Below are 112537 nucleotides of genomic sequence, written 5' to 3'. Positions count from 1 at the left end.
GGCCTTGGTTCCGGCCGAGACCTGGGTGAGGATGTCGATGCAGTACACATCCTCTTCGACCATTCGCTGGAGACCGCGGATCTGGCCCTCGATCCGGCGCAGCCGCTTGAGGTGCTGGTCCTTCTGCTTGCTGTAGCCGTGCACACCGCTCTCGGCGCCGGGTGTGTCCGTTGTCTCAGGTACCTCGTGTGCGGCCTGCGTGTCCACAGGTCCTCCCGTCCCTCCCGTAGCCCGTCATAGCCCGTCAAACATGCCCCGATATACCCCCTATGGGTATATCCTACCCTGCTGGGAGCGGTTGGGCGACGGGAGCGGGGCACCGGCCCGATCCGTCACACCGGGTAGGTTCGGCCCAGGCCCCGGACTGGGGCGAAGCCAGGCAGGCCACGTCTTCGAAGCATATTTCGAAGGCCGCCGGTAGCCGTACGCGTGCGACTGGATGCGAACGGGTACATGGTGAGGGTGCAGGCCCCCCGGTTTGAACAGTCGGTGTCCGAAGCGCCTAGCATCATCCAGACCGCACCCGAAGCAACCCGGAGACCTCACGTGCGTTTTCGTCTGACCCCCAGGGAGACGAGCTTCTACGACATGTTCGCCGCGTCCGCGGACAACATCGTCACCGGTTCGAAGCTCCTCATGGAACTGCTCGGCGCAGACGCATCCGCGCGCTCCGAGATCGGCGACCGGATGCGGGCGGCGGAGCACGCGGGCGACGACGCCACGCACGCGATCTTCCACCAGCTGAACTCGTCGTTCATCACGCCCTTCGACCGCGAGGACATCTACTCCCTCGCGTCCAGCCTCGACGACATCATGGACTTCATGGAGGAGGCCGTCGACCTGGTCGTCCTCTACAACGTGGAGGAACTGCCCAAGGGCGTCGAGCAGCAGGTCGAGGTGCTCAACCGCGCGGCGGAGCTGACCGCCGAGGCCATGCCCCACCTGCGCACGATGAGCAACCTCACCGAGTACTGGATCGAGGTCAACCGGCTGGAGAACCAGGCCGACCAGATCCACCGCAAGCTGCTCGCCCACCTCTTCAGCGGCAAGTACGACGCGATCGAGGTGCTCAAGCTCAAGCAGATCGTCGATGTCCTGGAAGAGGCGGCGGACGCGTTCGAGCACGTGGCGAACACGGTTGAGACCATCGCCGTCAAGGAGTCCTGACCTCCGTGGATCTTGTAGGACTCATTGTCGTCGTCGGCGTCGCACTCCTGTTCACCTATACGAACGGTTTCCACGACTCGGCGAACGCGATCGCCACCTCCGTATCGACGCGTGCGCTGACCCCCCGGGCCGCGCTCGCCATGGCCGCGGTCATGAACCTCCTCGGCGCCTTCCTCGGCGAGGGGGTCGCCAAGACGGTCAGCGAGGGGCTCATCGCCACACCCGAGGGGCACGACGGGCTGGTCATCCTCTTCGCGGCGCTGGTCGGCGCGATCACGTGGAACCTGCTGACCTGGTACTTCGGGCTGCCGTCCTCGTCCTCGCACGCGCTGTTCGGCGGCCTGGTGGGCGCGGCGCTCGCCGCCTCCAGCACGGTCCACTGGAACGGTGTGCTGGACAAGATCGTCATCCCGATGGTGCTCTCGCCGATGGTCGGCCTCGTGCTCGGCTACCTGGTGATGCTGACCATCCTGTGGATGTTCCGGAAGGCCAATCCGCACAAGGCCAAGCGGCACTTCCGGGTCGCGCAGACCGTCTCGGCGGCCGCCATGGCACTCGGCCACGGCATCCAGGACGCCCAGAAGACGATGGGCATCGTGGTCATGGCGCTCATCGCGGGCGGCTACCAGGAGGGCAACTCGATCCCGGTCTGGGTCAAGATCACCTGCGCGCTCATGCTGTCGCTGGGCACCTACGCGGGCGGCTGGCGCATCATGCGCACCCTCGGCCGCAAGATCATCGAGATGGACCCCCCGCAGGGCTTCGCCGCCGAGGCCACGGCCTCGTCGATCCTGTACACGACGGCCTACATCTTCAAGGCGCCGATCTCCACGACGCATGTCATCACCTCGGCGATCATGGGCGTCGGAGCGACCAAGCGGGTCTCCGCCGTGCGCTGGGGCGTCGCCAAGAACATCGTCGTCGGCTGGTTCCTCACCATGCCGGCCGCGGGCATCGTGGCCGGGCTCATATGGTGGGCCACCGATCTGGCGGTGGGCTGACCCTGACCGGAGCCTTGCCGCCCCATCGCTCGCCCTTCCCGTCACCGGCCGCGCGGCGCCCCCCTTCCACGGAGCACACCAGGGCCCGTCTCCCCAGGCAGGAGACGGGCCCTGGCTTTTGCTTCCCCGCGGCGGCACCGCCATGCAGCGCCACGGGGAGCTCGGGGGACCGGGCGGTCCGGTGGATCAGCCGAAGCGGCCGGAGATGTAGTCCTCGGTGGCCTGCACGGACGGGTTGGAGAAGATCCGCTCGGTCTCGTCGATCTCGATGAGCCTTCCGGGCTGGCCGACCGCCGCGAGGTTGAAGAACGCGGTGCGGTCGCTGACCCGGGCGGCCTGTTGCATGTTGTGCGTCACGATGACGATCGTGAAGCGCTCCTTCAGCTCACCGATCAGGTCCTCGATGGCGAGGGTGGAGATCGGGTCGAGGGCCGAGCAGGGCTCGTCCATCAGCAGGACCTGCGGCTCGACCGCGATAGCGCGGGCTATGCACAGGCGCTGCTGCTGTCCGCCGGACAGCCCGGCGCCGGGCTTGTTGAGCCGGTCCTTGACCTCGTTCCAGAGGTTGGCGCCCTTGAGGGACTTCTCGACCAGGGTGTCCAGGTCGCCCTTGCGCCGCATTCCGTTGAGCTTGAGCCCGGCGGCCACGTTGTCGTAGATCGACATCGTGGGGAACGGGTTCGGACGCTGGAAGACCATGCCGACGGTGCGGCGCACCGCGACCGGGTCGACGCCGGAGGCGTAGAGGTTCTCGTCGTCGAGCATCACCTTGCCCTCGACGTGGGCGTTGGGGATGACCTCGTGCATGCGGTTCAGCGTGCGCAGGAAGGTGGACTTGCCGCAGCCGGAGGGGCCGATGAAGGCGGTCACGGAGCGGGGTTCCACCGTCATCGAGATGTCCTCGATCGCCTTGGCGGAGCCGTAGTAGGCGGAGAGGCCGCTGACGTCGATTCGCTTGGCCATGATGGTTCTCTTCTCGTCCTCTTCGAAGCGTGTGTCGGTCGTCTTGGTCGGGCTTCGCTTCGCTTCCGCTCCGGCCGGGTGCCGCCTCCTCGTCCCTCGGCGGCGACCCCCGGCCTCCGCGTCGGCTCAGCCGCGCCCTCCGGATGGGGCCTTCCAGCGGGCGATGCCCCTGGCCAGCAGGTTGAACGCCATGACCAGCGCGATCAGCACCAGGGCCGCGGCCCAGGCACGGTCGTACGAGGGCTCATTCCCGTTCTTCCACTGCTGGAAGACGTACAGCGGGAGCGAGTCCTGCGGCCCGTCGAACGGGTTGTTGTTGATCGCGGTGGACCCGTACACCAGGAGCAGCACGGGGGCTGTCTCTCCGGTGATCCGGGCGATCGCGAGCATCACACCCGTGACGATGCCGCCGATGGCGGTGGGCAGGACGACCCTGAGGATGGTCAGCCACTTGGGCACGCCCAGGGCGAGGCTGGCCTCACGCAGCTCGTTGGGGACGAGCTTGAGCATCTCCTCGGTGGAGCGGACGACGACCGGCATCATCAGGATGGCGAGTGCCATGGCTCCCGCGAAACCGGAGAAGTTGAAGTCCAGGTAGATGATCCAGAAGGACAGGATGAACAGGCCGGCCACGATCGAGGGGACACCGGTCATGACGTCCACGAAGAAGGTGACCGTCTTGGCCAGCTTCCCGCGTCCGTACTCGACCAGGTAGATCGCGGTGAGCAGGCCGATCGGGGCGGCCATGGCGGTGGCGATGCCCACCTGCTCCAGCGTGCCGATCAGCGAGTGGTAGATACCGCCGCCGGTCTCGGTGGTGATGACGCCGTTCATCGAGTGGGACAGGAAGGCCGCGTCGAGGACCTTCAGGCCCTTGGCGATCGTGTACTCGATCAGCGAGAACAGCGGGATCACGGCGAGGATGAAGCAGACCCAGAGCAGGCTGGTGGCCAGCCGGTCCTTGGCCTGGCGGGTGCCTTCGACCTTGCTGGAGAGCACATGCAGGGTCCCGACGAACAGCAGGACCGCGATGAGGCCCCACTGGATCTTGCTGGAGAGCTCGGCGCCCATGCCGATCCCGACGGCGACGGCGATCGCACCGACGGCTGTGGCGGCCGGAGCCCACTTGGGCAGACGGGCATGCTTGAGCGAGGGGGCGGACGGGTGGATCCCGCCCTGCGGCGTCTTGTCGGTCACGGCGCTCATGCGTTGGCCCCCGAGTACTCCTTGCGGCGCGCGATGATGAGGCGGGCGGCGCCGTTCACCACGAGGGTGATCACGAACAGGACCAGGCCGGAGGCGATCAGCGCGTCACGGCCGAAGGGCGAGGCCTCGCCGAAGCCGCTGGCGATGTTCTGCGCGATGGTGCCGCCGCCCGGGTCGAGGATGTGCAGCGACAGGATCGCCGACGGCGACAGGACGGTGGCCACGGCCATCGTCTCGCCGAGCGCGCGGCCCAGGCCCAGCATCGAGGCGCTGATCACGCCGGAGCGGCCGAAGGGCAGCACCGAGATGCGGATGACCTCCCAGCGGGTCGCGCCGAGGGCCAGGGCGGCCTCCTCGTGCATGCGCGGCACCTGGAGGAAGACCTCGCGGCTGACGTTGGTCACGATCGGCAGGATCATGATCGCCAGCAGGATGCCCACGGTGAACAGGCTGCGCGGGGTGACCTCGGGCTGGCTCGCGTCGAAGACGTACGTCCACGCGAAGAAGGAGTCCAGCCACTGCGTCGTGCCCTGAAGGTGCGGGACGAGGAAGAGCGCCCCCCACAGGCCGTAGACGATGCTGGGGACGGCGGCGAGCAGGTCGACCAGGTAGGCCAGCGGCTGCGCCAGCTTGCGCGGGGCGTAGTGCGAGATGAACAGCGCCACGCCGACCGCGATCGGGACGGCGATGACCATGGCGATGACCGCGCTGATCACGGTGCCGGTCGCCAGGACCGCGATGCCGAAGACCGGCGGGGTCGCGTTGGCGTTCCATTCCTTCGTGGTCAGGAAGTTCCCGTGGTCATCGGCGATGGCGCCGACGGCCCGGTAGGTCAGGAACGCGGCGATCGCCGCCATGATGACCAGGAGCAGGATGCCGGAGCCGCGCGAGGCACCGCTGAACAGGCGGTCGCCGAGGCGGACCTTGCCCTTGTTCTGCGGTGCGGGGGGCTCGACGGGGGTCTGCCGAAGGTTCGGGGGGCCGCTTTCCGGTGGAACGACGGCCTTTGCCTGGGTGGGTGCTGAGCGTGATATTTCCATGGCTTCTCCGGTCTGGCGGAGCATGCCCCGGGGAGTGGGGGCGGGCTCCTGGCGGCGGTGCACCGGACGCGGTTCGTGTCGTGGACGGGGCCGGGGGGCCCGCCCCGCCTCCCGGATGTGGGAAGGCGTTGGGGGCGGGGCGGGCCCAGGCCCGGGAGAGCGTTACGAGAGGGTCGGGATGACCTTGCGGACCTTCTCGATGATCTCGGTCGGGATCGGGGCGTAGCCCTTGTCCGAGATCGCCTTCTGGCCGGCCTCGCTGGCGGTGTAGCCGAGGAAGGCCTGGACCGACTTCAGCGACTTGGGGTCATTGCCCTTGTCGCAGACGATCTCGTAGGTGACCAGGGTGATCGGGTAGGCACCCTCGGCCTTGGTGGTGAAGTCGACGTCGAGCGCCAGGTCGTTGCCCGTGCCGACGATCTTGGAGGCGGCGACGGCCTTGGAGGCGGCGTCGACGCTCACGGTGATGGGCTCGGCCGCACCGGTGTTGAGCTTGGCGGTCTTGATCTGGTTGGCGTCGGCGTAGGAGATCTCGAAGTAGCCGATCGCGCCGTTGACCTGCTTGACCTGGGAGGCGACACCGGCGGAGCCGTCAGCGGACTGGCCGCCCTTGGCGAGCCACTTCTTGTCGGCCTCGTACTTCCAGTCGTTCGGCGCGGCCTTGCCGAGGTACTGGGTGAAGTTCTTGGTGGTGCCGGACTCGTCCGAGCGGTGGAACGCCTGGATGGGGGTGCTCGGGAGCTTGGCGTCGGGGTTGAGCTTCTTGATCGCCGCGTCGTCCCACTTCTTGATCTTCGAGTCGAAGATCTTGGCGAGGGTGTCGGCGTCGAGGACGAGGTTGTCCACGCCCTCGAGGTTGTAGCCGATCGCGACCGGGCCGGCCACCATCGGCAGGTTGATGCCCTGGCCGCCCTTGCAGACCTTCTTGGAGGCGGTGACCTCTTCGGGCTTGAGGGCGGCGTCGGAGCCGGCGAAGGCGACCTTGCCCTGGACGAAGTTCTGGATGCCCGCACCGGAACCGTTGGGCTGGTAGTTGATCGTCGTGCCCGCGCAGGCGGCCTGGTAGTCCTTGACCCACTGGTCGATGGCGTTCTTCTGCGCCGTGGAGCCCGCACCGAGGAGCTGGCCCTTGTCGCCGCACTTGATGTCGGACGCCTTGGTGGTGGGAGCGCTGGACGAGTCGCCCTTGCCCGAGTTGTCGTCCGAGCCGCACGCCGCGAGCGTCAGCGAGCTGACGACCGCCACGGCGCCGAGAGCCAGGGCCTTGCGACCGCTGCGCTGGAGCTTCACTGTGTGTCCCCTTACTGGAAAACCCGCGGGCCCCTGATCGACCCGGCTGAGGTCTATGCATGATCCAAACGGCCATTCGACCGCTGACGTTGGGAACGTTAAGCCGATCAGGTGAAGCAGCCGACCGCACTGAATGAACGGCGGGTGAACCATGACTGTCGGGAGGGGATACCCGATCACGGATGGTTGATCGTCTCCAGCAGAGCGCCCAGAAGGTTCTCGTCCCGTTCGTGCGTCAGACGCCTTCGGGCCGCGCCCACGGGCAGCCACACCATGCGGTCCACCTCGTGGGACGGGGCGAAGGAGCCACCCACCGGCACCGCCTCCCAGTAGCGCACCTCCTTCGGCCGACCGTTGGCCAGGTAGTGGACCGTGGGCAGCTGCCTGCCCAATACGCAGTCGAGGCCAGTTTCCTCCCTGACCTCGCGAAGCGCCGCTTGGCGGAAGCTCTCGCCCCGGTGGAGCTTCCCTTTGGGAAAGGACCAGTCGTCATACTTCGGTCTGTGTACGAGGGCGAGTTCGATGTGGTCCCCGAAGGGCGATTCGCGCCACACCACGGCCCCTGCGGCGAGGACGGCGGTACGAGTGCCCGGTGCCGTATCGGTCATGGGTTCTCCTCCTTGCCTCGTGCTTGCCTCCTGCGGTGGCCCGGGGCGCGGCGCCTGCCCGGCGCCCCGGGTCAGGGAACCGGCGGGGTGGGGCGGTGCCAGAGGCGGCTGAAGGTGTAGCGGGCCGACTCCACCTCCCGGCGCTGGTCCGCGTGGAGCACCCCGAGCGCGTACGCGGTCGCCGGGGCGATCCTCGGGGTGCGTGCCGCCGCGGCGGCAGCGGCGGCGGCCTCGGCGGCGTCGCGGTGCAGCTCCAGCACGAGCACGGCCCGGCGCAGCCGCTCGCAGCGCGGGTCCTCGGGCGGGCCGCCGCACGCCTCCAAGGCGTACCGGCACGACGCGGCCAGGTCGTGCACGCGGTGCCAGGGCGCGTCCTGCTCGGCGTCGGCCCCCCTGGGCAGCGGGGCGGCCGACGGCGCGGACCGGGGGGCGGTCACGGTGCCGCTGGACTGCGCCGGGATCTGGTGCAGGGCGGCGAGCAGCGCCTCACCGTTGTAGGCCGTCGCGGCCCGCCCCAGGGGAAGGGCGGTCGCCGCTTCGGCCAGACGGTTGTGCGCGGCCTCGGCCGGGGTCAGCAGTGCTTCCCGGGCGGGTGCCTGGGCGGCTGCCGACAGCGGGACCTCGGAGGCGAGCACGGCCACGGCGTCGGCGACGGCGTGGAACCGGGAGGAACCGAGCGCCTGCAGCGCCGCCGAATGGCTGCGGGTGCGGGCGAGGGTCAGCTGCCGGTCGAGCAGGGCCCCGGCCCTGGCCGCACCGGCGACCGGCAGCTCCGCGTCCGTGCCGCCGGCCAGCCGCGAAAGTGCGGTGAGCAGGCGGGCCAGACGGGCCGCGTACTCGTGCTCGCGCGTGATGGTGGAGACCAGCCAGCCGAGCTCGTCGCGCAGCGTGGCCGCCCAGACGGCGTCGGTGAGCCCCTGGTAGGTCTCCAGGGTGGCGGCGATCCTGCGGGCGGCGCCGAGCAGGAGTTCGAGCGGTTCGTCCTCGGTGCCGCCGGGCACGGTGCCCTCGGCGCGGGCACGCAGGGCCCTGAGGAAGGCCGCCGCGTGCTCGTTGAGGTAGCGGGTCAGGAGGGCGCCCGCGGTGGCGCCTTCGGGAAGGCCGTCGGTGAGGCCGTCCAGGACGGAGAGGGTTACGGGCTGAGCGGAGGCAGTGGCGGCTACCTGCGCGTCAGGGTGCTGCCGTGCCACGTCGGCGCCTCCGGGCGACGTCGATAAGAAACTCCTGCACATGACGCAGCGGGCGTCCTTCGGGGTCGGTGCTGTGGCGGATCCAGTCGCCGTCCTGGGTCAGGTGCCAGGACGCGGTCTCGTCGGAGGTGCCCATTTCCAGCAGTCGGTTGAGGGAGGCCCGGTGGGCCGGGTCGGTGACCTTGACCAGGGCTTCGATGCGCCGGTCGAGGTTGCGGTGCATCATGTCGGCGCTGCCGATCCACACCTCGGGCTCGCCGCCGTTGCCGAAGACGAAGACCCGCGAGTGCTCGAGGAAGCGCCCGAGGATGCTGCGCACCCGGATGTTCTCGGAGAGCCCGGGGACGCCGGGTCTGAGCGCGCAGATTCCGCGGACCCAGACGTCGACGGGGACACCCGCCTGGGAGGCGCGGTAGAGAGCGTCGATGACGCCCTCGTCGACCATCGAGTTGACCTTGATGCGCACATACGCGGGACGGCCAGCGCGGTGGTGCGCTATCTCCTTCATGATCCGGTTGACCAGGCCGTCGCGCAGGGACTTCGGGGCGACGATCAGGCGCCGGTAGGACTCGCGGCGCGAGTACCCGGAGAGCCGGTTGAACAGGTCGGACAGGTCGGCGCCGACCTGCGGGTCCGCGGTGAGCAGGCCGAGGTCCTCGTACAGCCGGGCGGTCTTGGGGTGGTAGTTGCCCGTGCCGACGTGGGAGTAGCGGCGCAGTACGTCGCCCTCCTGGCGCACGACCAGGGAGAGCTTGCAGTGCGTCTTGAGGCCCACGAGGCCGTACACGACATGGCAGCCGGCCTCCTCGAGCTTGCGCGCCCACTTGATGTTCGCCTGCTCGTCGAAGCGGGCCTTGATCTCCACCAGCACCAGCACCTGCTTGCCGGACTCGGCGGCGTCGATCAGGGCGTCCACGATGGGGGAGTCGCCGGAGGTGCTGCCGGAGGTGCGGTACAGGGTCTGCTTGATCGCCAGCACGTCCGGGTCGGCCGCGGCCTGCTCCAGGAACGCCTGCACGGAGGTGGAGAAGCTGTCGTAGGGGTGGTGCAGCAGCACGTCCCGCTCGCGCAGCGCGGCGAAGATGTCCGGCGGGGAGGCGCTCTCGACCTCGGCGAGGTCGCGGTGGGTCCCGGCGACGAACTTGGGGTACTTCAGGTCCGGCCGGTCGAGCCCGGCGATGGCGAACAGGCCGGTCAGGTCCAGTGGGCCGGGCAGCGGGTAGACCTCGGCGTCCTTGATCTTGAGCTCGCGCACGAGCAGGTCCAGGACGTCGGGGGCGATGGTCTCCTCCACCTCCAGGCGCACGGGCGGGCCGAAGCGGCGCCGCATGAGCTCCTTCTCCAGGGCCTGGAGCAGATTCTCGGCGTCGTCCTCCTCGACCTCGAGGTCCTCGTTGCGGGTGACCCGGAAGGTGTGGTGGGCCAGGACCTCCATGCCGGGGAAGAGCTCTTCGAGGTGGGCGCCTATCACGTCCTCGAGGGGGACGTAGCGCTGCGGGGACGCCTCGTAGAAGCGGGAGAGCAGCGGCGGCACCTTCACACGGGCGAAGTGCTTGTGGCCGCTGACCGGGTTGCGGACGACGACCGCGAGGTTGAGCGAGAGCCCGGAGATGTACGGGAAGGGGTGGGCCGGGTCGACGGCCAGCGGGGTCAGGACGGGGAAGATCTGCTGGCGGAACAGGGAGAACAGCCGGGACTGCTCCTTTTCCGTCAGCTCGCTCCACCGGATGATCTCGATGCCCTCGGCGGCCAGCTCGGGCGCCACCTCGTGGGTGAAGCAGGCGGCGTGCCGGGCCATGAGCTCACGGCTCCTGGACCAGATGGAGTCGAGCACCTCGCGCGGCTGGAGGCCGGAGGCGGAACGCTGGGCGACACCGGTGGCTATCCGCCGCTTCAGGCCGGCGACGCGGACCATGAAGAACTCGTCGAGGTTGCTGGAGAAGATCGCCAGGAAGGCGGCGCGCTCCAGCAGCGGGGTCGCGGGGTCCTCGGCGAGCTCGAGCACCCGCTCGTTGAACGCCAGCCAGCTGCGCTCACGGTCGAGGAAGCGGTTCTTGGGAAGCTCCTCGAGCGCGCCCTCGGCGGGGGCGGTGCCGTCAGGGAGGACCGCGGCCCCGTTGGTCTCCAGGTCGGGCACGAGCTTGACCCGCCCGGTCGTGGTGGAACCGGAACCCGTTGTTCCAGCCGCCTGGCTCGCAGAGCTGGGGTGGTTCATAGCGGCCTGCTCCTCCTCCGGTGCGGTGTGGCGGACCGGGCCGTCCACTGCGCGCCCGTCCTCCACCGCGTTGATCTCATTGTCCAACGTTGTCTTGTCGAACGGTGTCGGAGACGTCGGCGCGAGCGCGCCGGGGCGACGCGGCGCACAGGCGACTACGGGCTGCATTGGCCGATGTTCGCAACCGAGTTTGAACCGACGGTAACGAGGACATGGCGCACAGGAAAGCGGGAGAGAGCCTTCCGGGGCACCCACCGGATCCTGGCTGGTCCGGCGGGGTCCGGGTGGTGCGCGGCAGGGTCCGGCAGCGGTTCGGGCCGCCGGCGCGGGCGGACCGGGGAGAACGGGCGGCAGCGGGGCCGCGGGTAGGCGGGGAGGCGGAGAACGGGGCCGGCGCTCAGGTCTCCGTGCGGTACATCAGGTCCACGTCGTGGACCGTGAAGCCCAGCCGCTCGTAGACGGTGACGGCGGGCACATTGTCCGCGTCCACGTACAGCATCGCGGTCGGCTGGGTGAGGGCGAGGTGGCGCAGGCCGATCGCGGTGAGCGCCTTGCCCAGACCGGTGCCCTGCTCGGACGGGTGGACGCCCAGGACATAGACCTCCCCGAGCTGCTCCTGCTTGTGGATCTTCGTCCAGTGGAAGCCGACGACCCGCTCCCCGTCCCCTCCCCCTTCCCCTTCACTGCCCTCTTCCCCGCCCCCGCGGACGGCGAGGAAGAAGCCCTCGGGGTCGAACCACGGCTCGGCGAAGCGGTCGGCGAGGTCCTCACGTGTCCATGAGCCCTGCTCGGGGTGGTGGGAGAAGGCTGCCGCGTTGACGGCGAGCCAGGCGCTGTCGTCCTTGCCGGGAACGAAGGTGCGCACCGTGACGCCCCTGGGGAGCACCGGCTCCGGCAATTCCGGTCCCCGGTCGAGCGGCCGGCGCATCTGCCGCAGCTCGCGGAAGAGGGCCAGCCCCAGCGCCCCCGAGAGATGGCGGGCCGCGGGATGGCCGCCGTGGGCCCAGACGCGAAGCCTGCGGCCCGACAGGGCGAGCAGTTCCTGGCCGAGCGCCCGGCCGTGGCCGCGGTGGCGCAGCGCGGGGCGGACGACGAGTTCGGCGGCGGGCGCCTCGACGGGGTCGGTGTCCTCGAGCTGGGCGTACCCGGCGAGTTCACCGCCTTGGCGCAGCAGTAGATGGCGAACGCCCTCGCGGCGCCTGCGCAGTTGCAGCCTGCCCTGCTCCGAGACCGCCGACTGCCCGTCGTGCTCCGCGGCCTCCTCGATGAGGTCGAAGACGGCCTGCGCGGCCTGCGGCGAAAGCTCGTCGAGGATCTCGACACTGCGGATGGCGTCCCGTGCTGCGGTCATGTGGCGACTCTACGACCGCGCCCGGGATGTGGCCGAGAAGGGGGATTGGAAACCTGCTCGTTACCGTCCGTCTCCTGACAGGCTACGCGCGTTGACCGTAGGCTCGGCCCGCACCGAACCGGTGAGTAGCAGCACCACAGCACCATCCCGCTCATGAGAAGGGGACTCATGTCCGCGACACCCAAGCGCCGTACCTCACGCAGACCGTTGGCCGCCGCGACCGCCGGGGTCGCCGTCCTCATCGGCTCGCTGGTCGCGGCGACGCCCTCGGCCAGCGGCCAGGAGGCGCACCAGGACTGGCACCACCCGCACAGCCGGACCGTCGATGTGCAACTGCTGTCGTTCAACGACTTCCACGGCAACCTCGAGCCGCCGCAGGGCTCCTCCGGCACGGTCACCGAGAAGGACGCGGCCGGAAACATCGTCAAGACCCCGGCGGGCGGCGTGGAGTACCTCGCCACCTCGCTGCGCAAGGCGCGCGAGGGCCACCGGTACTCCGTCACCGCCGCCGCGGGCGACATGATCGGTGCCAGCCCGCTGCTGTCCGGTCTGTTCCACGACGAGCCGACGATCGAGGCGATGAACAAGCTCGGCCTCGACGTCACCAGCGTCGGCAACCACGAGTTCGACGAGGGCAGGGCCGAACTGCTGCGCATGCAGCGGGGCGGCTGCCACCCGAAGGACGGCTGCTACGGAAAGCCGGCCTTCCAGGGCGCCGACTTCCCCTACCTCGCCGCGAATGTGACGAACGAGAAGACCGGCCGCCCCATCCTCGACCCGTACTGGGTCAAGCGGATGCCCGGCGGGGTCAAGATCGGCTTCATCGGCGTGACACTGGAGGGCACCCCCGACGTCGTCACCGCCGAGGGCGTCAAGGGGCTGAAGTTCCACGACGAGGTCGAGACGATCAACAAGTACGCCAAGAAGCTCGAGCGCCAGGGCGTGAAGTCCATCGTCGCGCTCATCCACGAGGGCGGTCTGCCCCCGGCCAACACCACGTTCGACTTCGACTGCGACGCGCCGGGCAACGGCATCTCCGGCCCGATCGTGGACATCGCCAAGAACATCGACCCGCAGGTCGACGCCCTGGTCACCGGCCACACCCACCAGCCGTACGCGTGCACTGTCCCGGACCCGGCCGGCAACCCCCGCACGGTCACCAGCGCCGCCTCGTTCGGCCGCCTCTACACCGACCTGGAGATGACGTACGACCGGTGTACGCACGACATCGTGCGCACCTCGGTCGCCGCGGCCAACCATGTCGTGCGCCGTGACCAGCCCAAGGCCGCGGACATGACCGACCTGATCGCGCGGTGGAACAAGCTTGCCGCCCCGATCGCCGGGCGCTCCGTCGGCTACATCTCCGCCGACATCAACGGCCGCGGCAGCGCTTCCCCCGAACTCCCGCTCGGCGACGTCATCGCCGACGCCCAACTGGAGGGCACGGCCGCAGCGGACAAGGGCGGTGCGCGGATCGCCTTCATGAACCCGGGCGGTATCCGCTCCGACCTCGCCTACAAGGCGTCGGGGAGCGAGGGGGACGGCGTCGTCACCTATGGCGAGGCCTTCACCGTGCAGCCGTTCACCAACATGATGAACGTCTTCGACCTCACCGGGGCCCAGATCGTCTCGGCGCTCCAGCAGCAGGTCAGCGGTTCCAACGAGGCCAGCCCGAGGATCCTCCAGGTCTCCAAGGGCTTCACCTACACCCTCGACATGACCAAGACCGGTGCCGCCCGCGTCGTCACCGACTCGGTCAAGCTCGACGGGCAGCCGCTGGACCCGGCGAAGACCTACCGGGTGGCGATGAACGAGTTCCTCGGCGGCGGTGGCGACGGCTTCGCCGCCTTCAAGGAGGGCAAGAACAAACTGGTCGGCGCCTCCGACCTCGACCTGTTCACCGGGTATCTGACCGCGCACTCCTCCGCGGCGTCCCCGCTGGCCCCGCCCGCGGCCGACCGCATCACGATCATCAAGTAGGTCGTCGAGCAGGCGCTCCGGGAGTTCCTCCAGGGGCACCGATGCCTCCATCGGGCTCGGTGTCGGCATCCGCACCGATGCCGGCGCCGGGCCCGCCGCCCTCGCGGCGATCGACAGCCCGCGCCCCCGGGGGACGAACCAACGACCGCGTCCGGTGCGCGGGCGGCCACCCGGTCGAGAGCCGAGAGGCCGTCGCGGGCCGGCTCCCCCCGGTAGCCCTCGGAGCCTACGGGCAGCCGCAGGAGCGGCGGATCACCAGTCGCGACGGGAACTGCCGCACCCGCTGCCGCTTGGCGCCCCCGACCATCAGCGACTCGTCGAGGACGAGATCGACCGCGGCACGCGCCATGGCCTGCCGGTCGGAGGAGACCGTGGTCAGCGGAGGATCGGTGAGTGCTGCCTCCTTGACGTCGTCGAACCCGGCGACTGCCAGGTCGCCGGGAACGTCGAGCTTCAGCTCACGAGCGGCGCGCAGTACACCGATCGCCTGGTCGTCGGTGGCGCAGACGATCGCCGGCGGGCGGGAGGGGCCACTGAGCAGGTCCAGGGCGACCCGGTAGGTGTCGTAGCGGTTGAACGGCGCCGAGAACAGCCGTCCCTCCACCGAGCGGCCCGCCTCCGCCATGGCCCGCTTCCAGCCCTCGACGTGGTCGGTGACCGGGTCGCCGGTGTCCGGGGTGGTCTCGGGGCCGCCGAGGCAGGCCACGTACTCATGGCCGTGCTCGAGCAGATGCCGGGTGGTGAGCTGGGCGCCGCCGACGTCGTCGGTCAGCACCGCCACGTCGTCGATCGCGTCCGGGCGGCGGTGCAGCAGGACCACACGCGCGTCCCATGCCGCGATCTCCTCGGCGGCGTGCTCGGAGGGGCCCTGGCTGATGAGGATCAGACCGGAGACACGCATCCCGAGGAAGGCGCGCAGGTAGTGCACCTCGCGCTCGTCGATGTAGTCGCTGTTGCCGATCAGGACGATCTTGCCGCGCTCGGCCGCCGCCTGTTCGACGGCGTGGGCCATTTCCGCGAAGAACGGCTGCCGGGCGTCGGGCAGCACCAGGCCTATGAGGTCGGTCCTGCGGCTCGCCATGGCCTGGGCCACCCGGTCCGGGCGGTAGCCGAGCTGCTTGATCGCCGCCAGCACCCGCTCCCGGGTCGCCGGGGCCACGGGCCGGGGTCCATTGTTGATGACGTAGCTGACAACCGCGGTCGAGGTTCCCGCCAGCCTGGCCACATCGTCGCGCGTCACCTTGGGCACGGCAGCAGTCTACGCGGGTTTATCGGCACCTCTGGAGGGTGCGACGGCCACGGATGCCTCCTCGCCGGGCTCGGTCCCACCGGAGGAGCGGTCCTCGCTGTCGGAGGAGCGCTCGGGCTTCTCGGCGCGCTCCGGCTTCTCGGGGGTGACAAAGCGGTAGCCGACGTTGCGCACGGTGCCGATCAGCGCCTCGTTGTCCGGGCCCAATTTGGCGCGAAGCCGCCGCACATGGACGTCCACCGTGCGGGTGCCGCCGAAGTAGTCGTACCCCCAGACCTCCTGGAGGAGCTGGGCGCGGGTGAAGACCCGGCCCGGGTGCTGGGCGAGGTACTTCAGCAGCTCGAACTCCTTGAAGGTGAGATCGAGCACACGGCCCTTGAGCTTGGCGCTGTAGGTGGCCTCGTCCACGGACAGGTCGCCGCTGCGGATCTCCATCGGGCTGTCGTCGGCCACGACCTGCAGACGCCCGACGGCGAGCCGCAGCCGGGCCTCCACTTCGGCGGGTCCCGCGGTGTCGAGCAGGACGTCGTCCACACCCCACTCAGCGGTGACGGCGGCCAGGCCGCCCTCCGTGACGACGAGGATCAGGGGGCAGCCGGGGCCGGTGGAGCGCAGCAGCTGGCACAGGCTGCGTACCTGCGGCAGGTCGCGGCGGCCGTCGACGAGGATCACGTCGGCGCCCGGGGTGTCGACGAGCGCGGGGCCCTCGGCCGGGGCGACCCGGACGCTGTGCAGGAGCAGGCCCAGCGCGGGCAGGACCTCGGTGGACGGCTGGAGAGCGTTGGTCAGCAGCAGCAGAGAGCTCATCGGGCCCCACCCCTCGGGTTGCGGGCAGCACGGTCTCTGCGGATGTCCGGTCGGTCCTGCACACTTCGCTTGCCCATTGCGACCCTCCTCGGTCCCCGCTGGGACCTCAGCGTTACGGCGGCACAGCTCAACAATCGTTCCTTCTTCGTGACACTGCACTCCTCCGGCGCCCTTACGGGGGCTCCCGGTGCCCCCGTAGGACGTGCGTGAAAGCGCAAAGGGACCCGGGGGCAACACTGCCCGGATCCCTCTGGCTAGGAGAATAGCCCACATGGAGCCCGGAGCAGAGACCCACCCGGTACGAGCCCGTATACGCACGAACACTCCCCGTTCTGACGGTGGACGCCTCGCGGCCTTGTTGACCGACGACGGCGTGAGGATCGAAGCGGCCTACCGACCGGCCCTGCGGGCGGCCGCCGATCCGGCCGCTGACCTGGCGATCGTCGTCGCCCACGGGTTCACCGGAGCGCTGCGCAGACCGGCGGTGCGGCGGGCGGCCGCCGTGCTCTGCGAGTACGGGGCGGTGGTCACCTTCTCGTTTCGCGGCCACGGGAATTCCGGCGGGCGCTCCACGGTGGGTGACCGGGAGGTGCTGGACCTCGACGCGGCGGTGGTCTGGGCCCGGTCCCTGGGGCATGAACGGGTGGCGACCGTGGGTTTCTCCATGGGCGGTTCGGTCGTGCTGCGCCAGGCGGGGCTCAACGGGGGAGGAATGGGGCCGCGCGGGGGAGAGGGCGCGCACACTGGGGGGCGCACGGAAGCACATGCCGACGCGGTGGTGTCGGTGAGCTCCCCCGCGCGCTGGTACTACCGCGGAACCGCCCCCATGCGCCGGTTGCACTGGGTGGTCACCCGGCCCAGCGGCCGGATCGTCTCCCGGCTGGGGCTGGGGACCAGGATCCACCCGGAGGACTGGGACCCGGTGCCGCTGTCCCCCGTGGAGGCGGTGTGCCGGATGGGGCCCACGCCCCTGCTCGTCGTGCACGGCGATCGGGACGCCTACTTCCCGCTGGACCATCCGAGGTCGCTCGCCGAGGCGGCCGGGCCCGGATGCGAGCTGTGGATCGAGCCGGGCTTCGGCCACGCGGAGAACGCGGCGGCTCCGGAGCTCCTGCGCCGCATCGGCGTCTGGCTGGGCGGGCACACCGGCTGACCTGGGCCATCGCCGAGTTGTCCACAGGCTGTTGCGGGGGTCGTGGAGAAACCCGCCATGATGGACACCCTGCAACGCCGCGTTGCAGCCGCACGAGTCGAGGAGCCGCAATGGCCGCAAGCGTGACGGGCACCGGGCCCGGCGGCACCATCCGCTATTGGGCCGCCGCCAAGGCCGCCGCCGGCACGGCCGAGGAGCCGTACCGGGCGCGGACGCTGGCCGACGCGCTGGCGGCCGCGCGCAAGCGGCACGGAGACCGGCCGGAGTTCGCGCGTGTGCTGTCGCGGTGCTCGTTCCTCGTGGACGGCGATCCGGTGGGCACCCGGGAGCACGGGAGCGTGGAGCTGGCCGAGGGCGGCACCGTCGAGGTCCTGCCGCCGTTCGCGGGAGGGTGAGGACCACCGGTATGTCGACCTCCGATTGGAACGAGCCCCCGAGGCCCCCCCGCGGCCCCCGCCACCGGCTGAAGCCGGGGCCGGAGCAGGGCTACGAACCGGATCCGCCCCCCGGGCCCGGTGCCGGTCCCCACGACGGCGGCTACGACGACGGATACGCCGGCGGATACGGGGCCGATGCGGCCGAGCCCCCCACCGCCGGCCCCCCCACCGCCAACCCCCTCACCGCCAACCCCTACGCCCAGGGCTCGGGACACGGCGAGCCGGCCGGGTACGGCGAGCCGGCCGGGTACGGCGCGCCCTCCGGCTACGGCGACGCGACCGGCTACGGCGACGCGACCGGGTACGGCGAGGCGACCGGGTACGGCGCGCCCTCCGGCTACGGCGACGCGACCGGGTACGGCGAGCCGGCCGGGCAGCCCGGTTACGGCGAGCCGACCGGGTATCCCGGGTACGGGGAAGCCGCTGGATACGGTCAGCCGACGGGATACGGCGAGTCCACGGTCCACGGCGACGGTGCCGGATATGGCGAGCCGACCGGCTACGGCGACGCGGCGGCAGGTTACGGCGGGCCGACCGGATACGGCGCCCCGGCCGACTCGGCCGAGGGGTACGGACACCGGGGACCCTCCGGGCAGGGCAATGGCGTGAGCGGTTACGACAGCGCCGCCGCCCAGCACGGCTCCGGGCCATTGTGGGCCCCCGGCAGTGGCGCGCATCGTCGGCCGAGCGCGTTGGGCCACGAGCACTCCGCGGCCCCGGACCGCTCCGGCCATGAGCCTTCGGCGGCGCCCGACCACACCCAGCCCCTTCGCGCGGTACGGCAGCCGGCCCCGGAGAGCGGCCCCGGCGCTGACGGGTACAGCCCCGGCGGCCACGGCCCTGGCGGGCACGGTCCCGGCGGCCACAGTGCTGACGGCCATGGCGGCGTCGGCCACGGCGGCGACGGCAGTGGCCAGGCATGGCGCTCCTCCGCCGCCGATGTTCCGGGCCCGCGCGTCACGGCGCCCCCGCCGTCCCCCTCCCGGTCCGCCGCACCGTCCCCGACCGCCCTGGCCACCGCCGGCGCGCCCGTCACACCACTGAGGACGGGGTCGCCGATCATCGATCCCGGTCTGCGGCCCGCCGCGATCACCGCGGTGCTCTGCGGTGTGGTCGCCCTGGCCGCGTCCCTGGGCCGTCCCGCCCTCGGCGCCGCCGTACTGGTCCTCCAGGCCGTCACCGCGGCTGGCTGGTTCCGGCTCAACGGGATGTGGCCCGCCCGCCAGGGCATCCTGCTCGCCCTCGCCGCCGGAGTGACCGCGGATGCGGCCACCCTCGCCGTCGGGGAGGAGCACGCGCCGACCGCGGCCATCGGCACCCTCGGTGCCTGGTTCCTGCTGGTCCTGCTCCTCCAGATGCGGCATCGCGGTGGCGCGGACGAGCGCCTCTACGCGCTCACCGTCACCGCCTCCTCCACCGTCGTCACGGTCCTGGCCGCCGGCCTGCTCGCGGCCTGGAGCATCGGCCACCCGCACTCCCGGGGCGCGAGCGGCGACTGGTCGGACGGCGCCCCGGTCGTCGTCGGGGCCGCCGCCGTGGCCGTCACGGTGCTGGTCAAAGCCCTCCCGCTGCCGCAGCCGGTCTCCATACTCGCCGCCCTGGCGGCCGCCGCGGGCTGCGGTGTGGCGGTCGGCGGCCCCGTGGGCATCGGCTCGTCGGGCGCGCTGCTGGGACTGGCCGCCGGAGTCTGCGCGCTGATCGGGCTGCGGGTGGCCGGCTACGACTTCCCGTCCCGCTTCGTGCACTTCACCGCCGGGGTCTCGCTGCCCCTGACCGCGGCCGCCCCCGCCGTCTACCTGATCGGCCGGGTGATCGCCGGTTGAGCCCTGCCCGTGATCGCCGAGGTTAGGCTCCTTGAAGTCTCTGATCCGGGGGAGCAGTAGCGCATGCGAGTTCTTCGTCCACTGCTGATCGCGCTTGTCGTGCTCGGCGTCCTGTTCGTCGCGGCGGACCGAATAGCCGTGGCCGTCGCGGAGTCGGAGGCGGCGGACCATTTCCGCCAGGCCCAGCCCGTCGAGGGTGACCCCGAGATCAGCATCGACGGCTTTCCCTTCCTCACCCAGCTCCTCGGCGGCAAGCTCGACGAGGTCCATGCCTCGGCCAGGGGTATGCGGGCGCAGGACCAGGGGACCTCGGTGCGGATCGACCGGTTCAAGGCCGACCTGCACGATGTGAAGTTCTCCAACGGCTTCACCACGGCGACGGCCGAGACCCTCACCGGCACCGTGCTCATCACCTACGCCGATCTGACGGCGGCCGCTCCCGACGGTGTCACCGTCTCCTACGGCGGCAGCGGCTCCGAGCCGGGCACCGGCGAGGTCAAGGTCATCGGCCGCCTGAGCCTCCTCGGCCGCACATGGCAGAAGAGCGTCACCAGCGAGGTCCGCCTCGTCGACGGCGGCACGGTGAAGCTGCGCGCCAGGTCCATCCCGGGCGCCGATCAGATCCCGGGACTGGAGGGCCTCGTGCGCGAGCGGATCGATTTCTCGAAGAAGATCACCGGCCTTCCCTCGGGAATCGAGCTCCAGAAGCTAGAGGCGGGCCCGGACGGGGTAACCATCAAGCTGGCGGGCAAGGGTGTCTCGCTGAGCGGTTGAGTCGGTGAGGACCGATGTCCGACTGCTGAGACAGCGTTGTCCGCACACCGGTGAAATCAACCCCCCGCCCGCTCCACGAAGGCCTCGGAAACGGTGCGGTGGGGCGTCTTTGTGATCTTATTCCCGCCATACGGACGATTTTGTCTCGAATCCTGAAACACCCCTGACACTTCCCGGGCGGACTCCCTACGATCGGTGGCATGAAGCGACAGGCGGTTCTCACCAAGCGGCGGGCAGTAGACCTGTGCCGCGTGGCCGCCTGCCTGTGTCGAATGGCCTGACGGGCCGTCGCGCCCTGCCGTCCGATCCCGGCGGCGCTCCCGACGGACACCGTTCCCCCGACCGCTACGCCCCGCACCGCCGTGCCATGTGAGCACCGCGCGAACGCGCGCGGTTTCGACGCACCAGACCGCAGCCGCCCGCCGCAACTGCCCCGGAGGAGAACAGCATGAGCCGCAGTGACGTCCTCGTGGACGCCGACTGGGTCCAGGCCCACCTCGACGACCCCAAGGTCGTCCTCGTCGAGGTCGACGAGGACACCTCGGCGTACGACAAGAACCACATCCGCAATGCCGTCAAGATCGACTGGAAGCAGGACCTCCAGGACCCGATCCGCCGCGACTTCGTCGACCAGGAGGGCTTCGAGAAGCTCCTGTCCGAGCGCGGAATCGCCAATGACGACACCGTCGTCCTCTACGGCGGCAACAACAACTGGTTCGCTTCCTACGCGTACTGGTACTTCAAGCTGTACGGCCACGAGGACGTCAAGCTCCTCGACGGCGGGCGCAAGAAGTGGGAGCTCGACTCCCGCGAGCTCGTCGCCGAGGTCCCGACCCGCGCGGCCACGCAGTACGAGGCCAAGGAGCAGGACTCCTCGATCCGCGCCTTCCGCGACGACGCCGTGGCCGCCATCGGCACGCTGAACCTCGTCGACGTGCGCTCGCCCGACGAGTTCTCCGGCAAGCTGCTGGCCCCGGCCCACCTGCCGCAGGAGCAGTCGCAGCGTCCGGGCCACATCCCGACCGCGCGCAACATCCCGTGGTCGAAGTCGGCCAACGACGACGGCACCTTCAAGTCCGACGCCGAGCTCAAGGACCTCTACGAGGCCGCGGGCGTGGACCTGGCCAAGGACACCATCGCCTACTGCCGCATCGGTGAGCGCTCCGCTCACACGTGGTTCGTCCTGCACGAGCTGCTCGGCCAGCCGAACGTGAGGAACTACGACGGCTCCTGGACCGAGTACGGCTCCCTCGTCGGCGTGCCGATCGAGCTCGGCGCCTCTTCCTGACCCCGACTGATCCCCCTTCACCCCAAAGAGGAAAACGTATGTGTGGAGCAAAGGCCGGCGGCCCGGACGCGGCATCCATCAAGCCCGGTGAGACCACGATCCAGGGCTCGGTGACCCGCGACGGCGAGCCCGTCATCGGCTACGTCCGCCTCCTGGACAGCACCGGCGAGTTCACCGCGGAGGTCCCCACCTCGGCGACCGGGCAGTTCCGCTTCTACGCCGCCGAGGGCACCTGGACGCTGCGCGCCCTGGTTCCCGGCGCGACCGCGGACCGGACCGTTGTCGCCCAGCAGGGCGGCCTGGCCGAGGTCGCCATCGCGGTCTGAGGCCGGCGCGAGCCGAGGGCTCGGGCGGGTACGCCGACAGGGCCGCTGAACGGCGAGGCCGCGCCCCCGCGCACGTCGCGGGGGCGCGGCCTTCGTGCGGGTGTACGCCGGGCCCCGCTGACGTACCGTTGTTATATGTACGCGCGCAGACGCCGCCGCTACTTCGTCATGATGGGGCTCTGCCTGGCCCTTTTCGTCCTGGCGTGGGGTGTGGTGCGCCTGTGGTCGGTGCCGCTCGCGGTGGGCATGTGCGTGGTCGCCATGATCATCCCCCCGGTCGCGGCGATCATGGCGAACCGGCGTGAGCCCGACGACAAATGGTGGGACGTCCCCGACGACAGCTGGCTCGAGGACGAGCCCGAGGACGACACCTGGCTGCGGGAGGAGCAGGCGGCCAAGGAGCGGGCGGCGAGGAAACGTCCGGACGACTCCCCGTAGGCACGACTCCCCGTAGGCGCCCCCCCGGGCGCCCGGCGAGACGAAGGCCCGCGGCCGTCCGGGCTGGCCGGACGGCCTCAGCGGTCGTCCGGGCCCGCCGGTCGGTCTCAGCGGTCGACCTCAGCGGTCGGCGCTCAGTACACGAGCGCCTGGACCCCGTCGCCCATGACCTCGCTGACGAAGACCTGCGCACCCGCGATCCGTACCCCGTCGACGACGTCCTTCTCGGTGATCTCCCGCCGTGCCGCGCACTGCGTGCACAGCGTCACCCGACCACCGGCGATCACCGACTCCAGCAGGTCGGGCAGCGGGGCGGCATGCGGCAGTTTGAACTCGGCCGCCCGGCCCGGCAGCGCGAACCACGACGACTCACCCGTCAGCCAGAGCGAGACCTCGACCCCGCTCGCCACGGCGACCGCCGCGACCGTGAACGCCTGCGAGCAGCGCTCGGGTGCTTCCTCGCCCGCGGTGACCTTGATGACCAGTCTCTTCGCCATACGCGCACTGTAGTGCGGCATAATCCCGCTGTCGCACTCGTGATCATCGCCGGTGGTGAGCGGCGCCCGGAAAGTGCCGGGAAGCCGGAAAGTGCCGGGAAGTGCCCGGAAGCCGGGACAAGGGCAACGCCATGGGGGGCTTGTGAGGGCAGGGAAGACGGCGTTCGGTGCGGGGGCGGTGGCCCTCGCCGCGGTGGTCGCGGGCACGGTCGCCGTGATCGGCTCCTCCGATTCGCCCTCCGCGAAGGCGCAGCCGAGACCGGGCGTCCCGCACTCCGCGTCGCCACGCCCGACGGGCGCCGGGCCGTCGAGTCCCGCCCGCCCCGGTAGGCGCGCGAACGACCTTCGCCGCCTTCTCCTCCCCGTCCCCGAGGGCGCGCAGAGCGAGGGCCCGGCCGAGCTCATGAGCCTGGACGAGGCCGCCATCGGGTTCGAGCCGGGCGCCGACGACGCGCTGCGCAGGGCCTCGTTCCGCGACGCCGCCGTGCGCGGGTTCACCACGGCCGACCAGGGCTCCGAGGTCAATGTCAAGCTGATCCGCTTCACCTCGTCCGAAGGCGCCCGCGCGTTCGCCGAGGCACCGCACTTCCACGGCCCCGAGGTCACCGTTCCCGGTGACGCGCGTGCCCGTGCCACCCGCCTGCCGTCGGCGAGCGCGGAGAGCACCGGCGCGCTGGTCGCCGTCTCGTACGAGGGGAACGTCCAGATCACGATCTCGATCAGCAGCGCCACCCCGCCCACGGGAGCGCGCGTCGCCGAGCTCCTCAAGGCCCAGTACCAACGGCTTCGCGGCACGCACTGACCTCGTACGACCCGCGCATTGGGGGCCGACTAGACTCGGGTACGGCCTGCCCGTCGGTTTCCCCTGTTTAGGAGCACACCCGTGCTTGAGAACTTCTTCACCGCTCTTCTGGCCCTGGTGTCGGTCCTGATCGCGAGCTTCGCCGTCTACGCCGTCGCCAAGCTGTACCAGGGCCAGCGCTGACCGCGGTTCCGCAGGAGGACTGAGGCACCCATGATCGAGATCCCGTCCGACCTCAACCCGGCCAATGTGCCCATCGCCTTCCTCCTCGGCACCTGGCAGGGCGCCGGAGTGTGCGACTTCCCAGGCATGGAGAAGTGCAACTTCGGCCAGGAAGTGACCTTCTCGCACGACGGCCGGCCGTTCCTGGAGTACACCTCCCGCACCTGGGCGCTCGACAGCGAGGGCAGGAAGGTACGCCCGCTGGAGAGCGAGAGCGGCTACTGGCGGGTCGACGGCGAGCGCAAGCTCGAGATCGTGATGGTCCGCGACGAGGGGGTCATCGAGATCTGGTACGGCGAGCTCGCCGACAAGAAGCCGCAGATCGACCTCGTCACCGACGCGGTCGCCCGGATCCCCTCGGCGTCGGACTACTCCGGCGGCAAGCGGCTGTACGGTCTGGTCAATGGAGATCTCATGTGGGTCTTCGAGAAGGCCACGCCCCAGGTCCCGCTGCGCCCCTACATGTCGGCGCACCTGAAGAAGGTCGTGAACCCGGCCGAGTGGATCCACGACATCAAGGACCTGCCGGACGACGGCATCGCCTTCTTCCGCTGAGCCTGGGCGGGCCCGGGTCCCCGGCCCGCGCCGAGAGCCGAAAGGGTGCGACCTGAGGTGAGCAGCGCACACGGCACCGACTGGCAGGCCAACCTGCGTGAGCGGGGGTACCGGCTGACTCCGCAGCGCCAGCTGGTACTGGAGGCGGTCGACACCCTGGAGCACGCCACCCCGGACGAGATCCTCACCGAGGTGCGCAGAACGGCCAGCAGTGTGAACATCTCGACCGTCTACCGCACCCTCGAACTCCTCGAGGAGCTCGGCCTGGTCTCGCACGCCCACCTGGGCCATGGCGCGCCGACGTACCACCTCGCCGACCGGCACCACCACATGCACCTGGTCTGCCGGGACTGCGGCTCGATCATCGAGGCGGACATCTCGGTGGCCGATCCGCTGGTGGACGCGCTGCGGGAGCGGTTCGGCTTCGACACCGACATGAAGCACTTCGCGATCTTCGGGCGCTGCGCCGACTGCACCGCCAAGGCCGGAGAGGACGGGCCGGGCGACCGCCCCGGCGAACCGCCGCGTGACGAGCCGGCCGGCGGCGCCCGGGGCTCCACCGGCGCCGAAACTCCCAAGTAGGTCCCCGCGTACGCTGGACGGCATGAAGAGCCCACTGCTGTCGCTGCCCTCCGCCGTCCCCGCGGAAGGCCCCGATGAAGGCGTCGCCGCGCACTACGGCGATCTGTTCCGCGAGCAGCGCGCGCTCGCCTCGGGCACCGGTTTCGTCGACCTTTCGCACCGGGGTGTCGTCAAGGTCACCGGTGACGACCGCCTCGCCTGGCTGCATCTGCTCCTGACCCAGCATGTGAGCCACCTCCCGGCGGGCCAGGCCACCGAGGCGCTGGTCCTCTCCGCGCACGGGCACATCGAGCACGCGCTCTACCTGGTGGACGACGGCTCCACGACCTGGGTTCATGTCGAGCCGGGGACCCAGGAGGAGCTGATCGCCTACCTGGAGTCGATGAAGTTCTTCTACCGGGTGGAGGTCGCCGACGCCACCGGCGAGTACGCGGTGGTCCACCTGCCCGCGGGCAGCATCGCCGAGCCCTCGGGCGTCGCCGCCGTGCGGGAGACCGCCTACGGCCGGGACCTGTTCCTGCCGCGCGGGGAACTGGAGGCGTTCGCTCAGGCGAACGGTCCGGCCGTCGGCGTCTGGGCGCTGGAGGCTCTGCGGGTGGAGGCCCACCGGCCCCGCCTCGGCATGGAGACCGACCACCGCACCATCCCGCACGAGCTCGGCTGGCTGGAGTCCGCCGTGCACCTGGAGAAGGGCTGCTACCGCGGCCAGGAGACCGTGGCGCGCGTCCACAACCTGGGCAAGCCCCCGCGCCGCCTGGTCTTCCTGCACCTGGACGGGACCGAGGTGTCCCTGCCCACTCATGGCGCCCCCGTGCGGCTGGCCTCGGACGGGGAGGACGGCCGCCAGATCGGCTTTGTCACCTCCTCGGCCCGGCACTGGGAGCTGGGTCCGGTGGCGCTGGCGCTGGTGAAGCGGAACACCCCCGTGGACGCCCCCCTGCTCGCGGGCGGCGTCGCCGCCGCCCAGGAGGTGGTCGTCCCGCAGTAGCGGCCGACGCGAAGGCAGCAGCCGACGCGAAGACAGCGGCCGACCGAAGACAGCGGCCGACCGAAGACAGCGGCCGACCGAAGACAGCGGCCGACCGAAGACAGCGGCCGACCGAAGACAGCGGCCGACGCGAAGGCAGGGGCCGAACGCCTGCGGGGGCGAGCGGGGCGGTCTACATCTCGACGATCACGGTGAACGGGCCGTCGTTGACGAGCGCGACCTTCATGTCCGCCCCGAACCTGCCCGTCTCCACCCGCGCCCCCAGTGCCCGCAGCCGGGCCACCACCTCGTCCACGAGGGGTTCGGCGACCGGGCCGGGGGCGGCGGCGTTCCAGGTGGGGCGGCGGCCCTTGCGCGCTTCACCGTAGAGAGTGAACTGGCTGATCACCAGCAGGGGTGCGCCCACGTCCGAGCAGGACTTCTCGTCGGGCAGGATGCGCAGGCTCCACAGCTTGCGGGCGAGCTGATCGGCCTTCGCCGGGGTGTCGTCGTGGGTCACGCCCACCAGGACGCACAGGCCGGGACCGTCGATCTCCCCGACCACCTCGCCGTCGACCGTCACGCTCGCCTGGGTCACCACCTGAGCCACTGCACGCATGACGGACATCCTTCCAGGGAGCGAACCCGGCCATTTCCAGAGGGCCGTTCGGGGCTGTTGGGGGGCGGAGTCGCTGCGCGCCTCGTCCACTGAGTGGCACGATGCCTGGCATGGCCCGTTTGCCCCGCAACGAGGAGTGCACATGACGGCGGAACCGCCCTACCTCAGGGCCCCCGGCCCGAGGGCGCCCCTCAAGGACCGCGCGTGCGAACCGGTGGCGCCGGCGCTGAGCGGACTGACCCTCGACGAACTGCGCGACCTGCGCCGCAGTGCCACTCAGGAGGAGGCGGACCTCTCCTACCTGCGCCGTCTCCTCCAGGGGCGCATCGACATCCTCCGCGCGGAGCTGGCCCGCCGCACCGGCACCCGGGCCAACCTGCTGGACCAGCTCCCCGAGATCCTGGCCGACGTCCCCTCCCGCGTGCGCACCTCCGCCCGCCATGTCACCCTGAGCACCCCCCGCGGGGAGGAGCACCGCAGGCTGGCCGAGGAGATGCTCGCCGAGGTGGAGCTGTCCGATCTCGACGCCCGTACGGACGACGAGCTGCGGCAGGCGATGGGCCGCCTGGCCGGACACGAGGAGGAGGTCTCCGAGCGCAGGCAGCGGCTCCAGCGCACGGCCGACGGATGCAGTGCCGAAATCGCCCGCAGGTACCGTGAAGGAGAAGCACGAGTCGACGACCTGCTCTCCGGAGGGTGATCCCGGCTCCGGGGCGGGGCCGCGCCGCATCCACCAACCCCCGGAGGGCCCGTAGATGAACGCCAACACCGCCGCGCACCCCGTGCTCGCCGAGGTCGTCCGTTCCGGCTTCGTGGAGGGACGCCACTGCGGTTCCGTGGTGGCGCTGGCGGCGGACGGCTCGGTGGAGCTGGCGCTGGGGGAGCCGGACGCGCCGATCTTCCCCCGCTCCAGCACCAAGCCGATGCAGGCGGCCGCGGTGCTGCGCCTCGGGCTCGACCTCGACGGGGAGCTCCTGGCGCTGGCCTCCTCCAGCCACTCGGGGGAAACGTTCCACCGTGACGGGGTCCGCGCCATCCTGGCCTCCGCGGGACTGGACGAGAGCGCGTTGCAGACCCCGCACTCGTTCCCCCTCGACGAGGTGGAGACGGAGCTGCATCTGAGGGCCGGGGGCGAGCGCGAGCCGATACTCATGGACTGCTCGGGCAAGCACGCCGCCATGCTCGCCGTGTGCGTGGCCAACGGCTGGCCCACCAGGACGTATCTGGAGATCGACCACCCGGTGCAGCAGGAGATCCTGCGGGTGGTGCGCGAGTTCACCGGCGACCCCGTCGACCACATCGGCACGGACGGCTGCGGAGCGCCGCTGATGGCGGTGAGCCTGACCGGCCTGGCCCGTGCCTTCCGCGCGTTCGTCCTCGCCGAGCCGGGCACCCCCGAGCGGCGGGTGGCCGACGCGATGCGCGCCCACCCCTCGTTCGTCGCCGGGACCCGGCGCATAGACACCTGGCTGATGGAGGAGGTGCCCGGGTCGATGGCCAAGATGGGCGCCGAGGCGGTCCAGGCGGTGGCGCTGGAGGACGGCAGGGCGCTGGCGTTCAAGGTCGACGACGGCGCCAAGCGGGCCATCGGCCCCGTGCTGGCGCAGGCCCTGCGCCGTATGGGTGTCGAGGCCGCGGTACTGGACAAGATTGGGGACTCGCCGCTGTGCGGGGGCGGCAGACGGGTCGGAGAGGTCCGCGCGGCCTTCTGAGCCGGACCGCCGGTCAGCGGTCGGCGCTCCGCCGTCACTGGTCGGCCGTCACTGGTCGGCCGTCACCGGTCGGCCGTCACCGGGCCGCCGGTCCATCGGTCGGGAAGGGGCGCGGGCGGCGGCGGAAACTCGGATGCGCCCGCTTCGAGCCGCGTTCTAGCCTGCTCGGATGACCGAACGCGGGGACGCCCTCGACGTCCGCTACATCACCGACAGCGACATACCCGAGTGGTCGAAGGCGCTCGACACCGGTTTCCTGCGCCCCTACAACGAGGGCGCCGCCGACATCCGGCGCCTGCGGGTGATCCCGGCCCGTACCCAGGGGGCGTTCGACGGGGCGCGCTGCGTGGGAACGTTCCGCAGCTTTCCCAGCGAGGTGACCGTGCCCGGCGGTGGGACCGTGGCCGCCTCCGCGATCTCCAACGTCGCCGTGACCGCCACCCACCGCCGCCGCGGCCTGCTGACGCGGATGATGGCCGAGGAACTGCGGGCCAGTGCCGAGCGCGAGGAGCCGGTGTCCGTGCTCATCGCCGCCGAGTACGGGATCTACGGCCGCTACGGCTTCGGCCAGGCCACGACGTCCGTCGACTACGAGGTCGATCTGGCCCGAGCCGCCCTCGGCCCTTGCGCGCCCCCGTCCGAGGGCCGCCTGGACCTCGTGGACGCTGCCGAGATGCTGAAGTACGGCCCCGAACTGTACGACCGCTTCCGGCTCACCTGCCCGGGGGCGATGCCGCGCAACGAGCGCTGGTGGCAGATGGCGGCCGGCCATCTGCGGATGCCGGGCGAGCCCTGGACCGAGCCCTTCAGGGTGCTGTACCGCGATGCCTCCGGCCAGGTCGACGGCCTGCTCGCCTACACCGTGGACGACCGCTGGGAGTCCAAGGTGCCCAGGGACAAGCTGAATGTCGTCGAGCTGATCGCGGCCACCCCGGCCGCCGAGGCGGAGCTGTGGCGCTACGCCATGTCGGTCGACTGGGTGTGGACCGTCTCCGCCGGACACCGCCCCCCGGACGACATCCTGCCCCTGCTCCTCGGCGACCCCCGTGCGGTCACGCGGACCACGTACGCGGACTACATGTGGCTGCGGCCGCTGGACGTTCCCGCCATTTTGGCGGCCCGTGCCTACTCGGCCGCCGACGCGCTGGTCCTCGAGGTCCACGACCGCGACGGCTACGCGGCGGGACGCTTCCTCCTCGACGGGTCTCCGGTCGGCGCGACCTGCGAGCGGACCACCCGTTCCGCCGACCTGACGCTGGACGCGACCGCCCTGGGCTCGCTGTACCTGGGCGAGGAGACGGCAACGAGGCTGGCGGTGGTGGGCCGGGTCGAGGAGTCCACCGCGAACGCCGCGGGCCGGGTCGACGCGATGTTCCGCACCGGCCGGCGCCCGTGGTGCCCCGACATATTCTGAGGCTTCAGAAGATCATGAGCAGGACGACGGCGATGGCGATGCACTGGTAGAGCTCGTTCTTGGCCTTGAGGTAGGCGAGGAACAGCAGGGCGAGGGTGGCGCCGCCGACCCCGAACCGGAACTGCATGACTTGCTCGAAGGTGAACGCGAGGACGGGCATTGTGATCCCCCATTTCCCTCCACGCAGGGCACTGCTCGAGGCAGGCGAGGACATCGGGGTGCCCTCCGCCGCACACCTGTGAACTCGGGGAGGGACACCACTCCGAGATAGTCAACTCTCAATCAAGTGAGGCAAGTTGACCGACTGTTCTCAATCATGTTGTCCCCTTGAATGGCAGATCGATAAACTTGAGCCAGGCATATTGCTCTATGTAGTGGGAAGTTGACCGACGGCGAGGTAGTGGTCTCAAAGACTGCCGGATTGCCCAACTTGAGCTGGTGGTCCGCCCACTTCCGCCCGAGTGGCCGGGAAAGTTGGGTCAGGCAAGGTCTCGGGCAAGTCCAGCAGTTGTACGGTTGGCGCCATGGACAGCGAGCAGTCTTCGGTGGAGACCCGGCGTCCGCCGTTCCAGCGCGTGGCCGAGGAGCTGCGCCAGGAGATCCTGCAAGGGACTCTCGCGGTCGGCGACCAACTGCCCACGCAGGAAATGCTGAAGGAGCGCTTCCATGTCTCGCGCTCCACGGTTCAGCGGGCGATCCAGGAACTGCAGGACGAGGGCTACCTCGACTCGCAGCGCGGCAGGGCCGCGGTCGTCGCCAACCGGCACCCCCCGTCGGAGGATCTGCACCAGCCCCAGGCAGCCGTCGTCTCCCTCGTGCAGCACCTCGAATCGGCTTTCGCCGCCGAGCATGTGCGGATCGACGCCTTCTGCCTGACGACGCAGACCCTGCACGGGGCGTTCGAGAGGCCGCTGCGGCGCATCTACGCGGGGGAACTGCGGCCGAAGTCCATCACCTTGCGGGTCCTGCTGCCGAGTCCGGGGGCCCATCTCGCCCTGCCGCAACGGCTTTCGGACCCCGACGACGCCAAACCGCTGAAGCGGCTCAACCGGTTGATCAACAACAATGCCTACCTGCTGCGCAATAAGCTGCTGGCCCTGGGGGAGTCGCAGATGGTCGCGCACGCCCCCGAGGTCTCGGTCGAGATCCGTTCGGTCCCGATCACCCCTGTCCAGAAGCTGTACGTGCTCAATGAGAACGATGTGCTGGTGGGCTTCTACCGAGTGGTGGAGCGCTCGATCCCGGAGAACCCCGAGTGGGGGCCGGTCTACGACGTGCTGGGGCTGGGCTCGACCCTGTTCTGGCATGCGAAGAACCCCGACGACGACAACGACCCCAGTGGCATCTTTGTCCGAGAGTCCCAGGCGTGGTTCACCTCGCTCTGGTCAACAATCGCCGAGGAACTGAAACTTTCTGAGTGACACCGACTGATTCCGACTGGTCCGAGCGGCCCGACTTCGCGGTGCTGCATCCGCTGCTCAAGGGGGCGGAGTGCGTGCTGTTCGATTTCGACGGTCCGCTGTGCCGTCTGTTCGCCAACCACCCCGCACCCAAGGTCGGTGCCCGGCTCAAGGCCCTGGTGCGGGCGCGCGGGCATGAGCTCTGCCCACCGGACGCGACCGACGACCCGCACGAGGTGCTGCGTGCCCTGGCCGCTCCGGGATCCGGTGCGCGTCCGGCGCTGGTGGCCGAGATCAACGCCGCGCTGACGGCGGAGGAGATCACCGCCGCCCGCTCCGCCGGCGCCACCCCCCATGCCGAGGGACTGGTGCGCGACCTCGTCGGGATGGGGGTGCGGATCGCCATCACGACCAACAACGCTCCGGCGGCCGCGCGGGAGTATCTCAACTCCAGTGGACTCGCCGGACTTTTTGGGCCATACGTGTTCGGTCGCGAGGCCGAACGGGTCGAAGAGATGAAGCCCAGCCCCGACTGCCTTGACCGGGCGATGAGGGCTCTCGATATGCTGCCCGATGCCTGTCTGATGCTCGGTGACTCGCCATCGGACGTGAACGCCGCCAAGAGCGCGAACGTACGGTTCATCGGGTACGCCCGCACTCCCCACAAGGCCACAGTGCTGCGTGCCGCCGACGCCGATGTCGTCGTGAGCTCATTGGGCTACCTGCGGGAAGCGCTGTACACGACACCCCGGTGATCAGCGGCTTCGACCAGGACTCCACCCGGGTCGGCCACGGTGCGCAACGGCCCGCACCACGCAGCACTTCCACTTGGTCAGGTCACTCGATGCCAGCTCCCCCTACGGGCGTACCCGGCGACGCCTCCCGTCCGGAACCCGACCCCCCCTGGGACGAACTCCTGGCCTGGGCCGTGCGCGACGTCGAACCACTGGTGGGCCATCACAATCGCAACTACCTCGTGCGCGCACGGCCGCGGGACAGCGAACAGGTGAAGCTGCGCGTTCCGATCCGCGACGCCCTCAAGGTGGTCCTGCGCGTATGGCCGAGCGAGGCCGACGTCCTCGGCGCGCTCGAACGCCGGGTGCCCCGCATCCCCCGCTGCCTGGCCGACCGCGGTGACTTCACCGTTCACACCTACGCTCCCGGCGAGCCCCTGGCCAGGCTGTGCGCGGCGGGCAAGCCGGTGGACGAGCGGTACGTGTCGCAGATCCTCGAACTGTTCGGCACGCTGGCCGCGCTGGACACCGCCGCTCTGCCCCCCCTGCCCGAGGACTGGCCGAAGGACGGGGACTCCACGGGCTTTCTGCTGCGGCTGCTGCGGTTCGCCGAGGAGGAGGTGCACCGCCCCAACCGTCAGGAGTTCGGGGCGCTGTTCGACGGCCTCGGTGTCCGCGAGACTGCCCTGCTTGCCTTCGGGGAGAGGCTCGGCGGCCTTGTGTCCCGCCCCTTCGTGCTCCTGCACACGGATGTGCACCGGCACAATCTCATCGTCAGGCCCGACGGGAGCCTGTTCGTCCTGGACTGGGAACTGGCCATGCTCGGCGACCCCGTGCACGACCTGGCGACCCATCTGTGCCGGATGAGCTATCCGCGGCCGGGGCAGTGGGACGAGGTGGTGCACCGCTGGCAGCGGGCGGTCGGCGAGGTCTCACCCGACCTGGTCGAGGGGATGGAGCGCGACCTCGACCGCTACGTCGACTTCGAGCGGGCCCAGTCGGTCTACCCGGACATCATGCGTGCCGCCCGCGGCCTCGGTCCCTGGGCGGAACCGGAGGCGCTGCGGCGGGCGGCCCGAGCCGTCCACGGAGCACTCGTGCGGGCCGAGGGGCCGCTGTCCCTGGAGCGAATTCCGGTGCTGCCCCGGATCGAGGACCTTCTGCGGGACTGGCACCGGTCGCGGTCGGCCCCGCTCAGCTCGCCTCCAGCGCCATCCAGCGTTCTGGCCTCGCCAGTGGGGTGAAGCCCACCTTCTCGTAGACCCCGTGGGCATCCGCTGTCGCCAGGAGGACGCGGCGCAGGCCCAGCGGGGCCAGGTGGTCGCGGACGGTTTCCACCAGGCGAACGCCGACGCCCCGGCCGCGCGCCTCGCGGGCGACGTAGACGTCGCACAGCAAGGCGAAGACGGCGTGGTCGGTGACGACGCGGGCGTAAGCGATCTGCTCGCCTTCGCCGTCGCAGGAGTAGACGCCGAAGTTGAGGGAGTTGCGGATGCTCTGCTCGACCTTCTCCAGCGGGCGGCCCAGAGCCCAATAGGCGTCCGTGGAGAGCCACGTGTGGATGCGGGGTATGTCGAGCCTGGCCGGGTCGGTCGAGATGTCCATGGCGCACGATAAAGGGCCGCGGTGATCCACTGTCCAGTGGTTTTCGATTCGGGCGCGGTCGCACGCGGTTACCGGCTCCACCGCCCTCCGGGCACCGGAAGGCGCCCTCCGGCGTCCGCTAGTCCTTGACCAGGCCCGCCCGGCGCAGGGCGTCGGCGAGGGCGCCGCCTCCGCCCGAGCCGGTGTTGGAGTTCGAGCCGCGCGGCCTCGGCGTGCGGTTCCCGCCGCTGCCGCTGCCCCCGCCGCCGTTCCCGCCGCCCCTTCCACGCTCGCCCCGCTGCTCGCCCCGGCCTCCGCGCTCGCCCCGGCCGCCACGGCCTCCGCGGTCCGGCCGGTCCCCGCGCCCGGTCTCCTCGTCAAGGCGCAGCGTCAGCGAGATGCGCTTGCGCGGCACATCCACGTCCAGCACCTTCACCCGCACGATGTCGCCCGGTTTGACCACGTCACGCGGGTCCTTGACGAATGTCTTCGCCATGGCGGAGACGTGCACCAGGCCGTCCTGGTGGACGCCGACGTCCACGAACGCGCCGAACGCGGCCACATTCGTCACCACGCCCTCCAGGAGCATGCCCGGCTCCAGGTCGCCGATCTTGTCGACGCCCTCCTTGAACTCGGCGGTCCTGAACGCCGGACGCGGGTCGCGACCCGGCTTCTCCAGCTCCTTGAGGATGTCGGTCACGGTCGGCAGACCGAAGGTGGTGTCCACGAAGTCCGTGGGCTTCAGCGACTTCAGCACCCGGTCGTTGCCGATCAGCTCCTTGAGCCCGCCACCGGTCGTCAGGAGGATCCGCCGCACCACCGGGTACGCCTCCGGGTGCACGCTGGAGGCGTCGAGCGGGTCGTCGCCGTCCGGGATGCGCAGGAAGCCCGCGCACTGCTCGAACGCCTTGGCGCCCAGGCGCGGCACCTCCTTGAGCGCCTTGCGGGAGCGGAACGGGCCGTTGGTGTCACGGTGCCGCACGATGTTCTCCGCCAGTCCCGCGCCGATGCCGGACACCCGGGTCAGCAGGGGAGCGGAGGCGGTGTTGACGTCCACGCCGACGCCGTTCACGCAGTCCTCGACCACGGCGTCCAGCGAACGGGACAGCTTCAGCTCGGACAGATCGTGCTGGTACTGCCCGACACCGATCGACTTGGGGTCGATCTTCACCAGCTCCGCGAGCGGGTCCTGGAGACGGCGGGCGATGGAGACCGCGCCGCGCAGCGACACGTCCAGCTCGGGCAGTTCCTGCGAGGCGAACGCGGAGGCGGAGTACACCGAGGCGCCCGCCTCGGAGACGACGGCCTTGGTGAGCTTCAGCTGCGGGTGCGCCTTGATCAGGTCGGCGGCCAGCTTGTCGGTCTCCCGGGACGCGGTGCCGTTGCCGATGGCGATCAGGTCCACACGGTGCTCGCGGGCGAGGCGTTCGAGGACGGCGATCGACTCGTCCCAGCGCCGCTGCGGGACGTGCGGGTAGACGGTCTCGGTGGCGACGACCTTGCCGGTGTCGTCCACCACGGCCACCTTCACGCCGGTGCGGAAGCCCGGGTCGAGGCCCATCGTGGCGCGGGTTCCGGCGGGGGCGGCGAGCAGGAGGTCGCGCAGGTTCGCCGCGAAGACGCGCACGGCCTCGTCCTCGGCCTCCTGCCGCAGCCGCGTCCGCAGGTCCAGGCCGAGCCGGACCAGGACGCGGGTGCGCCAGGCCCAGCGGACCGTGTCGCCGAGCCAGCGGTCTGCGGGCCGCCCGTGGTCGGCGACGCCGAAGCGCGAGGCGATCCGGATCTCGTAGCCGGTGGCGGCCTCGTCCTCGTCCGACTCCGTCGGCTCCAGGGTGAGGTCGAGGACCTCCTCCTTCTCCCCGCGGAACATCGCGAGGATGCGGTGCGAGGGGAGCTTGGTGAACGGCTCCGCGAAGTCGAAGTAGTCCGCGAACTTCGCGCCCGCCTCCTCCTTGCCCTCACGCACCTTGGCCACGAGCCGTCCGCGCTCCCACATGCGCTCACGCAGCTCACCGACGAGGTCGGCGTCCTCCGCGAACCGCTCCACGAGGATCGCCCTCGCTCCTTCGAGCGCGGCGGCTGCGTCGGCGACGCCCTTGTCCTCGTCCACGAAGGAGGCGGCGGCCGCCTGGGGATCGTTCGACGGATCGGTGAGGAGCCGGTCCGCCAGCGGCTCCAGCCCGGCCTCGCGGGCGATCTGCGCCTTGGTGCGGCGCTTGGGCTTGAACGGCAGGTAGATGTCCTCCAGCCGCGCCTTGGAGTCGGCGGCGAGGATCTGCGCCTCGAGCGCCTCGTCGAGCTTGCCCTGCGCGCGGATCGAGTCGAGCACGGCGGTGCGCCGCTCCTCCAACTCGCGCAGGTAGCGCAGCCGTTCCTCGAGGGTGCGCAGCTGCGTGTCGTCGAGGGTGCCGGTCGCCTCCTTGCGGTAGCGGGCGATGAACGGGACCGTGGCCCCGCCGTCGAGCAGGTCGACGGCCGCCGTCACCTGCCCTTCGCGCACGCCGAGTTCCTCGGCGATCCTGCGGTGGATGGCCGTGGTGGCCGCCGTTGCCGTCGTCACGATGCTGTTCCGCCTTCTCCCTGAGCTTGTGGTGCATTGTGCAGGGGTGCGCCCCCGATTGTCTCGCCGGTGGGGGAGGCGGCGGTCGGGCAACACGCCCGCGACCGCTTCAGGCCAGCGGCTTCTCGGTGAACTCGCGGATCGCTCGGGCGAGGGCGACGGGCTGGTCCTCCGGCAGGAAGGTCCCGCTGTCCGCGATCTCCACGAGCCGGGCGTTCGGGAGCAGATCCGCCAGCCGCCGGCCGTGCGCGAGCGGCATGCAGCGGTCCTCGCCCGCCCACACCACGAGGGCCGGCCGGTCGAAGGTGCGCAGGCCCTCGGCCGCCTCCAGCATGTCGCCGGGGCGTACGGACCTGAGGTATCTGGTCAGGTCGCGGCGGATGTCCGGGTCGCCGATGAGCGGCTGGAACCACCGGTCGGTGACCTCGTGAGGGATGGGCCGCTTCGTCATGCGCCCCAGCGTCGCCGGGGTGCGGCGCAGCGGCCGAAGGCGCAGCGAGGCGGCGACCGCGGCGATGCCGCCGGGGATCTTGGAGGCGAGGTGGATGGCCCTGCCGGGCAGGCCGGGTGGGAAGTTCTCGAAGGCCTCGCAGGAAGTGACCACCAGGCGGGCGACGCGGTCGCGGGCGAGGGGTGCGGCGAACTGGAAGAGCCCGGAGTCGCTGCCGACGAGGGTGACGTCCCGCAGGTCCAGGCGCTCCAGGAACTCGGCCTGCAGACGGCCGATGCCCCGCGAGGACAGATCGGCGTCCGGCCGCATGGGAACGCGGTGGCTGCCCAGGGGAAGCGTCGGGACGACGACGCGGTGGTCCGGGCTCAGCTCGGGAACGACCTTGCGCCAGTAGGAGCCGTCCATCGCGAGCCCGTGGAGGAGGACCACGACCGGGCCGTCGCCTCCCGTGTCCTCGTACTCGAGGACTCCGGCGCTCAGTTCCGTGGTGGGCATCGAGCTCTCCTCCCCGTGCGTCCTGCCGTATTCGTCGTGCCGTGTTCACCGCCTGCTCGGTGGTGACGGATCGTATTGGACAGATCGCTCCAGCGCTGGGCTGGGAGGAGCGGTCCCAGGGGAGGCAGTGATGGCAGGAGCGACGCCGGCGCGGTCGGCACCAGGCAGCGGATCATGGATGCCGCGGGCGGAGCCCTTCCGCCGCCGGGGCTTCACCGGCACCGGGATGAAGCAGGTCGTGGCCGAGGCGCAGGCTCCGTTCGGCTCGCTGTACCCCTTCTTCCCCGGCGGCAAGGAACAGCTCGGCGGGGAGGTCGTCCGCTGGTCCGGGGCCAGGTATCTGGAGCTGGTGACCGCGGTCATCGACGCGGCGTCGGACGCGGTCGCGGGGATCGAGGACTGTTTCGCGGGCGCGGCGCGGGTCCTGGCGGAGACGCACCACACCGACGCCTGCCCGATCGGGACGGTCGCCCTGGAGGTGGCGGGTACGAACGAGCCGCTGCGGCCGGCCACGGCGCAGGTGTTCGAGACGTGGATCGCGGCGCCGGCCGAGCGGTACGCCGCCGCGGGCATCCCGTAGGAGGGGGCCCGGAGCTTGAGCATTTCCACGATCGCCCTGCTGGAGGGTGCGCTCATGCTGGCCCGGGCGGCCAGGAAGGAGGCCGGAGCCCATGCCTGCCGCGGGCGCCTGCGCCGCGAACGCGGTGCGTGCCGCCCTCGGACAGTGGGCAGGCGGACAGCGGGCAGGCGGACAGTGGGCCGGCGGACAGCGGGGCCGGCGTCGGCGCATGGATGCCCCGGCGCAGACCGCCAGGCGGTCCTCGATGGTCCGGCTCGGCTTTCCGGGTGGCCTGGTGCGGGGCTCTGAGCTGCGGCTTCGCTTGGGCCATCCGTGTCCGGCGGGGCGTCAGGAGTTCCCTGACGCGCTACGTCATCTGGCTGAAACAGCACCGTTGCAAGCGGTTCGCTTGCAATAGTTAGCACGAGCGTGCAGTATCGAGGACATGGCCTCACTCAACGTCGGCTCCCTCGGCGAGTACATCCGCGAGCAGCGCCGCAGCGCGCAGTACTCGCTGCGCCAGCTCGCCGACGCGGCGGGGGTGTCCAACCCCTACCTGAGCCAGATCGAGCGCGGGCTGCGCAAGCCCTCCGCGGAGATCCTCCAGCAGATCGCGAAGGCACTGCGGATCTCGGCGGAGAGCCTGTACGTGCAGGCCGGCATACTCGACGAGCGCGACCGCGACGCGCTCGAGGTGCACAGCGCCATCCTGACGGACCCCACGATCAACGAGCGGCAGAAGCAGGTGCTGCTCCAGATCTATGAGTCGTTCCGCAAGGAGAACGGCTTCGCGGAGGGTGTCCCGGACAACCCAGCCGAGGCGGTGGCGGGCGAAACCGCCGCCGTGCCGCCCGCGCGCGAGCGCGCTGCGAAGAAGACCGTCAAGAAGACCGCGACGAAGACCGCGCGCAAGCCCTCGATCGAGGGCGACGGCGTCGCACCGGTCAAGCGCGCGGCCAAGAAGACCGCGAAGAAGGTCGCCGAGAAGGTGGCCGGGCGGGCCGTGCGCTCGCCCCGCAGGTCCACCGAAGCGACCAGGGCGACCAGGGCGGAAGGGACCGCCGGCGGCGACGAGGCCGCCGCGGCCTCCACCGCCTGACCCGCACGCCTGACCCGCACGCCTGAGCCAACCGCCGAAATCCCCCAAATCCCCCCACCCGAGAACCCTCACCCAAGACGTCACGGAGGACCCCCGTCATGGCCATCGCCGATGACCTGCGCAAGACCCTCACCGACCCCACCCCGCTCTACGCCGTCGCCGGCACCATCGACCTGAGCGTCGAGAAGGCCCGCGAGGTACCCGTGCTCATCGAGAAGCTGCGCGCGGAGGCGCCCGAGCGGTTCGCGGCGGTGCGCGCCGGTGCCGACCCCAAGGTCGTCTCGGAGAAGGTCTCCGAGCGCGCCCGGGAAGCCCAGGTCAAGTTCAACGAGATCGTGTCGTCCGTCGACGTCAAGCAGCTGCGTGACTCCGCTCAGGACTTCGCCCTCCAGCAGGTCGGCCGCGCCGCCGAGGCCGCGGTCAAGGCCCGCGAGGCCTACGACGAGCTGGCCGAGCGCGGCCGTGTCGTCGTGAACAACCTGCGGGGCGACGCCGCCGAGCAGGTCGAGGACGTCGCCGTCGCCATCGAGCCGGACCCGCAGACCAAGAAGAACGGCTCCGCTTCCGCGGCCGGGTCCGAGCCCGCCGCCAAGAAGGCCCCGGCACGCAAGCCGGCCACCAAGAAGACCGCCCCGGCCAAGTCCGCCGAGTAATCGGGCGGCCGGGCGACCGGAGCACCGCAACGGCACAGAACGGCCGATGCGGCAGAACGGCCGATGCGACAGAACGGTCGAAGCTGGACCGGGCACCTCACGGGTGCCCGGTCCGTTGCACGGGTACGGTGAGTCCAGCCGTGCCCGGCCGTTCGTGGAGGAGCGATGAATGTGATGATGGCCGCCGGCCAGCTGCAGCTGGTCCCCCGCTTCGAGGACGGGCTGGTCATTCTCGGCTTCGCACTCTTCGTCTTCAAACTGTTCGCGTTCGTCGACGCGGCCTTCCGCCGCAAGGACGCCTTCACCGCGGCGGGCAAGCAGACCAAGCCGTTCTGGCTGATCATCCTCGGCCTGTTCACCTTCACCGACTGGTTCTTCGGCTTCGACATCCGCAGCTTCCTGCCGATCATCGGCCTGATCGCCGCGATCGTGTACGTCGTCGACGTCCGTCCGGCGGTCAAGCAGATCACGGGTGGACGCAAGAGGGGCAACGGCGACCACATGGGCCCGTACGGCCCCTGGTAAGGGCTTGTCGAGCGGCCGTTCCGCCGGACTGTTCCCGTGGTCCGTTGCCCCGGTCTGTTGCCCCGGTCCGTTCAGCTCGTCGTTCAGCCGCGGTCGAGCAGCACCATCGCGACGTCGTCGGTGAGCACGCCCTCGTTGAGCCGCTCGACCTCGACCAGCGCCGCGTCCAGCAGATGCTGCCCGCTCAGCCCCTCGCGGAGCAGGCGGCCGATGACGTCGACCATGCCGTCCTGTCCGAGGCGCGCCGATCCCTCGCCGACCCGGCCCTCGATCAGGCCGTCCGTGTAGAGCATCAGGCTCCACGCGTCGCCGAGCTCCACCCTGCGCCGGGGCCAGTGCCCGCCGGGCAGAAGGCCCAGCGCCGGACCGCCCTCCTCGTACGGCAGCAGCTCGGGCGCTGAGCCCGCCCGGCTCACCAGCGGAACGGGGTGGCCGGCCAGATAGAGATCGGCGCTGCGCGCGTCCGGGGCGATGTCCACGGCGCACAGCGTCGCGAAGATCTCGTCGTCCGGGCGCTCGGCCTCGAGGACCTGTTGCAACGTTGTCAGGAGTTCCTCGCCGCCGATACCGGCGAAGGTCAGTGCCCGCCAGGCGATACGCAGCTCCACGCCGAGCGCCGCCTCGTCCGGGCCGTGACCGCAGACATCGCCGATCATCGCGTGCACGGTGCCGTCGGGGGAGCGGACGGTGTCGTAGAAGTCCCCGCCGAGCAGCGAGCGGCTGCGGCCCGGGCGGTAGCGGGCGGCGAAGCTCAGTCCCGCGCCGCCGAGCAGGGGGTTGGGCAGCAGTCCGCGTTCGAGGCGGGCGTTCTCGCGGGCTCTGAGCCGGGACTCGGCGAGCTGCCGCTGGGAGATGTCGGCCCTTTTGCGCTCCACCGCGTAGCGGATGGCCCGGGTCAGCCAGCTGCCGCCCAGCTCACCCTTGACGAGGTAGTCCTGCGCCCCGATCCGCACCGCTTCGGCGCCGCGCCCCGTGTCCGCCTCGCCGGTGATGCCGAGGACCGCCGTGCGCGGGGCGAGCCGCAGCACCTCGTGGAGCGTCTCGAGCTCCTGGCGTCCGGGCAGGTCCAGATCGAGCATGATGCAGTTCACGTCGTCGGTGAGGAGCCGGCCCACCTCGGTGAGGTTGCGGGCCCGGCGTATTCGCACCCGGGTGCCCGCGGCCGCCAGCGCCTGCTCGACGGTGAACGCGTCCTGCGGATCGTCGCCGACAACGAGGAGCGTCAGGCAGTCCTGCGGGAACTGCGCGGGCACGGACGCCGGTTCCTCCTGGCGCTGCCTGGGCACGGCTGGGAGCGGGCTCCCGAGGCCAGGGGTCCGCAGCCGTTCGATCTCCCGTTCAGGGCTGGTCATCGTCGAAAAATCCTTCGCTCCCCTGAGGGCATTGCCGCAGACCCTAGCCGCCCGCCGGGGCGGGAGAGGGTCGCATGGCGTAATGCCGCCCATGGCATATGCGGTGGTCGGAGCGCCATTTGGCGATCGGACAGGACCATCGGCGGCATGACGAACATCACGCCGGTCGCGAGGACATCACCCAACAGGAAGTCGGCGCCGTGGTGGACACCGCGAGCGCCCCGGCGGTGGACACCGCGAGCGCCCCAGCGGTGGACACCGCGAACTCCTCACCCCTCACGCGTCCGGGCGGACAACGCCCAGGATCGGCATGGAGCCCGCGCCCGCCACGGTGATCGAGCGGCCGGGCCGGGGGGCGTGGATGACCGCTCCACCGCCGATGTAGAGGGCGACGTGGCCGGCGTCGTGGAAGTAGACGATCAGATCGCCCGGTCGCATACCGGTGACCGGCACACGCGGCAGCGCGGCCCACTGCGCCTGGGACGTGCGCGGGATCGGCCGCCCGGCCGCCGCCCACGCCTGCGAGGTCAGCCCCGAGCAGTCGAACGCGTCCGGTCCCTGCGCCCCCCACCGGTACGGCTTGCCGAGCTGCGCCTTGGCGAACGCCACCGCCCGCCCGGCCGCGTCCGACACCGGGCCGTGGGTACCGACGCCCGGGGTCTTCTTGAGCCAGGTCACCTGGGAGCGGTGCGCGGCCTCGTCCTCGAGCCGCTGGAGACGGTCCCGCTCGTGCGTCTCCAGGCGGGAGAGCAGCGTCTCGGCCCGGGCCAGCCGCGTCATGATCCTCTTCCTCGCGGCGGCCTTGGCGCGCCGCGACCGCTGGAGCCCGCTCAGCCGGTCGGTGGCGGATTTGGCGTAGGCGTCGAGTTCGCGGTTCGCCCGCCGGAAACGGGAGAGGGCGCTCGCCGCGGCATGGGCGCCCTTTTGGACCAGCGGCTCACGCTCGAGGTACTCGTCGGGGCCGGCGGAGAGCATCAGTTCCAGCTCGGCGGACATCCCCGAGCCGCGGTACTGCGCGCGGGCGAACGAGCCGATCTCGGTCCTGAGCGTGGTGACGCGCTTTTGCGCGGCGACGATCGCGCGGGCGAGGGTGACGATGTCCTTCTGCCGGCGGACGATCTCCTGCTGGGCGCCGTTGTAGGCGTCGGTGGCGCGCTCGGCGTCACGGTAGAGGGAGTCCACCCGCGCGCGGAGCTGTTCGAGGGTGAGGGGCCGCTCCGGCGCGGGAGCCGCCTCGGCCGTGCCGCCGAGCGCGAAGGTGAGCGAGAGCGCCAGCGCCGCGGCCGCACGGCCCGCCGCGGATCCGGGTGTCCTCCCCATGGCACGGCCCCCCATGATCTGATGGTCCGTCACTCAGTGGGCGGATGGTGCCACGGCCCGCGTCAAACCGGAAGCGAGAGGGCCCCGTCCCTCGGGGCGAGCGCGCTCCACGCCACGGTGACCTCGCCCTGCCGCCAGCGCGCCGGGCCGTCCACCACCGGCCATGCCCCGGCCAGCGAGCGCACCGCCTGCACCCACCGCTGGCGGGCGCCGAACGCCCCGAACGGCGCCGCCGCGGCCCACGCCCGGTCGAAGTCGAGCAGGAAGGCGTGCACAGGCTCCCCGGGCGCATTGCGGTGGATCAGCGCCTTGGGCAGCCGCTCGGCGAGGTCGGAGGGTGCCGCCAGTGAGCCCAGCCGTGCGGCGAAGGTCACGGTGCGCGGCCCCTCCGGCCCGAGCGCGACCCACACATGCCGCCGCCCTATCTCGTCACAGGTCCCCTCGACGAGCAGGCCCTCGGGTGCCAGCCGCGAGCACAGCGCCGCCCACACGGCGGCGACCTCGCCCTCGTCGTACTGGCGCAGCACATTGGCCGCCCTGATCAGGACGGGCCGCCGACCCGCGCCCAGCGGCACCTCGAAGCCGCCCCGCCGGAACGACAGTCCGGGCCGCGCGAAGCGTCCGGCCGCGGCCACCCTGGCCGGCTCGATCTCGATGCCGACCACCTCGGTGTCGGGGCGGACCCTCCTGAGCCGGTCCAGCAGTTCCACGGCGGTCCAGGGCGCCGCGCCGTATCCGAGGTCGACGGCGACCGGGTCCACCGCATGCCGAAGGGGCGCGGCGTGGCACGCGGCCACCCAGCGATCCATGCGGCGCAACCGGTTGGGATTGGTGGTCCCCCGCGTCACCGTCCCCACCGGCTTGTCCATGCGCAGAAGCGTAAGGCGCTCGGGTCGTCCCTTATGCCACGAGGTGACCCGAGGCGGCCCTTGTGCGGCCTCCTGTCGCGATCCGATGGTAACGATTGGGTAACGAGGAAATGTGTGCGGCCTCCAGCCTGTTCAGCTTCGGTGGACATCCCCGTCCGCATGCGGGGGCAAAGGTGGGCAGGCAAGCACATCAGCTGTCGGGCAGCGTGGCTCGGGGCGCAACACGGGAGGTCGCTCGAGGTGAGCCAGCACGTTGCTCGGCTGGGCAGGCGCGCGGGCGTACGCCCCGCCAGGGCCCTGCGTCGCCGTTTCTCCGGCTACTCGCGCAGACCCCGCAGGGTCGCCATGCTCAGCGTCCACACCTCGCCGCTGCACCAGCCCGGCACGGGCGACGCGGGCGGAATGAACGTCTACATCGTGGAGCTGTCCAAGCGGCTCGCCGAGCTCGGCGTCGAGGTGGAGATCTTCACCCGTGCCACGACCGGGGCGCTGCCGCCGACCGTTGACCTCGCCCCCGGTGTGCTCGTGCGGCACGTCGACGCCGGCCCCTACGAGGGACTGGCCAAGGAGGAGCTGCCCGCGCAACTGTGCGCGTTCACCCACGGCGTTCTGCAGGCCGAGGCCTCCCACCGGCCCGGCTACTACGACCTCGTGCACTCCCACTACTGGCTCTCCGGGCAGGTCGGCTGGCTCTCCGCCGAGCGCTGGGGGGTGCCGCTGGTGCACACCATGCACACCATGGCGAAGGTCAAGAACGCCGCCCTGGCCGAGGGGGACACCCCTGAGCCCGCCGCGCGGATCATCGGCGAGACCCAGGTCGTGGACGCCGCCCAGCGGCTCATCGCCAACACCGCCGAGGAGGCGGACGAACTCGCCCTCCACTACGACGCCCCCGCGGACCGCATCGAGGTCGTCCACCCCGGCGTCAACCTCGACCTCTTCCGCCGTGCGGACGGCCGTGCGGCCGCCCGCCGCAGGCTGGGACTGCCGCAGGACGCGGTCATCCCGCTGTTCGCGGGCCGGATACAGCCGCTGAAGGCCCCCGACGTCCTGCTGCGTGCGGTCGCCGTCCTGCTCGAACAGGACCCGGGCCTGCGCGACCGGCTCGTCGTCCCGGTCGTCGGCGGTCCCAGCGGAACGGGACTGGCCAAGCCGGAGCATCTGCACAAGCTCGCCGCCCGCCTCGGCATCGCCGACGTCGTCCGCTTCCAGCCCCCGGTCGGCCAGCGCGAGCTCGCCGACTGGTACCGCGCGGCCACCACCTTGGTCACCCCCTCCTACAGCGAGTCCTTCGGCCTCGTGGCCATCGAGGCGCAGGCCTGCGGGACCCCGGTGGTCGCGGCCGCGGTCGGCGGACTGCCGGTGGCGGTGCGCGACGGGGTCACCGGATTCCTGGTCGATGGGCACGACCCCGCCGACTACGCGAGGGTGCTGCGCCGCTTCGTGGACCGGCCGCGGCTGCGCCGCTCCCTCGGGGAGGCGGCGGCACGGCACGCGGAGGCGTTCGGCTGGGGCGCGTCGGCCTCGGCGATGGCCGATGTGTACGCCGACGTGACCGCCCCGGGACGCCGACCCGTCCACGTCTGACTACCATCGCCCCATGGGTGACACGGAGGAGCGCGAGCGCGTCGCACAGCTTGTCGAGGACACGCTGAAGGACGCGGAGCTCGCCTGGGAGCGGCCCGACCCGTACTCGTTCGTGGTGACTCTCCCCGGCACCCGCAAGCTCTCCACGACCTGCTCGCTCGTCGTGGGCGGGCACACCCTCTCCCTCAACGCCTTCGTGGTGCGCCGTCCCGACGAGAACCACGAGGCCGTCTACCGCTGGCTTCTGGAGCGCAACACCCGGCTGTACGGGGTGAGTTACGCGATCGACCGGCTCGGCGACGTCTTCCTCGTGGGCAAGCTCGCCCTGGCCGCCGTCACCGCCGAGGAACTGGACCGGCTGCTCGGCACGGTGCTGGAGAACGCGGACGGCAGCTTCAACACCCTGCTGGAGCTGGGGTTCGCCACCTCCATCCGCAAGGAGTGGGACTGGAGGGTCAAGCGCGGCGAGAGCCTGCGGAACCTGGAGGCGTTCGCGCATCTGGCGGACCCCTCCCGCCGCCCGTCCGGCGAATGACCCCCGGCGCCGGTTCCTGCCGGAAGGCTCGGCGGGAACGCTGCGCCGCCCCAGGGCCCGGCCAGTCCTAGGCCGCCGCCTCCGGCGCCGGGCAGGGCTCGGGGCCCGGAGCTTCGCGGCCGCCGCGCTCGCGCGGGTGCGCAGCAGGGTCCAGTAGCCGAGCGCGGCCACCGTGCCCACGACCGCGCTCGCGCTCCACAGCGTGGCGCCGCCGAAGCGGTCGAGCACCAGGCCGCCGCCCATCGACCCGGCGAACGCGGTCGGCCCGAAGCCGTAGCCGCACAGCAGTGCGGAGAGCGCGAGCAGCTTGGCGGGGCTGCGGCCGGTGATGATCCGGGTGACCGGGATCTGGAGCAGGACGATCAGCCGACCAGGGTGCTGGTCCGCAGCCACCAGGGCTGGCGGGGCAGGCCCGGGACGGTCTCGCGGACGGCACGTCCGAGGCCGGATACGGCAGGACTTGAAGGCATGCTGAGGCTCCCCCGTGGACCCCGTGGCGCACATGGTGGCGTAAGTGGTGAATGGCGGTAGTGGGCATTACTGTCGGAGGGGGACCTGCACCACCGGGTTTTGAGCGGGTCGCATAAGCTCGGGCCATGGCCGACGCTGCTTACAAGCTGATCCTCCTCCGCCACGGCGAGAGCGAGTGGAACGCGAAGAACCTGTTCACCGGTTGGGTCGACGTCAACCTCAATGAGAAGGGGGAGAAGGAAGCCGTCCGCGGCGGCGAACTGCTTCGCGACGCCGGGCTCCTCCCGGACGTCGTCCACACCTCCCTCCAGCGCCGGGCGATCCGCACCGCCCAGCTCGCCCTCAACGAGGCCGACCGCCACTGGATCCCGGTACGGCGCTCCTGGCGCCTCAACGAGCGCCACTACGGAGCGCTCCAGGGCAAGGACAAGGCCCAGACGCTCAAGGAGTTCGGCGAGGAGCAGTTCATGCTCTGGCGCCGCTCCTACGACGTCCCGCCGCCGCCCATCGACGACGACAGCGAGTTCTCGCAGGCCAACGACGCCCGCTACGCCTCGATCCCGCCGGAGCTGCGCCCGCGCACGGAGTGCCTGCGCGACGTCGTCCACCGCATGCTGCCGTACTGGTACGACGGCATCGTCCCCGACCTGCTGGTGGGCCGCACCGTGCTGGTCGCCGCCCACGGCAACAGCCTGCGGGCCCTGGTCAAGCACCTCGACGGCATCTCCGACGCCGACATCGCCGGCCTGAACATCCCGACGGGCATCCCGCTGTACTACGAGCTCGACAGCGACTTCCACCCCGTCGAGAAGGGCGGCAAATACCTCGACCCCGACGCCGCCGCCGCGGCCATCGAGGCCGTCAAGAACCAGGGCAAGAAGAAGTAGCCTTTGTGATCATGACCCTCACCTGCGCGTTCGGCGCAGATGAGGGCCGTCGCCGTTCATGGGCCGACTGGACGGCGCTCGGGACGCAGCGAGAAGGGCCCCGCTCCGTGGAGTGGGGCCCTTCGTGCGTGGAGTGTGATGGGTCCGGTAGTCGTCCGTGCTCGTTCGGTCTGTTCGGAGGATCAGCCGCAGCAGCCGCCGCACTGGCAGGAGCCACCCGACTGGCACCCGCAGCCGCAGCCTGCCCCGCATCCGCACGCTCCCAGAATCGGCAGCGGGGTGGAGACGAGCCGCGTCGGCTGATCTGTCGAAGGCTGGTCACGCGATCCAGGAACAGTGGGGGAGTCGGTCATCGAATGCCCTCCAATGCGGTGCGGTCGACGCTGCCACCCTCCAGGGAACACCCATCCCCCGTAGGCGCATCAACGGCGCATTGGAGCGCAAATCGACACTCGCGCTCCCCGGTGCACCGTTTCCCGGAGCGCTGCTCAGGCCGTGGTCGTCAGCTCGTCCGCGTGCTCACCCGTCACCAGGTACACCACGCGCTTGGCCACCGACACCGCGTGGTCCGCGAAGCGCTCGTAGTAGCGGCCGCACAGCGTCACGTCCACGGCCGTCTCGATGCCGTGGCTCCACCGGTCGTCCAGCAGGTGCTGGAAGAGGGTGCGGTGCAGCAGGTCCATCTCGTCGTCGTCCTGCTCCAGCTGCATCGCGGCGTCCACGTCCTTGGTCGTGATCACCTGGCCCGCCTTGGCGACGAGCCGCTGCGCGAGCTGCCCCATCTCCAGGATGGTGGGATGCAGGTCGGAGGGGACGGCCGAGTTCGGGTACCGCAGCCGGGCCACCTTGGCCACGTGCCGGGCCAGGTCGCCGCACCGCTCGAGGTCGGAGCTCATCCGCAGCGAGGTCACCACGATCCGCAGGTCGGTGGCCACGGGCTGCTGGCGGGCGAGCAGCGCGATCGCCCGCTGCTCCAGGTCGCGCTGAAGGTCGTCGACCTTCTCGTCCGCGGCGATCACACTCTCCGCGATCTTCAGGTCGGCGTCCAGGAGCGCGGTCGTGGCGCGGCCGATCGCGGACCCGACGAGCCGGGCCATCTCGACCAGACCGTCACCGATCGAGTCCAGCTCCTCGTGGTATGCGTCGCGCATTGTCTTCCTTTCCTCGTGCCTGGGTCACGTTCGACACGCCTTTCAGCCCCGAGTCTGCCCCTTCGATGGCCGTGTGTCGCCGCGTGTCCTCAACGCTGCGTTGCCCGTTTGTCCCAGCAGGGCTCCACGAGTGAACCACCACCGACACCAGGGTGAACTCTTGGCAACGAGTGTTCGAGTGCCCATACGGACGACTACGGAGCACCCCCTCCCCCCGCCTACGCTGGAGAACATGGACGTCAACGCGGCAGTCGCCGCAGCCAGCGCGATTGCCGGTCTGGTGACCGGCCTCGTCGCCGCGCTCGCCATCAGGTGGAGCGAGCGCGAGCAAGCCGGCCTCACGCGGACGTCCCTGCACACCGAGGCCGTACTGCCGCCCGGCGTGGACACCGTCCTGTCGGTGCTGCGCTCCTCGGCCGTGGTCCTCGACGAGGGCGACACCGTCGTCAAGGCGAGTTCCGCGGCGTACGCGCTCGGCCTGGTCCGCGGCGGCAAGCTCTCGGTCGACCAGATGCTCCAGATGGCAAGGGACACTCGCCGCGACGGCGAGATACGGCAGGTCGAGCTGGACCTGCCGCGGCGTGGAACGGGACGGGGCGAGGCCCTCGCCGTCTCCGCCCGCGTCGCTCCGCTGGGCTCGCGCCTGGTCCTCCTCCTCGTGGAGGACCTCACCGAGGCCCGCAGGATCGAGGCAGTGCGCAGGGACTTCGTCGCGAATGTGAGCCATGAGCTCAAGACCCCGGTCGGCGCCCTGTCGCTGCTGTCCGAGGCCGTCATGGACGCCAGCGACGACCCGGAGGCCGTCCACCGCTTCGCCGGACGCATGCAGATCGAGGCCACCCGCCTGACCAATCTGGTCCAGGAGCTGATCGACCTCTCCCGGGTCCAGAACGACCACCCCATGGAGGACGCCGAGCCGGTCTCCGTGGACGACCTGGTCGCCGAGGCAGTGGACCGCTGCCGCCACCAGGCGAACACCAAGCAGATCACCATGGCCACCGGCGCCGCCCCCGACCTGCACATCTTCGGCAACCGCGGCCAGCTCGCCGCGGCGCTCGGCAACCTCGTCGAGAACGCCGTCAACTACAGCCCCGCCCGTACCAGGGTCGGTATCGCGGGCCGCCGCATCGCAGCCCCCGGCGGCAACCTCATCGAGATCTCCGTGACCGACCAGGGCATCGGAATCCCCGAGCGCGACCGCGAGCGGATCTTCGAGAGGTTCTACCGTGTGGACCCGGCCCGCTCGCGTGCCACCGGTGGCACCGGGCTGGGCCTGTCCATCGTCAAGCACGTGGCCGCCTCGCACGGGGGAGAGGTGACGGTCTGGAGCGCGGAGGGCCAGGGCTCCACCTTCACCCTCCGCCTCCCCGAAGCTGTGGTCGGACGCGAGGGACGCGCCCACGCGTCCAACGACCCGGCGTACCCCGGTCCGGAATCCGGCGACCTGGCGTACCCCGGACCCGGTGACCCGTACGACGAGACTTCCCGCGCCTGCTCCGGCACGGGTTCCACCCCCGATTCCCCGTCCGCATCCGACTCAGCACCGGACCACAACGGCCGGCAGCGCCAAACCACCCCCGCAACCCCCGCTTCTCCTGCCCCGGAGGTCCTGCCGTGACCCGAGTGCTCGTCGTCGAGGACGAGGAGTCGTTCAGTGACGCGCTTTCGTACATGCTCCGCAAGGAGGGGTTCGAGGTCGCGATCGCTCCCACCGGCCCGGACGCGCTCGACGAGTTCGAGCGAAACGGCGCCGACCTGGTTCTGCTCGACCTCATGCTTCCCGGCCTGCCGGGTACCGAGGTGTGCCGCCAGCTGCGCAACCGCTCCAATGTCCCGGTGATCATGGTCACCGCCAAGGACAGCGAGATCGACAAGGTCGTCGGTCTCGAAATAGGCGCTGACGACTACGTGACGAAGCCCTTCTCCTCGCGGGAGCTGGTCGCCCGCATCCGCGCGGTGCTGCGGCGCCGCGGGGAGCCCGAGGAGATCACACCGGCGGCCCTGGAGGCCGGCCCGGTGCGGATGGACGTGGACCGTCACGTGGTCACCGTCAGCGGTGCCAAGGTCGACCTCCCGCTCAAGGAGTTCGACCTCCTGGAGATGCTGCTGCGCAACGCGGGCCGTGTGCTGACCCGTATGCAGCTCATCGACCGGGTCTGGGGCGCCGACTACGTCGGGGACACCAAGACCCTGGACGTCCACGTCAAGCGGCTGCGCGCCAAGATCGAGCCGGACCCGGGAGCGCCTCGCTACCTGGTGACCGTGCGCGGCCTCGGCTACAAGTTCGAGCCGTAAGCCGCCGACGGACGCGCGCCGGCAGCGAACGGCGAGCATCACCCGAAGCCGCGCATCACCCGAAGCCACGCACTATCCGAAGCCGCGCACTATCCGAAGCCGCGCACTATCCGAAGCCGCGCACTATCCGAAGCCGCGCACTATCCGAAGCCGCGCATCACCTGACACCGCGCATCACCTGGCAAGACGAGGGCGGGGCACCTCCGGACCGGAGGTGCCCCGCCCTCGTCGTGGGCTCTTCGAGCGCTGTGGCCGCTCGGCGCCGTGGCTCAGCCCGAGGCCGACTGCGACGGGTTCGGGCTCGGCGGAGCGCTGGGGGTGGACGAGCCGCTCTCGCCGGAGCCCGGCTCGGCACTCGAGCCAGGCTTGCCCGGCTTCGAGCTCTCCCCGGGGGAGGCCGAGCCGCTGGGCGAGGCCGACTCGCTCGGTGCCCCGGACGCGGCCTGCGGAGAGGGGCCGAACGGCTCGTAGTAGCCCTCGGCCGGAACCACGCTCGCGTCGACCGGGACCTCACCGGTCGAGCTGAAGGTGAACGTCACCTTCTCGAAGCTGCCGAGGTCCTTGCGCGCGCGGGCGGCGGCGCCCGGCAGGGTCGCCGAGGCCTGGTCCTTGCCGCCGAGCAGGACGACCTGGCCGTTGGCGGGAACGGTGATCCCGCCCTTTCCATTGGGGCCCGCGAGCTTGAGCGGCTGGGACTGCCCCTGCACGGTCACCGACTTCAGGGTCTGGGCCCTGCCGCCGTTGTTGACGAGCGCGGCGGAGACGGAGACGGCGTCCGGGCCGCCGTCCGCGGGCACGATCACCACGGCGTTCTGTACCTGGATGCTGCCCACTGAGGCCTCCGGATTGTCCGGGTGGACCTGCAGTGTGGTCGCGTCGTTGCTGGCCGCGCAGGCGGACAGCGGGGCGACGGCCAGGACGAGAGAGGCGGCGAGGACGCCGCGTCGAAGGCTGCGGCTCACGGCGGCGGCTTCTCCTTCGGGGGTGGTTTTTCAGATGTCCAAGGATCTTCCAGCCCGCTTAGGTTACCGATCCGCCCTGCCGCGCCCGCACCGCCCCACCCGTGCGCCGCAGGGGCCGTGCTCGAACTGTCCCCGGGACCGCCCCGAGAAGGCGCCCGGCGTCGAATCCAAGATCGAATTCTGGGCCGTGAACGCGTTCCATGAACACCCGCGGAAAACAGCTCGAGAACCACTCGTCGCCCATTTGCCGTCGATCTTGCTCCGGACGGCTGAACGGAGTGCCCCGATCGGTTCCAAGGTCTGGACAACGCGGACTCTTCGGCTCCTGTTCGCGTCCTCCAAACATGTGTAACGGGCGCGTTTCAAGGCTTCCCCAGAACGGCTCCCACCTGCGCAGACCGTGATCCCGAAGGGGGTATGAGCATGGTCCGGGCGCTCTTGTCAAGCCCCGAGATACGCTCTGACCTGCGGAAACGCCATTCAGAAGACGCCGCAACCGTGTTACCCTGGAAAGCCACGGAAGGGGTACCTGTCACATGACGTTCAAGGTTGGCGACACCGTGGTCTACCCCCATCACGGGGCCGCGCTGATCGAAGCCATCGAAATTCGGCAGATCAAGGGCGTGGACAAGACCTATCTGGTGCTTAAGGTCGCCCAGGGCGACTTGACGGTACGCGTGCCCGCGGACAATGCGGAGTTCGTCGGCGTGCGCGACGTGGTCGGCCAGGAGGGGCTGGACCGGGTCTTCGAGGTGCTTCGCGCGCCTTACACCGAGGAGCCCACGAACTGGTCCCGCCGCTACAAGGCAAATCTCGAGAAGCTCGCCTCCGGTGACGTGATCAAGGTCGCCGAGGTAGTGCGCGACCTGTGGCGCCGCGAGCGTGAGCGCGGTCTGTCGGCCGGTGAGAAGCGGATGCTGGCGAAGGCCCGGCAGATCCTGGTCAGCGAGCTCGCGCTGGCCGAGAACACCAACGAGGACAAGGCCGAGGCCCTCCTCGACGAGGTGCTCGCGTCCTGACGCTCGATGCGGCAGTGCTCGGCTGATGCTCTCCACAGTGCAGCCGGGCACTGTGGCATGTCCGCGTGGTGGCATGTCCGCGTGGCATGCCGTTGACGTGTCCGTGAGCCACATGTGTCGTCCGCCACACGGCCCGGAATCAGCCTGTGACAAAGACAAACGGCCTGTGACAGAACCGGCCCGTGACAATGGCCTGTGACAACGCGGCCGCGACCGGCCGTCCCCCGTCCCTCCTCGTACGCGCGACCCCGTACGCGCCGTCCCGTACGTGCCACGGTGACGCGTGCGCCATAGTGGTGCCAGCCGGGCACGCACCCGCCAAGAACCACCGAGAACCACCGGGTGCCGTCCCTGCGCCGGTCTGCACGGAAGGGGCCGGACAGGGTGCCGTACCCGGCACGTTGAGGCGATACCCACTTCGGTTAAGGACACAAACCTGAGTACCGCAGCAGTCATTCCCGCCGCAGGCAAGGGAATCCGTCTCGGCCCCGGGGCGCCCAAGGCGCTGCGCACGCTGGGCGGCGTCCCGATGCTGGTCCACGCGGTCCGCGCGCTCATCCGCGCCCGCGCGGTCACCCTTGTCGTCGTGGTCGCCCCTCCGGACGGTGTGAACAAGGTCCGCGCCCTCCTCGACAGCAACGGCCTGCCGGAGAGCAAGGAGATAAGGGTCGTCGCCGGCGGCGCCACGCGCCAGGAGTCGGTGCGGCTCGGTCTCGCCGCGCTCCCGGAGGCCGTGGACACCGTCCTCGTTCATGACGCCGCCCGCCCGCTCGTCCCCGTCGACATGGTGGACGCGGTCGCCGAGGCCGTGCGCGCCGGCGCCCCGGCCGTCGTGCCTGGCCTGCCGCTCGCCGACACCGTCAAGCAGGTCGAGCCGGCCGCGGGGTCCGCCAAGGGCGCCCCCGAGGCAGTCGTGGGCACCCCCGAGCGCGCCCTCCTGCGGGCCGTGCAGACCCCGCAGGGCTTCCGCCGGGACATCCTGGTGAAGGCCCACGAGACCGTCGCCGCCACCGGCGAGGGGGCGACCGACGACGCCGGGATGGTGGAGCGGCTCGGCACCCCCGTGGTCGTCGTCCCCGGGCACGAGGAGGCGTTCAAGGTCACGCGCCCACTGGACCTCGTACTCGCGGAGGCCGTCCTGGCCAGGCGGAGGGCCAACGATGGGTACTGAGCTCCCGCGGCAGCCGCTCCGGCGCCCGCCGCTGCCGCGGACCGGCATCGGCACGGATGTGCACGCCTTCGTGAAGGGCCGCCCGCTGTGGGTGGCCGGGCTCGAGTGGGAGGGCGCCGAGTACGGCCTCGCGGGCCACTCCGACGCCGATGTGGTGGCGCACGCCGCCTGCGACGCCCTGTTCTCCGCGGCCGGGGTCGGCGACCTCGGCGCGCACTTCGGCACCGACCGCCCGCAGTGGTCCGGAGCCTCCGGAGTGACCCTGCTCGCGGAGGCGGCCAGGATCGTGCGCGAGGCCGGGTTCGAGATCGGCAATGTGGCCGTCCAGGTCATCGGTGTGCGCCCCAAGGTCGGCAAACGCCGTGAGGAGGCGCAGAAGGTGCTCTCGGCGGCGGTCGGCGCCCCCTTCTCCGTCTCCGGTACCACGACGGACGGGCTCGGCCTCACCGGCCGGGCGGAGGGCCTGGCCGCGATTGCGACCGCGCTGGTCTACCCGGTCGAGTCCCCGGCCTCCTGACGCCGGGTCCCGCCGGGGTCCCGGCGGGACCCGCCGGCCCCGCCGGATGCGCCTGCGCCGGCTGCGCCCCGTCGGCTTGCGCCCATGCCGGCTGCGCCCATGCCGGCTGCGCGTGCGCCGCGCCGCCGCGCCCGCGCTGCCCGGTGGCTGCCTCGCCGTAACGGCTTCCGGCTTTATGACGCAGATGGTTGATCGTCGCGGGAATGCGCAAGGCGGGGGCAGAGTTGGGTACGGATTGGGCGGACCGAGGAGAGCACCCGCGTGCCTGCCCGCGTCCCGTGCCGCGTCCAGACTCGAGGAAGAGGCGACCCAAGGTGGCGACTGCACTGCCGGACACCGTGAAGAAGCTGCTCAACGGCCAGGCGTTCGCCAGTGTGGCGACCATCCAGCCCGACGGCAGTCCCCAGCTGTCCATCGTGTGGGCCAAGCGTGACGGCGACGACGTGCTGTTCTCCACGGTCGCCGGACGCCGCAAGCACGAGAACCTGGAGCGCGACCCGAGGCTGAGCCTGCTCCTCAAGGACGAGGCCGACCCCTACGTGTACGCCGAGATCCGGGGCACCGCGACCATGACCACCGAGGGCGGGCGCGAGCTCATCGACGAGCTGTCCCGCAAGTACATGGGCAAGGACTACGCGTACGACACCCCGGACACCGTCCGCGTGGTGGTCCGCGTCACCCCGCGCAAGGTGGTCGGCAATATCTGAGCCCCGCGCGGACCGCTCCCCGACCCCCGGCGGTGCCGCGAGCCCGTAGACCCTCGTAACGCAAACGTGACGGCTGAGTCCCCGTGCCCGGAAAGGTCGCGGGGCACTGCCGCACGCCCACTACCCTTGTAGCGTGACTATTCGCCTGTACGACACCAGCGCCCGGCAGGTCCGTGACTTCACACCGCTCGTGCCGGGGTGCGTCTCGATCTACCTGTGTGGCGCCACCGTCCAGGCACCGCCGCACATCGGGCACATCAGGTCCGGGCTGAACTTCGACATCATGCAGCGGTGGTTCCGCTACCGCGGCTACGACGTCACGTTCGTCAGGAACGTCACGGACATCGACGACAAGATCATCCGCAAGTCGGCCGAGCAGGGCAGGCCGTGGTGGCAGATCGCCTACGAGAACGAGCGGGCGTTCAACGACGGCTACGACGCGCTCGGCTGCCTGCCGCCGACCATAGAGCCCCGCGCCACCGGCCATGTGCCGGAGATGATCGAGATGATGCGCGAGCTCATCGAGCGCGGTCACGCGTACGAGTCCGAGGGCAATGTCTACTTCGACGTGCGCTCGTTCCCCGGCTATCTGGACCTGTCCAACCAGGAGCTGGAGAACCTCCGCCAGCCCGAGAGCGAGGGCGAGCTCGGCAAGCGCGACCAGCGCGACTTCGCCATGTGGAAGGCCGCCAAGCCCGGCGAGCCCAGCTGGGAGACCCCCTGGGGCCGCGGCCGGCCCGGCTGGCACCTGGAATGCTCGGCCATGGTCCGCAAGTACCTCGGCAGCGCGTTCGACATCCACGGCGGCGGGGTGGACCTGGTCTTCCCGCACCACGAGAACGAGATCGCGCAGAGCAAGGCGTGCGGCGACGGGTTCGCCCGGTACTGGGCGCACAACGCCTGGGTGACCATGTCCGGCGAGAAGATGAGCAAGTCGCTGGGCAACTCGGTGCTCGTCTCCGAGATGGTCAAGCAGTGGCGACCCATCGTGCTGCGCTACTACCTGGGCACCCCGCACTACCGCTCCACCATCGAGTACAGCGAGGAGGCCCTGCGCGAGGCCGAGTCGGCGTTCGCGCGCATCGAGGGCTTCGTGCAGCGTGTGGTGGAGAAGGCTGGACCCGTGGAACCCGCGGCCGAGGTGCCGCCGGCCTTCGCCGAGGCCATGGACGAGGACCTGGGCGTGCCGCAGGCCCTCGCCATCGTGCACACGACCGTCCGCCAGGGGAACTCCGCCCTCACCGCGGACGACAAGGAGACCGCGGTCGCCCGTCTGGCCGAGGTGCGTGCGATGCTCGGAGTGCTGGGTCTCGACCCGCTCGACGAGCAGTGGGCCGGAGCCGGCAGGGGAGACGATCTGCACGGGGTGGTCGACTCGCTCGTCCGCCTGGTGCTCGAGCAGCGCCAGGCGGCACGGGCACGCAAGGACTACGCCACGGCGGACTCCATCCGCGACCAGCTCGCCCAGTCGGGCCTCGTCATCGAGGACACCCCGTCCGGACCGCGCTGGCAGCTCAGCGGCAAATAGCTCCACGAAAAGCTGCAGCGCCAGGAATAGCTACAGCGGGGGGCGGGGCCAGGACCCCATCGAGGCGGCGGCCGACAGTCGGCCGCCGCCGGGGGGCGGCCCCGCCGTCGCGCTGTGATCGACGTTTGAGGCTGTGTCTCGCCGGGACCACACCCGGCCTTCCAGCCGTAATGATTGAAGGAAGTGCAGATCATGGCCGGGAACAGCCAGCGCAGGAACCGCCGCACCTCGTCCAAGAAGGGCGCGCAGGTCGGCACCGGCGGGCACAGCCGCAAGGCGCTGCGCGGCAAGGGCCCGACCCCGCCCGCCGAGATGCGCAAGGGCCACGCCAAGCAGCGTGCCGCGAACGCCAGGGCCAAGCAGGCGACCCGCCGCCCGCAGCAGCGCCGCGGCGGCGGCCGCACCAGCTCCGAGCTGGTCACCGGCCGCAACCCGGTGGTCGAGGCACTGCGCGCCGGGGTGCCCGCCTCGGCGCTGTACGTCCAGCAGTACATCGAGAACGACGACCGCGTACGTGAGGCGCTCACCCTCGCCAACGACCGCGGCATCCCGCTCATGGAGGCCCCGCGCCCCGAGCTGGACCGGATGACCAACCACATGAACCACCAGGGCCTCGCGCTCCAGGTGCCGCCTTACGAGTACGCGCACCCGGATGACCTGCCGGAAGGCGCTTTCGACGTCTCCGAGGACCCGCTGATCGTGGCGCTGGACGGGGTCACCGACCCGCGCAACCTCGGCGCCGTGGTCCGCTCCGTCGCGGCCTTCGGCGGCCATGGCGTGGTGGTGCCGGAGCGGCGCGCGGCCGGGATGACCGCGGGCGCGTGGAAGACCTCGGCGGGCACGGCGGCCAAGGTGCCCGTGGCCAGGGCCACCAACCTCACCCGGGCGCTGGAGACCTACCAGAAGGCCGGCATGACCGTGATCGGCCTCGCGGCGGACGGCGATCTGGAGCTGACCGAGCTTGAGGCGCTCGAGGGCCCCGTCGTGATCGTGGTCGGCTCCGAGGGCAAGGGACTGTCCCGACTCGTGGGCGAGACCTGCGACTTGACGGTCCGGATTCCCATGCCGGGCGGGGCCGAGTCCCTCAACGCCGGTGTCGCCGCCGGGATCGTCCTGTACGAGGCCGCGCGCCGCCGCGCGTGACCGTCGCCGATCCGCGCCCGGCCTTCGCTGATCTTGGTTGACGGCGGCCCGTCAATTACTGCGTGTCCTCTGCCGAGTTCACTCGGTTAGTGGGACGTGGACACCAGAACAGCCCCACGCCCGTCGGGGGGACGCGCTCAGGGGATAGACGAACCCGCCATCAGCGCCGTGAAGGTGCCGAGCGACCCTGCCCAGGTCATCGTCAATCACGCGAGCTTCCGGGTGAAGCTCGCGCAGCCCCTGCGCTCCCGCAGGACGGACCAGTTCTCGCGGCCGCTCTTGTGGGGGACCTCCAGACCGGCGCACACCGTGTCGGAGGACACCGCGCCGCTGCCGGCCGTACCCGCGTCGGGACGGCCGGCCTCCGGCATGCTCGCGGGCGCTTCGCGTACGCGCGCGGGCATCGGCCCGGGCGCGCGCCCGGGAAGCCGCGCGCGGGTCACCCCGGTGATGTGGAGCGGCCGTACCGAGCCGGGGGACTTCGCGGCGACGCAACTGCTCGACGCGGTGCAGGGCGGCGCGACCCGGCTCGTGCCGCGCGTCGGCGTGGGCCTGCTCGACGCCGAACCGCTTGCGGCCCGCACGTCGCTCATCGGCCGCCCCCGCGGCCCCGAGGCCGGGGGCGACCTGCCCGGCCGCCCGTTCGCCGGGAACGACCACGAGCCCGACGGCGGGGACGACGACGGCTACGAGGACGACTACGACGACGGGTACGACGACTACGGCGAGCGGGCCCGGGAGCGCTCCGGCGAACCCGCCCACCACGCCCGCCCCCGCCGCAACCCCGGCCCTGTCCTCATGCCGCTGCGCATCTTCCTCGGCGGCATCTCGATCTACGCCGGGATGAGCAAGCTCTGCGACCCGGTCTTCTTCGACGGCGGCGACCGCGGCTCCATGGTGCAGTGGCTGTCCGGCCTGCACCCGTGGGCCGCGGCCGAACCGCTGCGTGACCTCGCGCTGGCCCACCCCGTCGGCGCGGGCCTGACGGTGGCGTTCCTCCAGATCGTCGTCGGCATGCTGTCCGTGCTCGGGCTCTGGCAGCGGGCCGCGGCCGTCGTCGGGATGCTCCTGTCGGCGGTGTTGCTGCTGACCGTGAGCTGGCGCTCCGCGCCCGCCTACGACGCCCCGGACATCATCTACCTGGCCGCCTGGAGCCCGTTGCTCATCGCGGGCGCGCCCTACTACTCGCTCGACGGGCGGCTGGCCGCCCGGGCCTGGCGCAAGCTCGGGCCGCGGGCCTCGGCGTACTCGGTGCGCCGCTGGGTGCTGCGGCGCGGCGCCACGATGACCACGGTGGTCACGGGACTGACCCTGATCATCGGCTCGCTGCTCGGTGGCGCGGTGCGCTCGAGCACGTTCCACACCGACGTTCCCGGCCCCAGCGACCTGCCCACCAACAACCAGCAGGGCTCCCCGCTCCCCGTCACCGAGCCGCCCGGCCACCCCCGGCGCTCGCACGCGCCGTCGCAGTCGCCGAGCTCGACTCCGTCCGCCGACCGGCCGTCGCCGACCCACTCGGCCACCCAGCCCCCGGTCGTGCGGCAGCCGACGGCCGGCACCACCACCGGTTCCGGCGCGGCGACCGCCGGCGCGGGGCAGCCGACGCAGGGCAGCGGGACGCTGCAACAGCACCAGCCGCCGACGCAGGCACCCCCGAGCCACGCTCCGGACCCGGCCCCGCCGTCCGGTGGCAGCGGCAGCGGCAGCGGCAGCGGTGGAGGCGGCGGCGGTGGCACGGGCGGCGGCTCCAGCGGAGGCGCTCTCGGTGGAATCCTCGGCAGCGATCTGCTGGGGATGCCGGGCCGCTCGCCGGGCTCGTCGACGTCGGCGTGAGGTAGGTGTCCACGTCGGCGTCGGCGCGAGAGCGGTGAAGGCGGCGTAGCGGGCGGCGGCCGACCGGATGGATTCCGGTCGGCCGCCGCTGTGTTCGCTTGCCGGGCTGCGCCGTTCGCTTGCCGGGCTGCGGCGTCCGCTTGCTGGGCCAAGCCGTTCACTCGCCGCGCTGCGGCGTTCGCTTGCCGCTGGGGCCGGGCCCCCTACTTCTCCTTCTGGCCCAGTTCCTTGGCCGCCTCGGTGAGGTCCTTGGCCGTGTCGATCGCCCGCCAGTAGGCGCCCTGCGGGATCGGGAACCCGGCGAGCCTGCGTTCCCGGGCGAGCCGGGGGAAGGTCGTCCGCTCATGGTCGCCGCGCTCGGGCAGCAGGCGGGTGAACTCGGGGGAGAAGACGTAGACGCCCGCGTTGATCAGGTAGGGCGAGGGCGGGGACTCGATGAAGTCCAGGACATGCCCGAACTCATTGGTCTCCACGGCGCCCCACGGGATCCGCGGGCGGGCGAGGGCGAGCGTCGCGGTCGCCGCGCGCTCGTGGTGGAAGGCGGCCATGTCCCGCAGCCGGAACCTGGTCCAGATGTCGCCGTTGGTCGCGTACCAGGGCTCGTCGGGGCGCGGCAGGGACGCGGCCGCGTACTTCAGGCCGCCACCGCGGCCGAGCGGTTCGCTCTCGACGACGGTGCTGACCCGCAGCGGGAGGTCCGCGCCGGAAAGCCACTCCTGGAGGACTTCGGCGAGGTGGCCGCAGGAGACGACGGCGTCGGTGACGCCTTCCTCGGCCAGCCAGTTGAGCTGATGGCCGATGATCGGGATCCCGGTGCCGGGGATCTCGACCATCGGCTTGGGCCGGTCGTCGGTGTACGGGCGCAGCCTGGAGCCCTGTCCGCCCGCCAGCAGGACAGCCTGGGTGACGGGCGGGGAGGGGTGGTGGGCACCGTTCATGACCGGCACCTTATGCGGTGCCGAACCGGGGTGCCGACCCGGCGGGTCGGACCGTATCCGGTGGGCCACCTCGGTGCGGCGCGCGGTCGGTCAGTGCGCGGTCATGACCCCGGTCGCGAACGCGGTGTCGCAGACCGGCCGGGACCACTTCTGCGCCCGGTAGGTGTTGCCGCCGTAGAGCGCCACGGTGGCTCGGCCGAGGGAACGGGCGATGGAGGTGCAGTACTTGGCCAGCGACGGCGTGCGCGCCATCTCCTGCTGGAGGTGGGTCAGCGCGACGCCGGGGCCGTCGCTCTGGAGCTCGTTGAGCAGCCGCTGCCGCAGGGCACCCTGCGGGGTGGCGGCCCTGCTTGCGGCGTCCGAGGAGATGGCGCTCTTGTCGTGCGACGCCGCGGTGAGTACCTGTGCGTCCGAGCCCGATGTCGCCCACGGAACCCGGGTGACCGCGAGGGTCCCGGAGAGCACCATGACGACCGGGAGGACGAATGCGATGGATTTGCCGATGCGGCGGGCTGCCTGGTTCACGTCCGGAAGCGTATCGCTCAGTGATGATATGGCGACATTTAGTCACCCCGACGAGCGATGGATTTCACCCGGCTCGGATGCATGATGTTGACGCAGTCCGCCTCCAAACCCCTTTCTGCCCCCTTTGTTCCGCTCTGCGGAGCCCGTTCCCCGGCTTCCGTGTCCCCGCTAGTCGGCCATGTCCGCGTGCGCGACCACCTTGTCGATGCGCACGCGGACGAGGAGCTCGCCCGGCACCCCGTTACGCTCGCCGAACTCCTCGGCCCGGTCCTCGCCCATGTAGCGGCCGCCGATCCTCGCGGCCCAGGTCCGCACCTCGCCCAGGTCCTCGGAGACCGTCACCGCCCCCTCGAGCATCACGTACGAGTACGGGGGGCGGTCGTCGTCCACGCACACCGCGGCCCGTGCCCCGGGGGCACGCAGGGTGCGGCCCTTCACCGACTCCTTGGCCGTGTTGAACACCAGGTCGTCGCCGTCGAGCAGGAACCACACGGGCGCCACGTGCGGGCGGCCGTCCTTGCGTGTCGTGGCCACCTTCGCCGTGCGGGTGCCGGTCAGGACGAATTCGCGCCATTCGGCGTCGGTCATGTTTCGCATGCGGTCATCCTGCGCCACAACGCGGACGGCCGCCCGCCCCGGGGACGGGACGGGCGGCCGAATCACACTGAGGGGCCGGCGGGAGAGGCGGCGGGAGACTAGTCGGTGAGGCGCTCACCGGTGCTGGTCGAGAACACGTGGGTCTCGCCGGCGCGCGGGACGACGTGGACCGTCTCGCCCTTCTCCGGCACCTTGCGGCCGTGGACGCGGACCACCAGCTCCTTGTCGTCGCCGTCGAGGTGCGCGGTGCCGTAGACGTTGCTCTCGGAGCCGAGCTCCTCAACGACGTTGACCGTCACGGGGACACCGGCGGCCTCGTCCTTGGACAGGCCCTTGGCCTCACCGTTGACGATGTCGAAGTGCTCCGGGCGCACGCCCACGGTGACCGTGCGGTCGCCCTTGGCGGCGGCCTCGGCCACGGCGTCGCGGTTGACCGGCACGACGGAGTTCCCGAACTTCACACCGCCGTCGACGATCGGGACCTCGACGAGGTTCATGGCGGGGGAGCCGATGAACCCGGCCACGAACAGGTTCGCCGGGCGGTCGTACATGTTGCGCGGGGTGTCGAGCTGCTGGAGCAGGCCGTCCTTGAGCACCGCCACACGGTCGCCCATCGTCATGGCCTCGACCTGGTCGTGGGTGACGTAGACGGTGGTGGTGCCCAGGCGCCGCTGGAGCGTCGCGATCTGGGTACGGGTGGAGGCGCGCAGCTTCGCGTCGAGGTTCGACAGCGGCTCGTCCATGAGGAACACCTGCGGCTCCCGGACGATCGCGCGGCCCATCGCGACACGCTGGCGCTGGCCACCGGAGAGCGCCTTCGGCTTGCGGCCGAGGTACTCGGTGAGGTCCAGGATCTTGGCCGCGTCCTCGACCTTCTGGCGGATGGTGGCCTTGTTGACCCCGGCGATCTTGAGCGCGAAGCCCATGTTGTCGGCGACGGTCATGTGCGGGTAGAGCGCGTAGTTCTGGAACACCATGGCGATGTCCCGGTCCTTCGGCGGCAGGTGGGTGACGTCGCGCTCACCGATGCGGATCGCGCCCTGGTTGACGTCCTCGAGCCCGGCGAGCATGCGCAGCGAGGTGGACTTCCCGCAGCCGGAGGGCCCGACGAGAACGAGGAACTCACCGTCCGCGATGTCCAGCTCGAGTGCGTCGACGGCGGCCCGCTCGGAGCCCGGGTAGATGCGTGTCGCCTTGTCGAAGGTGACAGTGGCCATGGTGATCAGGTCCCTTCACCGGCAGGAACGTGCCGGACGATCCGAGTAAAGGAGATGGTTGTCTAGTCCACTGGCCGTAGACTGCGTGTGACGCTACCCGGAGCCGTCCTCGTTTGTCAGTACCGGACGCCGACCGATTTGAGTAACGGTTCCGATCCCCTGTTGAGTACACTGCAGACGGCCCCGCCCCGGCGAGGCCACGCCGCCTTAGCTCAGCTGGCCAGAGCATCGCTCTTGTAAAGCGAGGGTCGTCGGTTCGAACCCGACAGGCGGCTCAACCACCGGGACCCCGGCTGACCAGCCAGGGAATCCCCAGAGGAGACGTTTAGACCGGCCTCGGACATCGCGTCCGGGGCCTTGTGCCTGAGCGGTGCGTGAACGGGCGTCCCGCCGGGCCCGCCCAAAGGCTCCAGCGGGACCAGATTCGCCGCCGCCTCCGCGGTCTCGGCATCAACCTGGGGTGGCAGCGTGGTGTACGTGTCCGAGCTGATCGCGATACCCGAGTGCCCCCGCGTCTCCTTGATCGTGTGCATGTCCCCGCCCGCGGCGTGGATCAGCGTTGCCCCCCATGGCGCAGATCGTGCAGCCAGCTCCCGAGGGCCCTGCATGACGCGGCATCCCGGGTGGAGACCGATCTCGACGCGTTTCGGGCCGACTGCAAGGACGTGACCGACGACGTGTCGGATCACGAGACGCGCCTGCACACCCTCGAGCGCACCCGCTGGCCGCTACCTTCCCTGGCCGCACTGACCGGAGTGGCCGCGCCACTGCTGACCCTCTACGGACTGCTGACCAAGTGAACGCGCCCCCGCTGTCCTTCGGGACTCGGAGGCGCTTTGGTCGTCCCCCCTGCAGCACGATGGCCTCCGCCGGAGCGGGGCCGTTCGTCCTTCCCCGACATCGGCCGGGGATACCGTTTTGAGTGTCGAGGTCAGAACGGAGTCCGTATGCCCGAGCACGCTGACAACACCCCCCTTACGTTCGGCCAGCGAGTTCGCCGCGCCCGTGAACGAGCCGGTCTCACCCGCCCGGTCCTCGGGGGGCTTGTGGGCCGCTCTACCGAGTGGGTCAAGTTCATCGAAACCGGCCGACTGCACATGCCGCGCCTGCCGCTGCTCCTGCGCCTCGCGGAAGTCCTGGGCATCGAGGACCTGGCCGAACTCACGGGAGAAGAACGGCTGGCCGCCGCGACCTACACCAAGGCGGTGCACGAGTCCCTGCCTGCGGTGAAGGCCGCTCTGACCACCTACCGTTTCGCGAACGACGCAGAACCGGAGACAGCGGCCGAGCTGGGGGCCCGGGTCCGGCAAGCCTGGCAGATGTGGCACGGCAGCGGAGACCACCGGACCCGCAGCGCCCTCCTGCTGCCGGACCTGCTGGCCGACTGTCAGCACGCTGCCCGCACCCTCGAAGGCACCGAACGGCGAGGCGCGCAGGTGGCGTTGGCGCAGACCTACCACCCGGCGCAGTTGTTCCTGGCGTTCCAGCCGGCTCCGGAACTGGTGATGCTCACCGGTGACCGCTCCATGGCCGCAGCGCCGGATGCCGACAGCCCGCACGCAATCGCGGTGGCGGCCTGGTACGTGAACCACGTCTTCCGCGACGCTGGCGAGCGCCATGAGGCCCGCGTGGACCTCGCCATGAAAGCGGCCAGCCTGCTCGACCCGGACCGCGGCCCGGAGGGGCTGGCGCGCTGGGGGCTGCTCCAGCTGGCCGCCGCCCTGTCCTACGCGCGGGTGGGGCGGCGTGGCGATGCGGAGCGGTACTGGGACCGCGCCGACGAGGCCGCTCGCCGACTCGGCGACGGCTACGCGCACCCGTGGCTGATCTTCGGTAGGGGCATGGTCGACGCCTACGCGGTGACGATGAACGCCGACCTGATGCGAGCGGGCGCGGCTATCGAGGCAGCCACGAGCATCGACCTCGGGCCGATGCCGTCGGCGACGCGCCGCAGCTTCCACCTGGCGGAAACGGCAAGGGCGTACAGCATGCAGGGAGAAAACGTTGCGGTTGTCCACCTGTTGAAGAAGGCATACGAGGTGTCGCCGGAGACGACGCGGTTCAACATCTTCGCCCGCTCGACTGTCTCGGAGCTGGCCTCGACGGGCAGCGCGATGATCCGCGATGACGTGCGCGACCTGACGCGTCGGCTCGGCGTGCCGGCGTAGACGGGTACAGGTTGTACCTCTCGGCGAAGGGGTAGCGCCTCTACCCCTCGCCGCACCAGGCTCACCTTACGGTCAAGACACGGGCAGTTCCGGGAGGAGTCGTTGCGGCGCCTGGCGGAGCGCATCCGCCAAGCCGGGCCGGGGCAGGTGGGCTGAGGTGTGGCAGTGCTTGTTCATCGCATCCCTGCTCGTGTTCTGGGTTGCCGCGCCTGCCGTGCTGGTGGTGCTGGCGGTCCGGCACAGCACCCTCTAGCTCCCGCTCCGGCTGTCGATGGAAGGACAGCGGCCGGCCGGAGCGGGTCACTGCAGAGCAAACACAAGTGATCACCGTGGGAGAAATCGTGATCGGCGAAGGCCCGGCACAACCCTCCGAAGCGCTGAAGTACTTCGGGGAGGTGGCCCGCCACTTCCGTGTCCGTGCGCGGCTGACGCACCAGGAACTGGGAGAGAAGCCGCACTACTCCGCGGGGCTCGTCGGCCATGTCGAGACCGTTGAGTGGCGCTCAAACCTACCGCACGCACACCGACTTCCAAGGCAGAGCGCTGGGCGCTGGGCGCTGGGCGCTGGTTCAGACAATTGCCAGCACCCCTTCCGTGGCCAGGCTCTCGTGCCGTGGACTAGTTGTGGACAAGACATCGCCCGAAAGGGCAAACGCAGGTTCGCGCCCTGCTGAAATGCTGAGCGCGCGGGCCCTCCGGAGCCGAGTGCGACGAGATCGGCTCGGTTGCGGTGGTTGCTGTACGGCAGCGGAGTACAGCAACCACCGCAACCTCAGCGGCCACCCCTACCTGTGGCTCGGGACGAAGAGAACGCCCCGGATCGAACGTGGTCCGGGGCGTTCGCGTGCCATCGGGAGGGCGCGGATCCGGCAGCAGGCGTCCCTTCGTACGACACCACGGGGGAAGGCGACTGTTGTGCCGACGGCCGAGGACCATACGAGACCGGATCGGCTCAGGTGCCCAGGTAGTCGTGCACCAGGCGGATGGCCGCGGCTCCCTCGCCCACCGCGGAGGCGACGCGCTTGATCGAGCCTCTCCGTACGTCTCCCGCGGCGAAGACGCCGGGCATGCTCGTTTCCAGGACCGAGGGGGCGCGACCATGATGGCGGTGTGCTCCGGACCTCTCGCGAATGTCCCGTCCGGTCAGGAGGTAGCCCTGGTCATCGCGGGCGATGCTGTCCGGGAGCCACTGCGTGTGCGGTTCACCGCCGATCAGGATGAACAGCGCGGTGGCCGGTACCCGCTCGACGGCGTCCGCCTTGCGGTCTGCGAGCGTCAGATATGCGAGGTGCCCGTCGCCGCCGCCGTCGACCACCTCGGTCCGATGGCGGACGATGATGTTCGGCGTCGCCTCGATGGCACGCACGAGATAGGCCGATGTGGACTTCGCCAGGTTGTCGCCCCGGACGACCAAGGTGACCGTGCGAGCGTGCTTGGCCAGATGCACCGCGGCCTGCCCGGCCGAGTTCCCGGCGCCGACGATGAACACGTCCTGGTCCTGCATTGCCCGGCTCTCGCTCACGGCCGCGCCGTAGAACACGCCGGAGCCGACGAGGGCTTCCAGCCTCGGCACACCGAGGCGCCGCCAGTCGATACCGGTGGTGATCACGACCCCACGGGCACTGACCTCCGAGCCGTCCAGCAGGTGGACCACTCGGCGGTCGCCGCGGCGTTCGAGCCCGATCGCTTGTTGCGCGAAGACGATGTGCGCGCCCATGAGCCACGCCTGTTCGCAGGTCTGCCCCATGAGGTCGCCACCGTTGATGCCATGGGGAAACCCGGGGTAGTTCCTGATCAGCGGGCTCGTCCCGGCCTGCCCGCCCGAGACGGCTTGTTCGAGCAGTACCGTGTCGAGCCCTTCGGAGGCGGCGTAGACGGCCGCCGTCAGGCCGGCCGCCCCGGCACCCACGATGGCGACGTCGCAGATGTTCACATCGTTCGTGACGCTGACCCCGATCGTACGGGCGAGGTCGGGCAGGCTCGGATCGACGAACACGTGGCCGTCGTGGCGAATCACCACCGGCAGCCGCGACGCGTCGAGCCCGGCCTCGCGCAGCAGACGTCGTCCGGCCTCCCGTTCCACCGGATAGACCCCGAACGGCATGCTGAAGCGCGTCATCACATCGCGTAGCCGCAGCACGCGGCTGTCGCCCTCCCGGGCGACGATGCGGAACAGTTCGAAGGTCGGCTCCTGCTCCTTCGTCCACGACGAGAGGAACGTGCTCACGGCGCGGTACATCGTTTCGTTGTCCATCCATGGCCGCACGAGGTGGTAATCCGCGCGGCCGAGTGCGATCGCCTGGACCGCTGGACTCGTCGACGAGTAGTCGCGGTCCACGAGCAGCACACGCTTGGCGCGCGGATACAGCTCATGGGCCCGTATGAGGACGTCGTCGGAGCCGTCGTCCACCAGCAGCAGTGCGACGGGTTCCTCGTCCCGCGCCAGTTCCTCGACAGCGGTCAGCGCAGCCTTCGACGAGCCCGCGCCCTTCACCGCGAATGCTCTGCCGAACCGTCGCGTGAGATCGGTGAGCAGCACATCAAACGAGCTCGGGTCGTGTTCCACCACGAAAATGACCGGCCACGCCACCTCTGCAAGCTTAATCGCGGCCGGCGGATCATGCGCTGCGACGGCTCGGGTGGCCGGTTCGACCCCGGCAGGCGGCTGGCGGATCCAGAACGCGGAGGGCCCGGACCGATCAAGGTCCGGGCGTTCGGCGTGGGGTTCCGGAGCCTCGTGCGGCCCGTCGCGGACGGCGGCGCGGGCTCTTCCCGGATGTGATCTCGAGCCGGCGGGTCTCGCCGTGCCTCGGGGCCACAGCTGCGTCGGGAGGTTGTCGCCTGGCCACCGCTAGCCCGCGATGCCCGGGCGGGCGGTGGCCAGGGCCGCCACGACGGCGGGGGGCGGGGACGTATGGACCAGCGGGTAGTCGATCTCGCCCCGGGAAGGGGCGACCGGCCAGGCCAGGTGTTCGCCTTCCAGGCAGAAGCGGGCGTCGGCGCCCTCCTTGTTGCCGCGGGCGTCGAGGCGGATCCAGGGGTTCGCGGACACCAGGTGGACCGCGGTGAGGCCGTGCAGGGCGAAGCTGCCGGGAGTGGCACCGGTCAGGCGCTGGTAGCAGAAGCCGGTGGGGATGCCCCGGGCACGCAGGAGCGCTGCCAGGAGGTGGGACTTGGCGTGGCAGATCCCATTGCGCTCGCGGAGGACGTCGGAGGCCACGTAGGCCGCGCTCCACTCGCCGACGTCCGCCGAGTGCGACACCTCGTCCCTGACGAACTCGAAAGCCGCTCGGGCCACCGCGGTGTCGGCGTGCGCGGTGTCGGCGTGCGCGGTGTCGTCGTGTGTGATGTCGTCGTGTGGGTCCCGTGCGACCGCGCTCTCGCGGATCGAGGGGTGATGGTGGTCGATGACGGCGTCTGCGACGAGGTGGTCGTCGAGCCGGTCCGACTCGAAGCGCAGACGCGGGGATCGGGCAGCCATGAGCGGGATTGTCGCGGGGGTGGCGGCCCTGGCAGCGAAGGGGTTTCCACGCGCCGGTGCGTTCCCTCCTCACCGTTCCGGTTGGGCCCGACGTCGGTCTCGCCGTGCGGGTTCGGCGCCATATGCCGTTCGGGACAGGGCTGTTGAATACCCGTTGCTAAATGTTGATCATATGAAGATCCCATCGTGGTTCACTTACTACCGTCAGTGACCACAAGCATGGGGGAATCAGTGACAAATCGGTCAATCAGGCGGAAAACCTGGGCCGTTGCAGCTCTTGCCTCTTCGGCGCTCGTCCTCACCACGGGGGTGCAGGGACACGCCAGCACTCCGAAGCACACCGCCGCGGACACCGTTGTCTCCTCGTCCGCGGGTTCCGCGATCGACTCGCAGCGTGCGCAGGACTACTGGACGCCCGAGCGCATGCGTCAGGCGATCCCGGCTTCCGGCCCGAAGGCCCCGAAGGTGAACCCGGGAGCGATCAGCGAGCGTGTCGAGAAGGGCGCGCCGACCAGCTACGCCGGTTCCGCTCCGGTCGCGGACGCGGTGTCCGACTCGGCCGCCGACCGTGCCGGCGGGCGTGCGGTGCGCGCGAAGAGCGTGCGTTCCGTGGGCAAGGTCTTCTTCTACAACCCGAGCGACAAGAAGAACTACGTCTGCTCGGCCAGCGCGATCAACAGCTCCTCGAAGCTGCTTGTCCTGACGGCCGGGCACTGCGTGCACGGCGGCAAGGGCAAGAAGTGGATGCAAAAGTGGATCTTCGTCCCCAAGTACTACAAGGGGAAGGAGCCTTACGGCCGCTTCTCCGCCAAGCGCCTGAACACCTTCAGCGCCTGGTCGACGAAGACCGACTTCCGCTACGACGTCGGCTTTGTGACGGTCTACAAGCAGAACGGCAAGACCCTGGTCAGCCGTGTGGGCGGTAACGGAATCTCGTTCAACTACCCGCACAAGGTGAGCGTGCGAGTGTACGGCTACCCGGCCGCCAGCCCGTTCGACGGCCGGACCCAGTGGCTGTGCAAGGGCACCACGCAGCAGGAGAACTCGGCTGGGCGGCTCAAGCTCCCCAACTGCAACCTCAACGGCGGCTCGAGCGGCGGCCCGTGGTTCCGCAAGTTCAGCACCACCTCGATGCTCGGCTACGCCAACGGTGTCCAGAGCACCCTTGACTACGACAAGGTCGGCAACGAGAGCCCCTACTTCGGTGAGGCTGTCCGCAAGCTGTACAACCAGGTCGGCAACGACACCTGACCGTCCCGCGCGGCCCTGTGCCGTGTGTGTACCTAGGGTGAGCACGTAGGCGAACGCCCCGGACCCCAGTGGTCCGGGGCGTTCGGTGTTCCGCGGTCACCGCCCCGTCACCGCCCCAGTTGCCGCCCCGTTCACCGCCCCCGTCGGCAACCCGGGTGCCGGCATCGTGCCCATCTACTTCAAAGGTTTGGCCGACTCGGGGAATGGGCTCGTCCTCGAAATCGCCTGCGCCGATCCCGGTTCCCCGCGGGCCACCCCCGACTGACCTGCGCGACCCGGGCCCTGACGACATGTCCGGGACGGAAGTTGCCGCCGGGACCAATCCACGCCCCTTCCCGCTCCGAAACCCAGAGTGCAGGCAAGGAAACACCGCGCCTGTGCCACGACCACCGGGTGGTTGTCCTCAACGGAGGGGCAGCCGCGATCAAGGGGATGAGAGACCGTGAAAGCCAAGCGCACCGCGCGGTTCGCCGTGCTTGCCGCCCTGCCCACCATCTTCGCTCTCGCCGCCGCGGCGCCCGCGAGCGCGGCCCCGGGCTCAGCGTTCCAGATCAATCTGGAGTCGCTCAACAACAGCGGTGCGACCGGCACCGTCATGCTCGGGGTGAACGGCACCCAGCTGACTGTGAAGATCGAGGCCGACGGCCTCACCCCGGGCGCCCCGCACGCCCAGCACCTCCACGGCTCCACGGAGGGCCACAACTTCCACTGCCCCGACGCCAGCGCGGACGCCGACGGCGACGGCATCGTCACCACCACCGAGGCCGTGCCCATGTACGGCGACATCAATATCTCGCTGACCACGGAAGGCGACACCTCGGCGAAGAGCGGGCTCGCGGTGGACCGTATGCCGAACGCCGACAGCACCGGGCACCTGTCCTACGAGCGGACCATCGCCGTCTCGCAGGACGTCGCCGACCACATCCAGGACCTGCACATCGTCCAGCACGGCATCGACCCGAACAAGAACGGCAAGTACGACTTCGGCAAGGGCAAGAGCGAACTCGACCCCAAGCTGCCCCAGGAGGCCACCGCCCCCACCGACTGCGGTGAGGTCGAGGGAGCCTCGGTCGGCGCCATGCCCGCAGGCGGTGTGGAGACCGGCTCCGGGTCCACCGCGGGAATCGAGTCCCCGGCGATGTTCGGTGTGGGCGGGGTGACGCTCGCGGGCGCGGCCGGGGCCTGGTTCCTGGCCCGCAGGCGCGAGCAAGGACAAGAAGGCTGAGGGCGGACGGGACACGACGATGGCCAACTCCTCCCAGCACGCGGCCGGACCACGACGTGGCCGCCGCCCGCTCTACATCGGCTCAGCAGTCCTCGCCCTGGTCGCCGTCGCGCTGATCGTGGTCGCCATGGGCCGCCAGGACCCGGCTCCACCGCAGGGCCCCGCCGCACAGCAGCAGGGACAGCAGGGACAGCACCAGGGGCACGACTCGGCCCGCGCCGGAACGAAGGTCAGGGGAACGGTGCTCAAGGCGTCCGCCCCCGAGCAGATCAGCATCCCGAGCCTGAATGTCTCCTCGTCGCTGGAGCGCCTCGGCCTCGACGCCAAGCAGGCCATGCAGACCCCTCGCGACCCCGACAAGGCCGGCTGGTTCACCCCCGGTCCCACACCGGGCGCCCTCGGCCCCTCGGTGATCGCCGGGCATGTGACCTGGAACGGCTCGCCCGGGGTGTTCTTCCGCCTCGCCCAGATGAAGAAGGGCGACACCGTCGAGGTCGGCCGCCAGGACGGCACCACGGCCGTGTTCACGGTGGACCGCACCGCCCGCTACGCCAAGGAGAGGTTTCCCACCATCGAGGTCTACCGCAACCTCGATCACGCGGGCCTGCGCCTGATCACCTGCGGTGGGGACTTCTCGGCGAAGGCGCACCACTACGCGGACAACATCGTGGTGTTCGCGCATCTGACGGGCACCAAGGCGGCTTGAGTTCGCGGGGTTCGTTCGCGCGAGCGACTTTCGTGCCGACCCCTTCAGTGCCGACCCCTTCAGTACCGAGGTCCTCGAGCGCCGAGCTCCTTCGTGGGCGGGGGTGCGGGCGCCTTCATCGGCTGCCCGCGCCCCGCCGACCCGCCGACGCGCCGACCCGCGGCGCCCGGCCCTGATGGCCCCGGCGTCGTACGGGTGGTCAGGACGCGTGCGTCGGCGTCGTCCGTGTGTGGCCGGGGTCGAGTGGCGGCGAGACCATCCCGCAGTGCATCCGGCACTCCGGGGCGCAGGCGCCCTCCTCCTCGGGGGCGCGTGCCAGGACATTCGAGCGGACCGTGAACCACGCGATCAGCGAGCCCACCACCAGGATCCCCGCGCACAACGGCATGGCCCGGCGGAAGGTCCGCGAGAACTCCGTCGCCGACCGGTAGGCCTCCGGGCTCGTCCCCGCCAGCAGCGGGAGCGCGGCCACCGCGATGAGACCGGCGGCCCGCGCGGCGGCGTTGTTGACCCCGCTGGCCAGACCCGCCCGCCCCACGTCCACGGACGCCAGGACGGTCGCGGTCAGGGGGGCCACCAGGGCGACCATGCCCAGGCCGAGGATCAGCAGCGCCGGCAGCACATCGCGCCAGTACACGGCGTGCGGCCCGACCCGGGTGATCAACAGCATGCCGGCCGCGCACAGCAGCGGGCCCACGGTGAGCGGGATGCGCGGGCCGATGCGCTGCCCGAGCTGGCCGGAGCGGGCCGACAGCAGCAGCATCATGATCGTTGTGGGCAGGAGCGCGGTGCCCGCCTGGAGCGCCGAGTACCCGGCCACCACCTGAAGGTCCAGCACGGCGAGGAAGAAGAAGCCGCCGAAGGCCGCGTACACGCACACGGTGACGGCGTTGACGGCCGTGAACTGGCGGGACCGGAAGATCTCCAGCGGCAGCATCGGGTCCGCCCGGCGCCGCTCCACCGCCACAAACGCCGCACCGAGCAGCACCCCGGCCACCGCCGGGAGCACCACCTGTGCCGACGCGCCCCGCCCCGGAGCCGCGATCAGCGCATACGTCAAGGAGCCGAGGGACAGCGCGGCGAGCGCCGCCCCCGTGACGTCGAAGGTCCGTCCCGCCTGGCGGGGATCGCTCGACTCCGGAACGTGCCGCAGCGCCACGGGTACGCACACCGCCGCGACCGGCAGATTGATCAGGAACACCCACCGCCAGCCGGGACCGTCCACCAGCCAGCCGCCCAGGAACGGTCCGACCGCCGCCGCCACCCCGCCGAGCCCGGACCAGGCGCCGACAGCGCGCGCCCGGTCGTCGGGATGGAAGGTGGACTGGATCAGCGCCAGCGAGCCCGGCGTCAGCAGCGCACCGCCGATGCCCTGCAGCGCCCGGGCGATGATCAGCACCCCGGCGTTCGGCGCCATCCCGCACAGCAGGGAGGCCAGCGCGAACCACACCACGCCCAGGACGAATACCCGGCGACGCCCGAAGCGGTCCCCGAGCGCCCCGCCGAGCAGGATCAGTCCCGCGAGCGTGAGCATGTAGGCGTTGACGGTCCACTGGAGGCCGGCCAGATCCGCGCCCAGGTCCTCGCCGATGTGGGGGAGGGCGACGTTGACGACCGTGCTGTCCAGCATCGCCATGCCGGAGCCGAGAACGGTGGTCGTCAATACCCACCGCCCCCTCGCCTCGGAGAGACGGACGCTTCCGGGAGCGGAGTCGGTCATACCAGCGATGATCCCCGGATCAGGAGGTCACAGCCACCCGTTGCGCCGGAATCCGCGGTGGATGACCACGCACGCCACGACCATCAGCACGATGACGACGGGGTAGCTGTACGTCCAGCGCAACTCCGGCATGTGGTCGAAGTTCATGCCGTAGATGGCGCACACCATGGTGGGGACGGCGATGATCGCGACCCAGGCGCTGATCTTGCGCATGTCCTCGTTCTGGGCGACGGTCACCTGCGCCAGATTCGCCTGGAGGATCGAGTTGAGCAGGTCGTCGAAGGCGGTGATCCGCTCGGTGACCTGGGCGAGGTGGTCGGAGACGTCGCGGAAGTACTTGCGGGTGTCCAGGTCGATCATGGGGACCGGCTGGGTGGACAGCGCCTGGAGGGGGCGGTCCAGCGGTGCCACGGCCCGCTTCAGCTCCAGCAGCTCGCGTTTGAGCTGGTAGATCCGGGTGGGGTCGGTGCCACGGCCGGATCGGTGGGCGAAGACGTCGGTCTCGACCACGTCGATGTCGTCCTGAACGGCCGAGGTGACCACGAGGTAGTCGTCCACGACGTGGTCCACTATCGCGTGCAGCACGGCCGCCGGGCCCTTGGCCAGCCGGGCGGGGTCGGCCTCGAGTTCCTCGCGCAGCGGGCCGAGGGAGCCGTGCCGCCCATGGCGGACCGAGATGACGAAGTCCGGCCCCGTGAAGACCATGATCTCGCCGGTGTCCACGACCTCGCTGGTGGCGGTCAGGCGGTCGTGCTCGACGTAGCGGACGGTCTTGACCACCGTGAACAGCGTCTCGTCGTACGTCTCCACCTTGGGCCGCTGGTGGGCGTGGACGGCGTCCTCGACGGCCAGCGGGTGCAGCCCGAACAGCTCGGCGACATCGGCGATCTCCGCCTGGCTGGGTTCGTGCAGGCCGATCCAGACGAAGCCGTTGCCGGACTTGCGGACGCGGGCGATGGCCTCGCCCGCCGGGCAGTGGCCGGTCTGCCGCTTGCCGTCGAGGTAGACCACGCAGTTCACGACCGAGCTGCCCAGCGGGGAGCGGGCGGGATGGCTGAGGTCGACCTTCGGTCGGCGGTGCGGGAGGCGCACCGCCTTCCGGAGACTGCGGATCATCGACATGGCGGGCTCCTTCGGGTTGGGCGTTGGGCTGTCCGCCCGTCCGCACTGGTATAGCCTGACCCCGGCCGAGAATCCACGAGGAGACACAGGAGGTGGGGCCCGCCATGAGCAGCCAACCTCCCAGTACGCACTGAAGCCGAACGGTTCTCATCAGCGCAGCGGTGAAGCTGCCCTGGTTGCCCGAAGCATCCGCAGCGCTCTCCTCGCCTCGGAGGTCCCCATGTCCGACTGGCGCCCTCGTGCCCTCCTGCCCACCAAGCGCGGCAGCCGCTCCAACGCGGCGAACCCCGCCGGTGACGGCTCCCACCGCGGTGCCCCGCCCCCAGCCGTGCCCACCGCGCCCGAGCACGAGATGGACCCCCGTCCGACACCGGCGGCCACTCCCGTCGAGCGCAGTGTGATCGACGCCGCGATCTACCGCGACGGCCACCGCATCGACTCACCGCCCACGCTCGCGGACGCCTGGCGCCGGCTGCCCGACCACCCGGGTTCGCTGGCCTGGATCGGGCTCTACCGGCCGACCGAGGCGCAGCTGCTGGCGGCGGCGGACGAGTTCGGGCTGCACGAGGTGGCGGTCGAGGACGCGATCGTGGCCCACCAGCGGCCCAAGCTGGAACGTTACGGCGACACCCTCTTCGTCGTCCTGCGCGCAGCCCGCTACATCGACGCCGCCGAGGAGGTCGACTTCGGCGAGCTGCACCTGTTCGTGGGCCCCGGCTTTGTGCTGACCGTGCGCCACAGCCAGGCCCCGGACCTCGCCGCCGTGCGCCGCCGGATGGAGGACGACCCCGATCTGCTCCGGCTGGGGCCGGAGGCGGTGCTCTACGCGGTGCTGGACGCCGTGGTCGACGGCTACGCCCCCGTGGTGGCGGGGCTCCAGAACGACATCGACGAGATCGAGACCGAGGTCTTCGGCGGCGACCCCAAGGTCTCCCGGCGTATCTACGAGCTGTCCCGGGAGGTCGTGGAGTTCCAGCGGGCGACCCGGCCGCTGCTGGAGATGCTGGAGGGGCTCGCCGCGGGCTTCGAGAAGTACGGCACCGACGAGGAACTCCAGCGCTACCTGCGGGACGTCGCCGACCACGCCACCACGGTGGTGGAGCGGGTGGACGGCTTCCGGCAGATGCTCACCGACATCATGTCGGTCAACGCCACGCTGGTGACGCAGGCGCAGAACGAGGAGATGCGCCGTCTCGCCGAGGCCAGCAACGCGCAGAACGACGAGATCAAGAAGATCTCCTCCTGGGCGGCGATCCTTTTCGCGCCCACGCTCATCGGCACCGTCTACGGCATGAACTTCGACCACATGCCGGAGCTGCACTGGCTCGGCGGCTACCCGTTCGCCCTGCTGTTGATGGCCGTGGTCTGCCTGGTGCTCTACCTGGTCTTCAAACGCCGCGACTGGCTGTAGCGAACGGGGCCGGTCACGGGGGACCGGAGCCGTTACGGCACTTCGCGCAGGTACATGGCCCCGCACGAGTGGCAGAACGGCTCCTCCGTGCTCCCCCAGGCCTCATCGCTCCGTGTGGGGGAGCCGGCTTCGAGCTCGCGGCCGCACATGGCCACACTGCCGGTCTTGCGCACCATGTGCCAGATCTTCACTCGGCTCGACCCCGGGTGGATCTCGGCGCGCATCTCATGCTCCATGGCGGCACCTCCTCCTCGACATGGTGCCCCTGCGGACGCGAAACGGCACGCCGGGTGACGTCCGGGGCATCACTTCCCGGTGGCGGTGGTGGCGGCGGCTGTGGCGCGGCGGCGCTGTGGCGCGGCGGTGGCGGCGGGGCGGCGGCGGCCGCGCGGCGGGGCGGCGCTCGGGCCGTGAGCTGCTCGACCGGGTGATGACCCAACCATCGGTGCATCTGCTGCCTGGATCATCCAGCCTATTTGCAGATGCGAGCTTCTCGGCTCTAAAGTGCCGCATATGCGGTCCTACACCATCGGTCAGGCGGCGCGCCTGCTCGGCGTCAGTCCCGACACCGCCCGCCGCTGGGCGGATGCCGGGCGGGTGCCCACGCATCGCGACGAGTCCGGGCGGCGGCTGATCGACGGACGGGACCTGGCGGCGTTCTCGGTGTCGCTGGCGGAGAGCGCCGGAGGCGACGACGAACCCTCCTACACCTCGGTGCGCAACGCGTTTCCGGGCATCGTCACCGCGGTCAAGCTCGGCGACATCGCCGCCCAGGTGGAGATCCAGGCCGGTCCACACCGGCTGGTCTCCCTGCTGACCAGGGAGGCCGTCGAGGAACTGGGCCTGGAGGTGGGCATGGAGGCCACCGCCCGCGTGAAGTCCACCAGCGTCCATATCGACCGCGCCTGACGCGGCTCGCCAGTCCCGGGCCGTCCCCCCGGGGGGCTCTCCCATGCAAGGAGCCATACCCTCATGTCCCCTCTGCTGTCCCGCCGCCGTGTCGCGGCCGCCACACTGACCGCCGCCCTCCTCGTGCCGCTGGCGGCCTGCGGCAGCGACGACGAGTCCGACTCCGGCAAGGCCGACAAGGGCTCGCCCGCGGCCTCCTCCTCGGGCGGCTCGGACAAGGGCGCCGACCTCACGGTGCTCGCCGCGTCCTCGCTCACCGACGTGTTCAAGACGGCCGGAGCCGCCTACGAGAAGGAGCACCCGGGAACGAAGGTGAAGTTCTCCTTCGCCGGCTCCCAGGAACTCGCCGCCCAGGTCAAGGCGGGCGCCCCGGCCGACGCGCTGGTCACCGCCGACACCAAGACCGTCGACGCGCTCAAGGCCGACACCGGCACTCCGACGGTGATCGCCAAGAACCGCCTGGTCATCGCGGTCGCCAAGGGCAACCCGAAGAAGGTCCAAGGCCTGAAGAACCTCTCCGACAAGAACCTCAAGGTGGTCCTGGCCGCCCCCGAGGTCCCCGTCGGCCGCTACAGCAAGAAGGTGCTCGACGGGCAGCACGTCAAGGTCAAGCCGGTCTCGCAGGAGCCGAATGTGAGGGCGGTGCTCAGCAAGGTCGAGCTCGGCGAGGCCGACGCGGGCCTGGTGTACGTCACCGACGCCGCCACCGCTCCGGGCAAGGTCGAGGCCGTCACGATCCCGGACGCCCAGAACGCCATCGCCTCCTATCCCGCAGTGACGCTCAAGCAGTCCAAGCAGGCGGAGGCCGCCGCCGACTTCGTGAAGTGGCTCAGCTCCGCCGAGGCGCAGAAGATCCTGCACGACGCCGGATTCCAGAAGCCCTGATCCGGCACAGGACGGGGAGCCTGCCCGAGCGGGGACGGACAGGCTCCTCCGGGCCCCAGCGGCCCCCGGAGCACACCTGGCAGCGATATGAGATCAGACACCCGCCGAGCCCCGGTGGCCCTCGCCATTCCGGCGGCGGCCGCTGTCGCCCTGCTCCTGCTGCCGCTGATCGGCGTGCTGACCCGCACTCCGTGGAGCGGCCTCGGCGAGCACCTGGGCCGACCCGAGGTCGTCGAGGCGCTCAAGCTGTCGCTGGTCGTCTCGCTCTGGGCCCTGGGCCTGTCCCTCCTGCTCGGTGTGCCACTGGCGTGGCTGCTCGCCCGGGTGGACTTTCCCGGTAGGACGCTGGTGCGTTCGCTCGTCCTCCTGCCGCTCGTGCTGCCGCCGACCGTGGGCGGGGTGGCGCTGCTGCTGGGCTTCGGGCGGCGGGGGATTCTCGGGGGGACTCTGGAGGACTGGTTCGGGGTCACCTTGCCGTTCACCACCTCTGGTGCGGTAGTGGCCGCGACCTTTGTCGCGATGCCGTTTCTCGTGATCAGCCTCGAAGGCGCGCTCGCGGGCCTCCATCCCCGCTACGAGGAGACCGCCGCCTCCCTCGGCGCCTCCCAGGTGCGGGTCTTCTTCACGGTCACGCTGCCCATGGTCGCCCCCGGCCTCGCCGCCGGGGCGGCGCTGACCTGGGCGCGGGCGCTGGGGGAGTTCGGGGCGACGATCACCTTCGCCGGGAATCTGCCCGGGGTCACCCAGACCCTGCCTCTTGAGGTGTACCTCCTCCTCCAGGACGACCCCGAAGGCGCCACCGCTGTCTCCCTCCTGCTGTTGGTGATCGCCATGGCGGTGCTGGTGGCGCTGCGCGGCCGGTGGACAGGCGCGGCACCGGCGAGTCGGCGGCGGCGCCGTCCAGAGGCGGAGACGCCGACCGACACCACGACCGACGCTGCGAATGACGCGGCGACCGACGCTGCGACCGGCACGGCGACCGGCACGGCGACCGACACCGCGACCGGCACCGCGACCGACACGGCAACAGTCACGGCAACAGTCACGGCAACAGACGCGGCGACCGACGCTGCGAATGACGCGGAGGTCGCGGTCGTCGCGGTGGCGGCGGGCGGCGTGGCGGCGGGCGGTGTGGCAGAGCCCGTCGCCGTGGCAGTGGGCGATACGCCCGGAGCCCGTGTCGGCGGCGGCGAGCCCGTCGCCGGGGACGGGCGGGTGTCCGCCGAGAGCGAGCGGTGGTCGCTCAGCGCCCGCGTCACCGGCTTCACCGACCTGATGCTGGACGCCGAGCCCGGGACCACCATCGCCGTGGTCGGCCCCAACGGCGCGGGGAAGACCACCCTCCTGCGTGCCATGCTCGGCCTCACCAACCGCTCCCATGCCGAACTCCGCCTGGGCGACCGCGAGGTGACCGCTCTTCCTCCTCACCGCAGGGCAGTGGCCTGGGTCCCGCAGGACGGCGCCCTCTTCCCTCATCTCACCGCCCTTCGCAACACCGCCTATGGGATGAGGGCCCATGGCACGGGCCGGGCCGAAGCCCGAAGGGCCGCCCAGCAGTGGCTGGACCGGCTGGGCGTCGGCCACCTCGCCAACCGCAGGCCCACCCAGCTCTCCGGTGGTCAGGCCCAGCGCGTCGCCCTCGCCCGCGCCTTGGCGGCCCGTCCCCGGCTCCTCCTGCTGGACGAACCACTCGCCGCGCTCGACCAGACCACTCGCGCCCGTGTGCGGCACACCTTGCGCCACCATCTCTCCGGCTTCGGCGGCGTCTGCCTGATCGTCACCCATGACCCCGTGGAGGCGGTCTCCCTCGCCGACCGGGTCCTGGTCCTCGACGAGGGCCGTGCCCTCCACTACGCCCCGCCCGCCGAAGTAAGCCGCCATCCGCGCTCGCCCTGGGTGGCCCGGATGCTCGGCCGCAACGCCTGGGCGGGCATGACGACGGACGACGGTCTCGCGCTGCCGGGCGAGGGGCGTATCGTCGTCGCCGACCCGCTGCCCGAGGGTGCCGAAGCACTGGCGATCATCGGCCCCGAGGCCGTCTCGCTCCACCGCGACCGCCCCCGGGGCAGCCCCCGCAATGTCTGGCCCGGCCGCATCCGCGAGATCACCACCGTTGGCAGCCGCCTGCGGGTGCTGGTGGCCTCCGACGAGGTCCCGGACATCGTCGCGGAGATCACCCCGCACGCTGCCGCCGAGCTGGGTCTGGCCGAGCTGACCCCGGTGTGGACCAGCGTGAAGGCCACCGAGGTCACCCTGGTGGCCCTCTAGTCACTGGGCAGTGGCCACGGTGTCCGGCAGGACCCGGCGGGAGGGTGCCCTGTCCCGAACGGCACCCTCCCCCGAACGGCACCCGTCGGTCGGCTACCGCTGGGTGCGCACCGGTATCGGGGGCACCAGGGCGTGGCCGGGACCATCGGCCTGCGCGTCGGGACCGGACTCCTCACCATGGGAGAGGTGCGGCAGCCATCCGAGCCACCGAGGCAGATACCAGTTCCGCTCGCCGAGCAGGGTCATCAGCGCGGGCAGGAGCAGCGTCCGTATGACGGTCGCGTCCAGAAGGACGGCCACCGCGAGTCCGACGCCCATCTGTTTCATGTCCTGCATCGACAGGGTCGCGAAGACCGAGAACACGGCGACCATGATGACGGCGGCACTGGTGACCGCTCCGGCGGTGGAGCGCACCCCGTGGGCCACGGCATCGGCGGTGGTCATACCCCGGTCGCGGGCCTCGCGTATGCGGGACACCACGAACACGTGGTAGTCCATCGACAGTCCGAAGAGGACAACGAGGACGAACAGCGGCATCCACGACTCGATCGCACCGGCCTTCTCCGTGCCGAACAGGTCCGCGCCCCACCCGTGCTGGAAGACCGCGACCATCACTCCGAAAGCGGCTGCCACCGACAGCAGGTTGAGCGCTATGGACGTCGCCGCGACGACCACGGACCGGAAGGACACCAGCATGAGGAGGAAGGTCACTCCCGTGACGAAGAGCAGGACCGGAGTGATGTCCTTGCCCAACTGGTCGGAGAAGTCGAGGGAACCGGCCAGCTCACCGTCCACATAGGCCGTGGACACCTTGCCGACGGTGGACGGCACCACGTCCTCGCGCAGGGTGGACAGCGCGTGCCGTGAGACCGCGCCCGTGCCGTCGCCGGCCAGGGGAATGTCGATCTGTGCGACGTTCTGCGCGGGATGCACCCGCACGGTCACCGGCTTGCCGAACTCCTGGGACCTCGCGACAGCCGACTCCAGATCCGCGATGGCGTCGCGGACCTTCGGCGACCGGATGTCATCGGCCTCGACCACGATCTGGGCCGGGGCCGGGCCGCCAGGGAAGGAGTGGGTGATCCGCTTGTACGAGGTGGCCAGCGGATGGTCGGAGGCCACCTGCCGCTCGAGGCCGATCTGCTCGGTCTTCATGCCCAGGGCAGGAGCGGCCAGGGCGAGGAGTACTCCGGCGGCGACCAGCGCGAACACCTTCGGACGGGCCAGCACCGGGCGCAGCACGGCCCCGATGAAGCGGCCGCGCGGACGCCCGGCCCGCTTGCGGGAGTTGAGGAAGGGGATCCTGCCGAACTCGATCCTGTCGCCGAGCAGGGAGAGCAGTGCGGGCAGCACCGTCACCGAGCCGAGCATCGCGATGAACACCACCAGAATCGTGGCGATCGCGAACCCCTTGAACAGCAGGAGGCCGGAGAAGAACATCCCCGCCATGGCGACCATGACGGTCAGGCCCGACACCAGCACCGCGCGGCCGGATGTGGCCGCGGCGATCCGCAGCGCCGTCTCCTTGTCCCGCCCGGCGGCGCGCTCGTCCCGCTCCCTGCGCAGGTAGAACAGGCAGTAGTCGACGCCCACGGCGAGGCCCATCAGGAGCATCACCGACGCCGTCGTGTCGGCCACATGCATCGTGTGGCTGGCAAGGACCAGAAGCCCATTGGCCGCGAGGAACGCGGTGATGGCCAGGCCCACCGGGAGCACCGCGGCCATCAGAGCGCCGAACGCCACCAGCAGGATGCCGAGGGCCACGGGCACAGCGGTCAGCTCGGCCGAGGCGAAGTCGTCGCCGAGTATCTTGTCGAGCCAGTGCTGGGCGCTGCCGTCGCCGAACTCCCCTATCGACGCCTCGGGGTGGTCGGCCTGCGCCTTCTTCACGGCGTCGAGGATCGGGGCGACCCGGTCGCCCGCCTTGTCGGGGTCACCCGTGAGGTCGAATCGGATCAGGGCGTCACGGCCGTTCTCCGAAACCACGGGTGCCTTGATGCCGACCGCCCGGCCGGTGTGGCGGATGCCCTCGGTGACGGCCTTCGCCGCCGCCCGCCAGCCGCCGGCCTCGGTGGAGCCGACGATCACCATCTCGCTCGCCGGGTCCTTGATCCCCGCGTCGAAGAGGATGCGCTGGGCGCGGGCGGAGTCACCCGCCCCGTTCTCGTAGTCGTCCATCTTGTCCTGGCCGACCATGCCGCCGACCAGGACGGCGGCGACCACGAACAACAGCCATCCGAAGATCGCCGTCTTTCGGTGGCGGGCGCTCCAGCCGCCGAGCCTGGCAGCGAGATTGTCTCTCATGACGTCTCCCCAGCGATGTGATGTCGCCGTCGACGCTACGAATTCGACGGCCCCGCCCCCAGCCGTCCAGATCCCCGATCCGCGGTGCACTCAGCTACACCCCCACTGGGGTGCAAGGCCCAGTGACCCGCCTGCGCCCATGCGGCAGTGTTGGCCGTGCACGACGACATCGGCTTGGGAGGCGGCATGACGGTCAAGGCTGGACTACTCGCGGCGGTACGGGGATTCACCGTCGCGGTGCTCTCGATGGCTGTGTCCCTGGCCCACTACATCCTCGTCACGGTCTCCATCGCTCTCATCCCGATCGGGATCGGTGTCCTCACTACTCCCGTGCTCATGCAGAGCGCACGCGCCCAACTCAATATGCGCAGACGCATCTCCGATGAGTGGTTCGGCGTGGAGGTCGCCGTCCCCTACCGGAAGGAGCCGCGGTTCCAGGGCGGCGTCATCGGTCAGGCGCAGCGCTGCCAGTGGATGCTGCGGGACCCGGCGACCTGGCGGGATCTGCTGTGGATGTTCATCGACCCCTCCGTCGGCTTCACTCTGGGCATCCTGCCCCTGGCGCTGATCGGCGAGGGCGTGTACGGCTTCGTACTCGCCGCGGGTGTGTGGAAGCCGGTCTACGACGCCGGCGGCGGCGAGTGGTACGGCTTCATCCATGTCACGAGCCAGACCAGCGCGTTCATGGCGGCGGGCCTCGGCATCGTGTTCTTGGCGACAGGTCTGCGCTTCGGCCCGGCGATCACACGCGGCCAGGCCCTGGTTGCCCGCGCTCTGCTGGGACCCAACCACGAGCGGGAGTTGGAGCTGCGCGTCGAGCGGCTCACCGAGACCCGCTCGGATGCCCTTGACACCTCGGCGGCAGAGTTGCGCCGCATCGAGCGGGATCTGCACGACGGCGCCCAGGCACGGCTGGTGGCCATGGGGATGAGCCTCGGCGCGGTCGAGCGGCTCATGGAACGGGACCCGGAGCGGGCCAAGTTGCTCCTCGCCCAGGCCCGGGAGTCCTCCGCGATGGCGCTGCACGAGCTGCGCGACCTGGTGCGCGGCATCCATCCGCCGGTGCTGGCCGAGCGCGGTCTGGGGGACGCGGTGCGCGCGCTGGCGCTGCGGATACCCATCAGGACCGAGGTCACGGTCGAGCTGTCCGGCCGCGCGGACGCACCCGTTGAGGCGGCGGCGTACTTCGCTGTGTCGGAGACACTGGCCAACGCGGCCAAGCACTCGGGCGCGGAGCAGATCTGGATCGACATCAGGCACGAGGGCGGCATGCTGCGCATAGCAGTTGTCGACGACGGCCAAGGCGGCGCGGACCTCGAGAGGGGCACGGGGCTGCGCGGGGTGGAGCGCCGACTCGGTACATTCGACGGAGTCCTCGCCTTGAGCAGCCCGCCGGGCGGTCCGACGATGGTCACGATGGAGCTGCCTTGCGTGTTGTCCTCGCCGAAGACCTCTTCCTCCTGAGGGACGGTTTGGTGCGGTTGCTCGAGGCGTACGACTTCGAGATCGCGGCCGCCGTCGACAATGGTCCGGAGCTGGCGAGGGCGCTCACCGAGCTCAAGCCGGATGTGGCGGTCGTGGATGTGCGTCTGCCGCCGTCGTTCACGGACGAGGGGCTTCAGGCGGCCCTGCACGCACGGCGGGAGACCCCCGGTCTTCCGGTGCTGGTGCTGTCGCAGCATGTGGAGCAGTTGTACGCGGGAGAGTTGCTCGCGGACGGCAGCGGTGGGGTGGGATATCTGCTCAAGGACCGCGTGTTCGACGCGGACCAGTTCATCGACGCGGTACGCCGGGTGGCCGCCGGCGGCACGGCGATGGATCCCCAGGTCATCTCCCAGCTCCTCGCCCGTAACGCCCGGGACGAGCCGCTGGGCCGGTTGACACCACGTGAGAGAGAGGTGCTCGAACTGATGGCGGAGGGCCGGTCGAACGCCGCCATCGCCCAGCGTCTCGTCATCACCGAAAGAGCCGTCACAAAGCACACATCGAACATCTTCGGGAAGCTCCGGCTGCCGCCCTCGGACGATGACAATCGGCGGGTTCTGGCAGTGCTGGCTTACCTCAATGGCACATGAATCGGCCGTCGGAAGGGGGGGTATCACAGGAGCGTGGCAGCCACGCGCGGTATTGACGTCTCGGTCCACCAGGGTGCGCAGGACTGGAAGAAGCACATCAGGGGCGGTGTGACCTTCGCTTTCGCCAAGGCGAGCGAGGGCCAGCACACCCGGGACCCGCACTTCACCATGCACATCAAGGCCATCAAAGCGGCGGGCCTGGTGCCGGGGGCCTATCACTTCGCCTGGCCGAACCAGAGCGCCACGGTCGAGGCCAACAACTACATAGCCGCCGTAAAGCCGCACGCGGGCAAGGGCTTTGTGCACTGGCTGGATCTGGAGCGCTACGAGGACGGCCGCAACTACCGCGGCCGCAGCGCCGCCCATATCCACTCCTATGTGGCGCACTGGCTGGCCGCCGTCCGCAAGGCGTTCCCCGGTCAGCGCACCGGCGTCTACACCAGCCGATCCGACCTGTCCGCCGGGCATGTGCCGCACGGAACGACACTGTGGTACCCGGAGTACCCGTGGGGTCGCAACGGCAGCTACTCCAAGGCCGAGGACCACTCCCGGCCGACCCTGCCCCAAGGACATGGACACCCGTTGATCTGGCAGTTCACGGGCACCCCGCTGGACCGGAGCATCGCTTACCTGTCCGCCGCCGCGTTCCGCTCCTGGGCGCACGGCGGACCTGCAGAAACCGACCCCGAGGACGACGACGTGGCGTACCGCACGAGCCTGGGCAAGACAAAGGAACAGAGCCTGCCCTGGGGCGAGTTCACCCCCATAACCTGGAATGTCGAGCACGGCGATCCGCAGAAGGCCCACGCCGACGGCAACCATCCCGGTTATGTCGCTCCGGCGACGTCATGGGCGGACTTCAACGGGCGCCTCGTGATCAGCGGCACCCAGCCCGGTGACAGCGTCCAGGTGCAGTACCAGGTGCACGACTGGAAGGACGGCAAGTCGCACGGGGTCTGGACGGAGATCATCCTCGACCACGCCTCGACGTCGGGCAGCGACTTCCTGCCCGTCCCCTTCAGCAAGGGGCTCACCAAGGGCCAGCATGTCTATGTGGCGATCAAACCCATGCCGGGCAGCGGCGGTGCCGACGGCCGCTCAGCCCCCAAGGTGGCCGAGGGGCGTTGGACGATCCGTCAGGATGTGAAGTAGCGGAGCTCGGGGCGGTTGGCCGCGGGCAGTCGGGCCCAGGCGCCAGGCGCCGGTCTTCATGCGCCGGTACTCGGGCGCCGGTTTTCAGGCGCCGGTTTTCAGCAACGGACGTCAGTTGGCGGGCGCCCGGCAGTGGCCGTCGGGCGGAGGCTTCGAGGTCGGAGATGGCTTCCTTGAGCCATTCGCGCTCGGCGGGGGCGGTGGCGCGGGCCCACCCGCAGCATGCTTTAGCGGAAAGGGTCGTCGACCTCCGCCATGCGCACCGGCTCGCCGTCCTTGTAGAGGAAGCTCGCGGGGGATGTCGCGGAAGGCGAGCCTGCGCCTGAGCACGTCGGCCTGCTCGGCCTGCTCGGACGGCTCGGCCTGCTCGGACGGCTCGGACGGCTCGGGCAGAAGGCGCAGGAAGGCCGGAAGGATGAAGGGCTTGTGGCCGTCGGTGATCTCGACGTCCTTCGGTGAGCGCAGGCGGAGAACGGTGAGCGCAGGCGTCGAACGGTGAGCGCGGGGATGCGGCGGCGCGTCGGCGTGGCGGCGGACACGAGGAGCTGCGGCGGACACGGGGAGCGGTGACCGCTCGAACGAGCCGCGGGGCAGGGGCAACGGCTCCCGGCGCCAACCGTGACACCATCGGGCCGTGATCGAGCTCGGCTACTCCCTGTCCAAGCGCTTCCCCGACCCGCCGCAGACGGACTACCGCACGGCGGACGTACGGACGCTGCGTCATGACCTGTTCTCCGGCGACGTCTACGTGGCCGACGAGGAGGCGGAGCTGTCCACAACCTGGGGATGGGTGCCGGTCCTCGACTTCGCCTGGGCGCTGTGCGACATCGTGGAGGAGCTGGACCAGGACCCCGCGGGCAGCCGCAGCGCCAGGGTGCAGAGCGCCGAGCTGGACTTCACCGAGACGGCGGACCGGCTGCGGTTCGCCCGTAGGTTCGGATGGGTGGAGATCCGGGCGGACTGGGTCGAGGACGAGCGGCTGACCGTTCGCCACGAGGACCTGCGGCGCGAGGCCCGTGACTTCCTGCACGACCTGATCGAGGACCTCAACGACATGCACGAGGGCCTCGCGGCCAACCCCGCGCTGTGGCTGCTGGCCACGCGGTTCCCCCGCGTCTAGCCGCCGCCCGGCAGCGACAGCCCGGCAGCGACAGCACCGCAGCGACAGCCCGGCAGTGACAACCCGAACGGCCCCCGTGCACCCGAATGGGTGAAGGGGGCCGTTCGGCGCGCTGTCAGATGTTGACGCCGAAGTCCTTCGCGATGCCCGAGAGGCCCGAGGCGTAGCCCTGGCCCACGGCGCGGAACTTCCACTCGGCGCCGTTGCGGTACAGCTCGCCGAAGACCATCGCGGTCTCGGTGGCCGCGTCCTCGGTCAGGTCGTAGCGGGCGATCTCGGCTCCGCCGGCCTGGTTGATGACGCGGATGTAGGCGTTGCGGACCTGGCCGAAGTTCTGGCCGCGGTTCTCCGCGTCGTAGACCGAGACCGGGAAGACGATCTTGTCGACGTCGGCGGGCAGGCCCGCGAGGTTGACGTTGATCGCCTCGTCGTCGCCCGCGCCCTCGCCGGTGCGGTTGTCGCCGGTGTGGACGATGGTCTGGTCCGGGGTCGACTTGTTGTTGAAGAAGACGAAGTGTCCGTCCGAGACGACCTTGCCCGTCGCGTTCACCGCGATGGCGCTCGCGTCGAGGTCGAAGTCGGTACCGGTCGTGGTGCGGACGTCCCAGCCGAGGCCGACCGTGACGGCGGTGAGGCCGGGGGCCTCCTTGGTGAGCGAGACATTGCCGCCCTTGGACAGGCTTACAGCCATCGGGGGTACCTTCCTCCGTTTGTGTCGAGCGTCCGTCGTGTCAGGGTCGACGACGACTGCGCCGACGCTATCGCTAACCCACAGAACGCCGTCAGGGGGATGCGCGGTTCCCTTGGGGGAGAAAACGCCGTGACGGCGCGCGCCCGGCTGCGCGATCATTGGGACCATGTCCGGGCCCGTGCACATCCGCGGCTCGGTCTCCGTCCCGGAGGCCGAGCTCCAGTGGCGTTTCTCGCGCTCGTCCGGGCCTGGCGGCCAGCATGTGAACACCAGCGACAGCCAGGTGGAGCTGCGCTACGACATAGCCAACTCGGCCGTGCTGCCCGAGGTGTGGAGGGAGCGCGCGCTGGAGCGGCTGGCGGGCAGGCTCGTCGACGGCGTGGTGTCCGTGCGCGCGTCCGAGCACCGCTCGCAGTGGCGCAACCGCGAGGTTGCCCTCACCAGGCTGGGCGCCCTGCTCGCCGAGGCGACCGCGCCCCCGCCGCGCCCCCGCAGGGCGACCAGGCCGACCCGCGGGATGATCGAGCGCCGGCTGGAGAACAAGCGCCGCCGCAGCCAGATCAAACGCGGGCGCAGCGGCCGCTACGAGACGTAGCCTGCGGCGCTCAGCGGCGCCAAGCCCGCCCGGCCCGGGCAAGCATCCGGCCACGACCCGGCCCGGGCAAGCATCCGGCCACGACCCGGCCCGGGCAAGCATCCGGCCACGACCCGGCGCGCATCCCGCTTCCCGCTTGCCTGGCCTGGCGGCCGGCACGGGAACACGAGCGACAGCCAGGTTTCGAGCGGCGCGGATCCGCGTCGCCCTTGGATCCCCCTACTTCGACAAATACCGGTACTTCCCCCGGAAATACGCCAGCGGCCCGCCGTCCGCGCTCGGGGTCTGCGCCGCGAGCACCAGCCCGATGGCGAGGGTGTGGTCACCGGCGGGGACGAGTTGCTCGGTCCGGCACTCCAGCACCGCCAGTGCCCCGCCGAGGATCGGCGCCCCCGACTCCTCCCCGCGGTAGTACGGGATGTCCTCGAACAGCAGCCGGTCGCTGATCCGCCCGCGCATCGCGAACCGCCCCGCGATGTGCCGCTGGCTCTCCGAGAGCACCGACACCGCCCACAGCGGCTGCCGGGAGAGCAGTTCCTCCATGCGCGAGTCGTTCCGGACGCTGACCGTGACGAGCGGCGGATCGAGGGACACCGACATGAACGCCGTGGCGGTCATCCCCACGTCCTCACCGCGGGGCCCGTCCTCCGGGTCGTGCGCGGTGACGAGGACAACGCCTCCCGCGAGGCGGGAGAGCGCGGCTCTGTAGTCGTCGGGATGCACGCTTCCAGCATGGCGGTCGGTCGGCTCGGCGGGGTCGGCCGTGGTCGTCTGTGAGGTGTCCTGCACAATCTGTCGCACACTTTGAACGCTATCCCCGCCGCATACGTGGGATAAGGGGCCAGGGGTGTATGCGCAGGCAAGACCTTCGACCGAGGCCGGTCGAGGACGATCGAACAAATGCCGAAACGGCGCAGGATCAGCACCGCAACCGTGCCGGAACCGGGCAACTCCATCACAACTTGCACACAACATGCTGTGAGGTGAGTCACAAGCGCCACTAATTGTTGACCCTGCGTACCGAGCGCACTGCTCGCTGTGATTCAGTTGCTTCTGCGATCGGACCATAGGAAATGTCAGGAGACGACGTCGAGGGCTCGGGGAGATCAATGGAAGCCGAGTCGGAGCAGTATGTCCGGCTGGGGACCCTGCGTCAGCTGCACCAAGTTGTTGCGGAGCTGAACGCGGCCCGCAGCCTGGCCGAGACCCTGCAGGCGGTCGCGGACGGTGTCGTGTCCGGGCTCGGATTCCAGATCGCCGTCGTGAACCTGGTCGGCCCGGACGGCGATCTCGTGGTCGCCGCGGTGTCCGGCAGCGCCGCCGCAGAGGCGCTCATGGCCGGGCGGGTCGGCTCGCGCGAGGCCTGGGACCGGCGTCTTTCCATGGGCGAGGTGTGGGGCACCCTGTGCTTCATCCCGTACGAGATCGGCTGGAGCCTCGACGGCGACGACGTGCCCTCCTGGCCGGGCGAGGGCCCGGCGTCGCCGATGTACCCGGACAGCTGGCACCCGAACGACCGTCTCTTCGCCCCCATGTACAGCAGCAACGAGCTGCTCGGTGTGCTCTCCGTCGACCGGCCGCGCAACGGCAAGCGCCCCGGCCCCTGGGTCCGCGAGGCCCTGCAGATGTACAGCTCCCAGGCCGGCATCGCCATCAGCAACGCGCGGCTGCGCTCCAATATGCAGCGCGCCCTGGTCCGCCTCGAGCGCGAACAGCAGGCGCTGCGGGCCAGCGAGGAGAGCTTCCGCCAGGCGTTCGAGTACGCCCCCAGCGGCATGGCCATCGCCGAGATGAGCGGGGACCAGCAGGGGAAGCTGCACCGCGCCAATGACGCCCTGTGCCGCCTGCTCGGCCGCCCGGCGACGATCCTGCGCCGCTACTCCTTCGCCGACCTGGTCCACCTCGAGGACCTGGATCTGCTCGTGCGCACCTCGGCCGAGGGCGGCCGGGCGGAGCTTCGGCTCTCTCGCCCCGACGGCAGCTACCTGTGGGTCTCGCTGCGCAACTCGGTCGTCGCCGACGCCGCCGACGGCCCACGCTACCTGCTCACGCACGTCGAGGACATCGAGGAGCGCAAGCGGCACGAACTCCAGCTCGCCCACCGGGCCAGCCACGACGCGCTCACCGGGCTGCCGAACAGCGCCGAGCTGCGCTCCCGCCTCGGGCGGCGGCTGTGTGATCGCGCACATGAGCCGGACGCCGCCGGCATAGGCTCGGTCACGACCTTGGACACGGGGCTGGCGGACGCGTTCGACAGCTTCGGCCTCGAGGGCCTGACGATGCCGACGGGCTACGACGGCCATGTCCACGCGGTGACGCCGGACGGGGAGTCCGCCGACCCGGATGTCGAGGGCCAGGGCGACGACCGCGGGATCAAGGGCGTCGCGGTGCTCTTCTGCGACCTCGACGGCTTCAAGTCGATCAACGACAGGTTCGGGCACCACACCGGGGACGCCGTCCTGGTGGAGGTGGCGCGCAGGCTGTCCAACGCCGTGCGCGACGGTGACACGGTGGCCCGGCTCGGCGGTGACGAGTTCGTGGTGCTCGCGGACGGGCTCGGCAGGGCCGACGCCTCGGAGCTCGCGGAACGCCTGCGTACGGCGCTGTCGCCGCCGATGCGTGTGGACGGCCGGGCCGTCAGGGTGGGGGCGAGCTTCGGCATCGGCTGGGCCGCCTGCGGGATGACCGCCGAAGAGGTGCTGCACAGTGCCGACCAGCGGATGTACGTCGACAAGAGATCCCGTTCCCGCAACCACCGCAGGGCCGGTTGAACCCGTCCGTCTGCCGAACGTGGATACTGGCACTCCTCCGTTCGGGGTAGGGTGCAGCGGGTCAGGTATGTCCGCAACGCTGCGGTCGGCAGACGCCGTGAGGGCTGCCACCGGTTGAACGATCATGAACATTGGCCATCGCGCAGAAGATCTGCTTCCCCCGAGCACCCCGGCCCTGATACGGCTGACGGGCGCGAGTGCGCCAAGGCCAGCTTCAGTGGGAGGTTGACGAGCGGATGACTGCCGGCACCAACGGCCATGGCAACGGGACGCCCGAGGACGACGATCCGTTCGCCTACCTGTACCGCCAGGAGGGCGGCGAGGGCCACAGCGCCGACGCCGCGACGCAGGTGCAGCCCCAGTACGGGCAGCCGGGCGTTCCGCGGACCTCGTACAACCAGGTCACGCGCGTCGGGCAGAACACCTCACGCCAGGGCCAGCGCACCGGCGGGTACGGCTACCCGCCCCAGTCGCCGCCGCAGGGCGGGTACGGCTACCCGCCCCAGCAGGCCCAGTCCGCGCCGCCGGAGTACGGGCAGCCGGACTACGGGCAGCCGACGTACGCCCAGCCGCAGTACGCCCCCGAGCCCCAGGCCGACCCCGCCTACAGCGGCGGCGGAAGCGGCGGCAGGCGCGGCGCGGGGCGCTCCGGCGGCGGCAACGGCAACCGCGGTCTGCTCATAGGCGCGGTCGCGGTCGTGGCGGCGGTGGCCGTCGTCATCGCCATCGTGATGTTGGTCGGCGACAACGGGAAGGACGACAAGGCCGACAACCCCCGTCCCAGTGCGTCGCACCAGCCGAGCCAGGACGACACGAAGAAGCCGACGGACAAGCCCGTCGACGAGCTGCCGCCGGTGACCGACGCGTCGGCGATGGTCCTCGAGGGCGGTGCCGCCAAGAGCACCGAGCGCACGGGCGCCCTCGGCAAGGACGGGGTGTACGTCGACCACATGAACACCCCCGGCGCCGCCGCCACCTGGCAGGTCAAGGTGCCCGAGGCCGGGCGGTACCGGTTCAACGTGCACTACGGCAACGCCGGTGAGGACGCCACCGCGACCCTGGTCGTGAACGGCAAGCCGCAGAAGCTGGGCCTGGACAACTACACGCACAAGGACGACTGGTCGCAGGCGTGGACCAAGTCCTACGGCCTGGTCACGCTCAAGGCGGGCAAGAACACCATCGCGGTCACCTGCGGCTCGGACGACCAGTGCGAATTCAACCTCGACCAGATCGCCCTCACCAGGTCGGGCTACCCGGCGAAGTGGCCGTAGCCGCTCCGGGCGCGCCCACCGACACCTGGTCGCCGGGGGAGAGACCGAGGCGGGCGGCGGCGCTGCCGCCGTTGACCGCCACCGTGAACAGCCCCGCGGAGTCGGTGTAGCCGACCAGGCCGCCCGCCGGGACATCGGCGAACGTCCCGGCGTACGGCACCTCGCCGCCGGCCTGGGGTGTGCGCACGTACACGGCGGCGCCCGGCCCCGGCCGCAGGCCCAGCTGCGCGAGCAGTTCGGGGTCGAGGCTGGTCTGCACATTGCCGAAGTGGTCCACCGTCACCACCTCGCCCTCCGCGCGCCCCGCGTCGAGGTCGAGGTGGCGCTCGGGCGCGGGCAGCCGCACCAGCTCCGCGGGGGCGAACGCGGGACCCACCTCGGCCAGCGCAACCCCATTGGCCAGATGCGCGGCGACGGGGGCGAACACGTCCCGGCCGTGGAAGGTCGAGGAGACATGAGCGCCCATCAGTTCGGGGTTCGTCAGCTCGTGCGCCGAGACGACTCCGCCGAGACTGTCGGTGGCGGGGTGCAGGATTCCGTTGTCGGGGCCGACGAGGATGTCACCGCGCGCGGTGGCCAGGGCGATGGAGCGGCGCGCCGTGCCCACGCCGGGGTCCACGACGGCGATGTGTACGGTGCGCGACGGCAGATGGGGGAGCGTCTGGGCCAGCACGGCGGATCCCCGCCTGACGTCCTGAGGGGGCACCAGGTGGGTGATGTCGATGACGCGGGCGCTGGGGGAGATGGCGGCGATCACCCCGTGGCAGGCGGCCACGAAGCCGTCCTGCAGCCCGTAGTCGGTCAGGAAGGACAGCACGGGCGACGGCACGGGGGTGATCGTCTCGGTCATGCGGGGAGAGTATCTACCGTGGCAGGCGCTCCGCCCCGGCGATCCACATCCCGTGCCGCATCACGGCCACGAGGTCGAGGTCGCGGTCGAGGACGACCAGGTCGGCGTCCTTGCCCGGCTCGAGGGAGCCCACGCGGTCGTCGATGCCCAGGAGCCTGGCGGGGTTGCCCGACAGTGCCCGCACGGCGTCCTCGATGGACAGCCCATTGACCTCGATCGCCCGCTTGAGCGCGGTGTCCAGGGTGAGCGTGCTGCCCGCGATGGACCCGCCCTCCACGAGCCGTGCCACACCCTCGTCCACCCGGACCTGCATCGGGCCGAGCGGATAGAGGCCGTCGCCCATCCCCGCCGCGCCCATGGCGTCGGTGATGAAGGCCACGCGGTCGGCACCGGCCTCGTTGAAGGCGAGGTTGAGCACGGACGGATGCAGATGGATGCCGTCGTTGATGAGCTCCACGGTGATCCGCTCGTCCTCGAGCAGCGCGGTGACGGGACCGGGGTGGCGGTGGTGCACGCCCGGCATCGCGTTGAACAGGTGCGTGGCCACCGTGGCGCCCGCCTCCACGGCCTCCAGCGAGCCCTCGTAGGTCGAGTCGGTGTGGCCGACGGCCGCGATGACGCCGTGTTCGACCAGCAGACGGACGGAGTCCAGGCCGCCGGGCAGCTCGGGCGCGAGGGTGAGCATCCTCGCGGTGCCACGGGCGGCGTCGACGAGCTTGCGCACCACCGCGGGGTCGGGGTCACGCAGCAGGGACGGCTCATGGGCGCCGCAGCGGGCGGCGCTGATGAACGGGCCCTCGAAGTGGATACCGGCCAGCTCGCCGTCCTCGACGAGCTCGGACAGGGCGGCGGCCTGGCGGCCCAGGTCGTCGATGTCGCCGGTGACCAGGCTGGCCAGCGTCGTCGTGGTGCCGTGCGCCCGGTGCAGGCGGGCGACCTTCAGCGCCTCCTCGGCGGTGCCGGAGGAGTACGAGGCGCCTCCGCCGCCGTGCACATGGATGTCCACGAAGCCCGGCACGATCCAGTGGCCGGACAGGTCGATCCCGGCGCCGTGGCCGGTGTCCGGCACGATCCTGCCGTCCTCGACGGCCAGCCGCCCGCCCTCGACGGTGCCTCCGGGCAGCACCACCCGTGCGCCGCTCAGCACGGTGCGCCCCTTCGTGCCATCTGCGGCACGACGCCGGAGCGGTGCCGCCGCATCCGCGCCCGTGGGCCCCTCGCGCCCGCCGTTGGGCAGGGAGGGACCGGCGTGCGGTCCTTCCGTCCCGTGCGGACGGGCAGCCTCGCGTGCGTCGCTCACGCGGTCACCTCCTTGGAGAGCAGATCCCAGGCGAGCAGACCCGCGCCCAGGCACCCGGCCGTGTCACCCAGCTCCGCCGGAACGATGTGGGGCAGCGTCTGGAACGTGATCCGTTCCCGCACCGCCTCGCGCAGGGGCGCGAAGAGCGTTTCCCCGGCCTCGGCCAGGCCGCCGCCGACGATGAGGACGCGGGGGTCGAGCAGGGTCACGGCGATGACCAGGCCGTCCGCCAGTGCGCGGACCGCCTCGTCCCAGACGGCCAGCGCCCGTGGGTCACCGGCCTCGACGGCGCGGGCGGCGTCCGCCGCGTCGGCGCCGGGGCCGCCGCCCGCCCGTGCCCAGTCGCGGGTGACCGCCGCCGCCGAGGCGACGGCCTCCAGGCATCCGTTGCGACCGCAGCCGCAGACGGGCCCGTCGGGACGGACCACCACATGGCCCAGCTCACCCGCGGAGCCGTGGGCCCCGGCCTCGATCCTGCCCTCGATGCCGATGGCGGCGGCGATGCCGGTGCCGAGCGCGAGGAAGAGGAAGCGGTCCTGGCCGCGTCCGGCGCCGAGCCTGCCCTCGGCGAGGCCGCCGGTGCGCAGGTCGTGGCCGAGCGCGACCGACGCCCCGCCGAGCCGCTTGCTCAGCAGCTCGCGCATGGGCACGTCGCGCCAGCCGAGGTTGGCGGAGAAGACGGCGACCCCGTTCTCCTCGTCGACGGTGCCGGGTACCGCGACGCCCGCCGCGGCGGCGGGCTCACCGTAGGTGCGCTCGCCGATCCCTCGGAGCTCGGCGGCGAAATCGAGGACGGTCTCGACGACGGCATCGGGTCCCCGCTCCCTGGCGGTGGGCCGGCGCTCCTCGTGCAGAAGCGTTCCGTCCGCCGCGACCAGGGCTGCCTTCATTCCGGTGCCGCCCACATCCAGGGCGATGACGTGTCTCACGGCAACAGTGTCTCGTCCCTACCCGCAATAGGTCTAGTCCACTCACGTGGTCGGCGTCGTTTTCCCCACGTGACCGGGGTGGCGGTCGGCCCTTCCGGTGCGTGCTTCCGCGGTCAACTCGGGCCGGAGGGAAGGGCACGCACGGGTGGCGGCGGGGCTTCCGCTTGGGGAAGGGGAGCGATATTTCCAGTGAAGTCGCGACTGGTGTAGACCTAGGGGTGGCGTTCAGGGGAGACTCAGGCGCTTCGGTTGCAGGGCAGAGCAGAAATAAGGCGGTACAGCAGGTGCAGCGGCGATTGATCGGCTTGACCGCGGTGGTGTTCGCGGGGGCCCTGACGCTCACGGCGTGTGGCACTGGCACGGGCTCCTCGGGCTCGGTCACCCTCAAGCTCGTGGCCGCGGACTACGGCTCGACCCCTGAGAGCAGCTCCAAGAAGTACTGGGACAGCCTCGCCAAGGACTTCACCGCCCAGCACCCCGACATCAAGATCGACGTCCACGTCGTCAGCTGGAACACGATCGACCAGAAGGTCGCCGCGATGCTCGACCGCGGGGACGTGCCGGACATCCTGCAGACCGGCTCCTATGCCGACTTCGCCGCCAAGGGCATGCTCTACAGCGCCGACGACCTGCTGCCCATCCCCGTGCAGTCCGACTTCATCCCGTCCCTGGCCGACGCGGGCGATGTGAAGGGCGTGCAGTACGGCATCCCGTTCGTCTCCAGCTCGCGGATGTTCTTCTACAACACCAAGCTGTTCGAGAAGGCGGGCATCACCACGGGCGCCCCGCGGACATGGGTCGAGCTGAAGGCCGACGCCCTCAAGCTCAAGGCGGCCGGCGTCGAGATGCCCTACGGCCTCCCGATGGGCCCCGAGGAGGCGCAGGCCGAGACCATGATGTGGCTGCTCGGCGGCGAGGGCGACTACACCGACCAGACGGGCAGTTACACCCTCGACTCCGAGCAGAACATCAAGGCGCTGCAGTGGGTCAAGGACAATCTCGTCACCCCCGGACTGGCCGGGTCCGACCCGGCGAAGACCAACCGTCAGGACGTCTTCGACAAGTTCCTCAAGGGCAAGGTCGGCATGCTCAACGGCCACCCGACGCTCACCGAGGCCGCCAGGAAGGCCGGGATCAAGTACAAGCTGGCCCCGATCCCCGGCAAGGGGGCGGCACTGAGCGAGACGCTCGGCGTGGCCGACTGGATGATGGGCTTCAAGAAGAACGGGCACCGCGACCAGATAGGCGAGTTCCTCGCGTTCGCCTACAACCAGAAGAACACCGTCGACTTCCTGCACAAGTACGACCTGCTGCCGGTGACCACGACGGCGTCGGACGCGATGAGCGAGGACCCCTCGCTCAAGCCCGTGCAGCCGTTCCTGCAGAAGCTGAGCACCGCCCGGCTGTACCCGCTCGGCGACCCGACCTGGGGCGCGGTCAGCACGGAGATGAAGAAGAAGCTCGGCAAGGCGGTCACCGGCGACCCCCGCCAGGTCCTCCAGCAGCTTCAGACCTACGCCAACCACCGGGTGACCGACCTCAAGGCGGCGGACGCGAAGACGAAGAGCTGAGCGGCACCGTGTCGAGCGAGCACAACGCCGAGGACGCGGGCAGGGAGCACGGCGGCACCGAGGACGCGGGCGCCGAGCACGGCGGCACCGAGGACGCGGGCGCCGAGCACCTGGGGGCCGAGCACGTGGGGGTCGAGCACGCCGGCGCCGAGGACGTCGACGCCGAGCACGCCGCCCCCGAGCAGGAGGGGGGCGAGCAGGAGGGGGGCGAGCAGGAGGGGGCCGATCAGGACGGCGCCGAGCCGGCGCGGGGCGGACTCTCCGACCGCGACCGTGCCGTGCTCGACCTGGCCCGTCGCACATGGAGCCGTCCCGGTGCCAAGGAACGCGCCATTCGCGAGCAGCTGGGCATGTCGCCGACCCGCTACTACCAGGTGCTCAACGCCCTCCTGGACACCCCCGACGCCCTGGAGCACGACCCGGTCACCGTGAACCGGCTGCGCCGAATGCGCGACGCCCGCCGAAGCCGCCGCTGACCGGCCGGCGGGTCGTGGGTTGCAGGCTCCACGCGAACCACCCGCACACCGCCGCCGCCAGCAGACCGGCCCAGCCGTAGCGGTGCACATCGGCCCAGTGAGGATCGTCGACGGCCACGAAGAGCCGGTACCGGTGCGGAACGGCGGCCAGCGATGCCGACAACACGATCACCGCCGGGCCCGCGGTCGAACCCGCCGCCGTACCGCCGCCCCACCGCAGGACTCCTGCGGCGCACGCGACCGAGCAGGCCGTCAGAGCCGCCGCCTCGACGGTCAGGGCGCCGTACGGCAGCCCCGCTCCGGAGGCCGGTGCCAGCCGGGCGACGGCGAGCACCGCCACCCACCACCCGGCGGCGAGCGGCAGCAGAAGTGCCGTGCGCAGCGAGTGCCGCAGCAGCCGGGGGGTCGGCACGGCGCCGGTGGTGTGCCCGGCGGGGTCGTCCAGCAGGAACGCGGCACCGAGCGCGCCCGAGAGGGCAGCCACCCGCACCAGGTCGACCAGGACCACGGGGGGCAGCGTCAGCGGGAGCAGCGCGGGCGCCCCTACCAGAGCGAGTCCGAGCGTCCCGCCTGCGGCGAGCGGCGCCCACGGCAGGGTCCGCCACGTCGGAGCGAGCAGTGCGACGACGAGCGCCCGGATCACTGGCACCCCCACTGCCGGTCGTCGTCGGTCAGCGGCGGCGCCTTGACGCCCAGGAGTTCGGCGGCGCGCTCGGTGCTGACGCCCTCGGCGGTCAGTTGCCCCCACTCGGCCTTGACGCGGGCGCCGGCCTCGGCCCTGGGTCTGTCGAGCAGGGCACGCACGACCGCGTACTCGTGGTCGCGAAGCACCAGGCCCGCGCTCAGGCCGTCGGCGGGGGAGGGGATGGAGGCCCCGCCGCCGAAGGAGTGCGCCAGGATCGAGTGCAGACCGCCCTCGGTGTGCTCGGTGGCCTGTGTCGCGAGCCAGAACACCAGCACCCCCCGCCCGTCGCACATGACGGCGGAGGACGCCCGCGGACCGTGGCCCATGACGAGCTGGTGGGCAACGGCCGCCGCCAGTGCGATCTCCTTCTCCCCGCCGCCCCAGGCCGTACCCGCCGCGATGGCGTCCGGGGTGCCCGCCGCACGGTCGTCCTCGGCCCAGTGCAGGCCGGAGGGCACCGCCGGACGGGTCCCCGAGCCCGGCCCGCTCGGGCCGTCCGTGGCGAAGACCCGCTGCCGCACGTAGAGCCGCCGCTCCTTCACGCCGTCGGGGGCGAGCCCGCGCACCCCGCGCACCACCGTGTCCCACTCGTCCGTCCACGGTGTGAACTCGGGGAAGGCGCAGTACGTCGTCGGACCGCGGCGATGGCACTCCTGCATGGAGGAGGGGCGGTCGGTCGCCTCCTCGCGAGCGGCCCGCAGCGCGTCGGACGGGCCCAGGCTCTGCAGGACGGCGCCGACCGAGCAGACCGCCAGCGCGCCGAAGGCCGTTGCCTTCACGGCCGCGCTGCGTCCGCCGCTGACCAGGACCGCCCCCGCACCGGTCAGCGTCACCAGCCCGGCCAGGTAGAGCAGATGCCACCCGGCGGGCCGCCCCATCAGGTGCGAGGGCAGCGGCATTCCCCCCTCGTCGAAGGCGAGCGGGGACAGCCTGCGGAACCCCTCGGCGCCCGAGGCGCCCACCCCGAAGACGAAGGTGAGCGCGATCACCACGACGACGGCCAGCGGGGCGGCGAACGACGAGCGGAACACACGCCCGAGCAGCACACCCACCACGGCGAACAGCAGCACCAGCGCGGGCCCGGTTGCCAGCTCGTTGACGCTGGCGTGCCCGACCACGCCGGGCCGGGTGAGTGCCCGGACCAGCTGGGCGGCCACGACCGCGGCGGTCAGCAGGACCAGTGGCACCAGGGACAGCAGGTGGGCGCAGGTGCGCTGCCACGGTCGCAGCACCAGGGTGCCGAAGTGCGCCTCTGTGCCGTGCCGGCGCGAGCGCAGCACTGCCCCGTTCGCGCCGACCAGGGCCGCCAGGCCGATGAGCTCCAGGCCGATCTGCGTCTCGCGGTCCATGTCCTGGAGGACGGGGAAGCTCTCCTGCGGTGAACCGCCGGGCCACAGCAGCCACACCGAGTAGACGACAGCGGCGGTGAAGACGAGTGGATGGAGCAGCAGGCGGCCCGCCTCGAAGCGCGCCAGGGCGAGTACGGCCCGTCGGCGGTTCGCGGCGGGTGCGTCCACGGTTTCGCGGACCGCGGTCAGTGCGTTCATGCCATGGCCCCTTCGGCGGCGCCGTCGATGGCCATCAGGTAGCCGTCCTCCAGGGTCGGCTCGAGGATGGCCGCGCCCCCTGGCGGATCGCCGAGGTTGCGGAATTCGCCCGTGCCCGTGCGCCATCCCGCCAGCGCCCCCTGGGCCTTGGCGTCACTGCTCCACACCCTGCCCTCGGCCGCGGCGGTCAGCTCGGCGGGTGTGCCGTCGAAGCGGATCCTGCCCCGGTCGAGGACGACGACCCGGTGGCAGAGCATCGCCACGTCCTCGGTCTGGTGGGTGGACAGCAGGACCGTCCGCCCCTGGCCCGCCTCGGCGATCAGTTCGCGGAACCGCATCCGCTGCTCGGGGTCCAGGCCCACCGTCGGCTCGTCGAGGACCACGAACGACGGGTCGCCCACCAGGGCCGCCGCCAGTGCCACCCGCTGCCGCATCCCGCCCGACAGCGCCTTGATCCGTTTGCCGCGCGCATCGGCCAGCCCCACGTCGTCCAGCCTGCGCCGGACCTCCTGGTGCCGCTGCCGCCGGTCGGTCAGCTCCTTGAGGATCGCCACGTAGTCGACGAACTCGAACGCGGTGAAGCCCGGGTGGAAGCCGGGGCTCTGCGGCAGGTAGCCGAGAGTGCGGCGGACGGCCTGGCGGCCCGCCACGGTGCTCGGGTCGTTGCCCAGGACGGTCAGCGCCCCCCTGTCGGGCGGCGTCGCGGTGGCCAGGATGCGCAGGAGCGTGGTCTTGCCCGCGCCATTGGGGCCGAGCAGCCCGGTGACGCCCTCACCGAGGCGGAACGAGACATCGTCCAGGGCGACCGTGCCGCGATAGCGCAGCGTGAGTCCGGAGACGGAAACGGTGGGCGGTGCGGTCCTCGATGCTGGCGGCGCGGTCATTCAAAGCCTCCCGGCGCTGATCCGAACGCGGGCGTTCATGTGGCGGCTGCTGTCGAACCGGTCCCTGGCGATGAGCACTGCCGCCGTGGCGGCGACGGCGATGGCGGCGAGAGCGCATTGCCCGGCGGTGGTGAACGGCGCCGCGGTCGGGCCCGTCCACAGGCCCCCGAGCGACACCGCGGTCAGCCAGGCCACGGCGACGACCGATGGCGCGACGACCGGGCCGAGCCGGGGCATCAGGGCCAGGCCGAGAGCGGTGAGGGCGAGCGCGGGCAGCAGCCAGCCGAGAGCGGCGAGCCCGAAGGAGGGCAGGGCCAGGCTCGCGAGGGCGCTGAGGGTGGTGGTCGTGGTGAGCACCGCGACCGTGCGCAGCATCAGCAGCCGGAAGGTGTGCATGGGCGCGACCACCGCCATCTCGTACGTCGGGTCCAGCCCCGGTCCGAAGGAGACGGCGACCCCGGCGAGCGGCAGCAGGGGCGCGGTGGCCAGCAGCATCATCAGCGCGGAGCCGCCGCGCATCGCGTGCCCCGCGGCGACCGCGACGAGCAGGGTCAGCACGACCGCGCCGAGCCAGGCGCGCCGCAGCACGGGGGTGGCGGCCAGCAGGCGCGCGGTGTGGTCGGCGACGCCGAGCCGCACGAGCAGCGACTCCACCGGGCCGGGGCGCGGGGCGTCGAGCTCGGCGTCCAACCGGGCCCAGCCCGCGTCCACGGCGGCCGTGCCGACCGCGGTGTTCAACCGCTCCCGGCAGTGGGCGCAGCCCGCGAGGTGGGTCTCGGTGGACCACAGCCGGGGCGCGGCCAGCGAGCCCTCGGCGTAGCCGGTCAGATCGTCCTCGGGAACGTGCCAGCTCTCCATGTCCGTTCCTCCTCTCATGCCAGCTCCTGCCGCAGCTGCCTGCGGGCGCGCATCGCCCTGGTCTTGACGGTTCCGGGCGGGATGCCCAGCAGGACCGCGGCCTCACGGGTGGTGAGGCCGTCGATGACCGTCGCCTGGAGCACCGCTCGCAGCTCGGGCGAGAGCCTGGCCAGCGAGCCGGCCAGATCGCCGTGCTCGACACCGGCCAGCACTTGCTCCTCGGCGGACGGCTCGTCCTTGCCGCGCACGCGGGAGAGCGCCTGCCGCAATCGGCCGCGCGCTCCGGCGCCGCGCAGGGCGTCGATCAGCCGCCGTGAGCCGATGCGCCACAGCCAGGCCGCGACATCACCCTCGTGGCGGTACCGGGCCGAGCCGCGCCAGATCGCCAGGAAGGTCTCCTGGACGACGTCGTCGACGAGCGCGGCGTCGGCGCAGCGGCCCCGCAGCCGAAGGGACAGCCAGACCGCGTACCGCCGGTACAGCTCCTCGAAGGCCCGGCGGTCCCCGTCCGCGGCGGCCGTCACCAGCTCCACGTCCGAGGGCTTCGGCCCGTCTCTCATCGTTGTCACGCCCCTACATCGCAACGGCCGCCCCGATCGGTTCACGGGCCGTCGAAGGTGCCCGGGGAAGCGGCCGGTCCGGCCGCGCCGTGCTCCCGTACGCCTCACATGCTCCGGCAGCCCTTGGGTAGGGTCGGGCGACATGGGTATCCCCACGCCGACCACGCCGCAGGGCAAGGAAGGGCTCGCGGCGCTGCTGGCCGAGCCGGGGCGCGCCGTGGTCGCGCTCGACTTCGACGGAACGCTCTCACCGATCGTCCCGGACCCCGACCAGGCCCGCGCCCACCCCGGAGCGGTCCGGGCGCTGTCGGGACTCGCGCCGCGTGTGCGGTCGGTCGCCGTCGTCACCGGGCGCCCTCCGGGCGTGGCCGTGCGGCACGGCGGGTTCGCGGGCGTGCCGGGCCTGGAGCACCTGGTGGTCCTGGGCCACTACGGCGCCGAGCGCTGGGACGCGGTGACGGGCGAGGTGCACGCGCCCGCGGTCCACCCGGGGGTGCTGACCGCCCGTGCCGAGCTGCCCGGCTTCCTGGACCGCATCGGCGCCTGGCAGGGCACCTGGCTCGAGGACAAGGGGCGCGCGGTCGCCGTGCACACCCGCCGCACCGAGGACCCCGACGCCGCGCTGGACCTGCTCAAGGGGCCCCTGGGGGAGCTGGCGGAGCGGCACGGCCTGGTCCTCGAACCGGGCAGGATGGTGCTGGAGCTGCGCCCGCCCGGCATGGACAAGGGTGTGGCACTCGCGGAGTACCTGAACGAGGTGGGAGCCGGGTCCGTGCTCTACGCGGGCGACGACCTGGGGGATCTGGCCGCCTTCGGGGCCGTGGAACGGCTGCGGGCAGAGGGACTGCCGGGACTGCTGGTGTGCAGTGGAGCGCTGGACGAGGGCGGCGAACCCACCGTCGCCGAGCTGGCGCGCCGGGCCGATCTGGTCGTGGACGGCCCCGGAGGGGTCGTTGCGTTGCTGGAGGCCCTGGCCGACGTACTGTCGATCTAGGCACACGTACTGCCGCTCGGGATACGTACACAAGTTTGCTTCCCATCACGGAGGGCAAGGCTCGCCGCATGGTCACTGCGAACGCAGCAGCTCAGATCCTTGTCGCGTCCAACCGCGGCCCCGTCTCGTTCCGTGAGGAGGACGACGGCACCCTGACCCTGCGCCGGGGCGGGGGCGGCCTGGTCTCCGGTCTGTCCGCCATAGGCCACGGCGAGTCCTCCCCGTCGTCGGTGTGGGTGTGCGCGGCACTGTCCGACGCCGACCGCAGGGCCGCCCGCCAGGCGCCGCACGGCCGCCTGGACGCCGCCGGCCACGACACCGGCGGCCAGGCCGTCCGGATGCTCGACATCGACCCGGGCACCTTCGACCGCGCCTACAACGGTGTCGCCAACTCGGTGCTGTGGTTCGTCCACCACCTGCTCTACGACACCCCGCTCAAGCCCGTCTTCGACGAGGACTTCCGACGCGAGTGGTCCTCGTACGAGGCCTACAACGCGGCCTTCGCGGACTCCCTGGCGGCCGAGGCGGCCCGGGGCGCCACCGTCCTCGTCCAGGACTACCACCTGACCCTGACCCCGCGGATGCTGCGCGAGCGCCGCCCGGACCTGCGCATCGGCCACTTCTCCCACACCCCGTGGGCGCCGCCGGACTACTACCGGATGCTGCCGGACGCGATCGGCCGCCAGGTACTGACCGGGATACTCGGCGCCGATCGGGCGGCCTTCCTCACCCGCCGCTGGGCCGGGGCCTTCGCGGACTGCTGCGAGGCCGTCCTCGGCGCGTCCGTGGAGCGGCCGGCGGACCCGGCGGCCGACCTCGCCGTCACCCACGAGGGGCGCACGACGCGCCTGGGGGTGCACGGCCTCGGCGCGGACGCCGACTTCCTGCGCTCCCGCGCGCGCAAGCCGGACGTGGACGAGCGCCTCGCCGCTCTGCGCTCCCGGGTCGGCCAGGACGACGGGGTGCCGCGCCGCACCGTGGTGCGCGTGGACCGCACCGAGCTGTCCAAGAACATCGTCCGCGGCCTGCTCGCCTACCGGCATCTGCTGCGCACCAGGCCCCAGTGGCGCGGCAAGGTCGTGCACATAGCGTTCGCCTACCCCTCCCGCCAGGACGTGCCGGAGTACCGCGTGTACACCGAGGCCGTGCGGCGGGTGGCCGACGAGATCAACGAGGAGTTCGGCACCGAGTCCTGGACGCCGCTGCTCCTGCACCTCGACGACGACTTCCCGCGCTCGCTGGCCGCCTACCGGATGGCCGACGTGGCGCTGGTCAACCCGATCAGGGACGGGATGAACCTCGTCGCCAAGGAGGTGCCCGTCGTCTCCGACGAGGGCTGCGCGCTGGTCCTGTCCCGCGAGGCGGGCGCCGCGGCCGAGCTGGCCGAGGACGCGGTCATGGTCAACCCGTACGACGTGATCGCCACCGCCGACGCGCTGCACGAGGCCCTGACGCTGCCCGCCGAGGAGCGTGCGGCCCGGTCCAAGCGGCTCGCCGCCGCGGCCACCGCGCTGCCCCCGCAGAAGTGGTTCCTGGACCAGCTAGCCGCGCTCACCGCGTAGCCACCGGTACTCGGGCACGGAGAGCATCGGCGGCCGCTCCTCGGCCATCACCCGGTGGGTGTGCGGAACGAAGCCATTGCCGGGCACGCGGTCGAACTGCGTCAGCAGGGGGGAGAGCAGATCGTCCTCGGCCTTGAGCCGGTGGGTGCGGGCCAGCCGCTCCAGCGCCGTGCGGTAGATCGTCGCCGCCATCCGCCCCAGGGCCTGTCCGTCCTGGTGGCGGTGGTGGCGCACCCCCACGTCCACCTGCGCCAGCGCGTCGAGGCCGACGGTCTCCAGCGCGTCCACCAGCAGCCCCAGCTCCACGCCGTAGCCGCACGGGAAGTGCAGCCGCTCCAGCAGCGAGCGGCGGGCCGCGTACTCCCCGCCCAGCGGCTGGACGAACCCGGCCAGCAGGGGCCAGTGCAGATTCAGCAGGGGACGGGCCACCAGCTCGGTGACCCGGCCGCCGCCCGCGGGCACGACCGCGTCACCGGTCTCCAGCGGCCGGTCGTACATCGCCTTGACGAAGTCCACGTCGGGCTCGGTCAGCAGGGGGCCGACGATCCCCGAGACAAAGCCCGATTCGAATTCACGCAGGTCGGCGTCGATGAAGCACACGATCTCGCCGCGCGTCTCCAGCAGCGAGCGCCACAGCACCTCGCCCTTGCCTGGCACGGAGGGCACCCGCGGCAGTATGTCGTCGCGGTGCACCACACGGGCGCCGGCCCGGGCGGCCACCTCACCCGTGCGGTCGGTCGAGCCGGAGTCGACGACCACGATCTCGTCGACGAGCGGGACCGCCTCCACGAGGTCGCGGCGGATCACCGAGACGATCTCACCGACCGTGGGCTCCTCGTCGAGGGCGGGCAGCACCACGCTGATCGTCCCCCCGGCCCCTGCCGCGCCCTTCGCGGCCACCAGCCGGTCCGGATCCCGGTCCCCGGCCGCCCAGGACCGCCGCCGCAGCCAGCGGTCCACCTCGTCAAGCACGTGCCGGCTCCTGTCGTCACGGATGGGTGCCCATCTCGACGGATGGGGGGTCCATCTCGCGGTACGGACGCCGGTGACCGGTGTCCGACCTGTCGGTTACAGTCTTGAACAAGCGCCACGACCATCGCATGCCGGTGGTCCCGCGCGACAAACACGTCCGTACGACCGGGCGTCATACCGCTCATCCAGAGGGGCAGAGGGAACGGCCCGTTGAAGCCCCGGCAACCCTCCAGCCGGTTCTCGCAAGCGAACAGCGCGAGGCCCCGGCGGGGAAGGTGCCAAGTCCGTCCTGCGGCGAAACACGCCCGGGGAAGATGAGGAGAGAGGCCTCGCTTTGGCTACGCCAACCATCACTGAGCACGACACCACCGCCCCCGCCGCCTTCGGCCCCGCCGCCGCGCTGTCCTGCCGCGAGTGCGGCGAGCGCTTCCCACTCGGCCCGGTCTTCGCGTGCGAGATCTGTTTCGGGCCGCTGGAGGTCGCCTACGAGCTGCCCACCGGTGACCCCGAGGCCCTGCGCCGGCGGATCGAGGCGGGCCCGGCGAACATCTGGCGGTACGCCCCGCTGCTGCCCGTCCCGGCCGACGTGGCGAGCAAGCCGAATCTGAACCCCGGCTGGACCAAGCTGGTCAAGGCCGACAACCTCGCCCGCGAGCTCGGCGTCACCGGCGGCCTGCACATCAAGGATGACTCCGGGAATCCGACGCACTCGTTCAAGGACCGGGTCGTGGCCATCGCCCTGGAGGCGGCCCGCACCTTCGGCTACACCACCTTGTCCTGCTCCTCGACGGGGAATCTGGCGGGTGCCGTCGGTGCCGCCGCCGCGCGGGCGGGATTGCGTTCGTGCGTGTTCATCCCGCACGACCTTGAGGCGGGAAAGGTCGTCATGGCCGCCGTCTACGGCGGTGAGCTCGTCGGCATCGAGGGCACCTACGACGACGTCAACCGCTTCTGCTCCGAGCTCATCGGCGACCCGCTGGGCGAGGGCTGGGGCTTTGTGAATGTGAACCTGCGCCCGTACTACGGCGAGGGCTCCAAGACGCTCGCGTACGAGATCTGCGAGCAGCTCGGCTGGAAGCTGCCGGACCAGATCGTCGTCCCCATCGCCTCCGGCTCGCAGCTCACCAAGATCGACAAGGGGCTCAAGGAGCTCATCGCCCTCGGTCTCGTCGAGGACAAGCCCTACAAGATCTTCGGTGCCCAGGCCACCGGGTGCTCGCCCGTCTCCGCCGCCTACAAGGCCGGTCACGACGTGGTCCGCCCGGTGAAGCCGGACACGATCGCCAAGTCGCTCGCCATCGGGAATCCGGCGGACGGCCCCTATGTGCTCGACATCGCCCGCCGCACCGGCGGCGCGGTCGAGGACGTCTCCGACGCGGAGGTCGTCGACGCGATCAAGCTGCTCGCCCGGACCGAGGGAATCTTCGCCGAGACCGCCGGCGGGGTGACCGTCGGCGTGCTGCGCAAGCTGCTGTCCGAGGGCAAGCTGGACCCCGCGGCCGAGACCGTGGTCCTCAACACCGGTGACGGCCTCAAGACCCTCGACGCGGTCGCCCCGACGACGGGTCTGTCCGCGACCATCCGCCCGAACCTGGATTCCTTCCGAGAGGCAGGCCTCGCATGAGCGTCAGCGTCCGCATTCCGACGATCCTCCGCACGTACACCGGCGGTCAGGCCGAGGTGAAGGCGGAGGGGGCGACCCTCGCGGAGGTCATCGCGAACCTGGAGTCCAATCACGCGGGTATCAGCGCGCGGGTGCTGGACGACACGGGAAAGCTTCGCCGCTTTGTGAATGTGTATGTGAACGATGACGACGTTCGTTTTGCGGAGGGGCTGGACACGCCCACTCCCGACGGCGCCGGAGTCTCGATCATTCCCGCGGTCGCGGGCGGCTGCTGATCCTGCTCGATGCCTCCTGTGCGGGAGCTCGGCATCTGCTGGACTGCCGGCCGGTAACGGTCCGACAAGAGCCCTGCCGCCCCGTTCGCCCTTAAGGGGCGGGCGGGGCGGTTGCACGTTCACCTTTTGAGGCGCGGTAGAGTTGCCCACGGCGGTGGGCGCGCGACAAAAGATGCGCTCCGCCCCGGACAGGCACAGCACATCCGCACTGAGTTCCTGTACCGCCGCACCACCCTTCAAACCCCGCGGAGCACATTGCCGCACTCCCAAGTGCGGTGCGGGGCAGGACGCTTGCTACGGGCGTATGACTCGTACGTCAACTTACGCTCGAACTGGCGAAGCGAATTGTCAGTCGAATCCCTTATGCCTGGTCCGAGTTGACCGCATTTGATTGCATTTGCTGCAATATTCCCGTTCGAACCGCTCGGGAATTCTCGTCCGATTGACCTGTTGCAGAGGGCATCTGTGCGGATACATTCAGCGGCGGTCGGCCCGTTCCGATGAAACGAGACGACCCGGATCCGCGGAGTGCTGATCCGTGAAAGGGCCAGCAATAGGGGAGTTAGGAATGGCTCAGGGCACCGTCAAATGGTTCAACGCGGAGAAGGGGTACGGCTTCATCGCGGTCGACGGTGGTGCGGACGTGTTCGTCCACTACAGCGCGATCCAGATGGACGGCTACCGCACCCTGGAAGAAGGCCAGCGGGTCGAGTTCGAGATCTCGCAGGGCCAGAAGGGGCCGCAGGCGGACATGGTCCGCGTGACCGGCTGAGCCTTCCGGGCTCCGCAGCGCCGCAGGATCTCCACAGGATTCAGGGCAGGCGCCGGCGCACGGTCCCGTGCGCGGCGTCAGGGGATCACTGGTACGGGGAACGGCAACAACGGTCTTCTCAGTGAAGGGCCCGCACTCCACCGGAGTGCGGGCCCTTCGCCGCGCGGAGGCGGAGGGCGCCGCGGAGGGCGCTGCGACGGGGGAGCGGGCTCGATCGTGGGTGGGGAACCCGTGAAGCTTCCCCTTCCTTGGCTTGCGCCCGCCCGTCGCCCCTCCCTCCGCCCCAGCGGAGGGCGCTGCGACGGGAGTGGGGCTTGATGGTGGCTGGCCGCAGGGCTTGACCAACCCTTGACTGGCTTGCGCCCGCCCGTTGCCCCACCCTCCGCCCCAGCGGAGGGCGCTGCGACGGGAGTGGGGCTTGATGGTGGCTGGCCGCAGGACTTGACCAACCCTTGACTGGCTTGCGCCCGCCCGTCGCCCCTCCCTCCGCCCCAGCGGAGGGCGCTGCGACGGGAGTGGGGCTTGATGGTGGCTGGCCGCAAGACTTGACCAACCCCTGACTGGCTTGCGCCCGCCCGTCGCCCCTCCCTCTGCCCCAGCGGAGGGCGCTGCGACGGGGGAGCGGGCTCGATCGTGGGTAGGGAACCCGTGAAGCTTCCCCTTCCTTGGCTTGCACTCGCAGGGGGCGAGTGCTAATCATTGGCGTTAGCACTCTGAAGGTGAGAGTGACAACGAGGACCGGGTGGGTGAGGCCCACGGGCGCGGCGGGAAGGAACCGCCGGGGTCGGGGCCGTCCGTCGCGGGCGCCAGCGCGGTCCGGAGCAATCCACCCCGTTTGGGAGGACCACTTCACATGGCCAAGATCATCGCGTTCGACGAGGAGGCGCGGCGCGGCCTCGAGCGCGGTATGAACCAGCTCGCCGACGCCGTCAAGGTCACCCTCGGCCCCAAGGGCCGCAACGTCGTCCTCGAGAAGAAGTGGGGCGCCCCCACGATCACCAACGATGGTGTGTCCATCGCCAAGGAGATCGAGCTCGAGGACCCCTACGAGAAGATCGGCGCCGAGCTGGTCAAGGAGGTCGCGAAGAAGACGGACGACGTCGCCGGTGACGGCACGACGACCGCGACCGTCCTGGCCCAGGCGCTGGTACGCGAGGGTCTGCGCAACGTCGCCGCGGGTGCCAACCCGATGGCGCTCAAGCGCGGTATCGAGAAGGCCGTCGAGGCCGTCTCCGAGCAGCTGCTCAACCTGGCGAAGGACGTCGAGACCAAGGAGCAGATCGCTTCCACGGCCTCCATCTCCGCCGCTGACCCGCAGATCGGCGAGCTCATCGCCGAGGCGATGGACAAGGTCGGCAAGGAAGGCGTCATCACCGTCGAGGAGTCGCAGACCTTCGGGCTCGAGCTCGAGCTCACCGAGGGCATGCGCTTCGACAAGGGCTACATCTCGGCCTACTTCGCCACCGACATGGAGCGTATGGAGTCCGTCCTCGACGACCCGTACCTCCTCATCTACAACGGCAAGATCTCCTCGGTGAAGGACCTGCTCCCGCTGCTGGAGAAGGTCATGCAGTCGGGCAAGCCCCTGCTGATCATCGCCGAGGACGTCGAGGGCGAGGCCCTGTCGACCCTGGTCGTGAACAAGATCCGCGGCACCTTCAAGTCCGTCGCGGTGAAGGCTCCCGGCTTCGGTGACCGCCGCAAGGCCATGCTCGGGGACATCGCCATCCTCACCGGTGGCACCCCCATCTCCGAGGAGGTCGGCCTCAAGCTGGAGAACGCCGGTCTCGAGCTGCTCGGCCGCGCCCGCAAGGTCGTCGTCACCAAGGACGAGACCACGATCGTGGACGGCGCCGGTGACCCGGAGCAGGTCCAGGGCCGCGTGAACCAGATCCGTGCGGAGATCGAGCAGTCGGACTCCGACTACGACCGCGAGAAGCTCCAGGAGCGCCTCGCCAAGCTGGCCGGCGGCGTGGCCGTCATCAAGGCCGGCGCGGCCACCGAGGTGGAGCTCAAGGAGCGCAAGCACCGCATCGAGGACGCGGTGCGCAACGCCAAGGCCGCCGTCGAGGAGGGCATCGTCGCCGGTGGTGGCGTGGCTCTGCTCCAGGCGTCCGCCGCGTTCGAGAAGATCGACCTCGACGGTGACGAGGCGACCGGCGCGCAGATCGTGAAGCTGGCCCTGGAGGCCCCGCTGAAGCAGATCGCCGTCAACGCCGGCCTCGAGGGCGGCGTCGTGGTGGAGAAGGTGCGCAACCTGACCCCGGGCCACGGCCTCAACGCCGCCACGGGCGAGTACGTCGACCTGGTGGCCGAGGGCATCATCGACCCGGCCAAGGTGACGCGCTCCGCGCTGCAGAACGCCGCGTCGATCGCCGCGCTGTTCCTCACCACCGAGGCCGTCATCGCCGACAAGCCGGAGAAGGCCGCGGCCCCCGCGGGCGGCGGCATGCCGGGCGGTGACATGGACTTCTGATCCTTCGATCAGAGGTTCGCAGGACCGGACCGAGGGCGGCATCCCCACCGGGGGTGCCGTCCTCGGGCATTTCCCGCACCGCCCTCTTCCACGTCGGCGTCCGCCTCGGCTTCCACGTCGGCGTCCGCGCCTTCTTCCACGTGGCTTCCACTTCGCGGTCTTCGCGTCGGTCTCCGCGTCGGCCGCAAAGTCAGCCCTTGCCCAACGCCTCCCGCAGCGCCGGGCGCAGATGCCCCCTGCTTCGCGCGAGCAGTGCGGCGGCCGTCGGAGCGCCGACGCTCCCGAGGACCACCAGGATCGCCTGCTTGACCTCGCCGTCCGTCGCCGTCAGCGCCTCCTCGATCTCCGCGTCCCCGGCCCCGGTGGCCAGGGCGACGATGCGGCGCGAACGGGCGCGCAGCTTCTCGTTGGAGGCGCGGACGTCGACCATGAGGTTTCCGTAGGTCTTGCCCAGCCGGATCATGGTGATGGTCGAGATCATGTTCAGGACGAGTTTCTGGGCGGTCCCGGCCTTCAGCCGCGTGGAGCCGGCCAGCAGCTCGGGCCCCACCACCACCTCGATGCCGTGGTCCGCGGCCGCCGCCAGGGCGGAGCCCGCGTTGCAGGACAGACCCACCGTCAGGGCGCCGAGCGCGCGGCCGTGCTCGACCGCTCCGACGGCGTACGGGGTGCGGCCGGAGGCGGAGATGCCCACAACCGTGTCGTCCGGGTTGAGCTTGAGCTCGTCGAGGTCGGCCGCGGCCAGGTCGGCACGGTCCTCGGCTCCCTCCACCGAGGCGACCATCGCGGCCGGGCCTCCCGCGATGAGGCCGACGACCTCTCCCGGCGCGGTGTTGAACGTCGGCGGGCACTCGCTCGCGTCGAGCACCCCGAGCCGACCGGCCGTGCCCGCTCCCGCGTAGACCAGCCGTCCGCCCGCGGCCATCCGCTCGGCGATGGCGTCGATGGCGGAACTGATCCGCGGGAGCTGCGCGGCGACCGCGGAGGCGACGCCCGCGTCCTCACCGTTCATCACCCTGGCGATCTCCAGCGTGGGCAGCTGGTCGATGTCCGCGAGGTCGGTGCGGTGGGCCTCCGTGGTGAGGGAGTCGAGCTGGCGGCGCAGCTTGGGGAGTTCGTCAGTCATCAGGGGCTTGTCTCACAGTCGGTGGCGGTGGGTCAGGGCCTCGTACGAGGCGGAGAGCGCGGGCGCCGCGGTGTCGTAGGTGCGCTGCGCGACGCCGATGAAAAGGCAGTCCACCACGAGGAGTTGGCTGGTGCGGCTCGACATGGCCGCGGGGCGCAGCTCACTCTCGCGCCCGGCCGCCGTGGTCAGCACCAGATCGGAGTACTGGGCGATGGGCGCGTCCGGACGGCTGGTGATGCCGATCGTGGTGGCTCCGCGGTCGAACGCCACCCTCAGCGGCTCGATGACGTCGACGGTGCTCCCCGAGTGCGAGACACCGATGGCGACATCGCTCTGCCGCAGCTGGACCGCGTTGGTGACGGCGAGATGCGGATCGGAGTGGGCGTGCGCGAGCATGCCTATGCGCAGCAGTTTCTGCGCCAGGTCCTGCCCCACGAGGGCGGAGGCCGCGATGCCGTAGATGTCGACGCGCCCGGCCGTGGCGAGCGCGGTGACGGCGGCCTCGAGCTGGGTGGTGTCGAGCTGGGCGGCCGTGTCCGACAGGCACAGCCGCTCCTCCTGGGCCAGCTTGGCGATCACTTCGGGCAGCGGGTCGTCGACGGTGATGTCGGCGGTTACCGACGGCGTGGTTCCGGCCTCCTGCTGTGCGGCGAGCGCGGCGAGCGCCAGGCGCAGATCCCGGTAGCCCGGGTAGCCGAGGGTGCGCGCGGTGCGCACGACCGTGGCCTCGCTGGTGCCCGTGCGATGGGCCAGCGCGGTGACCGTGAGCTGGGCGCAGCCCGCCGGGTCGGCGGCCACGGTCTCGGCGACCCTTTGCATGGACCGGGTCATGGTCGGCGCGAGGCTGCGCACCTTGGACCGCAGCACTCCGGGTGCCGGTGCGAAAGTTTCCTTCAGGCTCTGACCCATGGCCTGGAAGGTATTTTCGTCCCGGGGGTCAGGTCAACCCTTGGAAACGGTGTTGCCGCTACGTTTGGTGGCATGGATCTGGAAGCCGCCCTGCACGGGGCCCGTGCCCTGGTGCTCAGCGACCTGGCCGCGGGCGAAGTCGACGACGCCACCGTGGTGTCGTTGGTCGAGGACGCGGTGGCGCATCGGCGCTGGTGGGTCGAGCAGTGGCCGGAGGGCGCCGAGTACCTGGCCGGTCTGGTGGCGCAGGATGTCCAGGACGCCCTGCTGGAACGCTACGGCCGGTGGCCGCTGTGCCCGCTGCACAAGGACGAGGGCGACCCGCACGCGTTGCAGATCGAGCCCGAGCTGGGCCCGGATCCGCACTGGGTCTGCGGCAGGGACGCGATCGTGGTCGCGGCGGTGGGACGGCTCGGCGCCGAGCGTGGGGAACGGGGGTAGGGCGACGTGGCGGTCTACATCGATCCCCCGACCTGGCCGGGGCACGGCCGGCTGTGGTCGCACCTGGTCAGCGATGTCTCGTTCGAGGAACTGCATGCCTTCGCGGCCCTGGCGGGCTGCCCGCCGAGGGCATTCGAGCGCGACCACTACGACATTCCGTCCGAGCGCTACGCCGACGCGGTGCGCTGCGGTGCCATCGAGGTCGGCAGCAAGGAACTTCTGAGGCGGCTGACGGAGGCGG

108 protein-coding genes, 1 tRNA gene and 1 riboswitch (2 of these 110 running past the window's edge) are annotated in these 112537 nt (G+C 70.9%); of the genes, 64 read left to right on the top strand and 45 right to left on the bottom strand.

Annotated features, from left to right (window positions below; translation table 11 throughout):
• On the bottom strand, nt 1-207 hold the 5' portion of the coding sequence (locus IEY86_RS12760; protein ID WP_189131725.1) for a metal-sensitive transcriptional regulator. The gene continues 138 nt to the left of window position 1, outside the view; the window shows 207 of its 345 coding nt (coding positions 1-207); it begins with the start codon at nt 205-207; the stop codon falls past the left edge of the window.
• 339 nt (nt 208-546) lie between these two features.
• Between IEY86_RS12760 and IEY86_RS12755 the strand changes: the two genes are divergently transcribed.
• Both IEY86_RS12755 and IEY86_RS12750 read left to right on the top strand, forming a co-directional pair.
• The gene (locus IEY86_RS12755; RefSeq protein ID WP_189131724.1) at nt 547-1167 is read left to right on the top strand and encodes a DUF47 domain-containing protein; all 621 of its coding nucleotides are present in this window, start codon (nt 547-549) and stop codon (nt 1165-1167) included.
• 5 nt (nt 1168-1172) lie between these two features.
• Nucleotides 1173-2168: an inorganic phosphate transporter gene (locus tag IEY86_RS12750; RefSeq protein WP_189131723.1), complete on the top strand. Its 996-nt coding sequence runs from the start codon at nt 1173-1175 to the stop codon at nt 2166-2168.
• A gap of 186 nt (nt 2169-2354) precedes the next feature.
• On the opposite strand, the gene pstB is transcribed toward IEY86_RS12750, so the two are convergent.
• The 8 genes from pstB to mshD form a co-directional block, all read right to left on the bottom strand.
• The gene (gene pstB, locus IEY86_RS12745; RefSeq protein ID WP_189131722.1) at nt 2355-3131 is read right to left on the bottom strand and encodes a phosphate ABC transporter ATP-binding protein PstB; all 777 of its coding nucleotides are present in this window, start codon (nt 3129-3131) and stop codon (nt 2355-2357) included.
• Between the two features lie 126 nt (nt 3132-3257).
• Nucleotides 3258-4337 carry a phosphate ABC transporter permease PstA gene (gene pstA / locus IEY86_RS12740; protein WP_189131721.1) on the bottom strand — a complete coding sequence of 360 codons (1080 nt, stop codon included), beginning with the start codon at nt 4335-4337 and terminating at the stop codon, nt 3258-3260.
• Nucleotides 4334-5377, bottom strand: coding sequence for a phosphate ABC transporter permease subunit PstC (pstC, locus tag IEY86_RS12735; RefSeq protein WP_189131720.1), 1044 nt, complete (start codon nt 5375-5377; stop codon nt 4334-4336). Before pstC ends, pstA begins: the two co-directional genes overlap by 4 nt.
• Before the next feature lie 162 nt (nt 5378-5539).
• Complete coding sequence (gene pstS / locus IEY86_RS12730) at nt 5540-6667, bottom strand: phosphate ABC transporter substrate-binding protein PstS (RefSeq protein ID WP_189131719.1); 1128 nt, start codon at nt 6665-6667, stop codon at nt 5540-5542.
• Nucleotides 6668-6843: 176 nt separating this feature from the next.
• Nucleotides 6844-7275 carry an NUDIX hydrolase gene (locus tag IEY86_RS12725; protein ID WP_189131718.1) on the bottom strand — a complete coding sequence of 144 codons (432 nt, stop codon included), beginning with the start codon at nt 7273-7275 and terminating at the stop codon, nt 6844-6846.
• 71 nt (nt 7276-7346) lie between these two features.
• Complete coding sequence (locus IEY86_RS12720; RefSeq protein ID WP_373287006.1) at nt 7347-8465, bottom strand: CHAD domain-containing protein; 1119 nt, start codon at nt 8463-8465, stop codon at nt 7347-7349.
• Complete coding sequence (locus IEY86_RS12715) at nt 8446-10680, bottom strand: RNA degradosome polyphosphate kinase (protein ID WP_373287010.1); 2235 nt, start codon at nt 10678-10680, stop codon at nt 8446-8448. Before IEY86_RS12715 ends, IEY86_RS12720 begins: the two co-directional genes overlap by 20 nt.
• Before the next feature lie 397 nt (nt 10681-11077).
• Nucleotides 11078-12031, bottom strand: coding sequence for a mycothiol synthase (gene mshD / locus IEY86_RS12710; protein ID WP_189131717.1), 954 nt, complete (start codon nt 12029-12031; stop codon nt 11078-11080).
• Between the two features lie 168 nt (nt 12032-12199).
• Here mshD and IEY86_RS12705 point away from each other — a divergent pair, with 168 nt between their 5' ends.
• On the top strand, nt 12200-14011 hold the full coding sequence (locus tag IEY86_RS12705; protein ID WP_189131716.1) for a bifunctional metallophosphatase/5'-nucleotidase: 1812 nt from the start codon (nt 12200-12202) through the stop codon (nt 14009-14011).
• A gap of 226 nt (nt 14012-14237) precedes the next feature.
• Here the strand turns inward: IEY86_RS12705 and IEY86_RS12700 are convergent, their stop codons facing one another.
• Both IEY86_RS12700 and IEY86_RS12695 read right to left on the bottom strand, forming a co-directional pair.
• Nucleotides 14238-15260 carry a LacI family DNA-binding transcriptional regulator gene (locus IEY86_RS12700; RefSeq protein WP_189131715.1) on the bottom strand — a complete coding sequence of 341 codons (1023 nt, stop codon included), beginning with the start codon at nt 15258-15260 and terminating at the stop codon, nt 14238-14240.
• A gap of 9 nt (nt 15261-15269) precedes the next feature.
• Entirely contained in the window at nt 15270-16067 is a 798-nt protein-coding gene (locus IEY86_RS12695) for a winged helix-turn-helix transcriptional regulator (protein WP_189131714.1), read from the bottom strand.
• A 271-nt stretch (nt 16068-16338) separates the two neighbouring features.
• Between IEY86_RS12695 and IEY86_RS12690 the strand changes: the two genes are divergently transcribed.
• From IEY86_RS12690 to IEY86_RS12660, 8 genes are all read left to right on the top strand, one after another.
• Nucleotides 16339-17220 (top strand): alpha/beta hydrolase, encoded by an 882-nt coding sequence (locus IEY86_RS12690; protein WP_189131713.1) that lies wholly within the window; start codon nt 16339-16341, stop codon nt 17218-17220.
• Between the two features lie 110 nt (nt 17221-17330).
• Nucleotides 17331-17615 carry a MoaD/ThiS family protein gene (locus tag IEY86_RS12685; RefSeq protein ID WP_189131712.1) on the top strand — a complete coding sequence of 95 codons (285 nt, stop codon included), beginning with the start codon at nt 17331-17333 and terminating at the stop codon, nt 17613-17615.
• Between the two features lie 11 nt (nt 17616-17626).
• Nucleotides 17627-19480 (top strand): hypothetical protein, encoded by a 1854-nt coding sequence (locus IEY86_RS37815; protein WP_189131711.1) that lies wholly within the window; start codon nt 17627-17629, stop codon nt 19478-19480.
• 63 nt (nt 19481-19543) lie between these two features.
• On the top strand, nt 19544-20254 hold the full coding sequence (locus tag IEY86_RS12675) for an LmeA family phospholipid-binding protein (protein WP_189131710.1): 711 nt from the start codon (nt 19544-19546) through the stop codon (nt 20252-20254).
• Nucleotides 20255-20454: 200 nt separating this feature from the next.
• Nucleotides 20455-20535 (top strand): putative leader peptide, encoded by an 81-nt coding sequence (locus IEY86_RS38045; RefSeq protein ID WP_373287009.1) that lies wholly within the window; start codon nt 20455-20457, stop codon nt 20533-20535.
• A gap of 167 nt (nt 20536-20702) precedes the next feature.
• Complete coding sequence (locus tag IEY86_RS12670; protein ID WP_189131709.1) at nt 20703-21542, top strand: sulfurtransferase; 840 nt, start codon at nt 20703-20705, stop codon at nt 21540-21542.
• A gap of 38 nt (nt 21543-21580) precedes the next feature.
• On the top strand, nt 21581-21868 hold the full coding sequence (locus IEY86_RS12665) for a DUF1416 domain-containing protein (protein WP_189131708.1): 288 nt from the start codon (nt 21581-21583) through the stop codon (nt 21866-21868).
• 135 nt (nt 21869-22003) lie between these two features.
• Entirely contained in the window at nt 22004-22306 is a 303-nt protein-coding gene (locus IEY86_RS12660) for a DUF3099 domain-containing protein (RefSeq protein ID WP_189131707.1), read from the top strand.
• Between the two features lie 134 nt (nt 22307-22440).
• Here the strand turns inward: IEY86_RS12660 and IEY86_RS12655 are convergent, their stop codons facing one another.
• Nucleotides 22441-22803 carry a DsrE family protein gene (locus IEY86_RS12655; RefSeq protein WP_189131706.1) on the bottom strand — a complete coding sequence of 121 codons (363 nt, stop codon included), beginning with the start codon at nt 22801-22803 and terminating at the stop codon, nt 22441-22443.
• Nucleotides 22804-22945: 142 nt separating this feature from the next.
• Here IEY86_RS12655 and IEY86_RS12650 point away from each other — a divergent pair, with 142 nt between their 5' ends.
• The 4 genes from IEY86_RS12650 (at nt 22946) to ygfZ (ending at nt 25952) form a co-directional block, all read left to right on the top strand.
• On the top strand, nt 22946-23605 hold the full coding sequence (locus IEY86_RS12650; RefSeq protein ID WP_189131705.1) for a hypothetical protein: 660 nt from the start codon (nt 22946-22948) through the stop codon (nt 23603-23605).
• A 213-nt stretch (nt 23606-23818) separates the two neighbouring features.
• The gene (locus IEY86_RS12645) at nt 23819-24382 is read left to right on the top strand and encodes a heme-binding beta-barrel domain-containing protein (protein WP_189131704.1); all 564 of its coding nucleotides are present in this window, start codon (nt 23819-23821) and stop codon (nt 24380-24382) included.
• A 57-nt stretch (nt 24383-24439) separates the two neighbouring features.
• Complete coding sequence (locus IEY86_RS12640; RefSeq protein ID WP_189131703.1) at nt 24440-24964, top strand: Fur family transcriptional regulator; 525 nt, start codon at nt 24440-24442, stop codon at nt 24962-24964.
• A 22-nt stretch (nt 24965-24986) separates the two neighbouring features.
• A complete protein-coding gene (gene ygfZ / locus IEY86_RS12635; protein ID WP_189131702.1) occupies nt 24987-25952 on the top strand; it encodes a CAF17-like 4Fe-4S cluster assembly/insertion protein YgfZ in 966 nt (321 codons plus the stop codon).
• Nucleotides 25953-26124: 172 nt separating this feature from the next.
• On the opposite strand, the gene dtd is transcribed toward ygfZ, so the two are convergent.
• A complete protein-coding gene (gene dtd / locus IEY86_RS12630; protein ID WP_189131701.1) occupies nt 26125-26550 on the bottom strand; it encodes a D-aminoacyl-tRNA deacylase in 426 nt (141 codons plus the stop codon).
• A 142-nt stretch (nt 26551-26692) separates the two neighbouring features.
• On the opposite strand from dtd, the gene IEY86_RS12625 reads away from it, so the two are divergent.
• From IEY86_RS12625 to IEY86_RS12615, 3 genes are all read left to right on the top strand, one after another.
• Nucleotides 26693-27250 (top strand): RsiG family protein, encoded by a 558-nt coding sequence (locus IEY86_RS12625; protein ID WP_189131700.1) that lies wholly within the window; start codon nt 26693-26695, stop codon nt 27248-27250.
• A 55-nt stretch (nt 27251-27305) separates the two neighbouring features.
• The gene (locus IEY86_RS12620; RefSeq protein ID WP_189131699.1) at nt 27306-28262 is read left to right on the top strand and encodes an asparaginase; all 957 of its coding nucleotides are present in this window, start codon (nt 27306-27308) and stop codon (nt 28260-28262) included.
• Between the two features lie 169 nt (nt 28263-28431).
• A complete protein-coding gene (locus IEY86_RS12615; protein WP_189131698.1) occupies nt 28432-29676 on the top strand; it encodes a GNAT family N-acetyltransferase in 1245 nt (414 codons plus the stop codon).
• Nucleotides 29677-29680: 4 nt separating this feature from the next.
• Here IEY86_RS12615 and IEY86_RS12610 read toward each other — a convergent pair whose 3' ends face one another.
• Nucleotides 29681-29836: a hypothetical protein gene (locus tag IEY86_RS12610; protein WP_189131697.1), complete on the bottom strand. Its 156-nt coding sequence runs from the start codon at nt 29834-29836 to the stop codon at nt 29681-29683.
• Nucleotides 29837-30200: 364 nt separating this feature from the next.
• Between IEY86_RS12610 and IEY86_RS12605 the strand changes: the two genes are divergently transcribed.
• The 3 genes from IEY86_RS12605 to IEY86_RS12595 all read left to right on the top strand — a co-directional run bounded on the left by IEY86_RS12605 (nt 30201) and on the right by IEY86_RS12595 (nt 33054).
• Nucleotides 30201-31097 (top strand): GntR family transcriptional regulator, encoded by an 897-nt coding sequence (locus IEY86_RS12605; RefSeq protein WP_189131696.1) that lies wholly within the window; start codon nt 30201-30203, stop codon nt 31095-31097.
• Nucleotides 31094-31831 (top strand): HAD family hydrolase, encoded by a 738-nt coding sequence (locus IEY86_RS12600; protein ID WP_189131695.1) that lies wholly within the window; start codon nt 31094-31096, stop codon nt 31829-31831. The genes IEY86_RS12605 and IEY86_RS12600 overlap by 4 nt, the downstream gene beginning before the upstream one ends.
• 89 nt (nt 31832-31920) lie before the next feature.
• Nucleotides 31921-33054 (top strand): aminoglycoside phosphotransferase family protein, encoded by a 1134-nt coding sequence (locus IEY86_RS12595; protein WP_189131694.1) that lies wholly within the window; start codon nt 31921-31923, stop codon nt 33052-33054.
• On the opposite strand, the gene IEY86_RS12590 is transcribed toward IEY86_RS12595, so the two are convergent.
• The 3 genes from IEY86_RS12590 to IEY86_RS12580 form a co-directional block, all read right to left on the bottom strand.
• Nucleotides 33005-33415 (bottom strand): GNAT family N-acetyltransferase, encoded by a 411-nt coding sequence (locus IEY86_RS12590; RefSeq protein ID WP_189131693.1) that lies wholly within the window; start codon nt 33413-33415, stop codon nt 33005-33007. The two genes, IEY86_RS12595 and IEY86_RS12590, sit on opposite strands and share 50 nt — an antisense overlap.
• Nucleotides 33416-33533: 118 nt before the next feature.
• Entirely contained in the window at nt 33534-35954 is a 2421-nt protein-coding gene (locus tag IEY86_RS12585) for a Tex family protein (RefSeq protein WP_229698366.1), read from the bottom strand.
• 109 nt (nt 35955-36063) lie between these two features.
• Nucleotides 36064-36900, bottom strand: coding sequence for an alpha/beta fold hydrolase (locus IEY86_RS12580; RefSeq protein ID WP_189131692.1), 837 nt, complete (start codon nt 36898-36900; stop codon nt 36064-36066).
• 178 nt (nt 36901-37078) lie between these two features.
• On the opposite strand from IEY86_RS12580, the gene IEY86_RS36405 reads away from it, so the two are divergent.
• The 4 genes from IEY86_RS36405 to IEY86_RS12560 all read left to right on the top strand — a co-directional run bounded on the left by IEY86_RS36405 (nt 37079) and on the right by IEY86_RS12560 (nt 39736).
• Nucleotides 37079-37480 (top strand): TetR/AcrR family transcriptional regulator, encoded by a 402-nt coding sequence (locus IEY86_RS36405; protein ID WP_229698364.1) that lies wholly within the window; start codon nt 37079-37081, stop codon nt 37478-37480.
• Nucleotides 37481-37904: 424 nt separating this feature from the next.
• A complete protein-coding gene (locus IEY86_RS12570; RefSeq protein WP_189131691.1) occupies nt 37905-38558 on the top strand; it encodes a helix-turn-helix domain-containing protein in 654 nt (217 codons plus the stop codon).
• A 98-nt stretch (nt 38559-38656) separates the two neighbouring features.
• Nucleotides 38657-39211: a hypothetical protein gene (locus tag IEY86_RS12565; RefSeq protein WP_189131690.1), complete on the top strand. Its 555-nt coding sequence runs from the start codon at nt 38657-38659 to the stop codon at nt 39209-39211.
• A gap of 165 nt (nt 39212-39376) precedes the next feature.
• Complete coding sequence (locus tag IEY86_RS12560; RefSeq protein ID WP_373287005.1) at nt 39377-39736, top strand: DUF2516 family protein; 360 nt, start codon at nt 39377-39379, stop codon at nt 39734-39736.
• Nucleotides 39737-39819: 83 nt separating this feature from the next.
• Here IEY86_RS12560 and IEY86_RS12555 read toward each other — a convergent pair whose 3' ends face one another.
• The 3 genes from IEY86_RS12555 to IEY86_RS12545 all read right to left on the bottom strand — a co-directional run bounded on the left by IEY86_RS12555 (nt 39820) and on the right by IEY86_RS12545 (nt 43277).
• Nucleotides 39820-41088: a PP2C family protein-serine/threonine phosphatase gene (locus IEY86_RS12555; RefSeq protein ID WP_189131689.1), complete on the bottom strand. Its 1269-nt coding sequence runs from the start codon at nt 41086-41088 to the stop codon at nt 39820-39822.
• A gap of 276 nt (nt 41089-41364) precedes the next feature.
• The gene (locus IEY86_RS12550; protein ID WP_229698363.1) at nt 41365-42423 is read right to left on the bottom strand and encodes a C40 family peptidase; all 1059 of its coding nucleotides are present in this window, start codon (nt 42421-42423) and stop codon (nt 41365-41367) included.
• Between the two features lie 47 nt (nt 42424-42470).
• Nucleotides 42471-43277, bottom strand: coding sequence for a class I SAM-dependent methyltransferase (locus IEY86_RS12545; RefSeq protein ID WP_189131688.1), 807 nt, complete (start codon nt 43275-43277; stop codon nt 42471-42473).
• Between the two features lie 240 nt (nt 43278-43517).
• Between IEY86_RS12545 and mshA the strand changes: the two genes are divergently transcribed.
• The 3 genes from mshA (at nt 43518) to IEY86_RS12530 (ending at nt 46757) form a co-directional block, all read left to right on the top strand.
• Nucleotides 43518-44864 (top strand): D-inositol-3-phosphate glycosyltransferase, encoded by a 1347-nt coding sequence (gene mshA, locus IEY86_RS12540; protein ID WP_189131687.1) that lies wholly within the window; start codon nt 43518-43520, stop codon nt 44862-44864.
• Between the two features lie 13 nt (nt 44865-44877).
• The gene (locus tag IEY86_RS12535) at nt 44878-45399 is read left to right on the top strand and encodes a type III secretion system chaperone family protein (RefSeq protein ID WP_189131686.1); all 522 of its coding nucleotides are present in this window, start codon (nt 44878-44880) and stop codon (nt 45397-45399) included.
• A gap of 596 nt (nt 45400-45995) precedes the next feature.
• The gene (locus IEY86_RS12530) at nt 45996-46757 is read left to right on the top strand and encodes a phosphoglyceromutase (protein ID WP_189131685.1); all 762 of its coding nucleotides are present in this window, start codon (nt 45996-45998) and stop codon (nt 46755-46757) included.
• Nucleotides 46758-47245: 488 nt separating this feature from the next.
• Here the strand turns inward: IEY86_RS12530 and phoU are convergent, their stop codons facing one another.
• On the bottom strand, nt 47246-47908 hold the full coding sequence (phoU, locus tag IEY86_RS12525) for a phosphate signaling complex protein PhoU (protein WP_189131684.1): 663 nt from the start codon (nt 47906-47908) through the stop codon (nt 47246-47248).
• A 232-nt stretch (nt 47909-48140) separates the two neighbouring features.
• Between phoU and phoR the strand changes: the two genes are divergently transcribed.
• Together phoR and phoP are read left to right on the top strand one after the other, a co-directional pair.
• Complete coding sequence (gene phoR / locus IEY86_RS12520; protein ID WP_189131683.1) at nt 48141-49526, top strand: two-component system sensor histidine kinase PhoR; 1386 nt, start codon at nt 48141-48143, stop codon at nt 49524-49526.
• Complete coding sequence (gene phoP, locus IEY86_RS12515) at nt 49523-50203, top strand: two-component system response regulator PhoP (protein ID WP_189131682.1); 681 nt, start codon at nt 49523-49525, stop codon at nt 50201-50203. Before phoR ends, phoP begins: the two co-directional genes overlap by 4 nt.
• Before the next feature lie 269 nt (nt 50204-50472).
• Here phoP and IEY86_RS12510 read toward each other — a convergent pair whose 3' ends face one another.
• A complete protein-coding gene (locus IEY86_RS12510; RefSeq protein WP_189131681.1) occupies nt 50473-51165 on the bottom strand; it encodes a DUF461 domain-containing protein in 693 nt (230 codons plus the stop codon).
• 536 nt (nt 51166-51701) lie between these two features.
• On the opposite strand from IEY86_RS12510, the gene IEY86_RS12505 reads away from it, so the two are divergent.
• The 7 genes from IEY86_RS12505 to IEY86_RS12475 all read left to right on the top strand — a co-directional run bounded on the left by IEY86_RS12505 (nt 51702) and on the right by IEY86_RS12475 (nt 59083).
• A complete protein-coding gene (locus tag IEY86_RS12505; RefSeq protein WP_033174074.1) occupies nt 51702-52184 on the top strand; it encodes a CarD family transcriptional regulator in 483 nt (160 codons plus the stop codon).
• 409 nt (nt 52185-52593) lie between these two features.
• On the top strand, nt 52594-53355 hold the full coding sequence (gene ispD, locus IEY86_RS12500; protein WP_189131753.1) for a 2-C-methyl-D-erythritol 4-phosphate cytidylyltransferase: 762 nt from the start codon (nt 52594-52596) through the stop codon (nt 53353-53355).
• The gene (gene ispF, locus IEY86_RS12495; RefSeq protein WP_189131680.1) at nt 53345-53872 is read left to right on the top strand and encodes a 2-C-methyl-D-erythritol 2,4-cyclodiphosphate synthase; all 528 of its coding nucleotides are present in this window, start codon (nt 53345-53347) and stop codon (nt 53870-53872) included. The genes ispD and ispF overlap by 11 nt, the downstream gene beginning before the upstream one ends.
• Before the next feature lie 314 nt (nt 53873-54186).
• The gene (locus IEY86_RS12490) at nt 54187-54579 is read left to right on the top strand and encodes a PPOX class F420-dependent oxidoreductase (RefSeq protein ID WP_189131679.1); all 393 of its coding nucleotides are present in this window, start codon (nt 54187-54189) and stop codon (nt 54577-54579) included.
• A 133-nt stretch (nt 54580-54712) separates the two neighbouring features.
• Nucleotides 54713-56107, top strand: coding sequence for a cysteine--tRNA ligase (cysS, locus tag IEY86_RS12485; RefSeq protein WP_189131678.1), 1395 nt, complete (start codon nt 54713-54715; stop codon nt 56105-56107).
• Nucleotides 56108-56299: 192 nt separating this feature from the next.
• A complete protein-coding gene (gene rlmB / locus IEY86_RS12480; RefSeq protein WP_189131677.1) occupies nt 56300-57250 on the top strand; it encodes a 23S rRNA (guanosine(2251)-2'-O)-methyltransferase RlmB in 951 nt (316 codons plus the stop codon).
• Between the two features lie 168 nt (nt 57251-57418).
• Entirely contained in the window at nt 57419-59083 is a 1665-nt protein-coding gene (locus IEY86_RS12475; protein ID WP_308425134.1) for a DoxX family protein, read from the top strand.
• A 203-nt stretch (nt 59084-59286) separates the two neighbouring features.
• Here the strand turns inward: IEY86_RS12475 and IEY86_RS12470 are convergent, their stop codons facing one another.
• The 4 genes from IEY86_RS12470 to IEY86_RS12455 all read right to left on the bottom strand — a co-directional run bounded on the left by IEY86_RS12470 (nt 59287) and on the right by IEY86_RS12455 (nt 62360).
• Complete coding sequence (locus IEY86_RS12470) at nt 59287-60021, bottom strand: nucleotidyltransferase family protein (protein ID WP_189131675.1); 735 nt, start codon at nt 60019-60021, stop codon at nt 59287-59289.
• A gap of 90 nt (nt 60022-60111) precedes the next feature.
• Complete coding sequence (locus IEY86_RS12465; protein ID WP_189131674.1) at nt 60112-60546, bottom strand: hypothetical protein; 435 nt, start codon at nt 60544-60546, stop codon at nt 60112-60114.
• Nucleotides 60547-60714: 168 nt separating this feature from the next.
• Nucleotides 60715-61143 carry a PPOX class F420-dependent oxidoreductase gene (locus IEY86_RS12460; RefSeq protein ID WP_189131673.1) on the bottom strand — a complete coding sequence of 143 codons (429 nt, stop codon included), beginning with the start codon at nt 61141-61143 and terminating at the stop codon, nt 60715-60717.
• A gap of 98 nt (nt 61144-61241) precedes the next feature.
• Nucleotides 61242-62360: an ABC transporter ATP-binding protein gene (locus IEY86_RS12455; RefSeq protein WP_189131672.1), complete on the bottom strand. Its 1119-nt coding sequence runs from the start codon at nt 62358-62360 to the stop codon at nt 61242-61244.
• 201 nt (nt 62361-62561) lie between these two features.
• On the opposite strand from IEY86_RS12455, the gene IEY86_RS12450 reads away from it, so the two are divergent.
• The 3 genes from IEY86_RS12450 (at nt 62562) to IEY86_RS12440 (ending at nt 64528) form a co-directional block, all read left to right on the top strand.
• Nucleotides 62562-62635 (top strand) — tRNA-Thr (locus IEY86_RS12450).
• Between the two features lie 390 nt (nt 62636-63025).
• A complete protein-coding gene (locus IEY86_RS37540) occupies nt 63026-63160 on the top strand; it encodes a hypothetical protein (protein ID WP_265804372.1) in 135 nt (44 codons plus the stop codon).
• Nucleotides 63161-63307: 147 nt separating this feature from the next.
• A complete protein-coding gene (locus IEY86_RS12440; RefSeq protein WP_189131670.1) occupies nt 63308-64528 on the top strand; it encodes a helix-turn-helix domain-containing protein in 1221 nt (406 codons plus the stop codon).
• Between the two features lie 952 nt (nt 64529-65480).
• On the opposite strand, the gene IEY86_RS12435 is transcribed toward IEY86_RS12440, so the two are convergent.
• Together IEY86_RS12435 and IEY86_RS12430 are read right to left on the bottom strand one after the other, a co-directional pair.
• Nucleotides 65481-67118, bottom strand: a complete 1638-nt coding sequence (locus IEY86_RS12435; RefSeq protein ID WP_189131669.1) for an NAD(P)/FAD-dependent oxidoreductase — start codon at nt 67116-67118, stop codon at nt 65481-65483.
• Between the two features lie 261 nt (nt 67119-67379).
• Nucleotides 67380-68009 carry a transglutaminase-like domain-containing protein gene (locus IEY86_RS12430; RefSeq protein ID WP_189131668.1) on the bottom strand — a complete coding sequence of 210 codons (630 nt, stop codon included), beginning with the start codon at nt 68007-68009 and terminating at the stop codon, nt 67380-67382.
• 309 nt (nt 68010-68318) lie between these two features.
• Here IEY86_RS12430 and IEY86_RS12425 point away from each other — a divergent pair, with 309 nt between their 5' ends.
• From IEY86_RS12425 to IEY86_RS12415, 3 genes are all read left to right on the top strand, one after another.
• Nucleotides 68319-69260, top strand: a complete 942-nt coding sequence (locus tag IEY86_RS12425) for a trypsin-like serine peptidase (RefSeq protein WP_189131667.1) — start codon at nt 68319-68321, stop codon at nt 69258-69260.
• 442 nt (nt 69261-69702) lie between these two features.
• Nucleotides 69703-70485, top strand: coding sequence for a GVDTG sorting domain-containing protein (locus tag IEY86_RS12420; protein ID WP_189131666.1), 783 nt, complete (start codon nt 69703-69705; stop codon nt 70483-70485).
• A 19-nt stretch (nt 70486-70504) separates the two neighbouring features.
• Nucleotides 70505-71191, top strand: coding sequence for a class F sortase (locus IEY86_RS12415; RefSeq protein WP_189131665.1), 687 nt, complete (start codon nt 70505-70507; stop codon nt 71189-71191).
• 199 nt (nt 71192-71390) lie between these two features.
• Here IEY86_RS12415 and IEY86_RS12410 read toward each other — a convergent pair whose 3' ends face one another.
• Nucleotides 71391-72911, bottom strand: coding sequence for a DHA2 family efflux MFS transporter permease subunit (locus IEY86_RS12410; RefSeq protein WP_189131664.1), 1521 nt, complete (start codon nt 72909-72911; stop codon nt 71391-71393).
• A 27-nt stretch (nt 72912-72938) separates the two neighbouring features.
• Complete coding sequence (locus IEY86_RS12405; RefSeq protein ID WP_189131663.1) at nt 72939-74033, bottom strand: magnesium and cobalt transport protein CorA; 1095 nt, start codon at nt 74031-74033, stop codon at nt 72939-72941.
• A gap of 220 nt (nt 74034-74253) precedes the next feature.
• Here IEY86_RS12405 and IEY86_RS12400 point away from each other — a divergent pair, with 220 nt between their 5' ends.
• Nucleotides 74254-75444, top strand: coding sequence for a magnesium and cobalt transport protein CorA (locus IEY86_RS12400; RefSeq protein ID WP_189131662.1), 1191 nt, complete (start codon nt 74254-74256; stop codon nt 75442-75444).
• A 32-nt stretch (nt 75445-75476) separates the two neighbouring features.
• Here the strand turns inward: IEY86_RS12400 and IEY86_RS12395 are convergent, their stop codons facing one another.
• Nucleotides 75477-75680: a hypothetical protein gene (locus IEY86_RS12395; protein ID WP_189131661.1), complete on the bottom strand. Its 204-nt coding sequence runs from the start codon at nt 75678-75680 to the stop codon at nt 75477-75479.
• A 277-nt stretch (nt 75681-75957) separates the two neighbouring features.
• Here IEY86_RS12395 and IEY86_RS12390 point away from each other — a divergent pair, with 277 nt between their 5' ends.
• The 3 genes from IEY86_RS12390 (at nt 75958) to IEY86_RS12380 (ending at nt 79506) form a co-directional block, all read left to right on the top strand.
• A complete protein-coding gene (locus tag IEY86_RS12390; protein ID WP_189131660.1) occupies nt 75958-76353 on the top strand; it encodes a TOBE domain-containing protein in 396 nt (131 codons plus the stop codon).
• 63 nt (nt 76354-76416) lie between these two features.
• Complete coding sequence (gene modA, locus IEY86_RS12385; RefSeq protein WP_189131659.1) at nt 76417-77238, top strand: molybdate ABC transporter substrate-binding protein; 822 nt, start codon at nt 76417-76419, stop codon at nt 77236-77238.
• An 87-nt stretch (nt 77239-77325) separates the two neighbouring features.
• Nucleotides 77326-79506 carry an ABC transporter permease gene (locus IEY86_RS12380; protein ID WP_189131658.1) on the top strand — a complete coding sequence of 727 codons (2181 nt, stop codon included), beginning with the start codon at nt 77326-77328 and terminating at the stop codon, nt 79504-79506.
• A 93-nt stretch (nt 79507-79599) separates the two neighbouring features.
• On the opposite strand, the gene IEY86_RS12375 is transcribed toward IEY86_RS12380, so the two are convergent.
• The gene (locus IEY86_RS12375; protein ID WP_189131657.1) at nt 79600-81810 is read right to left on the bottom strand and encodes an MMPL family transporter; all 2211 of its coding nucleotides are present in this window, start codon (nt 81808-81810) and stop codon (nt 79600-79602) included.
• A gap of 186 nt (nt 81811-81996) precedes the next feature.
• Here IEY86_RS12375 and IEY86_RS12370 point away from each other — a divergent pair, with 186 nt between their 5' ends.
• The 4 genes from IEY86_RS12370 to IEY86_RS12355 all read left to right on the top strand — a co-directional run bounded on the left by IEY86_RS12370 (nt 81997) and on the right by IEY86_RS12355 (nt 86157).
• Entirely contained in the window at nt 81997-83274 is a 1278-nt protein-coding gene (locus tag IEY86_RS12370) for a sensor histidine kinase (protein ID WP_189131656.1), read from the top strand.
• A complete protein-coding gene (locus IEY86_RS12365; RefSeq protein ID WP_189131655.1) occupies nt 83238-83885 on the top strand; it encodes a LuxR C-terminal-related transcriptional regulator in 648 nt (215 codons plus the stop codon). The genes IEY86_RS12370 and IEY86_RS12365 overlap by 37 nt, the downstream gene beginning before the upstream one ends.
• Before the next feature lie 33 nt (nt 83886-83918).
• Nucleotides 83919-85037, top strand: a complete 1119-nt coding sequence (locus IEY86_RS12360) for a glycoside hydrolase family 25 protein (RefSeq protein WP_189131654.1) — start codon at nt 83919-83921, stop codon at nt 85035-85037.
• Between the two features lie 634 nt (nt 85038-85671).
• The gene (locus IEY86_RS12355) at nt 85672-86157 is read left to right on the top strand and encodes a hypothetical protein (protein ID WP_189131653.1); all 486 of its coding nucleotides are present in this window, start codon (nt 85672-85674) and stop codon (nt 86155-86157) included.
• Nucleotides 86158-86272: 115 nt separating this feature from the next.
• Here the strand turns inward: IEY86_RS12355 and IEY86_RS12350 are convergent, their stop codons facing one another.
• Complete coding sequence (locus tag IEY86_RS12350; RefSeq protein WP_189131652.1) at nt 86273-86848, bottom strand: TerD family protein; 576 nt, start codon at nt 86846-86848, stop codon at nt 86273-86275.
• Nucleotides 86849-87005: 157 nt separating this feature from the next.
• On the opposite strand from IEY86_RS12350, the gene arfB reads away from it, so the two are divergent.
• Complete coding sequence (gene arfB / locus IEY86_RS12345) at nt 87006-87443, top strand: alternative ribosome rescue aminoacyl-tRNA hydrolase ArfB (protein WP_189131752.1); 438 nt, start codon at nt 87006-87008, stop codon at nt 87441-87443.
• Nucleotides 87444-87662: 219 nt separating this feature from the next.
• Here the strand turns inward: arfB and IEY86_RS12340 are convergent, their stop codons facing one another.
• On the bottom strand, nt 87663-88166 hold the full coding sequence (locus tag IEY86_RS12340; RefSeq protein ID WP_189131751.1) for a flavin reductase family protein: 504 nt from the start codon (nt 88164-88166) through the stop codon (nt 87663-87665).
• 386 nt (nt 88167-88552) lie between these two features.
• On the opposite strand from IEY86_RS12340, the gene cdgB reads away from it, so the two are divergent.
• The gene (cdgB, locus tag IEY86_RS12335; RefSeq protein ID WP_189131651.1) at nt 88553-90214 is read left to right on the top strand and encodes a diguanylate cyclase CdgB; all 1662 of its coding nucleotides are present in this window, start codon (nt 88553-88555) and stop codon (nt 90212-90214) included.
• Nucleotides 90215-90450: 236 nt separating this feature from the next.
• Nucleotides 90451-91485 (top strand): CBM35 domain-containing protein, encoded by a 1035-nt coding sequence (locus IEY86_RS12330; RefSeq protein ID WP_189131650.1) that lies wholly within the window; start codon nt 90451-90453, stop codon nt 91483-91485.
• Here the strand turns inward: IEY86_RS12330 and IEY86_RS12325 are convergent.
• The 3 genes from IEY86_RS12325 to IEY86_RS12315 form a co-directional block, all read right to left on the bottom strand.
• On the bottom strand, nt 91451-92335 hold the full coding sequence (locus tag IEY86_RS12325) for an SAM hydrolase/SAM-dependent halogenase family protein (RefSeq protein ID WP_189131649.1): 885 nt from the start codon (nt 92333-92335) through the stop codon (nt 91451-91453). The two genes, IEY86_RS12330 and IEY86_RS12325, sit on opposite strands and share 35 nt — an antisense overlap.
• Before the next feature lie 13 nt (nt 92336-92348).
• A complete protein-coding gene (gene nagA / locus IEY86_RS12320; protein ID WP_189131750.1) occupies nt 92349-93482 on the bottom strand; it encodes an N-acetylglucosamine-6-phosphate deacetylase in 1134 nt (377 codons plus the stop codon).
• Between the two features lie 149 nt (nt 93483-93631).
• On the bottom strand, nt 93632-94564 hold the full coding sequence (locus IEY86_RS12315; protein ID WP_189131648.1) for an ROK family protein: 933 nt from the start codon (nt 94562-94564) through the stop codon (nt 93632-93634).
• A gap of 296 nt (nt 94565-94860) precedes the next feature.
• Between IEY86_RS12315 and IEY86_RS12310 the strand changes: the two genes are divergently transcribed.
• Nucleotides 94861-96135, top strand: a complete 1275-nt coding sequence (locus tag IEY86_RS12310) for an extracellular solute-binding protein (RefSeq protein ID WP_229698362.1) — start codon at nt 94861-94863, stop codon at nt 96133-96135.
• Nucleotides 96136-96260: 125 nt separating this feature from the next.
• A complete protein-coding gene (locus IEY86_RS38040; RefSeq protein WP_189131749.1) occupies nt 96261-96611 on the top strand; it encodes a DUF3263 domain-containing protein in 351 nt (116 codons plus the stop codon).
• On the opposite strand, the gene IEY86_RS12300 is transcribed toward IEY86_RS38040, so the two are convergent.
• The 5 genes from IEY86_RS12300 to IEY86_RS12280 are packed head-to-tail and all read right to left on the bottom strand — an operon-like array spanning nt 96559 to nt 101145.
• Entirely contained in the window at nt 96559-97254 is a 696-nt protein-coding gene (locus tag IEY86_RS12300) for an ABC transporter (RefSeq protein ID WP_189131646.1), read from the bottom strand. The genes IEY86_RS38040 and IEY86_RS12300 overlap by 53 nt on opposite strands.
• The gene (locus IEY86_RS12295; RefSeq protein WP_189131645.1) at nt 97251-98843 is read right to left on the bottom strand and encodes an ABC transporter permease; all 1593 of its coding nucleotides are present in this window, start codon (nt 98841-98843) and stop codon (nt 97251-97253) included. The genes IEY86_RS12300 and IEY86_RS12295 overlap by 4 nt, the downstream gene beginning before the upstream one ends.
• Nucleotides 98840-99727: an ABC transporter ATP-binding protein gene (locus IEY86_RS12290; RefSeq protein WP_189131644.1), complete on the bottom strand. Its 888-nt coding sequence runs from the start codon at nt 99725-99727 to the stop codon at nt 98840-98842. Before IEY86_RS12290 ends, IEY86_RS12295 begins: the two co-directional genes overlap by 4 nt.
• Entirely contained in the window at nt 99728-100603 is an 876-nt protein-coding gene (locus tag IEY86_RS12285) for a cupin domain-containing protein (RefSeq protein ID WP_229698361.1), read from the bottom strand. It lies immediately after the preceding gene.
• Complete coding sequence (locus tag IEY86_RS12280) at nt 100600-101145, bottom strand: RNA polymerase sigma factor (protein WP_189131747.1); 546 nt, start codon at nt 101143-101145, stop codon at nt 100600-100602. Before IEY86_RS12280 ends, IEY86_RS12285 begins: the two co-directional genes overlap by 4 nt.
• A 142-nt stretch (nt 101146-101287) precedes the next feature.
• Here IEY86_RS12280 and otsB point away from each other — a divergent pair, with 142 nt between their 5' ends.
• Together otsB and IEY86_RS12270 are read left to right on the top strand one after the other, a co-directional pair.
• On the top strand, nt 101288-102139 hold the full coding sequence (gene otsB, locus IEY86_RS12275; RefSeq protein ID WP_189131643.1) for a trehalose-phosphatase: 852 nt from the start codon (nt 101288-101290) through the stop codon (nt 102137-102139).
• Between the two features lie 68 nt (nt 102140-102207).
• Nucleotides 102208-103701 carry an alpha,alpha-trehalose-phosphate synthase (UDP-forming) gene (locus IEY86_RS12270; protein WP_189131642.1) on the top strand — a complete coding sequence of 498 codons (1494 nt, stop codon included), beginning with the start codon at nt 102208-102210 and terminating at the stop codon, nt 103699-103701.
• Here IEY86_RS12270 and IEY86_RS12265 read toward each other — a convergent pair.
• On the bottom strand, nt 103681-104673 hold the full coding sequence (locus IEY86_RS12265; protein WP_189131641.1) for a glucosyl-3-phosphoglycerate synthase: 993 nt from the start codon (nt 104671-104673) through the stop codon (nt 103681-103683). The genes IEY86_RS12270 and IEY86_RS12265 overlap by 21 nt on opposite strands.
• 178 nt (nt 104674-104851) lie before the next feature.
• Nucleotides 104852-104994: riboswitch (SAM riboswitch) on the top strand.
• Between the two features lie 13 nt (nt 104995-105007).
• Here IEY86_RS12265 and thrC point away from each other — a divergent pair.
• From thrC to groL, 4 genes are all read left to right on the top strand, one after another.
• The gene (thrC, locus tag IEY86_RS12260; RefSeq protein WP_189131640.1) at nt 105008-106297 is read left to right on the top strand and encodes a threonine synthase; all 1290 of its coding nucleotides are present in this window, start codon (nt 105008-105010) and stop codon (nt 106295-106297) included.
• Nucleotides 106294-106572 carry a MoaD/ThiS family protein gene (locus IEY86_RS12255; RefSeq protein ID WP_189131639.1) on the top strand — a complete coding sequence of 93 codons (279 nt, stop codon included), beginning with the start codon at nt 106294-106296 and terminating at the stop codon, nt 106570-106572. Before thrC ends, IEY86_RS12255 begins: the two co-directional genes overlap by 4 nt.
• A gap of 568 nt (nt 106573-107140) precedes the next feature.
• The gene (locus IEY86_RS12250; RefSeq protein WP_018386095.1) at nt 107141-107344 is read left to right on the top strand and encodes a cold-shock protein; all 204 of its coding nucleotides are present in this window, start codon (nt 107141-107143) and stop codon (nt 107342-107344) included.
• Nucleotides 107345-108197: 853 nt separating this feature from the next.
• Nucleotides 108198-109820, top strand: a complete 1623-nt coding sequence (gene groL, locus IEY86_RS12245) for a chaperonin GroEL (RefSeq protein WP_189131638.1) — start codon at nt 108198-108200, stop codon at nt 109818-109820.
• A gap of 190 nt (nt 109821-110010) precedes the next feature.
• Here groL and murQ read toward each other — a convergent pair whose 3' ends face one another.
• Both murQ and IEY86_RS12235 read right to left on the bottom strand, forming a co-directional pair.
• Nucleotides 110011-110946, bottom strand: coding sequence for an N-acetylmuramic acid 6-phosphate etherase (murQ, locus tag IEY86_RS12240; RefSeq protein WP_189131637.1), 936 nt, complete (start codon nt 110944-110946; stop codon nt 110011-110013).
• A 12-nt stretch (nt 110947-110958) separates the two neighbouring features.
• Nucleotides 110959-111855: a MurR/RpiR family transcriptional regulator gene (locus tag IEY86_RS12235; protein ID WP_189131636.1), complete on the bottom strand. Its 897-nt coding sequence runs from the start codon at nt 111853-111855 to the stop codon at nt 110959-110961.
• 72 nt (nt 111856-111927) lie between these two features.
• Between IEY86_RS12235 and IEY86_RS12230 the strand changes: the two genes are divergently transcribed.
• Nucleotides 111928-112296: a DUF8819 family protein gene (locus tag IEY86_RS12230; protein ID WP_189131635.1), complete on the top strand. Its 369-nt coding sequence runs from the start codon at nt 111928-111930 to the stop codon at nt 112294-112296.
• A gap of 6 nt (nt 112297-112302) precedes the next feature.
• Nucleotides 112303-112537: the 5' portion of a DUF4031 domain-containing protein gene (locus tag IEY86_RS12225; protein WP_189131634.1), read on the top strand. It continues 35 nt past the right edge of the window; the window shows 235 of its 270 coding nt (coding positions 1-235); it begins with the start codon at nt 112303-112305; the stop codon falls past the right edge of the window.

The organism is Wenjunlia tyrosinilytica (assembly GCF_014646055.1).
Taxonomy (GTDB): Bacteria; Actinomycetota; Actinomycetes; order Streptomycetales; family Streptomycetaceae; genus Wenjunlia; species Wenjunlia tyrosinilytica.
Note: the sequence above shows the minus strand (reverse complement) of the source record. Positions and strands in the feature narration are given on the sequence as shown.

What these genes read in the sequence shown, in the direction of transcription:
- pstB (WP_189131722.1), bottom strand. Translation starts at nt 3,131, where the DNA reads ATGGCCAAGCGAATCGACGTCAGCGGCCTCTCCGCCTACTACGGCTCC.
- pstA (WP_189131721.1), bottom strand. Translation starts at nt 4,337, where the DNA reads ATGAGCGCCGTGACCGACAAGACGCCGCAGGGCGGGATCCACCCGTCC.
- pstC (WP_189131720.1), bottom strand. Translation starts at nt 5,377, where the DNA reads ATGGAAATATCACGCTCAGCACCCACCCAGGCAAAGGCCGTCGTTCCA.
- IEY86_RS12725 (WP_189131718.1), bottom strand. Translation starts at nt 7,275, where the DNA reads ATGACCGATACGGCACCGGGCACTCGTACCGCCGTCCTCGCCGCAGGG.
- IEY86_RS12715 (WP_373287010.1), bottom strand. Translation starts at nt 10,680, where the DNA reads ATGAACCACCCCAGCTCTGCGAGCCAGGCGGCTGGAACAACGGGTTCC.
- mshD (WP_189131717.1), bottom strand. Translation starts at nt 12,031, where the DNA reads ATGACCGCAGCACGGGACGCCATCCGCAGTGTCGAGATCCTCGACGAG.
- IEY86_RS12705 (WP_189131716.1), top strand. Translation starts at nt 12,200, where the DNA reads ATGTCCGCGACACCCAAGCGCCGTACCTCACGCAGACCGTTGGCCGCC.
- IEY86_RS12695 (WP_189131714.1), bottom strand. Translation starts at nt 16,067, where the DNA reads ATGAGCTCTCTGCTGCTGCTGACCAACGCTCTCCAGCCGTCCACCGAG.
- IEY86_RS12690 (WP_189131713.1), top strand. Translation starts at nt 16,339, where the DNA reads ATGGAGCCCGGAGCAGAGACCCACCCGGTACGAGCCCGTATACGCACG.
- IEY86_RS12685 (WP_189131712.1), top strand. Translation starts at nt 17,331, where the DNA reads ATGGCCGCAAGCGTGACGGGCACCGGGCCCGGCGGCACCATCCGCTAT.
- IEY86_RS37815 (WP_189131711.1), top strand. Translation starts at nt 17,627, where the DNA reads ATGTCGACCTCCGATTGGAACGAGCCCCCGAGGCCCCCCCGCGGCCCC.
- IEY86_RS12675 (WP_189131710.1), top strand. Translation starts at nt 19,544, where the DNA reads ATGCGAGTTCTTCGTCCACTGCTGATCGCGCTTGTCGTGCTCGGCGTC.
- IEY86_RS38045 (WP_373287009.1), top strand. Translation starts at nt 20,455, where the DNA reads ATGAAGCGACAGGCGGTTCTCACCAAGCGGCGGGCAGTAGACCTGTGC.
- IEY86_RS12670 (WP_189131709.1), top strand. Translation starts at nt 20,703, where the DNA reads ATGAGCCGCAGTGACGTCCTCGTGGACGCCGACTGGGTCCAGGCCCAC.
- IEY86_RS12665 (WP_189131708.1), top strand. Translation starts at nt 21,581, where the DNA reads ATGTGTGGAGCAAAGGCCGGCGGCCCGGACGCGGCATCCATCAAGCCC.
- IEY86_RS12660 (WP_189131707.1), top strand. Translation starts at nt 22,004, where the DNA reads ATGTACGCGCGCAGACGCCGCCGCTACTTCGTCATGATGGGGCTCTGC.
- IEY86_RS12655 (WP_189131706.1), bottom strand. Translation starts at nt 22,803, where the DNA reads ATGGCGAAGAGACTGGTCATCAAGGTCACCGCGGGCGAGGAAGCACCC.
- IEY86_RS12645 (WP_189131704.1), top strand. Translation starts at nt 23,819, where the DNA reads ATGATCGAGATCCCGTCCGACCTCAACCCGGCCAATGTGCCCATCGCC.
- ygfZ (WP_189131702.1), top strand. Translation starts at nt 24,987, where the DNA reads ATGAAGAGCCCACTGCTGTCGCTGCCCTCCGCCGTCCCCGCGGAAGGC.
- dtd (WP_189131701.1), bottom strand. Translation starts at nt 26,550, where the DNA reads ATGCGTGCAGTGGCTCAGGTGGTGACCCAGGCGAGCGTGACGGTCGAC.
- IEY86_RS12625 (WP_189131700.1), top strand. Translation starts at nt 26,693, where the DNA reads ATGACGGCGGAACCGCCCTACCTCAGGGCCCCCGGCCCGAGGGCGCCC.
- IEY86_RS12620 (WP_189131699.1), top strand. Translation starts at nt 27,306, where the DNA reads ATGAACGCCAACACCGCCGCGCACCCCGTGCTCGCCGAGGTCGTCCGT.
- IEY86_RS12615 (WP_189131698.1), top strand. Translation starts at nt 28,432, where the DNA reads ATGACCGAACGCGGGGACGCCCTCGACGTCCGCTACATCACCGACAGC.
- IEY86_RS12610 (WP_189131697.1), bottom strand. Translation starts at nt 29,836, where the DNA reads ATGCCCGTCCTCGCGTTCACCTTCGAGCAAGTCATGCAGTTCCGGTTC.
- IEY86_RS12605 (WP_189131696.1), top strand. Translation starts at nt 30,201, where the DNA reads ATGGACAGCGAGCAGTCTTCGGTGGAGACCCGGCGTCCGCCGTTCCAG.
- IEY86_RS12595 (WP_189131694.1), top strand. Translation starts at nt 31,921, where the DNA reads ATGCCAGCTCCCCCTACGGGCGTACCCGGCGACGCCTCCCGTCCGGAA.
- IEY86_RS12590 (WP_189131693.1), bottom strand. Translation starts at nt 33,415, where the DNA reads ATGGACATCTCGACCGACCCGGCCAGGCTCGACATACCCCGCATCCAC.
- IEY86_RS12580 (WP_189131692.1), bottom strand. Translation starts at nt 36,900, where the DNA reads ATGCCCACCACGGAACTGAGCGCCGGAGTCCTCGAGTACGAGGACACG.
- IEY86_RS36405 (WP_229698364.1), top strand. Translation starts at nt 37,079, where the DNA reads ATGCCGCGGGCGGAGCCCTTCCGCCGCCGGGGCTTCACCGGCACCGGG.
- IEY86_RS12570 (WP_189131691.1), top strand. Translation starts at nt 37,905, where the DNA reads ATGGCCTCACTCAACGTCGGCTCCCTCGGCGAGTACATCCGCGAGCAG.
- IEY86_RS12565 (WP_189131690.1), top strand. Translation starts at nt 38,657, where the DNA reads ATGGCCATCGCCGATGACCTGCGCAAGACCCTCACCGACCCCACCCCG.
- IEY86_RS12560 (WP_373287005.1), top strand. Translation starts at nt 39,377, where the DNA reads ATGAATGTGATGATGGCCGCCGGCCAGCTGCAGCTGGTCCCCCGCTTC.
- IEY86_RS12555 (WP_189131689.1), bottom strand. Translation starts at nt 41,088, where the DNA reads ATGACCAGCCCTGAACGGGAGATCGAACGGCTGCGGACCCCTGGCCTC.
- IEY86_RS12550 (WP_229698363.1), bottom strand. Translation starts at nt 42,423, where the DNA reads ATGGGGGGCCGTGCCATGGGGAGGACACCCGGATCCGCGGCGGGCCGT.
- IEY86_RS12545 (WP_189131688.1), bottom strand. Translation starts at nt 43,277, where the DNA reads ATGGACAAGCCGGTGGGGACGGTGACGCGGGGGACCACCAATCCCAAC.
- IEY86_RS12535 (WP_189131686.1), top strand. Translation starts at nt 44,878, where the DNA reads ATGGGTGACACGGAGGAGCGCGAGCGCGTCGCACAGCTTGTCGAGGAC.
- IEY86_RS12530 (WP_189131685.1), top strand. Translation starts at nt 45,996, where the DNA reads ATGGCCGACGCTGCTTACAAGCTGATCCTCCTCCGCCACGGCGAGAGC.
- phoU (WP_189131684.1), bottom strand. Translation starts at nt 47,908, where the DNA reads ATGCGCGACGCATACCACGAGGAGCTGGACTCGATCGGTGACGGTCTG.
- phoR (WP_189131683.1), top strand. Translation starts at nt 48,141, where the DNA reads ATGGACGTCAACGCGGCAGTCGCCGCAGCCAGCGCGATTGCCGGTCTG.
- IEY86_RS12505 (WP_033174074.1), top strand. Translation starts at nt 51,702, where the DNA reads ATGACGTTCAAGGTTGGCGACACCGTGGTCTACCCCCATCACGGGGCC.
- ispF (WP_189131680.1), top strand. Translation starts at nt 53,345, where the DNA reads ATGGGTACTGAGCTCCCGCGGCAGCCGCTCCGGCGCCCGCCGCTGCCG.
- rlmB (WP_189131677.1), top strand. Translation starts at nt 56,300, where the DNA reads ATGGCCGGGAACAGCCAGCGCAGGAACCGCCGCACCTCGTCCAAGAAG.
- IEY86_RS12470 (WP_189131675.1), bottom strand. Translation starts at nt 60,021, where the DNA reads ATGAACGGTGCCCACCACCCCTCCCCGCCCGTCACCCAGGCTGTCCTG.
- IEY86_RS12460 (WP_189131673.1), bottom strand. Translation starts at nt 61,143, where the DNA reads ATGCGAAACATGACCGACGCCGAATGGCGCGAATTCGTCCTGACCGGC.
- IEY86_RS12455 (WP_189131672.1), bottom strand. Translation starts at nt 62,360, where the DNA reads ATGGCCACTGTCACCTTCGACAAGGCGACACGCATCTACCCGGGCTCC.
- IEY86_RS12440 (WP_189131670.1), top strand. Translation starts at nt 63,308, where the DNA reads ATGCCCGAGCACGCTGACAACACCCCCCTTACGTTCGGCCAGCGAGTT.
- IEY86_RS12430 (WP_189131668.1), bottom strand. Translation starts at nt 68,009, where the DNA reads ATGGCTGCCCGATCCCCGCGTCTGCGCTTCGAGTCGGACCGGCTCGAC.
- IEY86_RS12415 (WP_189131665.1), top strand. Translation starts at nt 70,505, where the DNA reads ATGGCCAACTCCTCCCAGCACGCGGCCGGACCACGACGTGGCCGCCGC.
- IEY86_RS12410 (WP_189131664.1), bottom strand. Translation starts at nt 72,911, where the DNA reads ATGACCGACTCCGCTCCCGGAAGCGTCCGTCTCTCCGAGGCGAGGGGG.
- IEY86_RS12405 (WP_189131663.1), bottom strand. Translation starts at nt 74,033, where the DNA reads ATGTCGATGATCCGCAGTCTCCGGAAGGCGGTGCGCCTCCCGCACCGC.
- IEY86_RS12400 (WP_189131662.1), top strand. Translation starts at nt 74,254, where the DNA reads ATGTCCGACTGGCGCCCTCGTGCCCTCCTGCCCACCAAGCGCGGCAGC.
- IEY86_RS12395 (WP_189131661.1), bottom strand. Translation starts at nt 75,680, where the DNA reads ATGGAGCATGAGATGCGCGCCGAGATCCACCCGGGGTCGAGCCGAGTG.
- IEY86_RS12390 (WP_189131660.1), top strand. Translation starts at nt 75,958, where the DNA reads ATGCGGTCCTACACCATCGGTCAGGCGGCGCGCCTGCTCGGCGTCAGT.
- modA (WP_189131659.1), top strand. Translation starts at nt 76,417, where the DNA reads ATGTCCCCTCTGCTGTCCCGCCGCCGTGTCGCGGCCGCCACACTGACC.
- IEY86_RS12380 (WP_189131658.1), top strand. Translation starts at nt 77,326, where the DNA reads ATGAGATCAGACACCCGCCGAGCCCCGGTGGCCCTCGCCATTCCGGCG.
- IEY86_RS12375 (WP_189131657.1), bottom strand. Translation starts at nt 81,810, where the DNA reads ATGAGAGACAATCTCGCTGCCAGGCTCGGCGGCTGGAGCGCCCGCCAC.
- IEY86_RS12370 (WP_189131656.1), top strand. Translation starts at nt 81,997, where the DNA reads ATGACGGTCAAGGCTGGACTACTCGCGGCGGTACGGGGATTCACCGTC.
- IEY86_RS12350 (WP_189131652.1), bottom strand. Translation starts at nt 86,848, where the DNA reads ATGGCTGTAAGCCTGTCCAAGGGCGGCAATGTCTCGCTCACCAAGGAG.
- cdgB (WP_189131651.1), top strand. Translation starts at nt 88,553, where the DNA reads ATGGAAGCCGAGTCGGAGCAGTATGTCCGGCTGGGGACCCTGCGTCAG.
- IEY86_RS12330 (WP_189131650.1), top strand. Translation starts at nt 90,451, where the DNA reads ATGACTGCCGGCACCAACGGCCATGGCAACGGGACGCCCGAGGACGAC.
- IEY86_RS12325 (WP_189131649.1), bottom strand. Translation starts at nt 92,335, where the DNA reads ATGACCGAGACGATCACCCCCGTGCCGTCGCCCGTGCTGTCCTTCCTG.
- IEY86_RS12295 (WP_189131645.1), bottom strand. Translation starts at nt 98,843, where the DNA reads ATGAACGCACTGACCGCGGTCCGCGAAACCGTGGACGCACCCGCCGCG.
- IEY86_RS12290 (WP_189131644.1), bottom strand. Translation starts at nt 99,727, where the DNA reads ATGACCGCGCCGCCAGCATCGAGGACCGCACCGCCCACCGTTTCCGTC.
- IEY86_RS12285 (WP_229698361.1), bottom strand. Translation starts at nt 100,603, where the DNA reads ATGAGAGGAGGAACGGACATGGAGAGCTGGCACGTTCCCGAGGACGAT.
- IEY86_RS12280 (WP_189131747.1), bottom strand. Translation starts at nt 101,145, where the DNA reads ATGAGAGACGGGCCGAAGCCCTCGGACGTGGAGCTGGTGACGGCCGCC.
- otsB (WP_189131643.1), top strand. Translation starts at nt 101,288, where the DNA reads ATGGGTATCCCCACGCCGACCACGCCGCAGGGCAAGGAAGGGCTCGCG.
- IEY86_RS12270 (WP_189131642.1), top strand. Translation starts at nt 102,208, where the DNA reads ATGGTCACTGCGAACGCAGCAGCTCAGATCCTTGTCGCGTCCAACCGC.
- IEY86_RS12255 (WP_189131639.1), top strand. Translation starts at nt 106,294, where the DNA reads ATGAGCGTCAGCGTCCGCATTCCGACGATCCTCCGCACGTACACCGGC.
- IEY86_RS12250 (WP_018386095.1), top strand. Translation starts at nt 107,141, where the DNA reads ATGGCTCAGGGCACCGTCAAATGGTTCAACGCGGAGAAGGGGTACGGC.
- groL (WP_189131638.1), top strand. Translation starts at nt 108,198, where the DNA reads ATGGCCAAGATCATCGCGTTCGACGAGGAGGCGCGGCGCGGCCTCGAG.
- murQ (WP_189131637.1), bottom strand. Translation starts at nt 110,946, where the DNA reads ATGACTGACGAACTCCCCAAGCTGCGCCGCCAGCTCGACTCCCTCACC.
- IEY86_RS12235 (WP_189131636.1), bottom strand. Translation starts at nt 111,855, where the DNA reads ATGGGTCAGAGCCTGAAGGAAACTTTCGCACCGGCACCCGGAGTGCTG.
- IEY86_RS12230 (WP_189131635.1), top strand. Translation starts at nt 111,928, where the DNA reads ATGGATCTGGAAGCCGCCCTGCACGGGGCCCGTGCCCTGGTGCTCAGC.